Source organism: Enterobacter sp. UNJFSC 003 (genome assembly GCF_036903355.1).
GTDB lineage: Bacteria > Pseudomonadota > Gammaproteobacteria > Enterobacterales > Enterobacteriaceae > Enterobacter.
In genome coordinates, this window is sequence record NZ_JBAKHK010000001.1 from 1,149,908 (window position 1) to 1,263,503 (window position 113,596).

A 113,596-nucleotide genomic window follows, 5' to 3' on the forward strand; every position below is an offset into this window, starting at 1 on the left:
TCACGATCCCAATGGTCATTACCGGGACGGATGCTGACGCGCTCGACGGTACGCTCACGCTCTCGACCTGCAGCAATGTTTGCCTGCTGACGGACTACACGCTGCATCTTGATTTCACTCAGCCGGTGGATGAGGGCTTTCGCGGCGCGTTCGAGCGTGCGATGCGCACGATCCCGGATGACTCGGGTATTTCCTCGAACTTGACCGCCTGGTTGTCTGAGGGAAGGCTGATGATTACCGGGACAACAGAGGGCGGATGGGATAATCCTGGCCTCTATTTTGATCCGCTCGAGGGCGATATTCTTCCCGGCGATCCGGTGATTAAACACAGCGGAAATCGGCTTTCAGTGTCGGTTCCCGTAACGGATGAATGGGGCGATAAGCCCGAGAGTCTGGAAGGGAAAGCGCTGTCGTTTGTTCTGACTAACGGCGGTAAAGCGCAGCAAACCGTCATGACGGTTGGTGCGACGCCGACGGAGCACTCCACGCAAGATACCCCTGCGGGAATGGGTAAAATGCTGGCGTTCGCCCTGCTGGGCGGCGTGATCCTCAACCTGATGCCCTGCGTATTGCCGGTAATGGGAATGAAGTTAAGCAGCGTACTGCAGGCCGGTTCGGACCAGCAGAAGATCAGGCTGCGCTTTATGGCAACCAGCGCCGGGATAATCACCTCCTTTATGCTGCTGGCCGCGATGGTCACCGTTCTGAAAGTCACCGGCGCTACGCTTGGCTGGGGCATTCAGTTTCAGAATCCGTGGTTTATCGGCCTGATGGTGGCGGTGACGTTCCTCTTTGCGCTGAATCTGTTTGGGGCTTTTGAGGTCTTACTGCCATCCGCAGCCGCAGGACGGCTGGCGACAGCTGGCGGTTCAGGCCTCCCCGGCAGTTTCTGCGAAGGCATGTTTGCCACGCTGCTTGCGACACCGTGTTCCGCGCCGTTCCTCGGCACGGCCGTGGCGTTTGCGCTGGCCGCACCGCTGCACTCCCTGTGGCTTATCTTCCTGATGCTTGGCGTGGGCATGAGTTTGCCCTGGCTGCTTGTGGCGCTGATCCCGAAAGTCGCCGTGCTGCTGCCAAAACCCGGGCGCTGGATGAACAGTTTGAAGGTGATACTGGGCCTGATGATGCTGGCCTCCAGCCTCTGGCTGGCCTCGCTGTTGAACGTGCATCTGGGGACGATGGTGAGCCACGTCGTTCTGCTGGTACTGACCGTTGTTGCCCTCGCGGTATATGCGATGACGGGGCAAAAAACGTCGCCGCTTTTCTGGATCGTGGTGATTGGGTTGTCCGTTTTCGGTGGATACCAGCTGCGCGGTTTCGTTGTTTCTCCCTCCGCTACCGCCGGTCAACACGACGCGCAGGCGATCCCATGGCAGCCGTTGAGTGAAGAAGCCATTCAGGCAGCCCTGGCGCAGGGGAAAAGGGTGTTCGTGGACATCTCTGCGGACTGGTGCGTGACCTGCAAGGTTAACGAGCACCGGGTGCTGAATCAGCCGGACGTCATTGCCGCGCTGCGTCAGCCGGACGTGGTCGCGCTGCGCGGCGACTGGAGTCAGCGGTCTGAAGCCATCGCCCTATTCCTTGAAGCGCGCAACCGCTATGCCATCCCCTTTAATCAGGTGTATGGCCCCGGCATGCCGGAAGGCGAGATGCTCTCGCCGCTGCTGGACAAACACACGCTGTTAACGACCCTGAACAAGGCTAAAGGCTAATTTCATCATGAAAAACGTCATTATTACGCTACTGCTCCTTTTTGCATCGACTCAGGCGATGGCCGCAGAGCCGCTTACGCCAGATCAGGAGCATCGCGCACAGCAGATTGTTTATGATTTTCTGTTTAACGATCCCAACTCTCCGCGTATCGGTGCCAAAAATCCAAAACTGACGCTGGTTGTGTTTACGGACTATAACTGCCCCTATTGCAAAAAGTTCGACCCGTATCTGGAGAAGATCGTCGAAAAACATCCGGATGTGGCCGTGGTGTTTAAATTTTTGCCGTTCCGGTCAGAAAGCTCGCTGACCTCGGCGCGTGACGCTTTAACGCTCTGGCGTTCACACCCCGAACAATTTCTGAAGTTTAACGAAACCCTGATGGCGAAGAAGGGATATCACGATGAGGCCAGCATTCAGGCGGCGCAAAAGCGGGCGGGTGTGAACGTGGCCACGCCGGACGACGAAAGCCTGGTGACCATCAAGCGCAGCCTGTTGATTGCCGAAAAGCTGGGGATCCAGGGCACGCCAGCGACGCTGATTGGTGAGGGTCTGCTTCCGGGCTGGGTGCCTTATGAGCAGTTCGATGAAATGGTCAGCGACGCGCTGAAAAACCGCTAACATGAAGGGGGCCTTGATGCCCCCTAAATACCGGAGAGGGACATGAAAAAACTCGCCTTACTTTCGCTGCTGGCAGCATCAGGTTTAGTGCAGGCCGCGGACGCTATCCCTGAGGTGGTAAAAAACTTCAGCGAGCAGCAAGACATCAAAATCATCAAGAAGATTGATGCCCCCGGCGGTGCGCCCGCGTGGCTGGGGCAATATCAGGATATGGGCGTGACGCTTTTTTTAACGCCAGACGGTAAGCACGTGGTGTCTGGGTATCTGTACGATGAAAAAGGGAAAAACCTCAGCGAAGCGTATTTTCAGAAAGAGATCTACGCCCCGATGGGACGCGAAATGTGGAAGAAACTCAATGCGGCCCATCCGCTGAAAGAGGGGGCCGATAACGCACCGCGCAAAATCTTCGTTTTCGCCGATCCGTTCTGCCCTTACTGCAAAGCGTTCTGGGCGGAGGCACAGCCCTGGGTGAACGCGGGCAAGGTGCAGCTCAACACGCTGCTGGTCGCCTTTCTTAATCCGAACAGCGGTCGAAACGCCTCTGCGATTCTGAACGCAAAAAATCCGGTCGAGGCATGGAAGGCGTACGAACTTTCCGGTGGTAAAAAGCTGCCAAAACCAGAAGGAACGGCATCACGTGAAACCGTTGAGATCCTGCAGAAGCACCAGACGCTAATGGACAGCCTGGGCGCCAACGCCACCCCGGCCATTTACTATCTGAACGATCACAACGAGCTGCAACAGGTGGTAGGCATGCCGAACGAGCAGCAGCTTGAAGCAATGTTCGGGCCGAAGCCGTAAAACACTCAGGCAGAAACGGGGCGTTTCTGCCTGACGTACAGGCTTAACGTCCCCAACGGTCTCGCAGGTAGCTAACGGCTTCCTGCGTCTGTGGCTGATTGAGGTAGTCTTCGCGGAACAGGATAGTGCCGTTGACGTTGGGCAGCGAATCGTTCAGGTCGAGCTGCTTTTTCAGCTCCGGCACGCCACCGTTGACCGTCCAGTCCGGCTCGTTTTTGGACGGTTCGCCCACTTTATAAAACGCAACGCCGATATACAGGCGGGTATGGGTCGGTTTCACGACGTCGGCCCACCATTTAGTTAGCACGTCGTACCGTGCGGCATCGCGGGCGAAGGGCCAGTAAATCTGCGGTGCGATGTAGTCAAGCAAGCCCTGCTGTACCCACTGGCGCGTATCGGCGTAGGACTCGTCATAGGCCGCTGCGCCACGCGTGTCGGATCCTGCAGGATCGAATGACCGGTTGCGCCAGACCCCGGCCGGGCTGACGCCGAACTCAACGTCAGGCTTTGCCTGCTTAATGGCGCGCGAGACCTGCACGATCAGCTGATGCGTGTTATGCCGACGCCAGTCGGCTTTTGACGCAAATCCCTGGCCATATTGTCTGTACGTTTGCGCGTCGTTGAGCGCGGAACCTCGCGACTCGGCATAAAAGTAATCGTCAAACTGCACGCCGTCGATAGGGTAATTCTTCACTACTTCGGTGACGACCTGAGTTATCCAGTCGTGCACTTCCGGGATGCCGGGGTCAAGGACAAAGCGATCGCCCGACACGCGGATCCACTCCGGGTGCTGCACGTAAACGCTGGAAGGATGCAAAGACGACGTTCTGTTAAGCGCGGCAATGGTTGAAGGCTTAGTGTTTGTTGACACGCGATACGGGTTGAACCAGGCGTGGACTTTTAGCCCGCGCTTATGCGCCTCGTCCAGCATAAATTGCAGGGGATCGTATCCCGGATAGTCGCCAATATTGCCCGTGAGCATATCCGACCACGGCAGAATGTTAGACGACCAAAGCGCGGTGCTATCCGGTTTAACCTGGAAAAATACGGTATTAATCCCGAGGCGTTTAAGATTGTCGAGCTTGTCTATGAGGGCCCGCTTTTGCTGGGCGATGCGCAGATCGGCGCTTTTACCGTTCACCGACGACACGGGCGGCCAGTCGAGGCGAGAGACGGTGGTCAGCCACACGCCGCGCATGGGCTCATTCACCTGCTGAGCGGGTTTGCTCACGGGCGGGAGCGGGGTGACAAGTGATTTAGGTGGTTTTGAGGAGCAACTAACAAGTAAAAGTGCGCAGCCAACCAGCGCACCTATCCGTTTTACATGTCGCGTCATTGGCGTATTAGCTCTTGGTTATTCGACTATTGGCCCAGGGGTTAAAGGCGGGCTCATCTGCTGGTGCAATCCCATCATCGTCGAGGGATTCAAGGTACAGAGCTTCAACCTCCGCGCGCGCCCACGGGGTTCGGCGCAGGAATTTTAGGCTCGACTTAACGCTAGGATCCTTGATGAAACAGTTAATTTTGATGCGGTCGCCCAACTCGCTCCAGCCATAACGCGCCACCAGGGCATTGACCATCATCTCCAGCGTGACGCCATGTAAAGGATCGTTAGAAATATGTGCAGTCATAGGCGTTCGGTTGTCTCGATTTTTATGAGGTTGGGGTAAACGGTGAAAGGGTACAAGAAAGCAGGGGAAGCGGCAATTTTAGCATGCGATTCTTCACCCCGGACGGGGTGAAGAAGGCGGGTTTCATCGATGTTGCGTTATTTTTTGAACAAATCCGGCGCCCATGGGGTTGGGTCGACCTCCATAAACGGCGCGCGTTCGAAACGCGACTTCAGCGCCCACGGCACCGTGCAGTCAAAGATGGTTTTACAAGAAATGCCATTTCCACGAATTGAGGTGCTGTAATCCGGCGACTGAGACGGATCCAGCTGGTGGCCACGGATCCCCGGCAAATTGGTGATGCTGACATCGCCCTGCATGCGGGTCGTCATCGCCCACAGAATGTCGTCGCTGTCGAAGATATCCACGTCTTCGTCAACCAGGATAATGTTTTTCAGCTCGGAGTAGGTGGCGAGCGCGATGAGTGCCGCCTGGCCCTGACGTCCTTCGTCTGACGGCTGGCGTTTTTTCACCTGCAAAATCCCGAGGAACTTGCCGCCACCGGCGGTGTGCGCATAAACGTTTTGCAGGAAACCTGGAATCGCTTCTTCAACGGCGTTGCGAATGCTCGCCTCGGTAGGTAAACCGGCCAGCGTCGTGTGTTCTTCTCCCGGTCCCACCAGCGTTTGCAGGATCGCATGATGCCGCATGGTGACCGCCTTAACTTTGATGACCGGTAAGGACGGATTTGCCTCGCCGCAGTAGCCCGGGAATTCCGGCATTGCATGGCCGCTGTTGGTGTGCTGGTCTTCTCTGACGTGCACGCCCGGCAGCAGCTCGCCTTCAATAATGATTTCCGCCCGCGCGATGGCTTTCTCTTTTACAGCCACACCCTGAACCAGCTCCACCGGCTTCTGGCGTAACGCCCCGGCAACGCCAAGCTCGTTGTAACCAAACGGGGTCGTGGGCGCTTCGAAGCAGGCCCCGATATAAATAGCCGGATCCAGGCCCATATTGATGGTGACCGGCAGCGGTTTTCCGGCTTCTTCCGCTTTTTGGCGAAACACTTCAATGTGACGACCGGCGGCAAGGAACATGGAAAGCTCATCACGCTCCTGTACGCAAAGACGGTGAATGGTGACGTCGGTAAGGGAAGCGTCTTCCGGATCGCTTGCCAACACCAGCCCCAGACAGAAGAACGGGCCTGCATCAATCGGCGTATTTGTCGGTGCCGGCAGAAGCTTGCGCAGATCGAAGTCAGGATCGTCAGCGTAAAACACCTGCTCCTGGCATGGTGCCTGTGAGGCCGGAACAACAACGGGGGCCACCGGATTTTTCACCGCCTGACCGACGTGCTTTGCCAGTTCAGACGGTTCACACCCCAGCAGCAGCGCCGCTCTTTCACGACTGGCGTGCATGCCCACAAGAATGCGGGAATCCGGATAACCCTTTATGCTGTTGAACATCATGGCTGGGCCAATGCGGGTAGGTCGTTTTACCGTTCCGCCCGCGCCGATGTGGCGGTAAACCCCTGCCAGTTCGGCATTCGGATCGACCGGATGGTCGGTTTCGATATACTGGCCTTCGTGGTGTTGCAGCAGTGCGATGGCACTTCTGAGGTCGTTGACGGGATGTTCCATATGTCCTCCTTTGAATGTCTGCCCCCATTCTCAGGCGAATGAGCGATAGCATCAATTGCATCATTAATGCTATTTTGATATTAATTTTTATATCAAATTGAAGAGAGGGGCTATGCAATTTCGGCTGATGCGCAATTTCATCGTGGTTGCTGAAGAGCTTCATATGCACCGTGCCGCAGAACGTCTGAATATGGCCCAGCCCGCGCTGAGTCAGCAGATTAAAACCCTGGAGGAAAGGTTAGGCGTCACGCTTTTTAGCCGCGCGCACCGTCGCTTAACGCTAACGCCGGCAGGCGAAGCGTTTCTTAACAAATCCCGCATCGCCATTGCGATGACCGATCAGGCTGTTCTGGATGCCCGGCAAACCGCCAGAGGGGAACAGGGGGTGTTGAACCTTGGGTGTGTTTCAAGCGCGATGTTCGACGGAAAATTGCCCGGGGTGTTACGTCAGGTGCATTCGCAATGGCCTGCCATCACCATGTCGCTGATGACCGGAAACGTACAGACCCTTTATACCGCTGTGCAGAGCAACCAGCTCGATGTCGCGATTATCCGCGCTCCGCTGCCGTCACTGCCTGACGATCTGCAAAGCCGCCCTTTTACGTCAGAGAAAGCGGTGCTGGCCCTTTATCGCCAGCATCCTCTGGCCAATGCTTCCGCGCTTACGCTTTCGTCCGTGAAGGGGGAAAAGTGGATTTCCCTGCGCGATCCGCAGGGCATGGGGCTGGAGCAATATTTCTATGACGCCTGTAACGGGGCAGGATTTCAGCCCGAGGTGGTGCAAAACGCGACAGACGTGCCGACCGTGATAAGCCTGGTCTCGGCGGGGTTTGGCATGGCGATGCTACCCGCCTCAGCGAAAGCGGTCAGCGTCGATAACGTTGTCTACGTAGATATTCTCGATCGGCTCCGGGAGAGCGAGCTGACGCTGGTGTGCCACCGAATCATTCGCTCCGAAGTCTTAAAAAAGTTTCTGACTACCCTCGATCATACCTGACGTCCAGCGGCCTGAAGGAGCTGCTGGCGCAGCCAGGAATTGGCCGGATCCTGACTGTTTTTGGGGTGCCAGAACATGCCAATTGCGATCGGCTGGAGAGGCAGGGGCGGCGGGAAAATATCCAGCGTCTGGACGAAACGCTGCAGCATGCGTCGCGGCAAGGTGCAGAGTAAATCGGTACCGGCAACGATGGGGGGAGCCATGGCATAGCTTTGCGTAGACATCACCACGCTGCGCTGGTGTCCCAGCCCCGCCAGGTGCTGATCGACAAACCCGGCAAACGGATCGCCTTCATATGACACAACCAGATGGGAAAGGGCGCAATAGGTCTGAAGATCTAATGGCCCTGTCCCGCGCGGATGTCCTTTGCGTTGCGCCGTGGCGTATTCATCGTCAAACAGGGTGCGCCGGACCCAGGCATCATGCGCTCCCGCGTTTACGCCGATATAGATATCCACATCGCCACTTTCCATCTGCGCCGTCAGCTTAGCGACGTCCGGCAGCGCGAAGCGCAGGCGGATGCCCGGCGCCTCGGTTCTGATCTGATTGAGTAACTCGGCTCCCAACATCAGCGCCGGGTTTTCATGGAGGGCAATCACAAAGGTTCGGTGACTGTGTTGCGCATCGAACGTTTCGGGCTCGAGCATGGCGGAAATACTTTGCAGAACCGTGGCGATCCGGGGCCTTAACGCCTCGGATCGCGGCGTGGGCAATACTCCGCGTCCATGTGGAGAAGGGACAAACAGCGGCTCACCAAAAAGCGCGCGCAGGCGCGTCAGCCGGGCAGAAAGAGCCGGCTGGCTAATGCCTAAGCGCGCGGCAGCATGGGTAATATTCTGGTCCTTGAGTAAGGCATCCAACGTCAGTATCAGGTCGATATCCATATCTGAAAATGGCGTCATGAGGTTATCCGATTTATTTAGCGTCACGATTGGTATAGGTTACCGGCACCCAGAGGTAGCCGCCGCGTTCACCACGGGTAACATACCCGATGCCCGGGAACGCAAGGTGCGGGGCAGCAATCAGATCCCTGTTCTTCGCGAAATCGGCAAAGGCCTGATTGCGCACGCTGGCCGCACCGTCCTGATCTTCATCATAGGTGATGGTTACGTTAGGCTGAGGGAACTGTACCGCCGCGACGTGGATGATATCGCCAACAAAGGTGATTTTTTCCCCTTTACTTTCCAGAGTATAGAACGCCGATCCGGGAGTATGGCCTGGGTGAACCGTACCGGTAATGCCGGGCAGCAGTTCTGATGTCCCTGAAAATGGCATGACTTTGCCGGCATCAAGATAGGGTTTTAAGGTCTTGTGCGCGACGTCGAAATAATTCTGGTCATAGCCCGTTTTTTTCTGATTTTCCTCGTTGAAGAAGAAATCAATGTCCGGCTTCCCCACAAAAACGCGTGCGTTAGTGAATACGCGTTGTCCATCCTTTACCAACCCGCCAGCGTGATCGGAGTGGGCATGGGTCAGTAAGATATCCGTAATGTCCTGCGGATGAATGCCTTGCGTCGCCAGACTATCAATCAGCCGACCTCCGTTTCCGGGGCCAAAAAGCTGGCCCGACCCGGTATCCACCAGAATTTTATGGCCAGGCAACGCGATGTAGAAAGCGTTAATGGAGGCTTCAACCGGGTTGGTCTGTAGGTTTTTTGCCAGCAAGGCATCGGTATTTTGCGCCGTCGTCCGACGCAGTAATTTGTGCAAATCCTGCGCCACGCTACCGTCCGTAAACGACGTCACCATGATATCGCCTACCTGGACGGTGTATCCGCCTGCCTGTTGCTTAACCACATGCTGAGGCGTTTCAGCCACAGCGTGGAGTGCAGGGTAGAAAAGTAATGATCCGGTCAACAGGGTTGATACAGCAAGTTTTTTAACAGTGAACATAATGGTCTCCTTAATGATAAGACCATCATAGTTCAACAAAGAAGGGTGAGAATGGGCAGGGCGTGAATGTGACCTATCCATGGGATGAATAGGTCACATTCAACCGTGAGACATAAGCAAACCGACTGAATTCAGATAATTCTCTCTACGCTCCGCGCGGGCGATCCTGGTCTAAGCTTGAACTTCGTTCCGCGTAAAACGTGGGTCATTCGAGGACAATGAATGGAATTCAGGACATTTCAAAAACGGTGGGGTGCTGAGTTTATTTACAACGACGTGGTGCGTTTTCGCGTCTGGGCTGAGGGACAAAACGCGCTAACGCTGCGTCTCGCCGATTGTGACATTCCCATGGCGGCGACCGAAGACGGTTGGTTTGAGGTTGACGTGCCGGGCGTGGCGCACGGCGCGGAATATCACTATGTTCTTCAGGACGGTATGACCGTCCCCGATCCCGCGTCGCGCGCTCAACTGAACGACGTTAACGGACCTTCGCTCGTCATCGATCCCACCCGGTATCCCCACGCAAGCCGCGACTGGAAAGGACGCGTCTGGGAAGAAACCGTGATTTACGAACTGCATATCGGCACCTTTACGCCGGAGGGAACGTTCCGGGCGGCCATCGACAAGCTGCCTTACCTGGCCGAACTCGGGATCACGCAGGTGGAGGTGATGCCCGTTTCACAGTTCGGCGGCACCCGTGGCTGGGGTTACGATGGCGTGTTGCTGTACGCGCCGCACTCTGCCTATGGCACGCCGGAAGATTTCCATGCCTTTATCGACGCCGCCCATGGGCTTGGCCTGTCGGTGGTGTTGGATATTGTCCTCAACCACTTCGGTCCGGAGGGCAACTATTTACCCTTACTGTCGCCCGCGTTTTTCGATTCTAATCGGATGACGCCATGGGGTAACGGCATCGCCTATGACATCGACGCCGTGAGAGCCTATATCACGGATGCACCGTTGTACTGGCTGACCGAATACCGGCTGGATGGCTTACGGTTTGATGCAATCGACCAGATCCAGGATCCGTCGGAGAAACACATTCTGCAGGAGATTGCCGAACGCATCCGAGCGGCCCTCCCTGAACGCCATATTCATCTCACCACGGAAGACAGCCGCAACGTGATATTCCTCCATCCGCGCGATGAACGCGGCGAGACGCCGCTGTTTACCGCCGAGTGGAATGATGATTTTCACAATGCCGCCCATGCGTTCGCAACGGGTGAAACGCACGCCTATTACCAGGACTTTGCGTATGAGCCCGAGAAAAAGTTTGCCCGCGCGCTGACGGAAGGTTTTGTTTATCAGGGTGAGATATCGCTCCAGACCGGCACGTCTCGCGGCGTGGAATGCGCAGGCCAGCCGCCACAATTCTTTGTCGATTTTATTCAGAATCACGACCAGACCGGGAATCGCGCTCAGGGAGAGCGGTTGATTACCCTTGCGGGCGCCGATAAGACTCGCGTGCTGCTGGCGACGCTGCTCCTCTCGCCTCATATCCCGCTGCTGTTTATGGGGGAAGAATACGGGGAAACCAACCCCTTCCTGTTCTTCACTGATTTTCACGGCGATCTCGCCAGGGCCGTGCGGGAAGGGCGCGCCAAAGAGTTTACGGGCCACGCTGGTCACGATGAGACCGTTCCGGACCCGAATGACGTAAACACCTTTACCCGCTCCAGGCTCAACTGGGATCGCCTTACAGCCGAAGAGGGCAGCGTCTGGCTAACGCTGACGCGAAATCTACTCGCGCTGCGCCGCCGCGTTATTGTGCCGTTACTTCGCCCAGGTGGCTCGGTGAAGGGCACGGTATTGCATACCGCGCTCGGCGTCGTTGCCGTGAGCTGGCAATTTCCCTCAGGAACGCTGTCGCTGGCGCTCAATATCGGTAAAAAAACCGTAGCGTTACCCACGCTCGCGGGTGAAACCCTTTTTGCCTGGCCGGAGGTTGACGAGGTTTTACCTCCGAACAGCATTGTTGTTCGTTTTGCTGATGGAGACGTAACGTTATGATCCCTTCCGCCACGTACCGTATACAGTTTCGAAATGGCATGACTTTCGACCGCGTAGTTGAGCTGGTGCCGTATTTTAAAGATTTAGGTATTAGCCACCTCTATGCCTCACCCATTTTTACGGCGACCTCCGGGTCCGCGCACGGCTATGACGTCACCCGTCCCAATGAGATCGACCCCGCTATTGGCGGACGGGATGGGTTTGAACGCCTGTCGGCGGCACTGAAGCAGGCGGGCATGGGGCTGATTCTGGATATCGTTCCTAACCACATGTCGACGTCGCTTGAAAACCCCTGGTGGCGGGACGTTATCGAACACGGCAAACAGAGTCGCTACGCACGCTATTTTGATATTGACTGGTCGCGGCCGCTGACGCTGCCGTTTCTGGGCGATACCTTCGAGGCTGAGTTGGAGAAAGGGGCCATTACGCTAAAACGTGACAGTGTCACCGGGGAGGCCTCGCTCGTTTACTACGAAAGCGCCTATCCGTTAAATCCGGGAACCTGGGCTGAGGGTAAAAGCCTTGCCGAACTCCATGACGCGCAGAGCTGGCGGCTTATGTCGTGGAGAGAAGCGCCGAAACAGCTTTCGTGGCGACGCTTCTTCGAAATTACTGGCCTGGTGGGCGTTAGGGTTGAAGACCCGGCGGTGTTTGACGAGACGCACAGCCTGATCCTCGACCTCGTTCACGCTGGCGTGGTCGATGGCTTGCGCATTGACCATATCGATGGCCTCGCGGATCCGCTGGCGTATTTGCAGCGCCTGCGCCAGGCGACGGGCCCTGACTGCTATATCACAGTAGAGAAAATTCTCGCGAAGGGGGAGAAGCTTCCCCCTGAATGGCCGGTCTCCGGGACGACAGGGTATGAGTTTATTGCCTCACTGGCAGAAGTGCTGGTTGACGATACTCACCTTGAGCGGCTGGAAAGCGTTCACGACGAGATGCTGGGTATCACGGTGGACCGTCACGCAGAACTGCGGGATGCCAAAGGGCTGATGACCGATCGTAACTTCGAGGGGGAGTTTACGACGCTGTTGAATATCGCTACCCGGCTGGCCGCGCGCAATGAGGTGGAGATACGCGAAGACGATATCCGCCATGCGCTGCGCGAGCTGCTCATCGCGTTTCCGGTGTATCGCACCTATGGCACTCGCGAGGGGTTAACGCCGTCCGACGTGGCGTTGCTCAGCCGGGTGGTTGCTAGCGTAAACGCCTCGGAACCCGCACTGAGCCTGATTGTCCGTATTCTGACCGGCGATCTGCCGGAGGACGAACGCGAAACAGCAACGGTCTTTCGCACCCGCTTTCAGCAGCTGACCGGGCCGCTGATGGCGAAGTCCGTAGAAGATACGCTGTTCTTTCGCCATAACCTCGAACTCGCCCTGAATGAAGTGGGTGCCGACCCAACGCCCCGCCTCTTTTCACTCGCGCGGTTTCATCAGGAGATGCGCATTCGCCTTGCCCGCCAGCCCGACGCGCTTCTGGGCACCTCCACCCATGACACCAAGCGCGGAGAGGATACGCGGGCGCGGCTTTATACGCTCACGGAAGCGCCTGACGTCTGGGGGGTAAATCTGGCGCGATGGCGACAGATGAACCAGACCCACGTGCGTTTTCTCAATGACGGTACTGCACCGAACGCAGCCGATACCTGGATGATCTACCAGGCGCTGGCCGGCGCGTGGCCCGCCACCTTGTCCCCAGACGACTGGGAAGGGCTTAAATCGCTCGAGGAACGCTTCCTCGGCTTTATTGAAAAAGCCCTGCGCGAAGCGAAGCAACGTACCGACTGGATCGACAGCAACGAGACCTACGAGAGCGTGGTGCTGGACTACGTCCGGCATCTGCTTTCCCCGGATAACACGCTTTTTCTGCATAATTTCAGCGAGGCTCTGCAGCCGTTTATTCGCGCGGGCCTCGTAAACAGCCTGAGCCAGAAGGTGATCAAACTTACCGCGCCTGGCGTACCCGATATCTATCAGGGCAGCGAGGCGCTTAATTTTAGCCTGGTAGACCCCGATAACCGTCGCGAGCCCGACTTCACCGCGCTGGTGCACACGCTCAGTACGGCGGATGCGAGCCTCTTTGACGACGAGCAGCGCTGGCGGGACGGGAGCGTAAAACAGTTCGTTACCGCCACGCTGCTGCGGCTTAGGCAGCATTACGCCGCGCTTTTCCACTACGGCGACTGGCTTCCGCTTAAGGTCACCGGCGAGAGAGAGAATCACCTCATCGTTTATGCCCGGGTAAAAGACGATTCAGCAGCGATTGTTGCCGTGCCGCGCCGGGTTTTTAACGTGACGGCCAATGAGAAACTGTGGGCCAATACCACGGTTGCTTTACCCGATGAGCTGGTTGGAAAGCGCTATCGAGACCTGTTCTCCGGTGAGAGCCGAGTGCTCCAGGCAACACTGGATTTGACGTCAGAGGCGGGAAGCCTGCTGGTACTGATAACCTGCGATTAACGGTGGAGAATAACAATGGCAATGGAAAAGACATTTGAAATTCGGCCCGGTCACGGGCAGCAGCTGGGCGCAAACTATGACGGCAAAGGGGTTAACTTCGCGCTGTTTTCTGCCCACGCCGAGCGCGTAGAGCTTTGTCTCTACGATCCGACAGGTAAAACGGAAATCACCCGTCTTCAGCTTCCGGAATACACCCATGAGGTCTGGCATGGCTACGTGCCGGACCTGAAGCCCGGCGCGCTTTACGGCTATCGCGTTTACGGGCCTTACGACCCGGAAAACGGCCATCGATTTAACCCGCATAAGCTGCTTATTGACCCTTATGCACGCGAGCTGGTAGGGGATATCGAGTGGAATGAGGCGCACTTCGGCTATGCGCTGGGGCATGACGATATAGACCTGAGCTTCGATACTCGGGACAGCGCGCCTTTCACGCCAAAGTGTAAGGTCATCGATCCGAACGTCTTCGACAGGCAGGATAACAACCGGCCGGCTATCCCCTGGCCGAATACCCTCGTCTACGAGACTCACGTGAAGGGGTTTACCCAGCTTAATCCGGCTATTCCGCCCGCGCTGCGCGGTACTTTTGAAGGGATGGGGCATAAAGCCTCGGTTGAGTACATCAAAAGCCTGGGCATTACCTCCGTTGAGCTGCTTCCGGTTCACTGGTTCCCGGACGACCAACACCTGCTCGACCGGGGCTTAAAGAACTTCTGGGGTTATAACACGCTCGGCTTTTTTGCCCCGGCGTCGCGCTATTACGGCCCAGCAGGGATCCAGGGCTTTCGCGATATGGTGCGCGCGTACCATGATGCCGGTATCGAGGTGATTCTTGACGTGGTGTACAACCACACCGCAGAAGGAAACGAGCTGGGACCGACGCTGTCGTTTAAGGGTATCGATAACTACAGCTATTACCGCACTCTGCCGGATCGGCATCGCTACTACATCAACGACACCGGTACCGGCAACACCGTAAATACCTCACACCCGCGCGTGCTGCAGATGGTAATGGATTCGCTGCGCTACTGGGCGCAATCCATGCATATTGACGGCTTTCGCTTTGACCTCGGAACCATTCTGGGGCGCGAGCCGGAGGGCTTTGATCCGCGCGGGGGCTTTTTCGATGCGGTGACGCAGGATCCGGTTTTATCTAAGCTCAAGCTTATCGGCGAACCCTGGGATATTGGCCCGGGCGGCTATCAGGTCGGCGGCTTTCCGCCCGGCTGGGGCGAGTGGAACGATAAATATCGTGACACCGTACGCGAATACTGGAAGGGCGATAATGTCTCGAGTGATTTTGCCGCAAGGCTGCTTGGCTCCGGGGATCTGTACGATCTGCGCGGGCGACGGCCGTGGGCCAGCGTCAATTTCATCACCGCCCATGACGGCTTCACGCTGAACGACCTGGTCTCCTACAACGAGAAACACAACGCGGATAACGGCGAAGAGAATAACGACGGGCACAACGATAACCGCTCCTGCAACTACGGCGAGGAAGGGCCGACGGAGAACCCGGATATTATTGCCACCCGCGAGCGACAAAAACGTAATTTCCTGACCACGCTGCTATTTTCCCACGGTACGCCCATGCTGCTGGCCGGGGATGAGTTTGGCAGAACGCAGAAGGGCAACAATAACGGCTACTGTCAGGACAGTGAGATCGCGTGGATCAACTGGAAAGGGCTGTCTGAAAACGACATAGCGCTGAGAGAGTTTACCCGCCGGTTAATTGCCCTTCGCGCGGAGCAGCCCTTGCTGCGTCGGGAAAGCTGGCGTGACGGGCTTGAGATCCGCTGGTTTAACGCAGGGGGCGGCGCGCAGCAGTCCGAACAGTGGGACGAAGGCTCGACGCTAGGCGTGGCCATCAGCCGACCCGATCTCCAGCAGGAGGAGGGGATCTGGCATGACGTCTTGATGCTGTTCAATCCGTTTGACGGTGCTGTTCCCTTCCAGATCCCACAGTTTGGCGAGGGAGGCTGGGTGCTGGAACTCTCCACGGCGGATGATGCGGCCACGGGAACCCTCATCACCCAGGCCGTGGATTACGCGCTGGCCGGAAGAAGCATTACGCTATTCAGACGGCCTTAACTCACAGTGATGCCGCCGCTCGTGCGGCGGTGTCATACAGTGACGATATCGTGCGCAGAAGCTGCGCCGTCTCACCGATAGACGCCCCCGAAATGCCGCTCTCGGCATGAATGTTGATCAGGCAGGCTTCACGCACGTCGCGGTATTTCATGCACAGCGCTTTCCCTTCCTCCGTGGTCGAGAAGAAAAGTTCTTTTCCCGCTTTTTCACTGGTTACGTAACCCGCTTTGACCAGCTTCTTCAAGGCATAGGTCACCACATGGGTGTCTTCCACGTTCAGCACGAAGCAGATATCGGCCAGCTTTTTCTTGCGGTTGCGGTGATTAACGTGATGCAGCAGCGAAACATCAAACGCGCCCATGTCGGGCTCGCCGGCTGCGGTCATGCAGCGCACCATCCATTTGTTGAAGGCGTTGCTGGTCATGATCAGGGCGTATTCCAGCTCTGACAGTTCCGCACAGCGCTCGGACACCAGATGGCGGGAAGAGACGATCCTGCCATCGTGGATATCGTCGTGATGTGTAGTCGCACTCTTTTCCGAGGTCATAACGTTCCTTAGTCAGAAATGTAAACTCATCGATAAAATAAGAACATTTTATTGATAAATTGTTTACATGTTTTTGAGGTTCAGATATAGCTTTTTAGCGCAGGTTTTCCGAAACCTGCCGAAAAACACAACATCGCTCGCCGCAAATTAAAAAAATAGCCGCCGGCGCGCAACGCTCACTTTGGATAGGGTAAACGTTATGGACGGTTCTACGCTGTTACCGCTTATCGGGATACCGGTGGTGGTTATTGGTTTTGCACTGCGCTTCAACCCGCTGCTGGTTGTAGTGGTAGCAGGGCTGGCGACAGGTCTGCTGGTGGGGATGGATTTGGGTACGCTGCTGGAAACCTTTGGCGAAAAGTTCGTTAATAGCCGATCGCTGGCCACCTTTATTCTGATCCTGCCGGTTATTGGCCTGCTGGAATATTACGGATTAAAAGAGCGCGCCCAGGCCTGGGTAGCGAAGATCGCCAGCGCCACCTCCGCGCGTATTCTGATGCTCTATTTCGTGGCGCGTGAAGGTACCGCCGCGCTGGGGCTGATGTCGCTTGGCGGGCATGCCCAGACGGTACGTCCGCTGCTGGCACCGATGGCCGAAGGGGCGGCGCTGAATGAATATGGCGAACTGCCGCAGCACATCCGCGACAAAATCAAGGCCCATGCCGCCGCGTGCGACAATATCGCGGTTTTCTTTGGGGAGGATATCTTTATCGCCTTTGGCGCGGTGCTGCTGATTGACGCCTTCCTGAAAGAGAACGGGATCGAGGGAATTGAACCTTTACACATTGGCCTGTGGGCGATCCCGACTGCTATCGCGGCATTGATTATTCATATGACGCGCCTGCTGCGCCTGGATGCGAGCATTCGCCGCGATGTGTTGGCATGGCGAGCGGTGCAGGGTACGCAGGAGATCGCGCCATGATGACATTGATCACCATTAACCGCGTTTACTACCTGATTGGCTTCGTTGTGATGCTGCTGGTTGTGATGACGCTGCGCGATCGCGCGAACCCTAAACGCTATACGACGGCGCTGTTCTGGTTCCTTTTCGGCGGTATTTTCCTGTTTGGCGATCTCATGGTACAGGAGCTGGGCAAGTCGCTGGCTTATCGCATCATCGGCGGCGGCGTTATCGTTATTGCCCTGCTGGCCGGCTTTGGCCTGGTTGGGAAAGGGCACTACAAAATGTCGACCGAGGAACAGCGCGAGGCTTCGTCGAACCGGCTGAAAAACTGGCTCTTTCTGCCCGCGCTGATGATCCCCGTGGTGACGGTGATCGGCACGCTGTTCCTGAAAGGCGTGGCGGTTGGCGGTGTTTACCTTCTCGACCAAAAGCAGCTGACGCTGGCCGCCCTGTGCGTTGCCTGCGTAGCGGCCATCCTGACCGGCTGGTGGTTGACCAAAGGCACGCCGCTGCACGCGGTGCGTCAGTCTCGCCGCCTGGTGGACACCATCGGTTGGGCGGTGATCCTGCCGCAAATGCTGGCCATGCTCGGCGGCGTGTTTGTGGTGGCGAACACGGGGGAGTCAGTGCAAAAGGTGGTGAGCCTGTTTGTCAACCCGTATAGCCGCTTCATGCTGGTGGTGATCTACTGCGTGGGTATGGCGCTGTTCACCATGATCATGGGTAACGCGTTTGCCGCATTCCCGGTGCTGAGCGCCGGGATCGCCTTGCCGTTCCTGATTAACGTTCACCATGGCAACCCGGCACCGCTGCTGGCGATCGGTATGTATGCGGGCTACTGCGGCACGCTGATGACGCCGATGGCCGCAAATTTCAACATCGTTCCCGCCGCGCTGCTGGAGCTGAAAGACAAATATCAGGTGATCAAGATCCAGATCCCGACCGCGTTAACCCTGCTGGTGGTGAACGTGTTCTTAATGTATTTCCTCGTGTTTCGCTAAGGAGCTGTCATGGAATTAACGCAACAACGGGCCGACGCCTTCGCCAGAATGCCTTTGACCTATTTGCGCCAGGAATACCCGAACCACATCATGCATCTGCTTAACGATGATGGCGATGTCTTGCCGCCCCGCGAGCTGCACCCGATTTTTTACGGCTGTTTTGACTGGCACTCTGCGGTTCACGGCTACTGGCTGTTGCTGCGCTGCGTTCGCCTCTATCCGGAGCTGCCGTGCCGGGAGGCGATTATCGCGCTGTTCGACGAGCACCTGACGCAAGAGAAGGTGGCGAAGGAATTGGCCTATTTCAACGCGCCGTTCCGCGCCTCGTTCGAGCGGCCTTACGGTTACGGCTGGCTGCTGGCGCTGGCTCAGGAACTGCAGCAGTCATCGCTGCCCGAGGCCGCGCGCTGGGCCCAGACCCTGCAGCCGTTAACCCTGGATATTCGTAACCGCCTGGTGGACTATCTCAGCAAACTTACCTATCCCATCCGCGTTGGTACACACTACAACACCGCCTTTGCGCTGGCGCTGGGGCTGGATTATGCCCGCGCGGTGCAGGATCACGCGCTGGAGCAATCCATCGTGTCTGCGGCTAATCGCTTTTACCAGGCGGATACGCGCTACCCGGCACACTACGAGCCGGGCGGCGATGAGTATATTTCCGGCGCACTTACTGAAGCCCTGCTGATGAGCAAAGTTGCGGGGAATTTCCCGGCCTGGTTTGAAGCGTTCTTGCCGGATATTGGGGCCGTGTCGGCGCTGATGAACCCGGCACAGGTAAGCGACCGCACCGATCCGAAAATTGCTCACCTCGACGGGCTAAACCTCAGCCGCGCCTGGTGCATGAAGCACATCGCCAGGGCTTTGCCGGAAAACCATGCTGGGCAGCAGGCGATGCGTGCTGCCGTGGCGCGGCACCTGGATGCAAGCCTTGAGCATGTGGTGGGGAGCCACTACAGCGGCGGACACTGGCTGGCAAGCTTTGCGATGCTTGCGCTGGAATAAAGGTGATAGGGATACAGCGCCCGAAAAGGCGCTGTAATGGATTTATACCGAAGCCCGGCGCGGGGAGCGCAGCCGACTCACGCTAAACAACATCGCACCCGCCGATGCGGCCACGGCAATCCATAATGCATAATGGACGGCGTGTACGGATGCCACGGCCATCAACACACCCACGGCCGCCGCTCCCAGACATTGACCAAAGGTTCGAACGATGGACAGCACGCCGGAGGCGTAGCTGGCATATTCCCGTGCAACGTTCGAGAGCATTTCCCGGTTATTGGGGCTCTGGAAGCAGCCAAACCCGATGCCGCAAACCAGACTCCGCAGGCAAATGTTCAGCGCGGATGGGCTGGCGGGCAACGTTGCCAGCAGCGTTAAGCCCGCGGCAAAAATCAGCAGTCCGAGCGTCGAGATCAAAGGGGCTGAAAGGGTATCTGCCCAGCGTCCCGCGTGCGGTGCAATCAGCACAATGCCGATTGGCCAGGGGGTAAAGAGCAGCGCGGAGATCGCGGGGCTGTAGCCATATACGCTCTGAAACAGAAATGGTAGCGCCACAAAGGTAATGCCCTGGCTGACAAACGAGGCCAGTGAGGTTAAGGCGGCGAGCGTAAAACGTCCGTTGCTGAAAATGACTGGGGGCAGCAACGGCGCTGGGATACGGCGAATGTGCCAGACAAAAGCAATCGCGCATGCCGTGGCGAGAAGCCCCCAGTAAGCGGCCGCCTGATTGACCTGCTGGAAACTGTTTGCGGTCATGACCATCGCCCCTAACAGCAGCGCGGAGAGTACAGCGCCCACGGCGTCGAAAGGGCGTTTGTCGAACCCGGATGCGCGCGGTAACGCCTTCCAGGCTAACCACAGCGCAGCGGCTGCTGGAATCAGGTTAATCGCGAACAGCCACTGCCAGCTCAGCGTATCCAGTATTGTTCCCCCGAGGATCGGCGCAACGGCGGTACTGGCGGCAATAAGCAGGGCGTGCAGGCCGAGAACACGGCCAAGCAAGCGTCCGGGAAAAACGGCGCGCAGGATTGCCGGGGCGATACTCAGGGTGGCAGCGCCGCCAACGCCCTGCAAAACGCGCATCCCGATCAGCATTTCTGACGTCGTCGCCAGCGCGCAGCCGAGTGAGGCCAGGGTAAAGGCGGTAAGCCCCGCCAGAAACACCGGGCGGTAGCCCACGCGGGCCGCCAGCGCGGCGAAAATCGCCAGCGTCATCGCCGCAGAGAGCAAATAGCCGTTGGCAAACCAAATCGCAACGCTACCAGGCACCTGCATCGCGCCAGCCATAGAGGGCAGAGCTATGTTGATCATGGTGCCATCAAATACGCCCATCAGCGTGGTCATCATCACTGCGGCCATGACTCGCGCGCGTGCATAACCGGGTAAACCGTCATCACCGGGCCGATCGGAAAACAGCGTCATCGTATTCACTCCAAAATAATGTGGATGACGAAACTATAATCCTGGGGTATATAGGGCGGAAGACGCAGCATTTGCACTTATACGTTGCACGCAACGCCTTATCTGAGGAGCTACCGTGTCCGATCCTGATTTTAATCTGCTTGTCGCGCTCGACGTTCTTCTTGCCGAAGCGAGCGTCGCGGGCGCGGCACGACGGCTGAATCTGAGTACCTCAGCCATGAGCCGCACGTTAACCCGGCTGCGAGACGTAACGGGCGATCCGATACTGGTGCGGGCCGGGCGCAACATGGTACTCACGCCCTGGGCGGAAGCCACACGGGATCGCGCCAGGCGCGCGGTGCATGAGGCAAGGGCGGTGCTTCAGCCATCACAGGAGACGTTGAAGGTCGACGATCTTGAGCGGCTTTTCACGATCAGAGCCAACGACGGTTTCGTGGTCGCCTTCGGTCCGTCGCTCATCGCCGCCGTGGCTGAAGCCGCGCCCGACGTGTGCATCCGCTTCGCGCCTAAACCCGAAAAAACATCCCGCTATCTGCGCGAGGGGCTAGTTGACCTGGAAATTGGCGTTCAGAGCAACATGGGGCCCGAAATACGTTTGCAACGGCTCTTTGAAGACCGATTTATCGGCGCCGTTCGGAAGGGGCATCCGTTGGCCGCCCTGTCGGAAGTCAGCGTGAAAGACTATATCGGCTGGGGGCACGTGGTGGCCTCTCCCGACGGCACCTTGCACGGATTTGCGGACGAGGCGCTGGCAGCGTCAGGCGTGCGCCGTAAAGTGGTCAGCGTGGTGCCGGGGTTTCCCACGGCGTTATCCGTGGCGCTGGCGTCCGATTTGATCACCATGGTGCCCGCGCTCTACTTGCTTAACCAGCAAATGACGGACCAACTACACGTGTTTGAGCTGCCGTTTCCCACCCGCAGCATTCGGGTGTCGCAGATGTGGCATCCGAGAATGGAAAAGGATCCCGGCCATCGCTGGCTGAGGGAGAGGATTGTTGCGGTGTGTGGGGAAGCGCTGAGAAAAAACAGCAGCCATTCGAAGGCTGCCGGTGGATGCTAGCGAAGCGACGTTCATCGTTCCTTACGAAGCCCGCAAATTCAGCGGGCTCTTAGTATCAGCCGGCGCTGGTCACGCGGGGGGTCGGTAGCAAGGTTTTGCTCCCCTTCAGGGTGAAGAGAGAAATAACCGTAAAGCTTAGCGTGATTGAGCCCAGGACGAGATAGGCCTGATGGAATCCGACGGTGTCATACATCCGTCCAACCCATGCTGACAGTACAACGCCCGAAAGCTGTTTCGACAAGTTAAAGCCAATCAGGAATAGGGTGGCGGACAGTTTCGGGTTAAAGGCCGAGGCGATGTATTTAAAGGTACCGACCAGCAGGAACGGCAGCTCAAACATGTGCAGCATTTTCAAGATAATGACTTCAACCGCCGATGAGGCAAAAGACGAGCCTAAGATGCGCACCGACATAATAATGCCCGCCGTTAACAGCGCATTCTTTGCGCCGATACGGTTCACAATGGCGGGGGCAAAAAACATGATGGTGGCGTTGAGTAATTCTCCTCCGGTTGTCACGAAGCCAAAGATTTCGGTCCCACGCTGTGGGCTGGAGAAGAATCCCTTAAAGAAGTTCGCAAACTGTTGGTCGAAAACGTCATAAACGCTGGCCACCCCAACAACATACACAATAAATCCCCAGAAGCGCGGCATCCGCAGCAGTTCGGCAGCGGTGCGCATCGAAAAGGCTTTGCTGTTGGCACCTAACGCATCGATAACGCGTTCACTGTTACTGCCTTCAGGCTTCGACAGCCACAGCAGAACGCCGAGCACCAGCGCAAAGCCGGACGCGATCCAGAAGGTAATGTTCGGGTCGATACCGAACAAAATGCCGGTGATGGATGCGCACAATGCCCAGCCAATACAGCCAGACACGCGCACTTTGCCGTATTCAAAACGGTTAGCGCGGCTCACGCGTTCGATATAGGCCTCTACCGCACCGGATCCGCTGGAGAACACCACGCCAAGATAGATCCCTCCCGCCAGCGCACCGGCGAAAATGTTCATCTGCAGCAGCGGTGACAGCACAAAAATAAAGAAGGGGGCAAACAAGATAAGCAGGACCGTGATGGTCCACAGCAGATGTTTCCGCAGTCCCAGCTTATCGGAGATCAGGCCAAACACCGGCTGAAAAATAATGGCAAACAGCGAGATGGATGAAAAGACGATCCCCGTTTCTGTTTTGGTTAAGTGGTTAACGTCCGCCAGCCAGACCGGAAAGAAGGGAAAATAGGCCGACATGATGAAATAGTAGAAGAAAAAGAACAACATAAAGTAGATGAAGTTATGCCGTTCTTTTGGGGTAAGTTCAGAGAGTCGCATAGGAATACCTGCTTTATCAATGCAAATGTCATTCGCCGGACAAGAGGGTGGAGTTATCAGGTATTTTCTCTACATCAACAATATTAGCGCTTTTGAAATACATTAACGATCACGAAACACGACGATAACAACAGATTTTTGTCGTCTTTTCGACATAGGATGTTAGCGAATGACATTGTTACCGTGGAGTGAAGAAGATGCAGCGTCGTACCGCAACGTTAGAAGATGTGGCACGTGAAGCAGGTGTATCCGAGCAGACCGTGTCGCGGGTGCTGAATAAGCCCGAGGTGGTGTCTGAGCGGACGCGTGAGAAAGTGATCCAGGCGATGCAGGCATTGCACTATGTGCCTAACCGTTCAGCACAACTGCTGGCCGGGAAATCTGCGCCATCGATTGGCCTGATCACCGCATCGTTAACGCTGCATGCCCCTTCGCAAATCGCCGCCGCGATAAAAAGTCATGCCAGCGCGCATCAGCTGGAGGTGGCTATTGCGATGCCGGTAATGGTCGACTACGCCTCGCTTCAGGCCCGGCTCAATGAGTTTCGCGCCCAGAATATCCGCGGCGCGATTGTTAATCTTCCGCTGGAAGGCAGCATTGCCGAGAGGCTGGTGAATGAAAATCCGGATATTTGCTGCCTATTTCTGGATATTTCCCCTGAGACGCACGTCTGCTGCGTGCGCTTTGATCATCATGAGGGCTGTGGCGCCTGCGTGACGCATCTTTGGGGGCTGGGGCACCGGGAGTTTGGTCTGTTGGCCGGGCCTGAAAGTTCGGTTTCGGCGCGAATGCGGCTCAGCAGCTGGCGAGAAGCGCTGCATCGGCATGGCGTGAGTAATGCCGTTACGGTTTTTGGCGACTGGAGCGCGGCCAGCGGATGGCATAAGGCCTTTGAGCTGTTACACCAGTCTCCGCGGATAACGGCGATCGTCGTGGCAAACGATCAAATGGCGCTGGGGGTGCTGAGCGCGCTGGCACAGCTTAATCGCACCGGCAGCAGAGCGGTCTCCGTTACCGGCTATGACGATACGGCCGACAGCCTCTACTTCCAGCCGCCGCTGACAACGGTGGCGCAAGATTTCAACAGGCTGGGCAAACGGGCCGTTGAGCTGTTAATTCAGAAGATGGCCGCGCCACAGATGCGCATCCGCGAACTACTGCCGACGCGCCTGGTGGTTCGCCAGTCCACCTGGCCCGTCGTCGGTGAACCGCGGGATGATAACGCGCAGGTGATCGCGCAGCTAAAAGCGCTGATGGAGAAGCTGTAATTGCCCCCGCCGGTAAGCGGGGGGAGCAACATTACTGCTTTTCAGCCTGTTCTTTTCCTACGAGAAGGGTGGTTAAGGTAAAAGATAACACCAGCGCTATCGCCACGCCCGCAAGCGCAAAGATGAAATACGGGCCGATATAGGCAGGCAGGCTGAAAATGCTCGATAAAATGTAGCCATAAAGGCGCACGCCAAAGAAGGCGATAAATGCCGAGGCCAGCGAGCTGGCAACCGTCGCCGCGATAAATGCCTTTTTATAGCGGGCCAGTACGCCAAACAGGGCCGGTTCGGTAATACCAAGCAGTGCGGATATTGCGGCTGATAGCGTTACGGTTTTCTCCTGACGGTCTTTGCTCAAGCGCCAGATAGCAAACGTCGCGCCTGCAATCGCCATGTTCGCCATAAACATCATTGGCATCAACATGTCATAGCCGCGATCGCTAAAGTTTTGCAGCGCGATGGGTGTCATCGCGTGGTGCATACCGGTCAGAATGGCCACCGGGCGGATTGCGCCCACCACTAATCCTGCAAAACTTGCAGATATGCTGAATAACCCTTCAATAAACAGCGCCAGCCCTTTGCCCAGCCAAATGCCGATGGGACCAATAACGACCAGCGCGGCGAGCGCGCCGATAAACAGCGTTAGCGTTGGGGTAAATACGGTCTTCAGCACGTCGGGCATAATGCTATCAACCCAACGATGGATATAGCTCAGGGCCAGGATCGAGAAAATGACCGGGATTACGCTGGCGGAATAGTTAAAGACCGATACCGGGATAGCATTGAGCAGCCAGAGCGCGCTGGCCGCGCCTTCCTGGTGGGTCGCCAGGGCTTTGGCCGCCTCAATCAGCGAAGGGTACATAAGACACGCCGCGATGGCGGCGGCGAGATACTCGTTGGTTTTAAAGATTTTTGCGGCCGAAACGGCCAGGAAAAACGGCAGGAAATAAAATACGCCGCTGGCGATAAGATCGATGATCATCACCGTGTCGCTTTTGGCTGAGACCACTTTCAGCGCGATTAACCCCGCCAGTAACCCTTTGATCATCCCGGCACCCGCAATCGCCGGAACAATGGGGCCAAATACGCCGGACACCGTATCCATAAACAACGAAATCAGGCTCTTACGTCCTTTCGTTGGCGCATTATCTGAGGGGGCGTTATCGTCGAGTACGCTAAGCATTTGCTCGTACCAGGTGTTCACCTTTGGCCCGATAATGACCTGAAACTGGTCGCTCTGAAGCTGTGCGCCCAGTACGCCCGGCAGCTTTTTGATCTCCGTTTGATCCACTTTATCATCATCAATTAAATCGAAGCGTAACCGCGTCATGCAATGCCAGACTTTATTGATATTCCCCTGACCGCCTACCAAACGAATAATATTATTGATGGCTTCTTGCGTCCCCATAACGTCTCCTGCCGGATGTTGTTGTCGTTTTAATGTTGCCCTGAAGGATAATTAAAGCCAGGAAACAAAACAAACCAATAAAATTTGATGTCGCTCACAAACAAGCTCTGTTTGGCAATGTAATACAATGACATCGTTAAATTGGTCTGGTTTTTGTTTGTCTTTAACGGAATTAGCAGACCAAAATAAATACGAAAAAAAAGAGTTTACCCAACATCATTTTTAGGGTGATGATAATTGCCATCGCCTATTCCCGCAGCGCAGCCGAGGAGTTATTTGTGACGCCTGTGATCATCAAAAATATCGAATGTTTTATTACTCGCCCGGACAGACATAATCTGGTGACGGTGCGCGTTACGACGGAGCAGGGCGTGACCGGTCACGGCTGTGCCACCTTCCAGCAGCGGCCGCTGGCGGTCAAAACGCTGGTCGAGGACTATTTAACGCCGCTGCTGACGGGCCGCGATGCCAACAACATCGAAGACCTGTGGCAAATGATGAACGTTAACGCCTACTGGCGTAACGGCCCGATAATGAATAACGCGATTTCGGGCGTCGATATGGCGCTGTGGGATATCAAAAGCCAGCTTGCCGGGATGCCGCTGTATCAGCTGTTTGGTGGGAAGTCGCGTGATGCGATCCCGGCCTACAGCCACGCCAGCGGCGAGACGCTGGTTCAGCTGTTTGCCTCCGTGGATGCGCTCATTGCGCAGGGCTATCGTCATATTCGCTGTCAGCTCGGCTTCTACGGCGGCACGCCGTCCGATCTTCACGCGCCGGAAAACCCAACGCCAGGGGCATGGTTCGATCAGCAAGAATATATGCGCAATACCGTCGAGATGTTCCGCGCGCTGCGCGAGAAATATGGCTGGAAGCTGCATATTTTACATGACGTTCATGAACGCTTATTCCCGCAGCAGGCGGCGCAGCTGGCGAAACAGCTTGAGCCTTACCAGCCTTATTTTATTGAAGATATCTTGCCGCCGCAGCAAAGCGCCTGGCTGGAGCAGGTTCGCCAGCAAAGCTGCGTGCCCCTGGCTATGGGTGAGCTGTTTAATAATCCTGCCGAATGGCACGACCTCATCGTCAACCGCCGTATCGACTTTATCCGCTGCCATGTATCGCAAATTGGGGGGATAACCCCGGCGCTCAAGCTGGCGCATCTGTGCCAGGCATTCGGTGTGCGTCTGGCCTGGCATGGACCTGGTGATATGACGCCAATTGGCGTGGCGGTGAATACGCATCTAAATATTCACCTGCATAACGCGGCTATTCAGGAATTCATTCCGCGTTCAGCGCTGACGGACCGGATTTTTCCGGGCGCGCCAGAGGTCAAAGAGGGCTTTGTTTATCCACCGGTGCAGGCCGGGATCGGCGTGGGCTTCAATGAAGAGATAGCGCGGGCGCATCCGGTGGTGTATCGCCCACATGAATGGACGCAAAGCCGCCTGCCGGACGGCACCCTTCATACTCCCTGAGCCTGACGTCGGGTAAGGGTGTCGCGGTTGTAGGGAATCACGTAGGTGCAGCTGTAATTGATATCAATAATATCGCTCACTTCAAATACCTGGCCACCCTCAAGAATACCGCGATTCGTAATATGCATTGCCGGGCTGCCTTTCTTGCAGCCCAGCAATGCAGCCTGCTCTCGGCTCACGCTCACGGCGCGGTAGGTGGTCAGCATATGGGAAATCGTCAGACCTTTGCCCAGAACATACTGCTGAATGGACCGTTCAATAGCCTGCTGATTAAGGTCAGGAAAATCCTCCGCCGGCATGCTGGAAATTTCCAGCTGTACGGGAACGTCATCGACGTAGCGTAGCCGACAGAAATGCCAGATAAAACGCTCTTCATCGATGCCAAAAATTTGCTGCGCCGCCCGGTCAGGGCGTTTTTTATGCAGGCTAATCATCCGGTAGCGGATCTGATCGAACCGTTTTTCGGTGATGGAGTTATACACCAGTGGATTATTGCGCGCCTGCTCGTTGATCCAGGTTCCTGACCCTTGCACTATTCGCACGACACCAATGCTGACCAGCTTTTCCAGCGCTTCGCGAATGGTTGTTCGCGATACGCCATACTCCTGCGCGAGCTGTCTTTCCGGCGGTAACTTACGCGGGCCAGGTGTGGTTTGCTGATAAATTTTGCTGAGCAGATCCTGCGTCACGAACTCTTTTTTCTTCATCATTTTTCCTGAATAACACCCATCACGGTCGACGTGTTTCCGGTTTTAGGCATGGATAATATAAACCGTGTCGACACGGCATCCGACTCCACACGCACTTTTCCGTGATGCGCGGCCACAATAGACTTCACGATAGCCAGGCCGATTCCGCTGCCTTCTCCTTTGCGCTGCCGGGAAGGGTCTACCCGATAAAATCGGTCAAACAGCCTTGGCAGATGTTCTTCAGGGATCGGCTTTCCGGGATTTTCAATCATTAGCTCAACATCGCGTTCTTTTTCAATCATCGACGCTGTAACTGTTTTTCCTTCAGGCGTATAGCGCAGCGCATTGGACAGCAGATTATTGATGGCTCTTCGGAGCATCTGCGGGTCGCCCTCAATCAGGCAGGGTATCCCGCTAAAGCGCAATGTGATGTTGCATTCTTCCGCCCATGCCTCAAAGAACTCGAAGACCTTCATGACCTCAACGCGTAAATCAAACATCACCCGGTCTGGGACCAGCTGATTATTATCCGCCTGAGCCAGGAAAAGCATGTCGCTGACCATTCGGGTCATCCGGCTGTACTCTTCAAGGCTGGAATAAAGCACATCCTCCAGCTCTTTTTGCGTCCGTTGCTGGCTCAGCGCAATCTCCGTTTGCGTCACCAGATTGGTAATCGGGGTTCTGATCTCGTGCGCAATATCGGCCGAGAAGTTTGCCTGACGGGTAAAGACGTCCTCCATTTTTCCCAACATATGGTTAAACGAGCTAACCAGCTGTTCCAGCTCAACGGGCACCCGCGACGGATCCAGACGCACGTCCAGGTTCTCAGAGGTGATGTTTTTAATGGCGTCGCTGACGTTGCGCAGGGGCAGGTGTCCCTCACGAACCGCGATTCTTATGAGGATAACGATCAGCAGGCTGATTGCCGCGGCAATCGCAAACAGATTCTTTTTGAGGCCGTCAAGGTAATGAAGATGGAAGTTAATCGAGAGCCCTATAAGCATGACGTAGTCCTGCTGTTTTCCCTGATAGGTCGCGGTGCCTGACGAGGCGATGATTCGGTAGGTTTCTCTGTCCATATCAGACCCGGAATGCATGGGGCTGGCAGGATCGTTTACCGTCCACAGAAAAACATCCTGCGCGCGCCGGTGTGTGCCAAACCCTGCGGCATTCACGGCAGGGCGCAGCGCCGCGCCTTGTACGGAGCTGAACAGAACCTCTCCGCGCGGATCCAACAGCAACACGGCCACGTTGCGGTAGCTGGCAATCGACCCCTTCATTTTGCTGATTTTCTTTTCATCCGCATCGGCCGGGGACTGTAATATCCGGTGCATTGCGGAGCTCATTTGCTGCAGATCGCTGACGTCCTGCTCGGCAAAATGGTTTTCAACGGAATAAACCATAAACCAGGTAAAGGCGAAAAAGGCCAGAATGGTGGAAAGGCTGATAAAAAAGGTCAGCCTCAGGGCAAGGGAGAAAGGGCGCCTGGCGGACTTAGTGCGCATCCGGTATCTCCAGCATATAGCCCACGCCGCGAACCGTCTGAATCAGCTTTGGTTCATAATCATTGTCTATTTTTGCCCGCAGCCGCTTCACCGCGACGTCAATGGCGTTGGTGTCACTGTCGAAGTTCATATCCCACACCTGGGAGGCAATCAGCGAGCGGGGCAGCACCTCGCCCTGGTGACGGATAAAAAATTCCAGCAGACTGAATTCCTTACCGGTTAACAGGATGCGATTGCCGGCGCGGTTGACCTTTCTCGATATCAGATCGATGCTGAGATCGGCAACCTTAAACTGGCTCTCTGCTATTACCGTATTCCCTCGCCGCAGCAGGGTTCTTACCCGCGCCAGAAGTTCAGCAAACGCAAAAGGCTTGATCAGGTAATCATCGGCCCCTAGCTCAAGCCCCTTCACCCGGTGTTCAATGGTGCCGAGCGCCGAGAGCAATAATACCGGCATGCCTTTTCCTGCAGAGCGAAGCATGCGGATGATGTCCCAACCGTTTACATCGGGCAGCATGATATCGAGGATCACCAAATCATAGTCTGCAGTCATAGCCAGATGGTAGCCGGTCAGGCCGTTATCCGCGTGGTCTACCACAAAGCCCGCTTCAGTCAGCCCCTTGCTAAGGTATTCACCCGTTTTAACTTCATCTTCGACGATCAGTATTTTCATTTTGCTCCTCTGACTGGCTGCTCACGACATTCTATTGCGCTCGGGGGCGTTATCAACGCGTTACCGCGAAAATGACAACATTGTCATTATCCTGTCACCGGCCAAACAGAACGCTTTCGCTAGAGTAACCCCGGTAAAACACGGGTTTTTATTTGAAGCAGTTACCCGGCCTGTCTGGACGAGAAGCGTGATGGTGAAATTAAAACGACTAAGCATTGGCACTCTATTTTTACTGGCAGGCTGCGTCTCGCTTGCGCCTGAATACCAGCGACCGACGGCCCCTGTGCCCCAGCAATTTTCGCTCTCCCGCAATGGCCTGGCGCCCGCGTTAAAGGGGGATCAGGACACCGGCTGGCGAAACTTTTTTGTCGACCCGCAGGTTGCACGCTTGATTAACGAAGCCCTGAATAACAACCGCGACGTGCAAATGGCCGCCCTGAAGGTAGAAGAGGCACGTGCCCAGTACAACGTCACGGACGCCGATCGGTATCCGCAGCTGAATGCATCGTCAGGCATCACCTACAGCGGCGGGCTGAAAGGCAACGCGTCGACCGCGCAACAGTACGATGCGGGAGTGAACCTGGGCTATGTGCTCGATTTTTTCGGCAAGCTCAAAAACATGAGCGAGTCTGACAGACAAAACTATTTTGCCAGCGAGGAAGCCCGTCGCGCGGTACATATCTTGCTTGTCTCTGACGTTTCTCGGGGCTATTTCAGCCAGCAGTTGGCCTATGAGCAGCTCCGCGTTGCGCGCGACACGCTGAAAAGTTATCAACAGTCTTACGCTTTTGTAGAACAGCAGCTGATAAGAGGCAGTACGACGGTGCTGGCGCTTGAGCAGGCACGGGGGCAGATTGAAAGTACCCGCGCTGAGATTGCCAAAAGAGAGGGTGAACTGGCACAGGCCAATAACGCATTGCAGCTACTCCTCGGCACCTATCATGCACTGCCGTCAGATAAGGGCATACGCGCCAGCGAGATTCGCCCCGTCACGCTGCCGCCAAATTTGTCGTCAGACATTTTGCTTCAGCGCCCGGATATCATGCAGGCCGAGTATCAGCTGAAAGCCGCAGATGCCAATATCGGTGCGGCGCGGGCGGCCTTTTTCCCGTCAATTACCCTGACCAGCGGCATTTCTACACGCAGTACAGAACTGTCGAACCTGTTCACGCCCGCGAGCGGTATGTGGAACGTTATTCCTAAAATTGAAATCCCTGTTTTTAACGCCGGCAGGAATAAAGCCAATTTGAGGCTGGCTGAAATACGCCAGCAGCAGTCGGTTGTTAATTACGAGCAAAAAATTCAGGCCGCATTTAAGGAGGTGGCTGACGCGCTGGCGTTCCGGGACAGCATCGGCCGTCAGATTAATGCTCAGCAGCGTTATAGAGATTCGCTACGTATTACGCTGCAGCGTGCCAGAGGCTTATATTCCAGCGGCGCGGTCAGCTATAGAGAAGTGCTTGACGCAGAACGGTCTTTGTACACCACGCAGCAAACCCTTCTTGACCTCACTAATGCCCAACAGATTAATGAAATTAACCTGTTCACCGCCCTCGGCGGCGGTTGGGTAGAGTAATTTTATTCGTCCATCATTCAGGAAATTAATATGCGTAATTCACTTAACGTCATCGTATTGGGTGCTCTCTCCGTGCTGTTTTCGGCTGGCCTCCAGGCTGAGGTTCATCAGCATAGGGAGATGACCTCCGCCGCTGATACCGCACCTCAGCAGGTTATTGAAGGAAAAGGGGTGGTGAAAGACATTGATCTTAGTAGTAAAAAAATCACCATTTCTCATGAGGCTATTCCTGCAATCGGCTGGCCGGCCATGACCATGCGCTTCACCTTTATTCATGCTGACGAGAGTATTAAGGCCCTAAAGGTCGGTAGCCAGGTTGATTTTTCGTTCGTTCAGCAGGGCACTATTTCATTACTCAAAAGCATTAAATAGCGAGAAAGGGCATGGCGTCTTTTAAGAGAAAATATGCTGCCATGATAATCAGCAGCCTTATTGTAGGTGGGCTGGTTTCCGTTACTGCATGGCATTATGTTCATTCAGAAAATAAAGCAGAAAACAGCGTTGCGGAACGGAAAGTACTGTTTTGGTATGACCCGATGAAGCCAGATACCCAATTCGACAAGCCCGGAAAATCCCCTTTTATGGATATGGACCTGGTGCCGAAATACGCTGATGAAAACGACGGAAAAAACGGTGCCGGTATACGCATTGATCCGACTCAGGTTCAGAATCTGGGATTAAAGACGCAAAAGGTCACGCGCGGGAGATTACATTATGCCCAGACCTTCCCGGCCAACGTCAGCTATAACGAATACCAGTTTGTGATTGTCCAGGCGCGTTCTGCAGGCTTTGTCGAAAAAGTGTATCCGCTAACGATTGGCGATCGCGTGAGGAAAGGAACGCCGCTGGCTGAAATTACCCTTCCGGATTGGGTGGAAGCGCAAAGCGAATTCCTCCTGTTATCCGACACCGGCGGAACACCCACGCAGATTAAAGGCGTTCTTGAACGACTCCGACTGGCGGGCATGCCGGAGGAGGACATTCAGAGGCTGCGCGCGACCCGCAGCATCCAGACGCGATTTATCCTCAAGGCCCCGATAGAAGGCGTAATTACGGCGTTCAGCCTGCGCACCGGCATGAATATTTCAAAAGATAACGTCGTGGCGCAGATTCAGGGGGTGGATCCGGTCTGGATTAGCGCGTCACTCCCTGAATCCATCGCGTACCTCCTGAAAGACACGTCCCAGTTCAACATTTCGGTACCGGCTTACCTGGATACACCGATTCATGTGGAGAAATGGCATCTTCTTCCGAGCGTCGATCAAACCACCCGGACGCTGCAGGTCCGCCTGCAGGTGTCAAACGCGAACGAACTGTTAAAGCCAGGCATGAACGCGTATTTGACGCTGAATACCCAGAGCCAGGACATGCTGCTGATCCCGTCCCAGGCCGTGATAGACACGGGTAAGGAACAGCGGGTGATTACCGTCGATGCTGAGGGGCATTTTGTCCCGAAAAGGATCCACGTTCTGCACGAGTCTCAGCAGCAGTCGGGCATCGGTAGCGGGCTAAAAGAAGGGGAGAAGGTCGTCGTTAGCGGTCTGTTCCTGATTGATTCCGAAGCCAATATTTCCGGTGCGCTGGAGCGTATGCGTCGAGGGAAGGACCATGATTGAATGGATTATCCGGCGGTCAGTCGCCAACCGTTTCCTGGTCATGATGGGCGCGCTGTTTCTCAGCGTCTGGGGGACATGGACAATCATCAATACGCCCGTTGATGCGCTGCCCGATCTGTCTGACGTCCAGGTGATTATTAAAACCCGCTATCCCGGCCAGGCGCCACAGATTGTGGAAAACCAGGTCACGTATCCCCTTACGACGACCATGCTGTCGGTTCCTGGCGCAAAAACGGTGCGCGGTTTTTCTCAGTTTGGTGATTCTTATGTTTACGTCATTTTTGAAGACGGTACAGACCTGTACTGGGCCCGCTCGCGGGTGCTGGAATACCTTAACCAGGTTCAGGGCAAACTGCCTGCCGGTGTGAGCGCTGACATCGGGCCTGACGCCACGGGCGTGGGCTGGATTTTTGAGTACGCGCTGGTGGATCGTAGCGGGCAACACGACCTGTCCGAGCTGCGCTCATTGCAGGACTGGTTCCTGAAATATGAACTCAAGACCCTCCCGGACGTCGCCGAGGTGGCATCGGTAGGCGGTGTGGTGAAGCAGTATCAGATCCAGGTTGATCCGTTGAAGTTGGTTCAATACGGAGTCAGCCTTTCCGACGTTAAACAGGCTCTCGGATCCTCAAACCAGGAAGCAGGGGGCTCATCCGTTGAAATTGCGGAAGCGGAGTATATGGTCCGGGCCAGCGGTTATCTCCAGACCCTTGATGACTTCAATAATATCGTCTTAAAAACCGGTGCGAACGGGGTGCCTGTCACTCTACGCGACGTTGCCCGCATTCAAATCGGACCTGAAATGCGCCGCGGTATTGCCGAGCTTAACGGCCAGGGAGAAGTTGCCGGCGGCGTGGTGATTCTGCGCTCGGGCAAAAATGCACGCGAGGTGATCACCGCCGTAAAAGACAAGCTGCAGACGCTAAAGGCCAGCCTGCCAGAAGGCGTCGAGGTGGTGACCACGTACGATCGCAGCCAGTTAATCGACCGGGCCATTGATAACCTCAGGGGTAAACTCCTGGAAGAGTTTATCGTGGTTGCCCTCGTTTGTGCGCTGTTTCTTTGGCACGTACGCTCTGCGCTGGTGGCCATTATTTCGCTACCGCTGGGGCTGTGTATCGCCTTCATCGTGATGCATTTTCAGGGGCTTAACGCCAATATTATGTCGCTGGGCGGCATCGCTATTGCGGTCGGCGCAATGGTGGACGCTGCGATAGTGATGATTGAGAATGCGCATAAGCGGCTGGAAGAATGGGATCACCAGCATCCAGACAAGGACATTGACAACGCCACCCGCTGGAACGTGATCGCCAATGCCTCCGTCGAGGTTGGTCCGGCGCTGTTTATCAGCCTGCTGATTATCACCTTATCGTTCATCCCCCTGTTTACCCTCGAAGGGCAAGAAGGGCGCTTATTTGGTCCTCTGGCCTTCACGAAAACCTATTCCATGGCGGGCGCGGCGGCGCTGGCCATTATCGTCATCCCGGTGTTAATGGGGTTTTGGATCCGTGGGAAAATACCCGCCGAGACGCGTAACCCGCTGAACCGGCTGCTGATTAACGCCTATCACCCGTTACTGCTCCGGGTGCTCCACTGGCCAAGAACAACGCTGCTGATTGCGACTTTATCTATCTTCACGGTTATCTGGCCGCTGAGCCAGGTTGGCGGCGAGTTTCTGCCGAAGATCAACGAGGGGGATCTGCTGTATATGCCGTCGACCTTACCGGGCGTCTCTCCGGGACAAGCGGCAGCGCTGCTGCAGACCACGGACAAGTTGATCAAAACCGTTCCGGAAGTCGCCTCAGTTTTCGGCAAAACGGGCAAAGCCGAGACCGCGACGGATTCCGCGCCGCTCGAAATGGTTGAAACCACGATCCTACTGAAACCGCAGGCGCAGTGGCGGCCCGGCATGACGATTGACAAGATAATCGACGCGCTCGATAAAACCGTTCGTTTACCGGGACTGGCTAACCTCTGGGTACCGCCGATCCGCAACCGTATTGATATGCTCTCAACTGGGATCAAAAGCCCGATTGGCATCAAGGTGTCAGGCACCGTCCTGGCGGACATTGATACGACCGCGCAACGCATTGAGGCTATCGCTAAAACGGTGCCCGGCGTGGTCTCCGCCCTGGCTGAACGCCTTGAAGGCGGACGCTATATTGATGTGGATATTCATCGTGTGAAAGCAGCCCGGTACGGCATGACGGTTGGCGACGTCCAGCTGTTTGTCTCCTCGGCCATTGGCGGTGCCACGGTAGGCGAAACGGTAGAAGGCGTAGCCCGGTATCCGATTAATCTTCGCTATCCGCAGGATTACAGGGACAGCCCGCAGGCGCTAAAAGCGATACCGATTCTGACGCCCACGAAGCAGCAGATAACTCTGGGCGACGTGGCAGATGTTCATGTTGTTTCCGGACCGGCGATGCTGAAAACGGAAAATGCCCGCCCCGCCAGCTGGATTTATATCGATGCGCGGGGCAGGGATATGGTGTCGGTCGTAAACGATCTCCGAACGGCGATCGGCCAACGCGTTACGCTGCAGCCGGGCACCAGCGTTTCCTTCTCCGGACAGTTTGAATTACTGGAGCATGCCAACAAGAAACTGAAGCTGATGGTGCCGATGACGGTTATGATCATTTTCATACTGTTGTATCTGGCCTTCCGCCGTGTGGATGAAGCGCTGCTGATCCTGATGAGTCTGCCGTTCGCGCTGGTTGGTGGAATATGGTTCCTGTACTGGCAGGGCTTCCATATGTCCGTGGCGACGGGCACCGGATTTATTGCGCTGGCCGGGGTCGCGGCCGAGTTTGGGGTGGTTATGCTGATGTACTTACGGCATGCAATTGAAGCGGACCCGGCGTTGTCCAGGCCGGAAACGTTCACGTCGGAAAAACTCGATGAAGCGCTCTATCATGGCGCGGTGCTGCGCGTGCGTCCCAAAGCCATGACCGTGGCGGTTATCATTGCGGGTCTGTTGCCGATTCTGTGGGGAAGTGGTTCGGGTTCGGAGGTGATGAGCCGGATCGCGGCGCCAATGATTGGGGGAATGATTACGGCGCCGCTGCTGTCCCTGTTTATCATTCCTGCCGCGTATAAATTGATTTGGCTGCGCAGGCATAAAGTGAATACCCGTTCGTAATGGCGGGAATGTAGTTAGCGCTGCGTATTATTGCGTGTCGGGCGGATTAGCTGGCGCCAGGCGCGGTTATGCAGGGTAAAGAGCAGCATCTTGTAACACAGGAGTTGTCACGGTTAAAGGCGCACCTCAGTCGGACAGCTTTGCGAAGCACCCCGCGGCTTTTTTTAATATGTCCCGTTCGTCACTAACCCGCTTCAGCTCCTTCTGAAGTCGGCGGATCTCGGCCAGAGCATCTGACTGCTCTTTGTTGGTTGAAGAATTTTAAATGACTCTGAGGTGTCTGTTAAACCCGTGGCGATTCAGAAGACCAGCGTAAATGAGTCTCAACTGGGTATCACTTTTTACTCCGGAAGCCCAAGCCCCTTTACTCCCATTTGCTTAATGACTCGCAAATTTTGCTCGTGCAAACGGGTATCACTCTGGTCTTTTTCCTGCCGTCTGTCGGCTTTCTCAACCAGGTAGCAGGTATCTCTACTAATACCTTTCGCCTCACAGTTTTTTAATCGTTCTTCTTCTGTTGTCATCATTGAACATCCTGAAAGTAAAAAAATAAATCCAGCCGAAAAAAGTGATGAACTTTTCATTTTTATCCTTATAATAAACGAGGTTGTCTATAAAAAAATACAAAGTGTGGAATCTTACAGCGTATACCTGAGAGCATTATTCACTTTGTTAATGTACAGTCAATGTCGTAATGCTGATTCGTTTACCAATTATTAATATTTATAATGATTTTTTTGAGCGGAATGTGGAGAATAAAATATATAACCATTTATTTTGGATGGTTTTTGTCTTGGGTGAGAACTTTTTTGTTCGCTGAATGCAGTTAGATATCTGTGCTATAAATCATTTTGAGAAGACATGGAACAGCAGGGTGGGGTGCACATTTATGCGTTTAATTCAACCGTTATCATTAATTGTAAAATAACGTAACTATAACTACGTGTTATTGTTTTCAGTCTATATGCTTGCTACTTTTTCATTTCAGGATTTATATTTTTAATAAGGGAAAGATATGAAAAAGATGATCGGTATTATTGGTTCGTTACTGTTGATTTCTGGGACTGCAGGGGCGGCTACCCCTACAGCGACTTGTGTAAAGACAGACAATGCCGCAATAGAGGCGCTATTTGATCGCTGGAATGCTTCGCTAAAGACCGGTGATCCGCAGAAAGTGGCTGAAACCTACCTTTCCGATGCCGTATTATTACCAACGGTCTCAAACCAGGTACGCCTGACAGACGCAGAACGGGTGGATTACTTCAAACATTTCCTGGAAAAGAAACCCGTAGGACACATTGATAGTCGTACTATTCGCATTGGTTGTAATAAAGCTATCGATACGGGAACTTACACATTTACTTTTGCAGATAATTCAAAAGTTTCAGCCCGCTATACTTTCACTTACGCCTGGACTGGTGACGAGTGGAAAATTTCCTCTCATCACTCTTCCGCTATGCCTGAGTCCTGATATTGAACCGGTGGTGGCTGGGGCCACCACCATGAGAATACATCCACCTCACGCTAAACCCTGCATAGTCCCGTCACTATCCAACCAAAGTTTAGATATTGTTGAACTTTTAGGTGGTAGTAGACTCCTAATACGATAAAACTATTCATGTCTTCATTGATGTAGCGAATTGGGTCAGAGCCGGACTTGCTATCACTGTTCTGAAGATAGGTCAATATCATCATTTCCTGTTTTTAATTTTTTCCAAGAGGATAAGGCTTTGAGTGGCGTTGTAATTGAAAAGAATGATTCAGGTAGTTCAATCCTGTTGGTTATCTCAATACTGAATTTCGCAATTTGGTTAGTCACGGGCTGGATCTTTTTGCATAAAGATTTTGCTGAATATGAAATAATAATCCCTATGATTATTTTGTTATTACATACTATAGTAGCACTAACCACGTTTGTTTTTGGTGCCTGTTGTTTAAGAAGGCATAACAAGCTGAAGGTATTGATTGCTATGTTCATTTCTGCATATCTGATTTCAATCGTTTTCACCATAATCTATCAAAACTGGAGTTCAATTATAAACGTGTGAAGCTTGTTTAGTCCCCGTATACGTTGTTACATGTAATCTGGTTGCGCAATTAACATTCAGTTTCTTATATAAGGATGTAATAAATGAAAAAGCTAACTAAGGTTCTTCTTTCCTCGCTTGTTCTGTTCTCGTTTTCTTCAATAGCGGCCGAAGATTTACAAACAAAATTGATTATCCAGGCTATCCCATCTTCAGAGGGTACTGTTGTTGTTGAAGGGAAACCTCAGTACGAAAAAACGTTCAACGTTGTTGTATACAGCAAAGCTAAAAAACCGATTGAATTAACTGGTTTTGTAGGCTGCTACAAAGCCTTTGATGAAAAAGGTAAAGAGTTTGAAGGGAGAATGGTACAGGCAGATCTGCTTGGAACCCTGAAGGAAGAAGCTAAAGAAGGCGAAATATCTTTCGTCAGCGACGATGCATCTGTCTACAATGCCAAATTTGTAAAATGGTCTTCCCAGTGCCCAAACCTGGCAAAACACCCACAATAAATATGGATTTACCTCAAAACAGTAGATAAATGCTGTCCTCACGACGAGGCCTCTTTGAAGGCCTCCGGACTGACGCCATCGAGATGACGGTGTCTTTAAGGAGGCTAGAGTACGTTGTGAAGGGTAAGGGATTACTTATTGTCACGACTGCTTTCGGTGACGACTCAACATACGGAAAAAATGGCAGAACAAGCACCGGGCTTGCCGATGTTTTCACAACCATGAAAGCCAGTGCATAACATGCGGGCATGATGAAGATAGAGGGATAGGTAAGTGTATGATTAATTGTAGTCTGCGGCCGGTTATGAACTAAATGAACGGCGGACATGATTTAACATAATATACATTATGCGCATCAGTGGTGTGGAGGCTCAATGCTAATGTCTATTTGTGGCTCATTGGAATGTCCAGGCTATAGTTCTCAGACCTGTATGCCTAGTCAACAACTCGCTTTTCCTGATGAGGAGTTTTCTATGGCTATACATGACGCCGGGATGTTCACCGTGAAAGAAATCAACCGCCTCAAAATCCTTCAGGATGTCATAGAACGTAACCTGCGTCCTGGCCAGGCTGCCGAGATGCTCGGCATCACGCCACGTCATTGCAGTCGTCTGCTGAAGCGTTATCGCAAGTCCGGACCGCTTGGTATGAACAACCAGAGCCGCGGTCGCACTGGCAACCGACTGTTGCCCACATCACTGACTGACCTGGCACTGAGTATCATACGAGAACGCTACCGCGATTTTGGTCCCACGCTGGCCCGGGAAAAACTGGAGGAAGTTCACGGTCTGGTCCTGGGCAAGGAAACCATCAGACGCCTTATGATAAAAGCCGGACTCTGGATCCCCCGAAGACAACGCGCACCGAAAATTCATCAGCCCCGGTACCGGCGGCCCTGTACTGGCGAGCTGATACAGGTTGACGGCTGTGACCATCACTGGTTTGAAAACCGGGTTCGGCCCTGTACGGCACTGGTCTATGTCGACGATGCCACCAGTTGTCTGATGCACCTGCTGTTTGTGAAATCTGAGTCCACCTTTAGTGCTCATCTGACACTTCAGGACCGGCTGGTTAAGGAGCTCAGGCTTAAAGGGATCAGTACGATAGACGCTGCGAATGCATTTGCTGAAGAATACATGGCAGATTATAACCGGCGCTTTGCCAAAGCCCCCTTGCATGAATTTAACGCGCATCGGCCGCTTGCATTAGAGGATGATCTGGATGCGGAATTTACCTGGCGAGAGCCACGGAGGGTGTCAAAAAACCTGACCGTACAGTATGACAAAATGCTCTATCTGATTGAGGACAGCGAATACAGTAGAAGGGCCATCGGCAAGTATATTGATATCTGGCACTATCCTGACGGACATAAGGAACTGAGACTGAATGGCGTGCTACTGCCCTACTCCACCTACGACCGATTGTCTGAAGTCGATCCTGTCGCGATTGTTGATAACAAAAGGCTGGGCCATGTATTGGACGTTGCCCGCTAGGTACAGAAAAAGCGGGACAATAACCGGTCCCAGTCGATACCTTCAGGAGATGAGCCTTCCCGCGGGCGGCACGCCCCTGACAGCTGGAAGCTGACGGGATCGTGTTGCGGACGGTATATCCCCAGGTGCCGCCGAAAGTAAAATATCGACTCACTGAATGGGGGCAAGCGCTGTGCCCTGCTCTCGATGCAATGCTGAAATGGGCGGAAAAACGCGAGGTTTAACCAGCAAAAAGCTTAGTCGATTGAGACTTTATCGACGTCCGCTCTTGGCACAGAGCGGACATTTCAACTTTGCCCTGCCCCGGACATATGAACTTAGCTTTGACAAATTTCTAGACATTTGCATATATCTGAGCCCTTCGACAAACAGACTTCCGATATCCGTCGTTGGACATTGACGTTGCCTGAACACTGGGATTGAAGGTTTACACATCATTCGACAGGTCTGAGTATGCTGTGCACCTGTCTGCGCGAAACAGGCAGGTATTAATTTCGCCGTTCCCGTCTCATCTAAAACTCCACTGCGCGGTAATCACAAAAACCGATGGGATAATAATGCCGACATCCATACCAAAATAAGAGGTAAAATTATACTGAAAGCCATGGTAAATATAAGGTGAGAAACCTATCCCGGTGGCTTTTTTGAAATCATGATATGACCCGTGGTCACCGCAGTCCTTGAAGGCATCAAAGAAAAACTCACCTACATATCCGTATATCCCTTTGAATACCCATCCATTATCCCAGCCAGTCCAGTCTCGCCTGACGCCTGCGGCCAGGCATCGGTCGTCAAAGCTATTCTTCATTGTCCCGAGTACGAAGCTATTTTTCGAATCTTCTGAAAACTTCCGCTCAACGGAAAAGAAATTATTTTCAAAGTTCTCAGTATACTGCCCATGGTTATTTGTTAAGTGATAGACATACGAACCTGTATTTAATGAATACAGGTTTATTTCATCTGCATGGCTATTTGCTGCTACAACATAACAAAACCCACACCAAAAGTATGTTCTATACCTTCTTCTGCCCACCGTCCTATTTCTCGTCGTATTCATTTTACCTCACATTACCTAAGTTATTGATATTGTGGTCGGCTGTCTGAAAGGCAGGCTATATAAATGTTAGCATACTTTTGATTAATTCTTGCTCACACGATAAAACCTTGGCTGGCGCGAAGGGATAACGCCGCTAGCGCTCATAGCTGTCGTTGTTATCTCGCGTGATCTCTGCTGCAGTAACATCAACTTGTTGAAAACGAAGACCTTCTACACCGGATATTTTACCGAACTCAGTAGCGTCGATAAAAATGGATGACAGCGTTAATCCACAAACTGGACGTTCGGGATAACCTTCAATGAAGAACGCACGGGAGAATGGCTTAACGTCTGAACGGCGTGCGGTGATGTCTCGGCTGGTGAAATCCTTCAGCGTAATGTTCTCGCTTTGATAAACCAGAATATTGCGCGGCCTCTGGCAGTCATAATCGACCACCCAGCGCAACCCTCTCGCCGCATAGTCCCCGACCATTCCGCTTTGCTCATCCTCACCCCAGAATCGCTGCCACCAGATGTGGCCCTGTCCATCAAGGGTGCCTGTACCGGTAATGCTAACATTCTGGCAGCGGATCAGATTGATTACCCCGGCAGGCCAGCGCATATCGATACCGGCGACGCGTGTTGCTATCGTCGGGTAATCTTCAAGAAGCTGGCTGCCAACGAGCGCCGCGCCCGGTGCCAGGTGCAGCGTCATGCCGCTTTTCAGAAAAAGAGCGCCGGTAAGGAAACGTCCCGCAGGGATAACCACTCTGTCGTTGGGCTGCGCTGCGTTAATGGCTTCCTGAATGGCAGCAGTTGATGCCCGAAGCGCGCCGGGAACGGCGCCAAATTCACTGATAATAATATCCGTCATGATATGTCCTGATGCCGATAGAAATCAGGAGTATAAGAATCTGGACGCTACAAAACCTTCCGCTGAACGTCATCCCGCTGTAAAAAATGGCAATAATACGAAAACGCTCATCACATCAACGATCTGACGTTTTCACCACGGAAACCCCCTTCTCCGTTATCGCGCCGATCCAGTCATTATCGGTGTCATCCTCCACGACTATCGTATTAACTAAAGACAGATCGCCAATCACAAACGATGAAGCCGTGTTAATTTTTTCCGGTGACGCCAGGACGATGGTTTCTGCCGCTCTGCCGGAAAATGCACGTTTGATGCAGGCTTCTTCAAAATCACCGGTGGTAAGGCCTGCTTCTGGGTGAATACCGGTAACCCCCATGAAGAATAAATCCGCATGAATATTCTCGATTCCCTCAATGGCCGCCGCGCCCACCGTGACTATGGAGTGCTTGTACAAGCGCCCGCCGATCAGAATCACGTCAATAGCAGGATGTTCAACCAGCCCCAGGGCAATGCTCGGGCTGTGTGTCACCACGGTAATCTGCAAATTGGCAGGGAGAAAGCTAATCAGCTCAGACGTGGTGGTTCCACCGTCAACGATCACCACCTGTCCTGCTGATATCAGCTGGGCCCCTTTTCGGGCGACGTTTTTCTTGGCATCCATTTTCACGGACTTACGCTCCGCAAACGGTACAATGGCGGAAGACGCTGGCAACGCGCCGCCATGGACACGTTGTAAATGCCCTTCTGCCGCCAGTTCACGCAAATCGCGGCGGATTGTATCTTCAGAAACAGAGAAAAGCATGCTGAGCGCTTTTGACTGCACCTGGCCTTCGGCGTCGAGTTTTTCGAGGATCAATTGCTTTCGCTGACGGGTGAGCATTTTGTATTCCTGATATTGCACGTTTTATCTTGTCATTGCACGATAGTGCTGTTTATGATGATTACTCTACGTAAGGAGGAACAAACGTGCAATCTAAACGCGCAGATATACGCATAATCGAGAGTGAAACCCTGTCAGATAACTGGTACATCCTCAAAAAATACACTTTCGACCAGCAGCGCCGCGATGGCGAATGGCAGCGACAAAACCGCGAAGTGTACGATCGGGGTAACGGTGCCACTATCTTGCTCTATAACCGCGAGAATAAAACCGTGATTCTGACGCGTCAGTTCCGCTTCCCGGTATTCATCAATGGCCATGAAGAGGATCTTATTGAAGCCGCCGCTGGCCTGCTGGATAACATGGATCCGGAAAACCGTATTAAAGCGGAGGCAGAAGAGGAAACCGGCTATAAGGTGAGCCACGTACAGAAGGTTTTTGAGGCGTATATGAGCCCAGGCTCCGTTACGGAAAAGCTCTATTTTTACATTGCTGAGTATCACTCCCAGGATCAAACCAGCGCAGGTGGCGGAATTAAGTCCGAGGGCGAGGATATTGATGTTCTTGAAATCTCCCTTGATGAGGCATTGCGCGGTATTGAAATGGGCAGAATTGTCGACGGTAAAACCATCATGCTGCTTTACCACGTGGCGCTGAAGGGCATTATGTAATCATCTAAAGCGGATGCCTGCCGCTGTGCAGGTATCTGCCTGTGCTATTCTTGCTGAATTATCATCATGGGAGACAAACATGGCCGACTGGAATCCCTCTCTTTATTTGCAGTACGGTGCAGAACGTACGCGCCCTGCCGCTGAGCTGCTCGCCAGAATTCCACTCAACGAGGTATCGTCCATTGTGGATTTAGGCTGTGGGCCCGGAAATAGTACCGCACTGCTAAAACAGCGTTGGCCAGACGCGAAAATTATCGGCGTGGATAACTCCCCTGCAATGCTGGAAGAAGCACGCAGCGCATTACCGGAGTGCCAATTTGTCGAGGCCGACATTCGTCAGTTTAAGCCGGGCAAACCGCTGAATCTGATTTACGCCAATGCGTCGCTGCAGTGGGTCCCTGACCATTATGACCTCCTGCCTCATCTCGTTTCTCTTCTGACGTGGAACGGCGTGCTGGCGATTCAGATGCCCGATAACTGGCTTGAGCCCACGCACGTTTCAATGCGGGAAGTGGCGTATGAGCAAGGCTATCCCGATCGCGGTCGTGAACCTTTGCCAGGCGTGCACGCATACTACGACATTTTGACGGACGCGGGTTGTGATGTGGATATCTGGCGGACAACCTATTATCACAAAATGCATTCGCACCAGGCCATTATCGACTGGGTAAGCGCCACGGGTTTACGACAATGGCTCAAGGAGCTGAATGAAAGCGAGCAAAAAGCTTTTCTGAAGCGTTACCATGAACTTCTGGAAGAGCAGTACCCGCTCCAGGAAAACGGACAGATACTGCTGGCATTTCCACGGCTGTTTATGGTCGCGCAACGTCAGCCCTGAGCGGCATTACGATCGGGCCTCTTTTAACAATTGTTGAATGACCTTTTCCTGTTGGTCATAGTTTCCTTCGCCAAACGCGGTGTAGCGTAGCTGGCCTTTTGCATCGAAATAGTAGTGTGCGGGCCAGTACTGATTACCAAATGCATTCCAGATTTGATAGTTATTATCGGTGACGACGCGATACGGCAACTGCCATTTATTCACCGCGTTTTTTACCGATGAGAGCGGCTTTTCCCAAGGGTATTCCGGCGTGTGAACCCCTATCACCACCAACCCCTGAGACTGGTATTTATTCGCCCACTCGCGAACGTGTGGAAGCGTGTGCTGGCAGTTGATGCAATCCCATGTCCAAAAATCAATCAGCACAGCTTTACCCTGCAGGGACTCAGGCGTGACAGGGTCACCGTTTAGCCATCCGGTGCCGCCGCTCAATGAGGGCAGCTGGCTGCTGGGCACTGGCATCGCAATTGGCTGCAGCGTCACGGGATAGGCCGCCGGTTTTGCCAGATTCAGCAAGGCTGTTTCCAGCCGATCCGCAACGCCGTTCGCCCCTTTTAGCACCGAATTCAGCCCCGTCGCGTTGAAGACCACGGCAAGCAACATGATCACACCAGCCCCCTGACGGACACTCGCCATCAGCGCCGATTTCGCCCGCAAAGGCGTTATCAGCGCCCGTCCGCCGACGATCAGCGCGCCAAGCATCAGCGCACATCCGCTGCCATAGGCTGCCAGTAACGCACCTGTGGTCACTGCCGAGTGTCCGGCAATGTTAATGCTGAAGATGGCACCCAGAATGGGGCCAGCACACGGAGACCAAAGCAGCCCAACGGCCAGCCCGGCCAGAAAAGCGGAAGCCATACCGCGCGTTTGTCCGCTGCGGCTATTGAGCATATTCCCTGCGCTGACCGCTGGCCCTGCGATACGCTGAGCAAAGGGAGGAAAAACAAGGGCCAGCGCGGCGATCGCCAGGATGAAGAGCGCAACCCAGCGCCCTATTATCGTGGCCTCGACAATCCACTCGCTCGCGGCCGTAACCACCATCGCGACCAGGGTGAACATGACGATCATTCCCGCAAGGAGTGCCAGAATGTGGCGACGCTGCCCCTGAACTCCGGAAAACAGCAGAGGGATAACGGGAAGCGTACATGGACTGAGCAGGCTTATCATCCCGCCCAGGAAAGCGATAATCAGAAACATAATGACCTCTCACATTACAGATCTCTGCGAAGCTGCAGTGAGAACATTTCAACGCGCGGGTGTGTTCGGGGTATGTGTAAAAAACGACGTTTTGTCTGATTGCGTATCGCTAACGCAGCCAGATACAAGGCGATACAATTAACGGCGAGGCAGCGTAATGGAAACGTCCAGACCGCCCTCCGTGCGGTTTGACAGATGCAGTTTTCCGTCCAGCTGCGCGGTCAACTGTGCGGCGATAGCAAGGCCTAATCCGGTGCCGCCGGTATCACGGTTACGCGATGTTTCAACCCGATAAAATGGCTGCAGTACAGCCTCAAGCTCGGCATCGGGGATCCCCGGCCCGCCGTCTAAAATATGGATCACTACCCGTTCAGCATTGGCATCATCAATTTCAATCACCGCGTAATCACCAAACTTGAGCGCGTTATCCAGCATATTAGTCAACACCCTGCGTAACGCCTGCGGACGTGTGACGATCGGCAGCCGGTTATCCTTTGCCTGAAACTGCACTTTTTTACCGATGTCTTGATAATCACTGGCAATGCTGTTGACCCACGCATTCAGCTCCAGCTTGAGCGATGTCTCTTCGAGCGATTCTGATGAACGGGCATAGGCAATACCTTCGCGCACCAGGCGAGACATGTTATCCAGATCGTTCAGCAGCTTGTCGCGAAGCTCAGGCTGCTCTGCCATTTCGATGCGCAGCTTCATCCGCGTGATGGGGGTTTGAAGATCGTGTGAAATCGAGGCCAGAATCTGCGCGCGCTCTCGTAAATAGGACTGAATTCGCGACTGCATCGCATTAAAGGCATGGGCAGCACGTTGAACTTCAACCGGCCCCGCTTCTGTCATCGGCGTGTGGGCTGCCGGATCGAGAGAATCCACCGCGCGAGTAAACTGCGAAAGTGGCCGCACCACCTGGCGTACGGCGAACCATGAGCAAACGGCCAGGAGCAGCAGTTGCAGGACAAGGACAACCGGCAGCCAGCTTGCGACCGGCGGCATCCGGGGGATCAGGTCAATGGTGAGCGGTGCGCCATCGCTTAGCGTCAGATGGGCCTGGATATGAGAAACCGGCCCGGGAACGGCGGTAAAAGCGAGAGGATAGCGGGCAGCCAGCGTCGCTTTTAAGGTCCGAATGGCATCTTGCGAGCGTTTATCCTGCGGCGGCGAACCGGGCTCGCCGGGCCCAAGTATGTAGCGATAATTGCCCCGCTCAAGCCTGCTCAACCAGGCCGTACGTTCACTTGCCGGCAGCCGGTCGAGAATCGCCACACTGGTGGCGACATCGTATTCCAGATTACCGAGCATCACCGTGCGGGCGCTGCGCATCCGCTCAGCCATCACCAGTGTAAGACTGAGCGCATTCGCCAGCAGTAGCCCAAGCAGCACGACGATAAGCAGCCGGGCCAATAATGAGCGAGGCCAGAGTGTCATTCATTGGCCTCAAGTATTGTCACCGGCATGGTGAAGACATAGCCTTCGCTGCGCACGGTCTTGATATAGGCTGGCGTTCGGGCATCTTCATTGAGACGCTGGCGTACGCGGCTGACCAGCAGATCGATGGAGCGCTCAAACAGTTCGGCATCGCGGCCCTGCGTCAGGTTGAGGAGTTGATCCCGGGTCAGGACTCGCTGGGGATGATCGAGGAATACGCGCAATAAACGGTATTCCGCCCCGCTCAGCGCCACGATCATCCCCTCGTTGTCGATGAGATGACGCGCGACGGTATCCAGCTGCCAGTCGCCGAACATCACCAGGCGGCCTGCCTCCGTCACCTGTAGATTGGGCGGCATGGTGCGGAAACGACGCAAAATAGCTTTGATACGCGCCAGTAATTCACGGGCGACAAACGGCTTAACAACATAATCGTCTGCGCCCATCTCCAGCCCCAGGATCCGGTCAGTATCTTCGTTACGCGCCGTCAGCATCAGGATCGGCAGGTCTTTATGTTTGCCGCTGCGCAGCTGACGACAGAGCGTTAGCCCATCATCACCCGGCATCATCACGTCCAGCACGACCAGATCGATATGCTGTTTATCGAGCAAGGCACGCATCTCTTTACCGTTCGCCGCGCCGGAGGCGTGATAGCCAGATTTGGTGAGATAGTCGACAACCAGTTCGCGAATATCCCTGTCGTCATCGACGACAAGGATATGATCAATATGCTCCACCGAAATCTCCTGAATGAGGGGTAACCTAGTGAAAATAGCACATGTCAGAGTTTATCCGCGTCGACAACCGCTTTCACGAAATCCTGCGCATCCTCCTGTGGAGGATTGTGCCCTACGGTTGCACCAAAGGTGCGATGCTCATATTTGCCCGTAAATTTAGCAGCGTAGGCCTTCGGTGCAGGATGCGGCGCCCCGTTGTTTCCGCCTTCAATGGTAATGGTCGGTACGGTGATATTCGGCAGCGCGGCCAGTTTCTTCTCGTAGCCGTCGTATTTACGTTCGCCTTTTTCCAGGCCTAAGCGCCAGCGATAGTTGCTGAGGGTGACCGCAACGTGGTCCGGGTTATTGAGCGATTTGGCGCTGGCATTAAAGGTTGCATCGCTAAACCTCCAGTCAGGAGACGCTTGCGACCAGATCAGCCGGGCGAAATCATGCGTGTTTTTTGCGTATCCTTCAGCACCGCGCGGGGTAGCGAAATAGAACTGATACCACCACTGCTCTTCCGCTTTCGGCGGCAGCGGTTGCTTGCCAATCTCCTGGCTGCTTATCAGATATCCGCTCACTGATACCAGTGATTTTACGCGCTCTGGCCACAGTGCCGCGACAATATCCGCCGTGCGGGCGCCCCAGTCATAGCCAGCAAAAACGGCCTGTTTGATGTTCAGGGCATCCATCAGGTTCACAACGTCTTTTGCCATGGCCGAAGGTTGACCGTTACGCGGCGTTTTGTCGGAAATAAACCGCGTTGTCCCGTAGCCGCGCAGCGAAGGTACAATCACCCGATACCCTTTTGCCGCCAGCGCCGGTGCGACTTCCACGTAGCTGTGAATATCGTACGGCCAGCCGTGTAATAAGATGACCGCCTGACCATTTTTGGGGCCAATATCGACATAGCCGACGTTCAGATCGCCAGCATTAATTTGCTGTGGCTGGTTGAATGCCGCAGCGTAGTCAGTTCCGGCTGCTTCAGCCTGACAGGACATTACGGTGCCAAGAGAAACGGTTAATGCCAGTGTTGAGTATGCGAGTTTGCTAAACATGGTGTTATCTCCGATTGGGTTCAAATCACCGGGATATAACACCATCTCATTGTATAGCGGATATGTGTGAAAGGGACGTTTTTGCATGCCTGTGTATGTATCCTGGGCGCGGATACAGTGTGATACAAATACCGGCGGGAGAACGTGGATTTACAGCGCAGCTCTGCCTCTGCCTCTGCCAATGCGGAAAACCAACGATTTTCACCTTTGTATGAATAAAGTGAAAGAATATCAGCAAGCGGAAACAGAGTGTGGTAAAGAGAAAAATACCAGAACGCAAACAAAAGCATAACGCTTAAATAGGGAGATCCGCCGATGACGATACCCACACTCACCACAGCGCGTTTGTTGCTAAAACCGCTGGTTGCCGATGATGCCGCTCAAATTCAGCACCTGTATCCGCGCTGGGAAATCGTGCGTTATATGGTCTCTTCCGTGCCGTGGCCCTACCCTGAAAACGGCGCGGAGCATTACGTCAACAACGTTGCCTTACCGGATATGGCAAAAGGCATTGCCTGGTTCTGGAGTATCCGACGTCTGGAATCGCCGGACGCGTTAATGGGGATTATCTGCCTGTACGACGTAGAAGATAACAACCGGGGATTCTGGCTGGCGCCGGAATATCAGGGTAAGGGTTACATGCGTGAGGCCAGTATGGCGGCAACCGACTATTGGTTTAATTCGCTGAATAAACCCGTGCTGCGCGCGCCGAAAGCGGCCGCCAACAGCCGCTCTCAGCGTATTTCAGTCAGTAGCGGCATGCGATTAATCAGAACGGAAAAGAAAGCGTACGTTAGCGGCCTGCTGGACTCGGAGCTGTGGGAAATCACCCGTGACGAGTGGAATGCCCGTCACGTCAGCTGATAGTGCTTATCCGGGAACTTCCTTTCAGGAATATCCTCTTCATCGTTCATCTGCAGCAGATCGCGTTCCATCATGTTGCAGATGGCATCCAGCGGCAGGTCGTTATCTTCCGTACCAAACGGATCTTCCAGCTCTTCTGCCAGCGTATCCAGCGAAATAAAGGTATAGGAAATCAGCGCGGATACGAACGGCGTCATGTAGTGCAGGTCTACGACCAGAGCGAACGGAAGCATGATGCAGAACAGATAAACTGTGCGGTGCAGAATCAACGTATAGGCGAACGGAACGGGCGTGGTGGCGATGCGCTCGCAGCCGGAAAGCACGACAGACATATCATTCAGACGGTTGTTCAGGCTGTGAAACAGGATGTCAGACAGCTGTCCGTCACGACGACGCACGGCCAGCCATTCCCCCATCATCAGCAATATGCGATTTGCCGGTGAGTTCGAATCCATCACTTTGCGTAAGTCATCCGAAGCCATAAATCGTGACAACTGTTCGGCATTTGTTTCCCGGCGCAGCGTCATGCGAAGGCAATTTGCAAAAGCGATTTGCAGACGAACAAACTCTCCCAGGTGCTTATCATCCGGCAAGGTGTTTTTTACCTCGCGAAATAAGGAGCGTGCCGCTATCATCAGTTGCCCCCAAAGCTGGCGAGCCTCAACGTACCGCGAATAGCAGGCGTTGTTTCTGAACCCCAGGAATATCGCGATAGCGACGCCGAGGATACTAAACGGTGCGACGGTAAATTTGATGCCCAGCGAGGTGTACCACGGCAGCATCAGAATAACGGCGATAGAAAGCAGGAAGTTAAGCAGCAAGCGGGTATAAATTTTGGGTAGTACCGAACCGTGCCAGACAAAAATCAGTTGTAGCCAGTGCTGATGAGGACGAACAATCATAGTCATTTTCAGGAAAGGAAAGCGCGCGGCTATTAAACGTGATCCCCTTCACAGTTGCAAGCTTGTTAACGGGATATTGAATTATCTGTCCTGATTGGCCAAGACCGCACGGTGTTACATGCTATTTTTAAAAACGGGCTAGATAGTATGTTGTAACTAATGAGATCGGTTTTAAAACCCGGCCGAAGCCGGGCTGTGCTTTTTAGCATTTAGCAGAGCGGTTTAACTGCCTCACGCATTCCCTGATTCAGGATGGCGTCAAGATCGCGCGTAACCTGTTCTACCAATCCACCAATCTGAGTGAGGTCCTGTTCCCAGTGCTCGCTCACGCTCAACACGGACGTCACCAGCTCGCGTGTCGCGAGCTGTTTATCATGATGTTGTGCCCACAGCTGCTGATAGCGTTCTTGCCAGTGCGCATCATCCTGGACCGGGTAATCCTCGCCATTACGCTCGCCGCGATAGAACGCGATTAACGCGGCCAGAGCAAACGTCAGTCGAGACGGCAGTTTCCCGGTGGCCTTCTGCCCCGCCAGCAGCTGCGGCAGAATACGCGTGCGATACTTGGTCATTCCGTTCAGCGCAATCGACAGCAGCTGATGCTTGATATAAGGATTACGGAAACGCCCCGTAACCGCGCGGGCAAAGGATTCCAGCTCGTCGCGCGGTAAATCCAGTACGGGAATAATTTCCTGGTAGATAGCCTTTTCAACGAACGCGCACACGTCAGCATCGTTCATCGCTTCCCCTACCGTATCCAGCCCCGCCTGGAATGCTACCGGTACTAGCGCCGTGTGCGCACCGTTCAAGATTGCCACCTTGCGCTCTTTGTACGGTTTGATGTCATCGACAATCAGCACGTTCAGCGGGAATTTATCCAGACGCAGTTCGCTGGCAAGGGATTTTGGCCCCTGAATGACGAACAGATAGAAATGCTCGGCGGTATCAAGGAACCCATCGTGATAGCCCAGCCTGGCTTCCAGGGAAGCCACTTCGTCGCGCGGGTAGCCCGTTACGATGCGGTCGACCAGGGTTGAGCAGAAGCTGTTGGCCTCGTTCAGCCATTGGGTAAAGGCCGCAGGCAACGCCCACGCCTGCGCATAGCGCAGCACCAGTTCACGCAGGGCTTCCCCGTTGTAATCAATCAGCTCGCACGGAATGATGATCCAGCCTTTGTCCGCTGCACCGTCGAAATGGCTGAAACGCTCGAACAGCAGTCGCGTCAGTTTTGCCGGATAGCTCACCGCCGGGGCATCCTCAAACTTATCATCCGCGTGATAGCTGATGCCGGCTTCGGTGGTGTTGGAGAAGACAAAACGCATATCCGGATTGTGGGCCAGCTTCAGGAACTCATCATACTGGCTGTAAACGCTAATCTCACGGTTAACGGAACGGATAAGCCGCGCATCGCTGACCGCCTCACCCTTCTCGTTCAGGCCGCGAATGATGGTGGTATACAGGCCATCCTGAGTGCTCAGCGACGGTGGAAAATCGCTCTGGATGGGACGCACAATCACCACACCGGCGTTCAAATCGGTGTGTTCGTTTAACAGATCGATTTGCCAGTCGACAAATGCACGCAGGAAATTGCCTTCACCAAACTGAATGATGCGTTCAGGGTAGAGCGCACCGGGGAAATCACGACGGTTGAGTGTGTTCACAATGGGGGTCCTTTATGAGTAGTCATACAGCCTGATAAGATTGGTGTAATAACTTACCAAAACTTTACGACCAGGACCCCTGTTTGGATCAATACATGACGCACTTGTGAAGAATATTCACAGGAATTTATAGAACACCGAGGTTGACGTCATTTCCCCGTCCGGCATAAGCGCATAGCGCGGGATCTCGCCCACCTTCTGCCAGCCAGCGCGCTGATAAAAGGTCTCCGCCCCGCTGCCGGTAGAGGTATCCAGTACCAGGACGGAGATATCCCTGTCTCTGGCCTGCACTTCAAGGGCTTCCATCAGCGCCATTGCGGCTCCTTTACGGCGCGCTTTTTCGTGGACCAGCAGTTTGGCCACATCCGCGCGGTGCGGCTGGTTTTCAGGCTGGTCGGTTATCAACTGCACCGTGCCGATGATGCCGTCATGCGCATCAATGCATGCAAGCACCACGCGCTCGTCGCGGCTAACGCTTTGCGCAATACCGAGCCAGAAAGCGTGGGCTTTTTCTAGGCTGAAGGGCAACATAAAGCTGACGGATGCGCCGCCGTTGACGCAGTTTGTCAGGATATCGGCGAGCGCATCGATGTGAGTGAGGATCGCTTCCCCGGTGAGGCTTTTGATTTGCAGTGAGGTATTCATTGTGTGTCCTTGTGTTATCTCCCCTCACTTTGCATTTAACATTTCATTAACGCAATGACCTCTGCTATAGGCTTTTGTTATGTCAACGTGCGGGACGCCGCTGCTGTTTCATGGCATACATCTTTTCATCCGCATCTTTGAGCCACTGCTGGAGGTCATTGCCGTTATGGTCGAATTCACTCACGCCCCAGGAGAACAATAGCGACCACGGATGCAGTTTCCGCGCGTTATATGCCTCAACCTGTTCGGCCAGATACTGCATGGCAATCCAGGCGCCCTGTTCATCCGTATCGGCAAAAAGCACCGCGAACTCATCTCCACCGAAGCGTACCAGCAGATCGGCCTCCCGGAAGGAGGAACACATCAGCGCGGCCATCGCCTTCAGGGCTTTATCACCCTCTTCATGACCAAAGCGATCGTTGATCTCTTTGAAGCGGTCGAGATCCAGCCAGCCCAACGTTAACGGCTCGGCGCGTCGTCTGGCCACAGAAAGCGTAAAGCGAACAAACTGGTTAAAGCCGCGACGGTTAAATAGGCCGGTGAGTTCGTCCGTGGTAGCAGCACTGACCGCGGCGAACTCATCTTCCGCCAGGGCGCTAAGATCGCCAAGAACCGCAAGATCGGTGGCCGAAAATTCACGTGGTGAATAGTCGATAAGGCACAGTGAGCCTACGCTTGCCCCGTTGCGCAAACGCAGCGGAAAGCCCGCATAGAATCGGACGCCGGGTTCACCGGCCACCAGCGGATTATCGGCAAAGCGATCGTCCTGGCGCATATCACCCACCACCAGCGGCGATTCGCTGAGGATCGTATGCCCACAAAATGAGATGTTACGCGGTACGCTGTCCGGCGCCTGGCCGCAGGCAGACTTTACAATAAGCGCATGTTCATCAATAAGATTGACCATCGCCAGCGGAACGCCGAAGAAGCGTTTTGCCAGGCGAGTCAGACGGTCGAACGCCGGTGAACTCTCAATATCCAACAGCCCAGACTCACGCAGAGAGTTCAGACGATCCGTTTCATTTTCAGGGGTTGCAGGTGCTTTCATAACGTCTCCTGACGCATAAGCTTTACTCAAAGCGTAGCTTAAACAGAGACATTGTCAGTGTGCGAATATCCTGTTCTTGCCATCCCGTTTGGCGCGGTATAAAGCATCATCTGCCGCCTGCAGCCAGTCGGTTACACTTCCCATTTCTCGCGTGGCGCAGGCAATACCAATACTGAGCGTGCAGTGTACGGCTTCCTGTGCCACATCTTTCATCACCGCCGCGGCCTCCATAATGCGGGTTGCGACGATGTGCGCTTCTTCAACAGTGGTATTAGGGAGCAATATCACAAACTCATCGCCCCCCAACCGTGCGGGGGTATCCGTCGGGCGCGTCGCCAAATGCAAAATCTCCGACACGGTAGCCAGCATCGTATCCCCGACCTTGTGACCAAAACGGTCGTTGACGTCTTTAAAATTGTCGATATCAATAAACATCAGGGCAGATTCACGACAGGTCTGACGCAGTTTATTCAGCTCGTGATCGATACGCTTTTCCAGCAGACGTCGGTTAGCGATATCCAACAGCGGATCCATCATGGCAATTCTTTCAAGCTCGCGACTTTTAATGCGCAGGCGTAGCGCAATTCTGTGCGTCAATACGCTCATGGCGATGAGGTAGATCGCAATAAGAGGCAAGGTAGCAAACATCGTTCGCTGAGACACGGCGCTATCCACCGCCATTCCCTGCGTAAGCCAACCGATAAGAAACACGCCCAGCATCAGGGCGGCCGCCTTTTTCATCAGCGTAAAACCGCCCGCTGCAAGCCTGTCGGCAAGCAGGATAGTCGCAATCACCACTGACGGCAGCGGATTGACCGCCATCATGGCGATCCAGAAGCCCCCGGCTCCGGCATCCAGCACCAGATTCTGATGTTCCGTCGCCAGCGGGACCGCTGATTTACGCGAACGCATCCAGGCAAACGTTGGCCAGACAAACGCGTTGATAGCCAGCAGAATCATTAGCCAGACTGAACGTTGATGCTCAATCAATACGGATAGAATGGGGATAAAACAGAGGAACGTACCGAGCATACGCATCAGATACATACGTTTGACAAACCGGTTTCCAGGTACGCGAGGCTTTCCACTGAGTTTGTCAGTAACATTCATTCTGCGATTATTCCGATATCTTTCTTCCGGTATCTTATTGAGCTTAAAAATACGTAGCAAGCGATTTATAGGCTAAATGTATCCCTCACGCCGCGTCATGACTGACTTAGGGGTTCATTTGTTGCACCAGCCAGTGGTGTATCACCTCAACAACGTACTGTTGTTGCTGCCCGGTAAGCTGAACGCCCTGCGGTATGTTGTGCCATTTGGCCAGACAGCCGCGACAGCAGGTGGCGGTAGCATGCTGAGCGATAAACACCGGGTGAGCCCGCATTGGCGTTTGCTTCCCGTCGTTAGCGGGCTGCGCCGGGGCAAGGCGTCGGGACACAAAGTCGGCGGCATGCTGGTCGATGGTGTCTGCGCCCTTATCCCAGCAGTATTGCCGCTCTTTATCGCCTAAGCGAAAGCGCGAACGAAACGTCGATCGCGCCAGACGGGCAAAAAGTGGATCCAGCGTTGTCATTAGTAAACAGAACGTCCCAGGCGTTGGGTCAGTTGCTCCAGCACCGCTACCCCGGCAAGTGAATTTCCGGTCTCATCCAGTTCCGGGCTCCAGACGGCAATCGCCATCTCGTGCGGCACAATTGCCACCACCCCACCGCCGACGCCTGATTTAGCCGGCAGGCCAACGCGCCAGGCAAATTCTCCGGCATTCTGATACATACCGCTGGTGGCCATCAGGGCATTCACCTGACGTGCCTGCATTGGGGAAACGACTTCCTGTGACAGATGAGGGGCATGACCCTGATGCGCGAGGAATACGAAAGTTTGCGCCAGTTCCACACAGCTCATCTTCAGCGCGCAGTAGTGGAAATAGTTTTGCAGCACGGTCGCCACGTCGTTATGGAAATTACCAAAAGATTTCATCAGCCAGGCGATGGCTGCATTGCGGGCGGAGTGTTCGAACTCAGAGCGTGCCACTACCGGATCGTAGGCAATATCCGCCACTCCAGAGAGCTGGCGCACGATTTCGAGCATCCGCTGACGCGGCGCGCTCAGGCGGCTTTGCAGCATATCGCACACCACCAGCGCCCCGGCATTGATAAAGGGATTACGGGGTTTACCCTGTTCAATCTCAAGCTGAAGTAGCGAGTTAAACGGCTGCCCGGACGGATCTTTGCCCACCCGCTGCCAGATCTCGTGTTCATCATACTGGCGCATTGCCGCAACCAGACTCAGTACTTTTGAAATAGACTGAATGGAGAAACGCTCGCTGGCGTCTCCCGCCTGGTAACGCTGTCCGTCTACCGTGCAAATGGCAATGCCCAACTTATTGCCGCTGACCGAGGCCAGCGCAGGAATATAGTCGGCAACCTTTCCTTTTCCGAGTAATGGACGAACCTGTGCCAGAATCTCATCCAGCATCTCATTATGGATGACCGCAGCCACACTTTGCTCCTTGCCCTCAGGCTAAATCGGGCTGCGAGTATAACAGAGGCTAATGTATTCCGTCAGGCGGTAAGACGAAAACGCGAAACGGCACGCAGCAAAGTGGCGGATTCTTTATGCAGCCGTTCTGACGCATCCGACGCCTCTGACACCAGCACGTCCGTGTGACGCGAAACCTGATTCAACGCATGCAGCTGACGCGTCATCAGATGAATGCTTTCCCCCTGACTGAAGGTGGCCGTCGAAATTTCGTTGAGCAAACTGCTTAAGTTCGCCACCAGGCCCGTCACCTGCTGCAGATTATCCTCCAGACGGTTAACGGCCTGAGATCCCTCTTCAATCCCCTGCAGGGAATGATTAATCAGTTCCTGAATGGTTTGCGTGGAATGACTGCTCTTCCTGGCAAGCAGGCCGACCTCCCTGGCCACGATGGCAAACCCGCGCCCCTGGTTTCCCGCATGGGCTGCCTCAATTGCCGCGTTTAGCGCCAGAATGTTGGTTTGAAACGCTACGCCGTCGATCAGGGACACGATCCCGCGCATTTCGGACGATCGCATAACGATCGCTTGCATGGATTCATTCACGGTAGACATCATTCGATCGCCTCCCGCAGCAACCAGGCGTGCTTCATCCGCCCGGGAACTGGCAAGTCTGGCATAACCCGTATTGCCTTCCACGTGAGTTTCCAGCGTTGCAATATGCGACGTGACGTCTTCCAGCGCTTTCGCCTGCCGCGCAGACTGTTGATAGAGCTTCTGGTTCCCCTCTGCCAGAGCGCCAATGTTCTCGACCATCGAGGCGGTGGCTTCGCTGACCTGGGCGACCAGCTGCTGTAGCCCGCCCTGCATAGTGATAATGCTGTCGCTCAGCTGCCCGATCTCACGGTTAAAGCACGTGACGCCGGGCGGCGTTGGGGAAAGGTCGCCTGCCGCAAGCAGGTTAATGTGTACCACCAGGCGACGCAGCGGCGTGATGACCCATTTCGCCATGCCGAACCAGACGGCGATGGCAATTGCCAGCAGCACTCCCGGCGCAAACAGGAACAACTGCTGCAGGCCCGATAGCCCATCGACTAAGGATTGTCGCCCCTCTATCGCCTGCTTTTCGCTTAGCTGCTGGTAGCGCGCATAGTTATCGTTAAAGTCAGCCTGAAAGGCCTGAGCGGGTACGGCAAAAAACGCGTCAATGGTATTGGTTTTAATCAGCCCTTCCGCCTGCTCTTTAATGGCCCCGTAGAAAAGCGGGTAACTGTTCAGCAGCGCCTCATCTTTCGGTGGATTAAGCGCCAGCCACGCGTTCCAGGCCTGCTGCGAGGCGTCCAGCGCGCGTTGCGCTTCGTCCATCAGGCTATGCCAGCTGCCGTCAGAGCCGGTCTCTTTGTCCTGCATAAAATAAACGCCTGCGCGGTTAAGAAGATCGCTTGCCGTAAGAAGAGAGACGCGGGCCAGATCGAGTTTACCCTGCTGTTCATACGCCAGCTGATTGCGCTGTTCATTGCGCTGGGCGTCCTTCAGTGACGCGGTAAGCAAAAAGGAAGAGGAAAGCTGCAGAGCGGAGAAAAGGCCAATGATACAAAAGATACCGGCAAGCAGGCCAAACTGACGGGGAATAAAGCGCTGCGCAATACGACGAAAAATTTGCGTTAGGTTCATGATTTTCTTCAGTAACAAGACGTTAGGCGCGAGCGAGTCTACGAAATGAAAGTGACAGAACCATTGCACTAAAATGACAGGGGGCAGGCATTGCCCCCCTGAAAATCACACCCGATCTTTCCACACCGTCTGCACATTGCAAAACTCGTGCAGGCCAAAGTGAGACAGCTCACGTCCGAAGCCGCTCTTCTTCACGCCCCCGAACGCAACGCGCGCATCGCTGGCGCTGTAGCCGTTAATAAATACACCTCCGCACTCCAGTTCGCGAGAAAATTTATCGGCAAGCGCGGTATCTGCGGTAAAGAGCGTAGCGGACAAACCAAAATCACTGTCGTTAGCCAGCTGCAGCGCGTGCCCGGCATCCTTCGCCACCGTAATGGCCGCCACCGGGCCAAACAGCTCCTGGCGAAACGCCGTCATCTCTTCGGTGACATTCCCGAGAACGGTTGGGGCGTAATAGTTACCCTTCCCCGCAATTTTCTCTCCGCCAAGCAGCAGCGTCGCCCCTTCCGCCAGCGTAGCTTGTACCTGCTGGTGCAGTTCATCGCGCAGATCGTAACGGGCCATCGGGCCGATATAGCACTCCTCCCGATCCGGTGCGCCCATCTTCAGCGCCGCGGCTGCCTCAACAAAGCGCTGGGTAAAGGCATCGGCGATACCCGCTTCCACGATAAACCGTTTTGCTGCCGCGCATACCTGCCCCGTGTTCTGGTAGCGGCCGGCTACCGCTGCTTTTACAGCAAGCTCCAGATCGGCATCGTTTAACACGATAAAGGGATCGGAACCGCCCAGCTCCAGCACGCATTTTTTCAGCGCCGCTCCCGCCTGTGCGCCAATCGCCGCCCCTGCACGAACGCTGCCGGTGACGGTCACAGCGGCGATACGGCGATCGTTAATTGCCTGGCTCACGCCGTCGTTAGTAGCATTCACCCAGCCAAAGACGCCCTGCGGGAAACCGGCATCCGCAAAAATCTGCGCGATAAGATCCGCTGAGCCGAGAACGTTTGGGGCGTGCTTGAGCAGGTAGCTGTTGCCCGCCAGCAGAATGGGCACCGCGCCACGCAGTACCTGCCAGAGCGGAAAGTTCCACGGCATCACCGCCAGAATCGGCCCCAGCGGACGGAACTCAATCACCGCGCTGTTGTTTTCCACGAGCGTCGGTTCGGCGCGCAGCATGTCCGGCCCGCGTTCAGCGTACCAGTCGCACAGGCCTGCCGATTTACTCACTTCTGCACGCGCCTGCAAAATGGGTTTGCCCATTTCACGGGACATTATTTGCGCCATCTCTTCCGCACGGTTACGCAGCGCCGCGCCAAGATCGCGCAGTTTTTGTGCCCGATGGGCAACGCTCTCTTTACGCCACTGACGAAATCCCGCGTCGGCCAGGGAAATGGCACGTTCAACGTCCTCGGTGGTCGCCCACGGATACGCGGCCAGCGTCTCCCCATTCGCAGGATTAACAGAGAGCGCGTGTGTAGCAGGTGAATGAGTCATGATGTTCTCCACGTAATAACGGTTGATTCATTGTGGCCCAGTCTGCTATTTCTTAAAAATGAATAATAATAACCATCTTATTCACAAAACGAGAACGGCATGGACTTAACTCAGCTTGAAATGTTTAACGCCGTCGCGCTGACCGGCAGCATCACCCAGGCCGCGCAGAAGGTACACCGCGTGCCATCAAACCTGACGACCCGCATCCGCCAGCTTGAAGCCGACCTCGGCGTCGATCTGTTTATTCGTGAAAACCAGCGCCTGCGGCTATCGCCTGCCGGGCATAACTTCCTGCGCTACAGCAAACAGATTCTGGCCCTGGTGGACGAAGCGCGTAGGGTTGTCGCCGGTGATGAGCCACAGGGGTTATTTGCCCTCGGCGCGCTGGAGAGTACCGCGGCCGTGCGCATTCCGGAAAGCCTGGCGCAGTTCAATCAACGCTACCCGCGCATTCAGTTTGCCCTCTCTACCGGGCCATCCGGGACAATGATCGATGGCGTGCTGGAGGGGACCTTAAGCGCGGCGTTTGTCGACGGTCCGCTGTCGCACCCGGAACTGGAAGGCATGCCGGTGTACCGGGAAGAGATGATGCTGGTCACGCCTGCCGGGCACGCTAGCGTCTCTAAGGCGACGCAGGTGAACGGCAGCGACGTCTACGCCTTTCGCGCCAACTGCTCGTATCGCCGACATCTGGAAAGCTGGTTTCACGCTGACCGGGCTACGCCGGGGCGCATTCATGAGATGGAGTCCTATCACGGGATGCTCGCCTGCGTTATCGCCGGAGCAGGCATTGCGCTGATGCCCCGATCGATGCTGGAGAGCATGCCGGGGCATCATCAGGTAGAAGCGTGGCCGCTGGCGGAAAACTGGCGCTGGCTGACCACCTGGCTGGTCTGGCGACGCGGCGCGATGACCCGCCAGCTCGAGGCTTTTATAGCGCTGCTAAACGAACGTCTTCAACCAGCGCCTTCTCCATAAACAGGCTCAGCGGATCCTCCTCATAAGGAGGAAACGCGGGTCGCAGCTCATAACCGCACTGCTCATACAAACGTACCGCGGCGTGCTGTTTGATCCCCGTCTCCAGCCGCACGGTATGGCAATCCCGGCTCAGGGCTTCATCTTCCAGGGCCGCCAGCAGCTTTTCTCCGAGGTGCTGCCCGCGATGGGTAGGATCGATATAGACGCGCTTCATCTCACCCGTCCCGTCACCATTGAGTACAACGGCGCCGCAGCCTACCGCGTTGAGCTGCTGGTCACGAATGACCATCAGAATCAGGGAGACATCTGGCAGTGCTGCCAGGTCGAGGAGATGGTTGCTTTCAGCGGGATAAAGCTCGCTCTGATAACGGTCGAGTGCCGCAATCAAATTGATAATATCCGGGTGACGTGCAGATTCAGAGGTAATGGAATACATCGCAGGCTCCTTGTCGTTTTTATTCCAACATAGCGCCTGCCGTCCCCGTGGACTTCATAGTATTAACTTATATCATCAGGCCAGCGTCAGGTGGGTATCAAGCTGGCCGAGCTGCGCCTGTATATCGTTATCCAGCCGACTGTCCGTCACGATATCGGTGAGCGTATTCAGATGCGTCACGTTAAACAGCGACCATGCACCGTATTTTGAGCTATCTGCCAGCAGCACGCGGCGCGTGGCGTTGGCAAGTAAATCCCTTTTTAGGGCCGCCTTCTCTTCCGTGGGCGACGTCACACCGCGGTTAATGTCCCAGCCGTTGCAGCTGACAAACGCCACGTCAGGCCAGACGTTCTGCAGCAGTCGGCGTCCATGCTCGCCGATGCAGGACTGGCTCGAATCATCGATACGTCCGCCGATGATCGTCACTTCAATCTGCTTAAACTCCGAAAGAAACAGCGCAATGTGTAAGTCGCTGGTGATCACGCGCAACGGCAGATGCGTCAGCTGACGAGCGAGTTCAATCATCGTGGTGCCCGCATCCAGGACGATGGCATCGCCCGCCTTAACGAAACTGGCTGCCGCGCTGGCGATAGCGTGTTTCTCGGCCAGGCTGCGCTGCATTTTTTCGTGCGTGGTGGGCTGGGATGGAATAAACCGGTTAAGGGTAACGCCGCCGTGGGTGCGGCTGATAACACCTTCCTGATCAAGCTTAATCAGATCGCGACGAATCGTTGCCGGCGAGGCGTCGGTTATCGCCACCAGCTGATCCACCGTCACCAGGTTGTGCCCTTTCAGGTAATCCATTATCTGCTCTAACCGGTTATATCCCTTCATTTCATTCCCGTGTGATTTGCATAGCCAACTGGATAGACACCGTCATGCTCTCAGACTTCGCTTTGCCGGTCCACGCGATGTCAAACGCGGTACCGTGGTCTGCAGAGGTGCGGATAAACGGCAATCCGGCGGTGATATTCACCCCGTCGTAAAAGCCGAGTAATTTTAACGGAATATGCCCCTGATCGTGATACATGGCAACGACCATGTCATACATTCCTTCGTGACACTGCATAAATACCGTATCTGGCGGGCACGGCCCGGTGACGTTAAGCCCCTGCGCTTTCATCGCCTCAACCGCAGGCCCAACAATCTTGATCTCTTCATCACCAAACAGGCCATTCTCGCCAGCATGCGGATTCACACCCGCGACGGCGATACGAGGATGGCTGAATCCCACGCGCTTCAGGAAAGTATCCGCAATGCCGATCACGGTTTTTACCCGATCCTGATTGAGCGTATCAAGGAATTTGCGTAACGCAATGTGGGTGGTGATGTGAATGACCTTCAGTTTATCGGTATACAGCACCATGGCGTAATCTTTGCTGTTGGTTAGATGCGCCAGCAGCTCGGTGTGGCCAGGATAATGATGCCCGGCCAGATGCAGGGCTTCCTTATTTAACGGTGCCGTCGCTATGGCTTTCACTTGACCCGACATCGCCAGTTCGGTTGCCCGCTTCACGCAACGGTAGGCCAGATCCCCTGCCTGAGCCTGAACGAGCCCCGGCTTAAGGCCATCAGGATCCGCCAGCGGCTCGTCGAGGACGTTTATCACGTTTGGCGCGAACTGCGCGTCGCCGACCTGGTCAACAATCCGAATATCCGCCTGCCCGGCGATTCCGTTATCCAGTACCCGCTTCAGCGTGCGGGCGCAGCCCACGACGACAACGGGGGAACCCGACAGCTCGCCCTCCGTAAGGGATTTAATAATGATCTCCGGCCCGATGCCTGCCGGATCGCCCATCGTTACAGCAATAATATTAGTCACTCACTCTCTCCTCGATAAAATGCAAAACCTCACGCAGCGTTTCTTCCGTTCCGAAGCCCCCTGCTTTAGTCATTACCGGCCGGAGCCAGGCACAACCCAGAAATTTGCCGTAAGGGACGCACCGTGCGACGCGCCCTGTAATTTCAAACCCTTGTGCATGTAGCGCGTTGGCAACCGCCATCGCCACATCGCCACCCGAGACGTACAGCGCATCGGGTGCACATGCGTCGAGCGCCTGGCGGGTCAGTTCCCCCAGAAACGTACAAAGCGTTTCCCCCAGCTCGGCGCGGGTCATCTGATGCCGCAGGCAAAGCTGCTCAACATGATGGCGTGCATCACGATCTGCGCAGGTGTGAACAATGCAGTGGTTACCCGCCGACAGTGCCTGCGTAATCTGCGCGAGACAGTCCGCCATTGACCCTTTCAGCACATCGTTAACATCAACGAAAACCGACGACGCGGAAGGCTCTCTCACGGCCAGAGCAACCTGACGCTGAGCGATCTCGCTCATCGAGCCCACGACCGCCAGCACCTGCTTGCGTCGAACGGGCGCAAGATGGCGCGCTAAGGCATCGCATAACCCGGCAGACCCCACCAGAAGCGGCATCTGCGCACAGGTCAGCGCGGCGGCGATAATGGCATCCAGCGCCTCATCGGTTTGCGCGTCGACAATGAGCCATTCCGTTCCTTGCGCAAGCGCCGCTTCAAGGGCGTTTACCGTCACGACGCGGCCCTTGAAGCCAGTAAAAAGATCGGCAATATCGGCGGACGGCACCGGCGTTTTCGGATCGCTGGCAAATTCGGTTTCATTAACCGGAATCCCGTTCACCAGACACTTGCCGTGCAGCGTAATCCGCCCGGCAGCCGGATAGGCAGGTGCAACAATGACCTGTTGCTTACCGCTTAAGGTCTTCAGGGCCTGAGTCTCTACCCCTACGTTCCCACGCAGGGTGGAATCAATTTTTTTGATCAGCCAGCGTGCCTCCCCGATCTCCGCACCCAGTGCAGCGATTTTGTCAGCCGCTTCTGATGCCGGTAACGCCCGTGAATCGGTGTTCAACACCAGCGCATCGGTTAATTCGGTAAAAGGGGTCTGGAACGCAACGCTCACTTTCTTACCGCACAACGCCAGGCTGACGCCCGCATCGTTTGCACCGGTAAAGTCATCTGCGACCACTACCACGTCTCTGGACAGGTTGTTCAATTTCATCCCTACTCCGGGTTCGTATTTTCTGCCAATGATTATATTCAATCATGATTGATTATATGTGAGCAAGATCAAGTTATTCAGTTTGCGAATAAATTATAAATTTAGCCACACGATGACCATGGCTGGCTTCTTTTGAGCGAAATCAATCATGGACACAGAAACAGGAGAAAAAAGTGGTCACCATCAACAGCACAATTATCAGTGGCGCAGACGCCATAGGCGGCATTAGACCGTTACTCGACCGAAAAACAGATCTTTTGCTGGTCACCGACGGCAACATTGCGCGTCTGGACGCGGCAAAACGGATCGTGGCGCTTCTTAAGGAAGACAATCGCAGCGTTACCCTGATTGATAACGTGCCGCCGGAGCCCTCTCACCACGATGTCAGCCAGCTGTTGGCCGGGATAAGCAGCAAATCATTTGATGTGGTAGTCGGAATGGGAGGAGGCAGCGTACTGGACGTGGCAAAGCTGCTCTCGGTGCTTTGCCATCCGCAGTCCCCGGGGCTTGATAGTCTCCTGGCGGGCGTAAAGCCGGTGGCAAGAATGCCTTCTCTACTGATACCAGCCACGGCGGGCACCGGCTCAGAAGCCACGCCGAACGCCATTCTGGCGATACCGGAACAGAACACCAAGGTGGGCATTATCTCCCCCGTCCTGCTGCCTGATTACGTCGCCCTTCTGCCAGAGCTCACCACCAGCATGCCCCCGCATATTGCCTCATCGACCGGCATAGATGCCCTGTGCCATCTGATTGAGTGTTTCACCTCAACGGTTGCCAACCCGGTCAGCGATAACGCCGCCCTCATCGGGCTGACTAAGCTGCTTAATAATATCGAAACCGCCTGCGCCGAGCCTGACAACCTGGCAGCGAAGCTGGAGATGCTGTGGGCGTCTTACTATGGCGGCGTTGCAATCGCCCATGCCGGAACGCACCTTGTTCACGCGCTTTCCTATCCTCTCGGCGGTAGGTATCACCTGCCGCACGGCGTAGCCAACGCCATTCTGCTGGCTCCCTGCATGCGTGTGGTACGCCCCTATGCGGTAGAGAAATTTGCCCAGGTGTGGGATCGGGTGCCTGGGGCGGATACCACGCTTTCAGCAGAAGAAAAATCCCACGCGCTGGTGGACTATTTCGCGGCGCTGGTTCGCAGGCTCGACCTGCCCGATAACCTTGAAGCGCTGGGGGTCCCGCGCGAAGACATCGCATCGCTGAGCGACGCGGCCCTTAACGTTAAGCGCTTAATGAATAACGCCCCTTGTCAGGTTAATCACGACGAGGTGCAGGCAATTTACCGGACACTGTTTCCTAAAAATTGATATCGAAGGAGTGAGTAATGCGTAACACCATCAGGGGCGTACTGACGGCAATCGTCACCCCGTTTGACGCTGAAGGAGCCCTGAATCTGACGGGCCTTAAACGACAGATTGATCGTCAACTTACCGCTGGCAACGGCATCTTTTGCGGCGGCACCAACGGCGAGTTTTTTGTATTGAACGAAGAGGAAAAAATCGCCGTCACCCGCACCTGCGTGGAGACCGTCGCCGGACGCGCGCCCGTCGTGGCACACATTGGGGAAATATCGCCTCGCGACACCCTTCGTCTGGGCAAACAGGTTGCGTCGTTGGGCGTCGATGCCGTCTCGGTCATCACCCCTTACTTTGTCCCGCTGAAGCAGGCTGAACTGATCGCGCACTACACGGCAATCGCCGACGCGCTAAGCGTGCCGATGTTCCTCTACAACATACCGGCCCGAACCGGTAACACCATTGAACCGGCTACCGCGCGCGTATTGGCCGAACACCCGAACATTATCGGTATTAAGGACAGCGCCGGAAGCTATGAGAGCCTGAGCGGCTTCCTCAACGCCGTCGCACACATTGATGGGTTCGACGTGCTGAACGGCCCTGACTCGCTTATCCATCAGGGTTTTGTCGACGGATGCTCTGCCTGTATTTCCGGGCTGGCAAACGTTGCTCCCGAAGCCATTAACGCGATCTGGTCACGCTTTCATGCGGGCGATATCGAGGGTTCCCGTCAGGCGCAGGCGCGCGTAACCCGCCTTCGCACTGATTTATACAACGTGGCGTTCTCGCCTGCCGCCGTCAAAAAAGCGCTGCAAATTATGGGAGAGGACGTGGGAGAAAGCCGTTACGCCGTGGCCTTCACCGAACAGCAGTGCCAACAGATACGCCAAATAGTGACAGCGTCACTTAACTAAACGGCGTTTGTTTCGTCAATAAGAATACCGGGTGCCGCTGGCGCCCAGTATTCACTCGCCCTGAAGAGAGGCAAAGATGAATAATTTTACCGCTGAAGATACCCTTATCATTGTGGGCATTGTCATTGCCTACATCCTGTTCACCACCTGGCTGACCTTCCGGATACGCAGTAAAAACTCCGGCGACTTTATGGAAGGCTCGCGCGCAATGCCGGCGTTTATCGTTGGGATCCTGCTGATGTCCGAGTATATCGGTGCAAAATCGACCATCGGAACGGCGCAGGCCGCCTTCGAGAGCGGTTTTGCCGCGTCCTGGTCCGTCATCGGCGCGGCGATTGGCTTCCCGCTGTTTGGCCTGCTGTTGGTAAAACGTATCTACAACACCGGAAAAATCACCATTTCAGGGGCCATTGCCGAGAAATACGGTAACAGCACCAAAAACATTATCTCCATTATCATGATCTACGCCCTGCTGCTGGTAAACGTCGGCAACTACGTCAGCGGTGCGGCGGCCATCTCCACGGTGCTGAAGGTCAACCTGCCGGTCGCCGCCTTCATTACCGCGATTGTCAGTACCTTCTACTTTGCCTTTGGCGGCATGAAGGGCGTGGCCTGGGTCACCGTACTGCACAGCGCGCTGAAATACTTCGGCATTCTGGCCATCATGGGCTTTGCGCTGTCCAAAACCGGCGGCTTCACGCCAATGATTGAAAATATGCCAGCGTTTTACTGGACCTGGGATGGCAACATCGGCGCAACGACCATTTTCGCGTGGCTCATTGGCACCGTTGGCTCCATCTTCTGTACCCAGTTTGTCATTCAGGCGATTTCCTCCACCAAAGACGTGAAATCCGCTAAGCGCTCCACCTGGGTCGCCTTCTTCTTCTGCCTGCCGATTGCGCTGGCGATAGCGGTGATCGGCGTGGCGGCGAAATATCTTCACCCTGAAATCGACAGCCTGTATGCGATGCCCATTTTCCTGCAGGATATGAACCCGTGGCTGGCAGGTCTGGTTACCACGTCGCTGGTGGCGTCTATTTTCGTCAGCGTCAGCACCGTCGCGCTGGCCATCGCCTCCCTGGTGGTAAAAGATTTTTACGTGCCGATGCGTAACCCAACGCCTGAGCAGGAATTCAAAGCCACTCGCTGGATCTCCCTGCTGATTGGTTTCCTGCCGCTGATATTTGTCCTGCTGGTACCGGAAGTTCTGAAACTGTCGTTCTTCACCCGCGCCATTCGTCTGTCTATTTCTGTGGTTGCCGTTATCGCGTTCTACGCCCCGTTCTTCCGCAGCACGCGTGGTGCCAACGCAGGCCTGATCGGCGCTTGTGTCGTAACCTCGGTCTGGTATCTGCTGGGCGATCCGTTTGGCATCAACAATATGTACATCGCCCTGGTAACGCCTGCCGTCATTATGGCGATCGACCGCCTCATTCCGGGAAAAGCACAGGGCAAAGCGCCTACCCCCGCTGAAAACAATGGAGTCTGATATGTCTGTAACCGTAACCCGCGACGGGATTGTTCGCCCACAACCACAGGATGCTCAGGTGCAGGCCGCCATGCTGCCTTCTTTCTGCCCGCAAAACCACGCGGCCAATCTGCTGCCGCTGCCCGATGGCGCGCTGATGTGCGTTTGGTTTGGCGGTACGCAGGAAGGGATTGCCGATATCTCTGTTTGGGGATCGCGCCTGGCCCCGGGCAGCCAGCAGTGGAGTAAAGCAGTCAAGCTGTCTGATGACGTTACACGATCCGAGCAAAACCCGGTGCTGTTCTTGGCCCCGGATAACGTGCTGTGGTTGCTGTGGACCGCGCAGATATCCGGTAATCAGGATACGGCCATCGTGCGTTATCGCCAGTCGCAGGATTTGGGAAAAACCTGGGGCGACATCGCTACCCTGCTCGATAAACCCGGCACCTTCATCCGCCAGCCGATCGTGGTGCTGGAAAACGGTAACTGGCTACTTCCGGTGTTTTACTGCCGCACGCGGCCGGGAGAAAAATGGGTGGGCAACGACGATATTAGCGCGGTGAAGATATCGGAAGATCGTGGCAAAACCTGGCGCGATGTTGAGGTGCCGAAAAGCCTGGGCTGCGTGCATATGAACATCACACCGCTCAAAAATGGCACGCTGGTCGCGCTGTTCCGCAGCCGCTGGGCGGACAATATCTATTACAGCCAGTCAACCGATAACGGTGAAAGCTGGTCAGTGCCGGAACCGACCGAATTGCCTAATAACAACTCATCCATTCAGGTAACGACGCTAGACAGCGGGGAACTGGCGCTGGTGTTTAACCTCATGAGCGCCGCCGGGGCACAGGAGCGACGCGCCTCGCTGTATGATGAAATTGACGACGGCGATGGCCGCAAGGAGCCTGTAGTGACCAGCGGTCGCTCTGCCTTCTGGGGCGCTCCGCGTGCGCCAATGACCGTTGCTATTTCGCCGGATGGCGGGAAAAGCTGGCCGTGGCAGCGCCATCTGGATGAAGGTGATGGCTATTGCATGACCAATAACTCTCTGGAAAAGCGCAATCGCGAATTCTCCTATCCCAGCATTAAACAGGGTTGTGACGGTAGCTTGCATATTGCCTATACCTATTTTCGTCAGGCCATCAAGTACGTGCGCGTCACGCCGGAGTGGGTCAAGGAGCAAGCATGATTATTGGACATCTCAACGCCCTGCCACTGGCAGGGCTGCCTCCTGTGCTGTCTGCCCTGCTTTCCCGACCAGACTGTACGCTGCAGGCGCTGAGCGCGCGTGATGACGGACGCTGGCAACCGGATAATGCGGCATGGTTTTGTCATATTGGTCCGGCACAGACCCAACCGCGCGCAGAGCGACACACGGAGTACCATCGTCAGTGGGCCGATATTCAGGTGGTGTTAGCGGGTGAAGAGCGCCTCTACGCCGGAGCCCTTCCTGTTGGTCAACCCGGTGACGAAGAGCGTAAACCGGATCTTTTTATAGCCTCGTCATCAGCGCACGGCGTCAGCATCCGGCTGGGTGCGGGTGATTTTGCGGTGTTTTATCCCGGAGAACCCCACCAGGCGCTGTGTGCAGTCGACGTGCCGACGACCGTCCGCAAAGCGGTGTTTAAAATTCCCAGAGCCCTGCTGGAGGTTTGAAATGCGTCATGCTGTAGTTACCGGAGCCAGCTCCGGAATAGGCGAAGCGATAGTCAACCGTTTACTGGCGGAAGGCTGGCAGGTTACCGGGCTGAGTCGGCGCAGCGTCTCGTTGGATACGCCTGCGTTTACGAGCGTCAGCGTGGATATCAGCGATCCCGAGGCACTGAACCGCGCATTGCGTGCTATTGCCACGCCTCAGGCCGCGATCCACGCCGCGGGAATGATGGCCGCCGCGCCGCTGGGCCAGCTGGAAGGCGATGTCGGATTATCACTGTGGCGGCTGCACGTCCAGGCGTGCGAGAACCTGTTCAACTACTTTGCTCCGCGTATGGCATCAGGCGGGCGATTCGTTGCCATTGGCAGCAGAACCTCCCGCGGCGCGGCAGGCAGGTCGCAGTATGTTGCCACCAAAGCGGCAATGGTCGGGATGATCAGAAGCTGGGCTGCCGAGCTGGCACCGAGGGGGATAACGGCAAATATCGTCGCCCCTGGCGCAACGCAAACGCCGATGCTTATTGCTCCGGGCCGCGAAACGTCCCCGCCCAAATGCCCGCCAATCGGTCGGATGATAGAACCGAAAGAAGTGGCGGGACTGGTGAATTTCTTGCTCAGCGACGAGGCTGCCGCCATCACCGGGCAGGAAATAGCGATCTGCGGCGGCGCATCGCTCAGCTAGCGCAGAAAGACACGGCCTTTGAGGTACAGCGTGGCCTGACCACCGATCAGTACGCGCTCTCCCTTCAATTCACAGCGCAGATCCCCTCCGCGGGCAGAGACCTGGCGGGCGTTCATCTGCGTTTTACCCAGCTTTTCGCTCCAGTACGGGATCAGCATGCTGTGTGCAGAGCCCGTGACCGGATCTTCAGGCACCCCTTCGCCCGGACAAAAGAAGCGGCTGACAAAATCGTAGTCTTCGCCCGGTGCCGTCACGCAGACCATTTTATCCAGTGGGAGCATCGCCGCGATATCCGGCGTTAAGGCCTCCACCTGCTGCTGGCTTTCAAGCACCACCATGTAATCTCGTCCGACACGCACCTCCTTCACAGCATCAACACCCAGCGCGCTAAGCAGCAGCGCCGGTGGCGCGTCGACCGCCTCCGTTGACCAGGCCGGGAAATTCAGGGTCAGCCAGTCACCGTTGCGGCTCACCGTCAGGTCACCCACAAAGCGCGTTGAGAACGTTATTTCCGTGTGCGGATAATCGAGATATTCGAAAATAACGTGGGACGCCGCCAGCGTCGCATGGCCGCAGAGGTTAATTTCATCGAGCGTAGTAAACCAGCGCAGCTCAAATCCGCCGTCGGTACGCACGAAGAACGCCGTTTCGGACTGGTTATGCTGCTGAGCCATTTTGAGCAGCGTTTCGTCCGGGAGCCACTCCTCCAGCGGACACACCGCCGCCGCATTGCCGCCAAACGCTTTGTCGCTGAAAGCGTCGACAAGATAAAAGTCAATTTCCTGCATAGTCTTTTCCCCTTTTGTTATTCGTGTTTAGCGCAGAAAAACTGAGCCTTTCAGATACAGTGATGCTTGCCCGCTCATCAGCACGCGATCGCCCTTCAGTACACAACGTACATCGCCACCTCGCCTTGAAACCTGACGGGCGAAAAGCGTCGTCTTGCCGAGCGTCTCGCTCCAGTAAGGTATTAGCATCGTGTGGGCGGAACCGGTAACCGGATCTTCCGGGACGGCAACGCCCGGTGAGAAAAAGCGGCTAACAAAATCATAATCGCCCTCACCCTGCGCCGTAACGGCGACCTTATGCTCCCCGGGCGTCATGGCGGAAAAGTGAGGGGCCACGGCCTCAACCTGCTCGCGGTTTTCCAGTACCACCATCCAGGCTCGGCCTTTTCGGGCATCGACGTACTGACTGATGCCCAGTGCGGCGAGCATGTCGGGCGGGGGTGTTTGTTCCTGTGTTGGGCAGGCCGGAAAATCAAGGGTCATCCAGCGCCCTTCCCGGCTAACCGTTATGCGGCCTGAGGCCGTATCAAAGTGAATGCGTGAATCCGGGTAATCCAGCTCGTTAAACAGGACGTAGGCGGCAGCAAGCGTAGCGTGACCACAGAGGTTGACTTCAGTAATCGTCGTAAACCAGCGTAATTCGATACCGCCTTTACCGCAGACAAAAAAGGCAGTTTCCGACTGATTATGCTGCTGCGCCATCCTGAGTAACGTCTCATCCGGTAGCCATGCGCTTAGCGGACAAACCGCGGCTGGATTTCCACTGAATGAGCCATGACTAAATGCATCGACCAGATAAAAATCAATCTCCTGCACCGTATTACCGCCTGTTTTTATTATGCTGTTCCTTATCTTCACGGAAAACCTCGCCCGCCGCTACCGCTGTCATAGGGTATATTTTGTGATTAAGATCACATTGCGGTTGAGTTTTGGCCGTTTAAGGCTTTAAGATCGACGCCTCATCGTTAACCCACCCAAGACATTCCTATGACAACGAACACAGTTTCCCGCAGGGTCGCGTGGCTACGCGTGGTCACACTGGCAATTGCCGCATTTATTTTTAATACCACGGAATTTGTTCCGGTTGGCCTGTTGTCGGACATCGCCGGGAGTTTCCAGATGGAAACGGCGCAGGTCGGCATTATGTTGACCATCTATGCGTGGGTGGTGGCGCTGATGTCGCTCCCCTTTATGCTGCTGACCAGCCAGATGGAGCGCCGCAAGCTGCTGATCGGGCTGTTCGTGGTATTCATTGCCAGCCACGTGCTGTCGTTTATGGCGTGGAACTTCACGGTCCTGGTGATCAGCCGCGTCGGTATCGCCTTTGCGCACGCCGTGTTCTGGTCGATCACGGCATCGCTGGCTATCCGTCTTGCACCCGCGGGTAAGCGCGCGCAGGCGCTGAGCCTGATCGCGACCGGTACCGCACTGGCGATGGTCTTAGGTCTGCCGATTGGTCGTATCGTGGGGCAATACTTCGGGTGGCGGACGACATTTTTTGCCATCGGCATGGGGGCATTGGCAACGCTGATCTGTTTGATCAAATTACTGCCAGCGCTGCCGAGCGAGCATTCCGGCTCGCTGAAAAGCCTGCCCCTGTTGATGCGTCGCCCTGCGCTGCTGAGCATCTATCTGCTCACCGCGATCGTGGTTACCGCACATTACACGGCCTATAGCTACATTGAACCCTTTGTTCAAGTTGTTGCAGGCTTCAGCGCTAACTTTGCCACCATACTGCTGCTGATCCTGGGCGGCGCGGGCATCATCGGCAGCGTTCTTTTCGGCAAGTTGGGCAACCGACATGCCTCTGCCCTGGTCAGCAGCGCCATAGGTCTGCTGCTGGCATGCCTGCTTTTACTGATGCCTGCCGCGGGCAGTGAACATCATCTGGCGATCCTCAGCCTGTTCTGGGGGGTGGCGATCATGATTATCGGGTTAGGGATGCAGGTGAAGGTGCTTGCTCTGGCACCGGATGCTACCGACGTGGCGATATCGCTGTTCTCAGGGATTTTCAATCTGGGTATTGGCGCGGGTGCGCTGGTGGGAAATCAGATAAGCCTGCACGTTTCGATGTCGGCGATTGGCTATCTGGGCGCCATTCCAGCGCTGGTCGCGCTCGTCTGGTCGGTGCTTATCTTCCGTAAATGGCCAGTAGCGCTGGAAGAACAGGCGCAGCACGGCTGACGATATTTTGCCGGGTAAGCGCAGCCGCGCCACCCGGCAGAACCTCAATGATAGGTCTTAATAATTTCCAGTACGCCGTTAATAATAAACTGCACGCCCATACAAACCAGTAAAAAGCCCATCAAACGCGAAATCGCTTCGATACCCCCCTTGCCCACCCAGCGCATAATTGCCCCGGAGCTGCGCAGCGATGCCCAAACGATGAGGCCAATGAGCGCAAAAATCAGCGGAGGCGCTACGGCAAGCACCCAGTCGGGGAACGTTGAGCTGTCGCGCACGGTCGAAGCAGAACTGATGATCATCGCGATCGTTCCGGGCCCTGCCGTGCTCGGCATCGCAATCGGTACAAAGGCGATATTCGCGCTCGGTTCGGTTTCCAGCTCTTCAGATTTGCTCTTCGCTTCCGGTGACTCGTGCGCTTTTTGCGCCGGAAACAGCATGCGGAATCCGATAAAGGCCACGATCAGCCCCCCGGCGATACGCAGGCCTGGGATCGAAATCCCGAAAGTGTTCATCACCAGTTGGCCCGCATAATAGGCCACCATCATGATGGCGAAAACATACACCGAGGCCATCATCGACTGATGATTACGCTCCGCGTTGTTCATATTCCCTGCCAGGCCTAAAAACAGCGCAACCGTCGTTAACGGGTTAGCCAGGGGCAACAGTACCACCAGCCCAAGACCAATTGCTTTTATCAAATCCAACATAGTGCGTCGTTGTCCTTATCCATATTCAACACCGCAATTATAGGGGGAAAACGTGTCCGTCAGCCAACAACACAACGTAAGGATTATTTTCGTTTCTAAATGATAACTGTCCGTTATGTTTATGATTTGAAAGCCCACAAAAAAAGTTCATGAAACGTTTTAGCAATTCGTGGCATCGGCCAATTCATTCAGTTGACTTATACTTGCCTGAGCAATAATATCTGCCGTGACTAAACTACTTGCCAGGGCAACCATTGTGAAAAGCACCAGTGATCTCTTCAACGACATAATTCCACTGGGTCGTCTTATTCATATGGTTAATCAGAAAAAAGATCGCCTGCTCAATGACTACCTGTCACCGCTTGATATCACCGCAACACAGTTCAAAGTGCTGTGTTCGATTCGCTGCGAAGTGTGTATTACGCCGGTTGAGTTGAAAAAGGTGCTCTCTGTCGATCTGGGTGCATTAACCCGCATGCTGGATCGTCTCGTCTGCAAAGGATGGATAGAACGAAGCCCTAATCCGAATGACAAACGTGGCGTACTGGTAAAGCTCACCCCCGAGGGTGCTGCCATGTGCGAACAATGTCATCAACTTGTAGGACAAACACTGCATCAGGAACTAACAAAAAACTTAACGGCAGATGAAGTGGCAACGCTTGAGCTCTTGCTTAAGAAAATACTGCCGTAAACAGAAAAGAGGTATGACGATGTCCAGACGCAATACTGACGCTATTACCATTCATAGCATTTTGGACTGGATCGAGGATAACCTGGAATCGCCGCTCTCCCTTGAAAAAGTGTCTGAGCGTTCAGGTTACTCAAAATGGCACCTGCAACGGATGTTCAAAAAAGAGACCGGTCATTCATTAGGTCAATATATTCGTAGCCGCAAGCTGACGGAAATTGCCCAAAAACTGAAAGAAAGCAATGAACCGATCCTTTATCTGGCAGAGCGTTACGGCTTTGAATCGCAACAAACCCTGACGCGTACGTTTAAGAATTACTTTGACGTGCCGCCGCATAAGTATCGAATCACCAGCATGCCGGGAGAATCCCGCTATCTGTATCCGTTAAAACACTGCAGTTAAACAACGCCTGTAAAGACGTACCGAGGAAATCATGAAAGTTACCGTCTCCGCCGCCCTCGCCTTGCTGGTGCTCTTTTCCAGCCAGACCTTCGCGGAGCAAACACCTCGTGCAACGCAGCAAAATAATCGTGACACGATGATTTTGCCGTCAGCACATGACCAGACGCCCTACGATTTCAACCATATGGGTGCCGGGAGTGACAAATCCGACGAATTAGGCGTGCCTTACTATAATCAGCACGGCCTCTGATTCGTTTTTGCCCCGCAATTGCGGGGCTTTTTTCTGCCTTAGCCTCGTACCCGCGTCATCCAACGCACCCGCAAGCCAAACACGTTGATATAGAGCCCTGCCATAATCAGCACCGCACCCAGCAGCTGTAACGCGCTCAGCTTTTCATCCAACAACACGGCGGCACTGGCAAGCCCAACCACCGGCACCAGCAAGGATAACGGGGCCACGCGCCAGGTTTCGTAACGTCCCAACAGCGATCCCCAGATCCCATAGCCGACAAGGGTGGCGACAAACGCCAGATAGATCAGTGATAAAATCGTGGTCAGGTCGATCTCTACGAGGCTGGTGAGCATTGCTTGCGGACCATCCAGAATCCATGACGCCACCATAAACGGCACGATGGGGATCAGCGCGCTCCACACCACCAGCGACATGACCTTCGGGCGCGCCTCATGCTGCATAATCAGTTTGTTGAATATGTTCCCGCATGCCCAGCTTAGCCCCGCAGCCAGCGTCAGCATAAAACCGAGCAGCGCCACATGTTGCCCATTCAGGCTGGCTTCAATCAGTACCAGCACGCCAAACACCGCCAGCGTAATGCCCGCCAGCTGTTTGCCCTGCAAACGCTCGCCAAAGACAAACGCGCCCAGAATGATGGTAAAGAACGCCTGCGCCTGCAGCACCAGCGAGGCGAGTCCGGCAGGCATACCGAATTTAATGGCGCAGAACAGAAACGCAAATTGGCCGAAGCTGATGGTCAGACCGTAGCCCAACAGTAACGTTAGCGGGATCTTTGGGCGGGCAACGAAAAAGAGCGCCGGAAACGCCACCAGCATAAAGCGTAACCCTGCCAGCATAAGCGGAGGCATATTGTGCAGCCCCATCTTGATGACCACAAAATTGAGCCCCCACACTACGACCACCAGCAACGCCAGCAGCCCGTCTTTACGCGTCATACCCTGCCCCTGAATTATTAATAATTTGTTAACACTTCAAGGTAACAGAAAAAATAGCCCTTCGAGAAGATCATTAATTCTGGCAGTCAGGCGAAGCACTTACGGATAAATTAGGTGCTATACAAGCCCCTTATGTCATGGTAATCCTGATAAGACACAACAATAAAAGCATAAGCATTTGTCGGGCAGGAATATGAAACCAACTCTCAGGCGCTCAACCGCAGCGCTGCTGGCATCGTCATTGTTATTAACCATCGGTCGAGGGGCCACGCTGCCCTTTATGACCATCTATCTCACGCGCGTCTATAGCATGAGCGTAGAGAATATTGGTTATGCATTGACTATCGCACTCACCATTGGCGTGGTGTTCAGCATGGGATTTGGCATTCTGGCCGATAAGTTCGATAAGAAACGCTACATGCTGATTTCCATTCTCGCCTTTATCGCGGGATTTGTTGCCATCCCGCTGGTGGATAACGTCACGCTGGTAGTGCTGTTCTTTGCCCTGATCAACTGCGCCTACTCCGTTTTCTCAACGGTGCTGAAAGCCTGGTTTGCCGACGTGCTGACCTCCAGCGAAAAAGCGCGCGTGTTCTCGCTAAACTACAGCTTTTTGAACATTGGATGGACGGTCGGCCCGCCCATCGGCACGCTGCTGGTGATGTACAGCCTGCAGCTGCCGTTCTGGCTGGCCGCCTTCTGCGCCGCGCTGCCGCTCGGGTTTATCCATTTCTTTGTCCAGAAAAACATTGCCCTGGATACTGCAGAGGTAAACGCGCCGTGGCAGCCGTCCGTCTTGCTGAAAGACCGGGCGTTGCTCTGGTACACGCTGTCCGGCCTGCTCGCGTCCTACGTCGGCGGATCCTTTGCCAGCTGCATCTCGCAGTATGTGCTGGCCGCCAACACCGACAGCGAATTCGCGCAGAATGTGGTTGCCGTAGTCCTGCCGGTGAACGCAGCCGTAGTAGTAACCCTGCAGTATGCCATCGGGCGTAAAATCTCAGTCACCAATATTCGCCCGCTCATGACCGTCGCGACGCTCTTTTTCATAGTAGGGTTGGGGGGCTTTATGCTTTCGGGCGAGAACCTGGTTTACTGGGGGATTGCGGCGGCCGTCTTTACGCTGGGAGAGATTATCTATGCCCCTGGTGAATATATGCTGATCGACAACATCGCCCCGCCGGGCATGAAGGCCAGCTATTTCTCTGCACAGGCGCTGGGCTGGCTTGGGGCTGCGGCAAACCCGATGATTACCGGGATTATCCTGACCCACTTACCGCACTGGTCACTGTTTGTCATCATGATGGCCGCCATCCTAATGGCCTGGCTAATGATTTTGCGCGGAATGAGCGTGAAAAGCGAAGCCAGCGTGTTGGACGACGCAGCGCTTAGCCGACCTACAAATTCACGCTCGTAGGCCGGCCACGCACAGCGAAGGCCTAGTGGTGCAGCATCTCCTCCACCACCTGCTTTTTAAACATCTCATTCGGATAGTAGGTCGGCCAGTTATCCATCTCTTTCAGCAGGGCCTCGTGGGAGGTGTTGCCCATAAAGAGATGGAAATGCGCAGAGGCCTTGGGGGCAATGGTATGGTCGCTAAACTGGACAAACTTCGGTGCCGTGCTGCTTGCATCCTTACACTCAAACAGATAGCGAACACCTTTTTTGCCTGATGCATAGGTCAGAATCTTATAGCCGCTATAGTCATACTGGCAGCGGCTAACCGCATCCCCTTTGTGGAATTCCATCACGTTGTTTTCAATACCGATGGAATCCACATCCGTTGCGTACCCCTGGCGGTAATACGCTTTTACCTCGTCAAAGGATTTGCTTTTGTCCTTCTCCGCTTTTTTCTTAAAGACCGGATCCAACGATCCATCGAGCAAAAACGGATAGACGGACTGCCAGGTTCCATCCCAGTCGGACAATGTTCTGTCCTTAACGTCTTTATCCTCGAACACGCCGTTTGCCGCCTTCTGTTCCGCTTCGGTCATCACGTGCCCGTGTGAATGGGCAAACAGCTGGCCGCTGACCAGCAGCGCCCCCAGAGTCATTGCAAATTTCCCAATATGTGCAGCCAAAACAAAACCCTCACTCCGTGTTATAAGAGTGAGAATGTTATATTATAACATTTCAGATCGCAACCCGTCCGCGAACCCCATCCTGCTCCATACTTTCACCGCGCCCCCGCTGAATGATGGTCCCGCGCGACATCAGCAGATAGCTGTCCGCCAGCTCCGCCGCGAAATCGTAAAACTGCTCGACGAGCAGAATCGCCATATCGCCCCTGTCTGCAAGCGTGCGGATCACCTGGCCAATCTCTTTAATGACCGAAGGCTGGATGCCTTCCGTGGGTTCATCGAGGATAAGCAGTTGTGGGCGGCTCGCGAGCGCCCGACCGATGGCCAACTGCTGTTGCTGTCCACCTGACAGATCGCCGCCGCGACGATGCTTCATCTCTTTTAACACCGGAAATAGCTGCCATATCTCCTCGGGAACGGTCTTCGCGTCGCGAGCAGAGAATCGCGACAGCCCCAGCAGCAGATTCTCTTCCACGGTTAAACGCGGGAAGATTTCACGCCCCTGCGGAACATACGCCACGCCAGACTGCACCCGCTGGTGCGGCTTGCTGTGGGTGATGTTTTTCCCTTGCCAGATAACCTCCCCCGTTTTCGCCGGGATCAGCCCCATCAGACACTTCAGCAGCGTGGTTTTCCCCACGCCGTTGCGCCCCAGCAGACAGGTGACTTCGCCGGTAAGCGCCTCAAAGCTCACGCCGCGCAGAATATGGCTTCCGCCGTAATACTGATTCAGATCGTTAACCTGTAACATCCCGGCTCCTTAGCGCCCCAGATAGACTTCTATCACCTGCTCGTTGGCCTGCACGTCGCGCAGCGATCCTTCCGCCAGCACGCGCCCCTGGTGCAGCACCGTCACATGGTCGGCAATGGTTTCAACAAAGCCCATGTCGTGTTCCACCACCATCAGCGAATGCTTTCCCGCCAGCGTTCTGAACAGTTCGGCGGTATACTCGGTCTCGGCATCGGTCATTCCGGCTGCGGGCTCGTCCAGCAATAACAGGTGTGGATCCTGTACCAGCAGCATGCCAATCTCCAGGAACTGTTTTTGCCCGTGCGAAAGCAGCCCGGCACGGCGGTCGCGTTCGCCGGTGAGCCGCAGCAAAATCAGCATTTCATCAATACGATCGCGCTGTTCGCCGTTAAGCTTTGCCCGTAGGCTCGCCCAGACGGACTTATCGGTTTTCATCGCAATTTCAAGGTTTTCCCATACCGTTAACGCTTCAAAGACGGTAGGTTTTTGGAATTTTCTGCCGATCCCCCGTCGGGCGATAGCGGCGGGATCGAGCAGGGTGAGGTCGATGGACTGATCGTAAATGGCTTTCCCGCTTTTCGGCCGCGTTTTGCCGGTGATGACATCCATCAAGGTGGTTTTACCGGCCCCGTTTGGCCCAATCACGCAGCGCAGCTCCCCCACGCCGATGTTTAGCGAGAGATCCGTCAGCGCCTGAAACCCGTCGAAATTGACGTTAATCGCCTCAAGCTGTAGCACCGGGTCGGTCCGATCCCGGTAGCGATCGCCCGGCAGCTGGCGCGTGAATAATCCGTCTCCTGGCTGCATTATTTCTCTCCCTTACGTAACAAACCGTAGACGCCGCGCGGTAAAAACAGCGTGACGGCGATAAAAATCAGCCCCAGAAACAGCTGCCAGTATTCCGGCATCGCCACGGTGAAGACGCTCTTGGCGCCGTTGACCAGCGCGGCACCTAAGACCGGGCCCACCAGCGTGCCGCGCCCACCCAGCGCCACCCAGATAGCGGCTTCAATCGAGTTGGTGGGCGACATTTCACCCGGGTTGATAATGCCCACCTGCGGCACATACAGCGCCCCCGCCAGGCCGCAGAGGACGGCGGAAAGCGTCCACACCAGCAGCTTGAATCCACGTGGGTCGTATCCGCAAAACGTCAGGCGATTTTCAGCGTCGCGGACGGCTGTCAAAATGCGGCCAAACTTGCTTTTCGCTAGCGCAAAGCCGGTCCCCAACGCCACGAGCAGTAACAGCACGGTCGCTAAAAACAGGGCGATCCGCGTCGTGGTGGCGGTCACGGAAAATCCCAACAGCGTCGTGAAGCCGGTAAAGCCGTTATTCCCGCCAAAACCCGTTTCGTTACGAAAGAACAGCAGCATTCCCGCGTAGGTCAACGCCTGGGTCATAATGGAAAAATAGACCCCTTTGATTTTTGAACGAAAGGCGAACCAGCCAAACACCAGCGCCAGCAGTCCGGGGATCGCAACGATCAATACCAGCGTCCACGCAAAGTGCTGCGTGCCCCACCAGAACCACGGCAGTTCGCTCCAGGAGAGAAAGGACATAAACGCGGGCAGGCCATCGCCGGACGCCTGGCGCATCAGGTACATCCCCATCGCATAGCCGCCCAGCGCGAAGAAAATGCCGTGGCCCAGCGAGAGCATTCCGGCGTAGCCCCAGACCAGATCGAGCGCGACGGCGACAATGGCGTAGCAGAGGATTTTGCCAATAAGCGTCAGCATCCAGGTCGACAGCGCCAGCGGATGCGTAGCCGGTAAAAGCGCTAAGAACGGTAATATAAGCAGGCCCGCGACCAGCAGGCCGCCAACAAACTGCGTAGCGCGCGGCGCTCTGCGCGCCAGCGTTAAGGTCAATGGCTGGCTCATCAGTCGATAACCCTCCCTTTCAGTGCAAATAGCCCCTGCGGACGTTTCTGGATAAACAGTATTATCGCCACCAGGATCAGGATCTTGCCCAGCACCGCGCCCATCTGCGGCTCAAGGATTTTATTAAAGATCCCCAGTCCAAACGCCGCCGCTACGCTTCCTGCCAGCTGGCCGACGCCACCGAGCACCACCACGAGGAAAGAGTCGATGATATAACCCTGACCCAGCTCCGGCCCCACGTTCCCCAACTGGGACAACGCCACGCCGCCCAAGCCGGCAATGCCTGACCCCAGCCCAAACGCCAGCATATCCACGCGCCCGGTCGGCACGCCGCAGCAGGCGGCCATGCTGCGATTTTGCGTCACCGCGCGCACGTTGAGGCCAAGACGGGTTTTATTGAGGATGAGCCAGGTGAAAAACAGCACCAGCAGCACGAAGCCCAGCACCACGATGCGGTTCCACGGCAGCGTCAGATTGGCAAATACCTGCACGCCGCCAGAAAGCCAGGACGGGTTTGCTACCTCCAGGTTCTGCGCGCCAAAGGTCATGCGCACCAGCTGGATCAGCATCAGGCTGATCCCCCACGTCGCCAGCAGCGTTTCCAGGGGTCGACCATACAGATGACGAATGATCGTACGTTCCAGGAGCATCCCGATGCTTGCTGTCAGCATAAAGGCGACCGGCAGCGCGATAAGCGGATAGAGTGCCAGCCACTGAGGCGTCAGCTGCGCCATTGCCTGCTGCACCATCCAGGTGGCATAGGCTCCCAGCATCAGCATCTCGCCGTGGGCCATGTTGATAACGCCCAGTAGACCGTAGGTTATCGCCAGCCCCAGCGCGGCCAGCAGCAGGACCGATCCCAAAGAAAGTCCCATAAAGGCCTGCCCGAGCACATCGCCCCACATCAGACGGTGCTGAATATGGTTGAGGCTCTCCTGCGCGGCGGCGCGGACGCGGGCATCAGGCTCTGTTTGCGCCTGAGTAAACGGCATCAGCCTCGACTGAACGTCGGGATCGTCAGACTGCCCCAGCAGCTCCACAGCCTGGCGGCGAACGTCTGCCACCGGGCTAACGAGCTGGAGGTTGGCCAGCGCCAGTAAAAGTGACTGGCGCGCCACATCGTCTGTTTCACCCTTCACCCGCTGTTGCAGGAAGCCCAGCAAATCAGGCTGGGCATCTCGCTGAAGCTGGCGAGCCGCAGCGCGTCTTTGCGTGACGTTGTCACTTACAAGTTGATGCGTTGCCAGCGCGGTAGCCGCCAGCACGCGCAGTCGGTTGGTCAGACGTACCGCTTTAGTGGGTTCGACGGCCGTCGATGATGCCCCCAGCGCCACCATTCCACCGTCAGTGCGCACGAAGGCGTGCTTTTGACCGTCAATAAACAGGTTTTCCTGCTGTAGCGTCTGAAGGAGCGGCATCCTTGCCGCATCTGGCGACGCCGCCCATTGCGTCAGCATTTCGGCTTGCTGGCTGCGGTTGGCGGCAACGAACGTATCGGCATCCGATGCCTGCGCCATCCCTGGCAGCAGTCCGGTAAGCCACACAATAGTGATAATCATGCGCATGGCGTTCATGACTTTTCTCCCTGTGGAAATGGCTTAGTTACTGGCGGTTTTCATCGGCTGGTCAGGTTTTTTATCATTCCCGGCGATAAACGGACTCCACGGCTGGGCGCGTAACGGCTGCTCCGTCTGCCAGACAACGTTAAACTGACCGTTGCCTTCGATTTCACCAATCATGACCGGCTTGTGCAGGTGGTGATTGGTGGCATCCATGGTAAGCGTAAAGCCCGACGGTGCCTTGAAGGATTGCCCAGCCATGGCAGCACGCACTTTATCTACGTCGGTGGTTCCGGCTTTTTCGACCGCCTGCGCCCACATGTGGATCCCCACATAGGTCGCTTCCATCGGATCGTTAGTCACGACGCTATCCGCGTTCGGCAGTTTGTGTGCTTTCGCGTAGGCTTTGTAAGCCGCAACGAAGGCCTGATTGGTCGGGTTATCGACAGATTCAAAGTAGTTCCACGCCGCCAGGTTTCCGACCAGCGGTTTGGTGTCGATTCCGCGCAGCTCTTCTTCCCCAACGGAGAACGCCACGACCGGGACATCCGTCGCCTTCAGCCCCTGGTTGGCTAACTCTTTATAGAACGGAACGTTGGAATCACCGTTGATGGTGGAGACCACTGCCGTTTTGCCGCCCCCGGAGAATTTCTTGATATTGGCAACGATGGTCTGGTAGTCGCTATGCCCAAATGGGGTATAAACCTCTTCAATATCCTTATCCTCAACCCCTTTGGAGTGCAGGAAGGCGCGCAGGATCTTGTTGGTGGTACGCGGATAGACGTAATCGGTGCCCAGCAGGAAGAAGCGTTTCGCGCTGCCGCCGTCTTCACTCATTAAATACTCAACCGCCGGAATAGCCTGCTGGTTTGGCGCTGCGCCGGTATAGAAGACGTTAGGTGACATCTCTTCACCTTCGTATTGCACCGGGTAGAACAGCAAGCCGTTCAGCTCTTCAAATACCGGCAGTACCGATTTGCGCGAGACCGACGTCCAGCACCCGAACACCACCGCCACCTTGTCCTGGCTCAGCAGCTGGCGGGCTTTCTCGGCGAACAGCGGCCAGTTGGAGGCAGGATCAACGACCACCGGCTCCAGTTTTTTTCCCAGCACGCCGCCTTTGGCGTTGATCTCATCAATCGTCATCAGGGCAACATCTTTCAGGGGGGTTTCGGAGATCGCCATCGTGCCGGATAAGGAGTGCATAATCCCCACTTTGATGGTATCGGCAGCCTGCACGCCAAAACTCATTCCCATCGCGACCACGGAGGCCGACAGTGCAAAAGCTTTTAACAAGGTACGACGGTGCATATTTTCACTCCTGAAAAGAAAGCTGTGCGAAAGCGTCCGATACCGCTGAGACGCAGAAAAAATGTGTCAGATTCAGGAGAGCAAAAAGGATGCCAGAATGGAGAAAGCGGTATTGCAGGAGATGTAACGGGAAATGTAAAGGGAACGACTCAGAATGGCACAGCGCTGCACTTTTATAATGCAGCGCTGTACCGATGGGGTTACCAGACTTCGCTTGCGATCTGCGTGACGAGACGCACTTTGTCCCACTGCTGAGTTTCGTTCAGGCTGTTGCCCTCTTCCGTCGAGGCAAAGCCGCACTGTGGGCTAAGGCATATCTGCTCCTTCGCGACGTATTTGGCCGCCTCCTCCAGGCGCGCCTTCACGCCCTGCGGATTTTCAAGCTCGCCATTTTTGGTGGTGATAAGGCCAAGCACCACCTGCTGCTTGCCTGGGCGAACAAAACGCAATGGGGCGAAATCACCGCTACGGTCGTTGTCATATTCCAGGAAGAAGGCGTCGACGTTAACCGTCCCGAACAGCACTTCCGCGACCGGCTCATAGCCGCCCTCGGATATCCAGGTCGAACGGAAGTTGCCGCGACAGACGTGCAGACCAATGGTCAGATCGTCCGGCTTGCCTTCAAGCGCCTTATTCAACACCCGAGCATAAATACGCGCCAGCTCATCGGCATCATCTCCGCGCTCGCGAATCTGACGACGCTGTTCGTCAGAACACAGATACGCCCAGACGGTGTCATCCAGCTGAAGATAACGGCAACCCGCGTGATAAAACGCCTGAATAGCGTCGCGCCAGGTGGTCGCCAGATCGTCAAAGTATTCGTTCAGATCCGGATAAACCGTCGCGTCGATATCTTTACGTCCACCGCGGAAGTGCAGCACGCTCGGGCTAGGAATGGTCATCTTAGGCTGCGCGATCCCGCTGATGCTTTTCAGATAGCGGAAGTCTTCCAGCATCGGGTGATCGCCAAACCCCAGCTTGCCCGTAACGCGCACGCCGTGGGCTTTCGTTTGTACCCCGTTGAACTGAATGCCCTGCTGCGAATCGTAACGCTCCACGCCCTGCAGGCCGTCGAAGAAATCGAAATGCCACCATGCGCGACGAAACTCGCCGTCGGTCACAACGTGCAATCCGCACGCACACTGCTGTTCAACTACGTGGCGGATTGCCTCATCTTCCACCGCGCGAAGCTGTTCGGCATCAATCTCGCCGCTGGCGAATTTCAGGCGAGCCTGCTTAATGGCGTCCGGGCGTAAAAAACTGCCGACTACATCGGCGCGGTACGGGGCGTGCTGTCGCTGCATGGAAATCTCCTCTGTCTGTCGGCGATAATTGCCCACAGTGATAATTCATCACTTGAATCTTTAGACTTCTGGATGTCTAAATGTCCAAAAAAGATGTCATATCTGCTGCGGTCCGACAAACGAGAAAATTTCATCTGTGTTGAAAATTTTTCATGTTCACAGCGTGACAGAGTCGTGATGAGCAAATTCAAACTGCTCGTCTTCCCAGCCGGTTATCCCACCGAGCATGATCTTAACCGGCAATCCCAGGCGTGCCAGCTTAAGCGCAGCCCGGTCCGCGCCGTTGCAGTGCGGTCCCGCGCAGTACACCACAAACAGCGTATCGGCTGGCCATTGCGCCATGCGTTCAGCGGTTATCTGGCTCCAGGGCAAGTGTAGCGCGCCGGGTACGTGGCGACGGACAAACTGTTCGGCCTTGCCCACAACGTGGAGCAGGACGAAATCCTGCTCGTGGTTCACCACCGCGTGATGCACATCAGCGCAATCGGTCTCGACGCTCAGGCGACGCAGAAAATGCCCGACGGCTTCCTGCGGCTCCGCAGCCGGAAATTCAGTAACATAGCTCATGATCCTTCCTCATTTTTGGCGTTTGTGTTAACACTACTCTATCCACAAATTCAGCCATTGAATGCGCCTGCGTATGCCAGAAAACAACAAAAAGATGACAAACTTAAGACACATTCCCCGCCCTCAGGTTGTCGTGCTGGCCTATGACGGTTTGTGCACCTTTGAGTTTGGCGTAGCGGTCGAAATTTTTGGCCTGCCGCGCCCCGAGCTAGGCGACGCGTGGTATCGCTTCGCCGTTGCGGGCGTCGATAGCGGTGAGCTACGGGCCACGGGAGGGATTCGCATCATCACTGATGGCGATCTGAGCCTGCTTGATACGGCCGATCTGATCGTTGTTCCCGGCTGGCGAGGGCTTGACGCGCCGGTTCCTGACGCGCTCTGTGAGGCATTGCGGACCGCCAGCGCACGAGGCTGCCAACTGCTGTCCATTTGTTCCGGCGTCTTTGTCCTGGCAGCATCGGGACTGCTAAACGGACGAAAAGCCACAACCCACTGGCGTTATATTGGCGCGCTCCAGGCGCGTTACCCTGCCGTCCGCGTGATTGAAGATGTGCTCTATCAGGACGAAGGCGATATCCTCACCTCTGCTGGCAGCGCAGCGGGTATCGACTTATGTCTGCACGTCGTGCGACGCGATTACGGAATGGAGACCGCCAACACCGTTGCGCGCCGTCTGGTCATTCCGCCTCATCGCGATGGCTCACAGCCGCAGCAGTTGAGCCGCCCGGTGGCGCAGCTGCGCGAGAGCCAGCGCATGGGACAACTGTTTGATTTTCTGCACCAGCATCTGGATAAACCGCACAGCGTAACGTCACTGGCGCATCGGGTAGGTATGAGCGAACGCACGTTCCTGCGGCGATTTCAGGACGCAACGGGCACCACGCCCACGCGTTGGCTCCTGAATGAGCGTCTGCTGCGCGTGAAAGACTATCTCGAAAACAGTAAATTAAGCATCGACAGCATCGCGGAACAGACCGGTTTTGGCCAGGCAGCCACGCTGCGACACCACTTCCGGCAGACTTATTCCGTTTCCCCCGCCCGCTATCGTAAGCAATTCAACGCGTAATCACGTAATTTGGGCAAAAAAAACCGCCATAATTTGGCGGTAAATGCTTGCATGGATAGATTTGTATTTTGGTATCTACGTTCCCGACATTCCATGCCGGGTTGCGGATCTCATATATCCTACCATCCAGAGACTCAACGAAAGGTAAACAGCTCGGTTAACCTGCTTTGGTGTTAATTTGCAGGTAACGCATCAGGCCCTGCTCCGCACTCTGTTTTGCGTCATCATTGATGGCTTCAAGATAAAATGGACGCGAAACGCCGTAAGGTGCCTGATCTGCGGAAAAGACGGCGAACTGGAATGTTTTACTTTTCGCCTGATTAGTACAGCCTAATTCCCAGCGCTGGTCGTCAATTTTTTTACTGTTACACGCGACACGGCCGTAATCGCTGGTTAAATAGGAACCGACCCGCGCTTCTGCTGACTGGATATAATCAGGCTCACCGCTCCAGTTGACGTTCATACCTACCGCAGCCCCAACAGCAACGACCAGAAGCGCTACTGACATGATTTTTTTCATTGAATCAGACCCATTCCTTTGCCAGAAAAGTCTTATTATATAAGATTAGTCTTTAAATCTCTGCCATATTTTGATACTAAAATTTAGAGTATGACAAAAATAAGTCTATTTTTAGGATAAATCTGTATCAGCATCAGGAAATAAACTTCCTGACGAGACGATGACATATTCTTTGCGGTAATTTGAAAAGCCTAATAATAACCCTACGCAACTATTGTCATGCTAGTCGTGAATTCTCTTTGTCGGGTGAACACATGGTTAGAAAAGGGTTAACGTTTATCCTGCTGATTTGCGCCTTGTTTTCAGGGCAGCTGATGGCGGGTCACAACGGGCATGAATATATATGGGTAAAGAACGTTGAACATCAGCTTCGCCATGAAGCTGACAGCGATGAATTACGCAGTACAGCGGAGGATTCGGCAGAAGGTTTGCGCGAACACCACCTGTGGCAGAAATCGCGCAAACCCGACACTCACTTTCGTTAATTAATTACCCTTACGCTTTGGAAGGGTTTTCATTAGCTCTTCCGGGCTAACGGACGCCACAATGCTGCCTGGCTGCGGCATTTTAAAAATATGATTCTTCATTTTGCCAATAACGTGCATTTCGCACGGACGACAGTCAAATTTCAACGTCAGCACTTCGTCGCCATTCACCAGCTGCATGGGTGTGGCTTTCCAGCTTTTAATATTTCCTTTCGCCTGTTTCGGACACAGGTTAAACGCAAAGCGCAGGCAATGTTTGGTGATCATCACCGGTACATCGCCCTTCTCTTCATGTGCTTCATAGGCTGCGTCAATGAGCTGCACGCCGTGACGATGATAAAATTCACGCGCCTTATGGTTATAGACGTTAGCGAGGAAGGATAAGTGGGTGTCCGGGTAAACCGGTGCAGGTACGGCTTCGGCCTTGCGGCTACCGCGCGGATAGTTCGCCAGGCGCGTTTCATCCAGCATCTCTGCCGTTTCGCGACGGAACTGGTTTAACTGGCTGTTCGGCACAAACAGCGCGTCCGGGAGGTTAACGTCGATATTACGCGCGTAATAGATCGTCTGCCCCAGCTTCGCCACGCCATCTTTCAGGCTGTTGAGCGCCTTTTCCGCGTTATTCGCTACGTCGAACATGCCGTCCAGGGTGTTCGTCACGCTGATACCATCCTCGCACGTGAGGGTCAGGATCAGCTGTTCTTCCCAGCCGCCCAGCTCGATATCAACCGCAATGCGACGTTCGCTGGAGGTTTTCAGCAGCGCCTGCTGCCAGTTATGGTCAAGGTTACGGTTCAGCGCAGCGTTCGGCCGCGCCTTGTAGAGATCGGCAGGCATCTCATTCGGCCACACGCGATAGCGATTTTCACCGGTTTTTTCTACCGTATTGGCGCGGAACCCCACGACTTCACGTTTTATCATCACGTTCAGGCCATCGCCGTTTGCCAGCGGCTCCGTCACCGCAACGTCGAGGTGATCTTTCGCCACTTTCAGCACTTCCCCCACCGGCAGTCCGATAAATTTCGGCGAATCAAACGCGCCAATGTCGCCTTTACGCGCGTTCACAAAATAGTCCGTGCTGCCGCGGTGGAATGTTTTATCCGTGGACGGGATAAAGAAATGTTCGGTACGACCGGCCGACGCGCGCGCCAGGTCACCGCGATCGTCAATGATGGCATCCAGCATCTGACGATAATGGGCGGTGATGTTCTTCACGTAGCTCATGTCTTTGTAACGCCCTTCAATCTTGAAGGAACGCACACCCGCATCGATCAGCGCGCCCAGATTGGCAGTCTGATCGTTATCCTTCATGGAAAGCAGGTGTTTTTCAAACGCCACGACGCGCCCCTGATCGTCTTTCAGGGTATACGGCAGACGACAAGCCTGCGAGCAGTCCCCGCGGTTGGCGCTGCGGCCGGTCTGCGCGTGCGAGATATTGCACTGCCCGGAATAGGCCACGCACAGCGCGCCGTGGATAAAGAACTCAATGGTCGCGTCCGTCGCCTGGTGAATATCACGGATTTGATTCAGGTTCAGTTCGCGCGCCAGCACGATCTGTGAAAAGCCCACGTCGGAAAGAAACTTTGCCTTCTCTACCGTGCGGATGTCGCACTGGGTACTGGCGTGCAGCTCAATCGGCGGAATATCCAGCGCCAGCACGCCCATGTCCTGAACAATCAGGGCATCAACGCCGGTCTGGTAAAGATCGGTGATAAGACGTTGCGCAGGCTCCAGTTCATCATCATGAAGAATGGTGTTCAGGGTCACGAACACTTTCGCCCCAAAGCGATGGGCAAACGGTACCAGTTCAGCAATATCGCTCAGACTGTTGCTGGCGTTATGGCGAGCACCGAAGCCAGGGCCGCCAATGTAGACCGCATCGGCACCGTGAAGAATCGCTTCACGGGCAATGGCGGCGTCACGGGCCGGGCTTAAAAGTTCAAGATGATGGGATTGCAGGCGCATACTTCGTCGTTATCCGTTATGGTCAAAATGGCGGCTATTGTAGTCAGAAGTCTGCAACAGCGAAACAGTTTTGCATCGCGTCAGCGGGGATAATGGATGAGGGAGTGAAAATGCACCGACCGCGCGCTGCTGTTGCGGTACGCGTGCGGTTTATCACCGGCAAAACGTACGCCGGAATCCGCCCGAACTGTACGCCACTCGCCGTCGATATTCATCTCCAGCTCGCCGCTAATAACCACCACATGTTCAATGACGCCCGCTTCATGCGGCGTGGATTCGCTCAGCGCGCCGGGGGCCAGAGTAATCGAGAAATGATCAAATTTGAGCGTTTCATCCCACGGGAAGATGGGTTTAACCACCATTGCCTGCTGCTGCGGATCAAATACGGCCTGCTCGTCGGCGTCAGGGGTGATAAAAGCTGAAAACGGCACGTTCAGCCCCGTGGCAATTTTCCACAGCGTGGACACCGTCGGGCTGGATTCATTACGCTCGATTTGCCCGAGCATCGCCTTTGAAACGCCGGTCTCTTCCGCTAGCTTTGACAGGCTCCAGCCACGTACCTGACGCTGCATTTTCAACGTGGTCGCAAGATGTTGTGTAATGTCCATGATTCCTCCCGTAGCGGTTAAGCATACCACTTGTACGCTATAGCGCACAGTGTTACCTTATTGCGGACGTTATAACGCACAACGGAGTTTCCATGCGCCCATCATCTCATTTCTTTCCTGCCGTGCTTGCCGGTTTCGTTGCCGTTCTGGTGGGCTATGCCAGTTCTGCGGCCATCATCTGGCAGGCCGCCTCCGCTGCCGGTGCGAATGCAGAGCAGATCGCCGGCTGGATGACGGCGCTTGGGATTGGCATGGGGGTCAGTACGCTGGCGCTTTCATGGTGGTATAACGCTCCCGTGCTCACCGCCTGGTCGACGCCCGGCGCGGCGCTGCTCGCCACCAGCCTGCAGGGCGTGACGCTGGCCGAAACCATCGGGGTGTTTATTTTTGCGAATGCGCTGATTCTGCTGTGCGGCGTCACCGGGCTATTCGCGCGCCTGATGAAGCTGATCCCGCATTCCCTTGCCGCTGCCATGCTGGCGGGCGTGCTGCTGCGATTTGGCCTACAGGCATTCACGAATCTCGAAGGGCACGCTTTACTCTGCGGCAGTATGCTGGCGGCGTGGCTGTTCGCTAAAGCATTCGCGCCCCGATACGCCATTGTCACCACGCTCGTCGTCGGGGGCATGGTGGCGTGGATTCTCGGTGACGTTGTCACAGAAAATATCACCCTGTCCGTGGTGGCACCACAATTTATCGCCCCGACCTTTACCCTTACCAGCCTGATAAGCATTGGTCTGCCCTTTTTCCTGGTGACCATGGCCTCGCAAAATGCGCCTGGCTTCGCCACCATGAAAGCTTCTGGCTATCCGCTTCCGGTTTCCCCGCTCATCATCTTTACCGGCGGCCTGGCATTGCTCCTGTCTCCTTTCGGCGTTTATTCCATCTGCATCGCCGCGATTACGGCTGCGATTTGTCAAAGCCCGGATGCCCATCCGGATGCCGGAAAGCGCTGGCTGGCCGCCGTCGCTGCGGGTCTGTTCTATCTTTTAGCGGGCATTTTTGGCGGGTCAATCACGGGATTGATGGCTGCCTTACCGCTCAGTTGGATTCAAATGCTCGCCGGGCTGGCGCTGCTCGGCACCATCAGCGGGAGCTTGTACCAGGCGTTGAATAACGAAGCGGAGCGTGACGCGGCGATTGTCACCTTTCTGATGACCGCCAGCGGCGTGACGCTCATGGGAATAGGCTCTGCATTTTGGGGGCTGATACTGGGGGGCGTGTGCTATGCCGTGTTTTCACGCCTTCGCCGCGCGTAGCTGCGACGGCGTCATGCCCATCACGCTGCGAAAACGGTTGCTGAAATGGCTGGCGGAATTAAAGCCGCAGGCGAGCGCAATATCGGTGAGCGGCGTGGTGGTATGCTGCACCAGCGTTTTGGCCTTCTCCATCCGGCGCAGCATGACGTACTGATGCGGCGCGTACCCCATCGACTGACGGAACATTCTGGCAAAGTGATATTCACTTAACGCGGCCCGATCGGCCAGTTCCGCCAGCGTCAGCGGCTGGGAGAGGTTTTCTTCAATAAATTCCACTACGTTTCGCAGCACATGGGGTGACAAACCGCCGGTCACCACCGGCAGCTTCCACTGGACGCTGGCATAATTTTGCAGCAGATGCGTCAGCAACAAGGTTGATGCCGTGCTTAGGGCCAACTGGTTAGCCCTCTGCTGCCAGTCACAGCCAAGTAGAAACTGACGATAAAGAGCGGTGATCTTCGGGTCGCTGCCAAAGATTTTCTCATCCAGCGTCAGCGATAGCGGGCGCTTGTCCCAAATTCTTTCGCCGACGTCCCGCAAGTGTTCATCCGTACAGTAGAGATGAACAAACGACAGGTCATCTCGAATATCCCAGGTGGATTCACTCTCTTTGGGCATCAGGCAGAAGCGATCCGGGCCCCCGCCGTTTTTCCAGCCGCCTGGCGTTTTTTGATAGCTTTCGTAGCCGTCGGCGACGTACAGGCTGAGGGTGTGATGGTTGCTCTTCACCGTTATCGTATCGCGCTTGTTGTACCACGCGGCCAGCTGAATGCCCGAGTTCAGCGCAACGGTTTCCCGGAGCACCGCATTCTGTTGGCGTAGCGTTTCAAAGGTGTCGTAAGCGTGAGGCATGGCCGTTAACAGGTGATTAATCAGAATGCCAGTCTAAGAAGAGTTGCCTCCCGTTGCCAGATCCCTGGCGATAAAAAAGCGCAAGAATCTGCAAGTCCGGCGCAAACCGGTGAAAGCCGTACAGGGTGAATATCGGCACACTGCCGTTTACAGCGGTATGAGGAGAGAAAGAATGAACGCACTACTTTATGGCCTTGTGGTAATTATCTGGGGAACAACCTGGATTGCCATTTTCCTGCAACAAGGGTCCGTTGCCGCGCCCGTGTCGATATTCTGGCGCTTTGCGGTGGCCAGCGCCGCGATGATGATCGTTCTCACAGCCCTGCGCCGGTTACGCACGATGAGCCTGCGGGATCATCTCTTTTGCGTGCTGCAGGGCTGCTGCGTGTTCTGCTTCAACTTCTGGTGTTTTTACACCGCTGCAGCGCACATCAATACCGGGCTGGAGTCGGTGATTTTCTCAATGGCGGTACTTTATAACGCCATCAACAGCTTTATCTTTTTTGGACAGCGCCCTCCTGCCCGCTTCTGGACGGCCGCCGCTCTGGGTTTGGTGGGGATCATCACCCTTTTCTGGGATGATTTACTCAACAGCGGCTGGAGCGTCTCCTTGCTGACAGGCATTGGCCTTTCCGCACTCGGCACCTACGGGTTCTCGCTGGGCAATATGATCAGCCTCCGCCACCAGCGCAATGGCCTTGAGACCATGACCACCAATGCATGGGCAATGCTTTACGGTACGCTGATCATGGGCAGCATCGCACTCTTCAGGGGCGATAGTTTTGTGCCCGAATGGACGGTGAGCTATATCGGCGCGCTGCTGTATCTGGCTCTGTTTGGCTCGGTGATTGCCTTCGGCGCATACTTCACGCTGGTTGGCCGTATCGGCGCCGGTAAAGCGGCCTACAGCACCCTGCTGTTCCCGCTGGTGGCGCTCTCCATTTCTACCCTGTATGAAGGCTATGTGTGGCACATCAATGGGATTCTTGGGCTGTTGCTGATTCTGGGCGGGAATATGGTGATGTTTACTAAACCGGAAACCTGGTACCGACGATTGCGGACAGCCTAATAAAAGGGCCTGCTAACGCAGGCCCTTTTCAGTTACTTCGCCGTTTTATGTACGTCAAACATGGTGGCATCGGTCGCCATGTCGTCCACAACCTGCTTCAGGGTTGCAAACGTCATTGGTGAGTTCTCGTTATTCAGCTCTTTACCTTCGCCTTTACGAACCACCTTCACCACCGGCTTGTTTGTTGCCGCATCGATCAGCTCGCCTTCAAAGAAGAGATGCGTGTCCATGGTGCGGTGACCGGTTGCCATCTGCGTACCTGCAACCACCAGTGCGACAGGCACCACTTCATAGAACTGTAAACCTTCTTTTTGCGAACTCACCCCGGTGATTGCACCGCGGAAGATCAGGCTATGTTTACCCGGCGTCGCCACAATCGGCTTACGCTGGCCAACCGCTGTTTTTAATTTGGTATTAGTGTAATTCAACAGCTCATCAAGGGTTTTTTGACCAATCTGAGTGGTTGGTTTTGGCGTCGGATAATAGGTAATCGGCGTCCAGATAATGCTGTCATAATTCGCTTCATTGTAGGAAGGATCTACCCAACGCAGCGTCGGTTTACCCGTCGCAGAAGTGGTTTGCTGCAAGCCTGAATAATCTTTTAAAAAGCCTGAAAACTGTTCGGGAGCCGCGACTTTTGATGAACAACCCGCCAACGCCAACAAACCTGAAAGCACTGCAACTTTAAAAAAAGTGTGAGTACGCATGATGGTATTCCATGTTATCTGCAAGTATGCATTTGAAGTTATAGCAAAAGATGGGGGGACGTGTTGTGGCAAATAATGATAAGAAGAGCACAAATCGCAAAAAGACTGCCCGGATGCATGCCGGGCAGTGAAAATTACTGTTTAACATCCACTTGCCAGAACAGATGTTTACCAAACGGGTCGATTTCGTAGCCTGTCACTTCCTTACGCACCGGCTCAAAAATGGTTGAGTGGGCAATCATGACGGCCGGCATTTGATCGTGCATCATCTGCTGGGCTTCTTTGTACAGCGCGACGCGTTTATCGCGATCGGTTATCGATTTTGCCTCGGCAATGAGGTTATCAAACGGCTTGTAACACCATTTTGCCGAGTTCGAGCCGCCGTTTGCGGACGTGCAGGTAAACAGCGGACCAAAGAAGTTATCCGGGTCACCGGTGGCTGTCGTCCAGCCCATCAGCGCCGCCTGGTGTTCGCCCCCTTTCACGCGCTTCAGGTATTCGCCCCACTCGTAGGTCACAATTTTGGTCTGCACCCCTATTTTCGCCCAGTCCGCCTGAATCATTTCCGCCATGCGTTTTGCGTTCGGGTTATACGGCCTCTGCACCGGCATCGCCCATAAATCCATGCTGATACCGTTGGCAAAACCGGCCTCTTTCAGCAGCGCTTTGGCTTTTTCAGGATCGTACTCGTAATCCTTAAGCGCGCTGTCGGCGCTCCAGACCCCCGGTGGCAGCAGATTTTTCGCAGCCGTCCCTGTACCGTGGAACACCGCATCAATAATGGCCGGCTTGTTGATCGCCATCGCCAGCGCCTGGCGAACCTTCACGTTATCCAGCGGCGGCTTTTGGGTATTAAACGCCAGGAAACCGGTGTTCAATCCTGCCTTGCTCATCAGGTTGATGTCTTTGTTGGCCTTCATGCGCGGCAGATCGGCCGGGTTCGGGAAAGGCATCACCTGACATTCGTTCTTCTCCACTTTCGCAAACCGCACTGAGGCATCCGGCGTGATGGAAAACACCAGGCGATCCAGCTTCACTTTCCCCTGCCAGTACTCCGGGAAGGCGGTAAACAGAATGCGGGAATCCTTCTGATACTGGGCCAGCTTAAACGGCCCGGTACCAATCGGGTCCATATCGACCTTCTCTGGAGTACCGGCTTTGAGCATCGCGTCAGCGTATTCCGCCGAGAGGATCGAGGCAAAATACCATGCCAGATCGGCAACAAACGGGGCTTCCGGGTGCGCCAGCGTGAAGCGTACGGTATGGTCATCAACCTTATCAATGGCCGTGATCAGGCTGCCAAACTCCAGGCTTTCAAAGTTGGAATAGCTGCCGTTAGAGACGTTATGGTACGGGTGATTGACGTCCTTCTGGCGCATAAACGAAAAAATCACATCGTCGGCGTTAAAGTCCCGCGTCGGCTTGAACGCGTTGTTACTCTGAAACTTCACGCCCTTGCGCAGATGGAAGGTGTATACCTTACCGTCTTCGCTGACCTCCCAGCTTTCCGCCAGGCTCGGCACCAGCTCCGTTGTGCCGGGCTTAAAATCTACCAACCGGTTATATACCGGTACCGCACTGGCATCCACGCTGGTACCCGAGGTGTATAGTTGGGGATTGAAGTTCTCCGGCGATCCTTCGGAGCAATACACCAGCGTTTTTGCTGCAACGGTGGAACTGACCGTCAGTGCAGCAAGCGCGAGCGCTAAGGTTGTAAGTTTGCTATTCATCTTTTATTCCTGTCTTTTTTATTCGACGGCTAATTAATTCTTTTGCCATTTCATAAATAACATTAAAGTGAAGTTGCAAACACCTGAAAAATAAATAAAGAAGGAATCACTATGTCTACGTTACTCACCAGACAATTAACCCACCGCTTTTTCCGCTACCTTTCCATCACCAGTCAAAGCGATCCCAAAGTGAAAACGCTGCCCTCCACGCCAGGCCAGCACGACATGGCGCGGGAGTTGGCACAGGAGCTGGCTCAGTTGGGTTTAGATGACATAGTAATAGATGAATTCGCGACCGTAACCGCGGTAAAAAAAGGCAATGTGGCCGGTGCGCCCCGGATTGGTTTTATTACCCATATCGATACCGTCGACGTTGGGCTATCACCGGATATTCGTCCGCAAATATTAACTTTTCATGGTGAAGACCTCTGCCTGAATAAAGAGAAAGACATCTGGCTACGCGTAGAAGATCATCCAGAAATCCTGGCATATCCGGGTGAAGAGATTATTTTCAGCGACGGAACCAGCGTATTAGGCGCAGATAATAAATCTGCGGTGACGGTCGTGATGACGCTGCTGGAAAACCTGACCGCGGAACATCAGCATGGCGATATCGTGGTTGCTTTTGTGCCGGATGAAGAGATTGGCCTGAACGGCGCCAAAGCGCTGGATCTGAAGCGCTTCGACGTCGATTTTGCCTGGACCATCGACTGCTGCGAGCTGGGCGAACTGGTTTACGAAAACTTTAATGCGGCGGCGGCAGAAATCCGCTTTACCGGCGTGACGGCGCACCCAATGTCCGCGAAAGGCGTGCTGGTAAACCCGCTGCTGATGGCAACCGACTTTATCAGCCACTTCGACCGCCAGCAGACGCCGGAGTGTACGGAAGGACGCGAAGGCTATATCTGGTTTAACGGCATCCAGGCCGGGCAAAACGAGGCGATACTGAAGGCCAACATTCGTGATTTCGATATGACGAAGTTTGCCGCCCGCAAGCAGCAGATTGCCGATGTGGCGGCGCTGATCGCACAACAGCACCCAACGGCGAACGTGGAGTACCGCATTGAGGAGACCTACAGCAACATCAGCAATGCGATAGGTGAAGACCGCCGGGCTATCGACCTGATGTTTGAGGCGATGGAATCACTCGGCATTACCCCAAAACCATCTCCCATGCGCGGCGGTACGGATGGCGCCGCGCTGTCTGCGAAAGGGCTTCTAACCCCGAACTTCTTTACCGGTGCCCATAACTTCCACTCGAAGTATGAGTTTTTACCGCTGTCGTCGTTCGAGGCGTCGTACAACACCGCCCTGCAGCTCTGCCTGCTGGCCGCCCGCTAAGCGGGCTTGCGCGCCAACAGCGTGGCAAAACGCAGCTTGATGCGGTTACCGTTGGCGTCGGTGCGGTGCAGTTCACCCACCTCTTCGTTGTACTTGAGCAACGCCCAGCCTTCATAGGCGTTGCTCAGTTCACCGGTTTTAAAGGCGAACGGGAAGCCGACGGTGCACGGGTAATCTGCCGTGTCCATGGCCGCAACAATCAGGTTATAGCCGCCAGGCTTCGTGCAGCGCTGCATATTGGCGATCAGACCCGGGATGGTTTTTGCTTCCAGGAACATTAGCACCACGGTGGAGAGAATAAAATCATACTCGCCGTCAATACTGAGGGTGTTGAGATCTTTTACCGCCGTCTGCAGGTTGCCGATCCCTTCTTCAGCCTTGATGCGCTCGATATTATCGATGCTCATCGGGTTTTTATCCCACGCCGTGACATCGAAACCGTTCGCGGCAAGATAAAGGCTGTTGCGCCCATTCCCGCATCCAAGATCGAGCGTTTTACCTGGCTTAACGATTCCTGCGCTGTACAGCACCTCGGAGTGCGTGCGGGTCAGACCATATTTCTCGGTAAAGTAGTTCTCATCAACAGCCATGATTTTTCCTGAATGTGCAAATATTAAGATGTATTTTGAGTGCCATTTTAAGCAGTTTGCCGAGCGGTTGCCAGCACGTCGACGCGTGAAAAATTTGCTACGTTTAATAAGACGCTCAACAGAGATAACACCATGAAAAAATACCGCCTTAGCGACGAAACCCGCCTCTGGCAATGGCAAAACGGCGAGACGCAATGCTCGACGACCTTACGACAGATTATCGCCACCGTCGATTTTAACGACATTGTCAGTGGCACAAAAGGCGGCTGGATTGAGGACGAGAGCGGCCTCGCGCAAGACGGGCACTGCTGGATATACGATGAAAACAGCGTGGTGTTTGCAGGTGCTGCCGTGTCGGGTAACGCCCGGCTCACCCAGCCTTGCGTTATTAGCCATAACGCGCGTATTGGTGGTAACAGCTGGCTGGATGCTGCTGAAGTCAGTCACGGCGCGCAAATACGTGACAACGTCACCATTCAGCAATCCAGCGTGCGCGGCGAATGCTCTATTTACGGTGACGCCCGCATCCTTCACAACAGCATGGTGATTGCGGCAAAGGGGTTAACACCTGACCATGAACAGGTCCTTCGCATCTGCGACAACGCCACGGTGAGCGAATCGCGCATTGTGCATCAGGCGCAAATTTACGGCGAGGCTATGCTGAGCTATGCCTTCGTCGAGCACCGCGCAGAGGTGTTCGACAATGCCATTCTGGAAGGCAACGAAATCAATAACGTCTGGGTCTGCGACTGCGCCAAAGTATATGGCAACGCGCGTCTGATTGCCGGTTTTGATGATGACGCCATCCCTACCGTGCGCTACAGCTCACAGGTGGCGGAGAACGCGGTGGTCGAAGGCAACTGCGTGATAAAGCATCATGTCCTGATCGGTGGACAGGCATGGCTGCGCGGCGGGCCAATCTTACTTGATGACCGGGTGGTGATTAAGGGACGGGTGCGAATCAGCGGCGATGTTATCATTGAGCATCGCGTCGAGCTCAACGACGATGCGGTGATTGAGGCCTTTGAAGGGGAAAACATCCATCTGCGTGGCGAAAAGGTGATTAACGGCGCGCAGCGCATCACCCGCACCCCGCTTCTGGGTGCGTTATAGCGCAACGATTTTCGCGTAGGTATTCACATCATCATATCGACCGTTAAGGTATTCCGCCTCACGCAGGCACCCTTCCAGCGTAAAACCGTTGCGAACGGCAACGCTGTTGCTGCTGTGGTTATCCACGCGGCACTTGATCACAAACCGACGGATCTCACCGCGCTCGGCGTAATAACCTATAAACGCCCGTAGCGCCTGAGAGAGAATACCCTTCCCCTGGTGCCCCTGGTCCAGCCAGTAACCGATATAACCGGTTTTGTTGGTGGGCTCTATCGCGTTAAATGACAGCACGCCAGCCAGTTCATCATCCGCAAAAATCAGGAACATTTTGGCGTAGCCGCGCTGGTGCAGCATTTGATTACTTTGCACGTTGCGCCGGGTGTCATCTTCGCTTCCCACATGCTTCGCCCAGTCGAACGCGGTTTGCAGCCAGGCTTTGTTTTTGACGACGAGGTTATGCAGAACGGCGGTATAACGCTCGGCGACGGCACGCAGTTCAATATCGTCAGACACCGGGATAATTTCGGATTGTGCAGCGGTCATTGCCTTCACCCTAACTCTCTCCCCGCAGGGAGAGAGTATCGATCGTTAACGCATTACCCGGTCGTCAACGTAGTTACGCTTGTCTGGCGCCGGCGGGAAATACTGATACAGCCAGGTCTCACTGATTGCGTCACCCTGGCAGCGCAGGAACATACGCATATCCACCGGCTCGGTGGAATCCGACGTTGGGTACCAGTCGAACAGAATACGGTATCCATCAAACGGCTCAACGTACAGGATCTCGATCTGCTTCGCTTCTCCACTGGAGAGCGTGATGACCGGCTCAATCCCTTTCGGCGCAGCGGCCTTCAGATCGCCGCCCACAAAGTCGATGGCAAAACGACGGGCCCACACCTTCGGATAATTTTCGCCTGGCGCCCAGCCTTCAGGGAACCCGCCCATACCGGTACGGGTGGCGTACACGTTTGCAAGCGGGGAACGCACGGGCGGCTGCGCGCTCCAGTACAGACGGTATTTGAAGTCCAGCTCATCGCCTGCCTTCACCGTCTCTTCTGGCTGCCAGAAGCAAACTACGTTATCCAGGGTTTCACCCGTTGTCGGGATCTCCATCAGCCCTACCGCGCCTTTGCCCCAGTTATTGCGCGGCTCAACCCACAGGCTTGGGCGTTTGTTGTACCAGCCCATGATGTCCTGATAATGCGAGAAATCGCGGTCCAGCTGCAGCAGACCAAAGCCTTTCGGGTTTTTGTCCACGTAGGCGTTGAACTGCAGCTTCTGCGGGTTGTTCAGCGGGCGGCAGATCCATTCGCCGTTACCGCGCCACATGGCCAGACGGTCAGAGTCGTGGATCTGCGGATGAATGGTGTCACACATGCGGCGTTCGTTGTTGCCGCAGCTGAACATACTGGTCATCGGCGCGATGCCGAGCTGTTTGATGTCTTTACGCGCATAGAGGTGGTTTTCTACCTCCATGATCACCTGACTCTTCTCGCAGTGGATCACAAACTTATAGGCACCCGTGATGCTTGGGCTATCCAGAAGCGTATAGACGGTGAAGGTCGTGTCGCCCGGTTTGACGGTTTCAAACCAGAACGAGGTGAAATCAGGAAACTCTTCCGGGGTATCGGTAAAGGTATCGACCGCCAGGCCACGTGCGGACAGGCCGTACTGGTAAGTGTCGTCAACCGCGCGGAAATAGCTCGCCCCGAGGAAGGAGACAATATCGCGGCGCGCCAGCTCAGGGGCTTTAAACGCGCGGAAGCCTGCAAAACCAAGATCGCTTTGCCCTTCCAGCTGTTGGGTATCCACGCCGGTATCACCGTAACTGAACAGCTCGGGACGGAAGTGGATCTCACGTGCCTGAGAAGTAGACTGATCCAGCGAGAACATCCGAACGCGGCGGCGGAACCCCATCCCCATATGGAAGAACTGCACGTCAAGCTGACGGCCTTCAATGTTGTTCCACAGCGACTGTTTTTCATCATAGCGGATGGCGTTGTACGCCTGCGGCGTCATGGTTGCCAGCGTTTCCGGCAGCGGACGCGGCGCGCCGCCCCACGGGGTTTTTGCCAGGTCATGCGCCATGGATTGCAGTACGGAGAAATCAAAACGACGGCTCTGGCCATCGGCAATGTCAGAATCAGCAGCATATGCTGCTTTAGAAAACAGTGAGGCAAGGCCGGATGTGCCGCTCAGGGCAGCCATTGCCAGCGAGCCTTTTAGAAAACGTCTGCGATTCATGCCTGGAAAAACGTCCTTATGGTCGTGTGAATGGTTTTCGCGCGTGACGAAACGACGGCAAGAAAGAACGCACAGCCTAAACAAAAACGGTTAAGAATCCAATTGTTGACGGGTGATTATCTGAGCAAAGTGAGAAATATTTTCTGTCGACCAGAACGGACCGAAAGTGGTGTAAAGAAAGCCTGGAAAATGTGTATAAAAATGCCCCGTCAGTACATCAGCTGACGGGGCTAACGAGGCGGTTATTTTACGCTGACATCGATACCCGGGAAGTACTTATCAGCGAGTTTAGCGATCGTGCCGTCGGCACGTACTTTATCAATCGCGGCGTTAAGCTGCTTTTGGGTGGCCTCATCCCCTTTACGCAACCCAAAACCGATACCACTGCCGAGGATGGTGTCGTCTGACACCGGTTTGCCAATAAAGCCAAACCCTTTGCCCTGCGGCTTGCTCAGGAAACCTGCCTGCCCGGCCGCGGACATGACCAGCGAGGCATCGATGCGGCCATTCAGCAAATCGCCCCACGCCATATTCTGATCTTTATAAGACACCACGGTGACACCGTGCTTCTCCCAATGCTCTTTAGCATAGGTTTCCTGAATAGAACCCTGCAAAACGCCAATAGTCTTCCCTTTAAGCCCTTCAGGCGTAGTGTCTACAGCCGTACCTGCTTTGCCCACGAGCTGTGAAGGGATACGGTAGATCGGCTGGGTGAAATCAATACTTTTGCGGCGCTGCTCGGTAATGTTCATCGCCGAGTTAATGGCATCAAATTTCTTCGCCACCAGCCCGGGGATCAACGCATCGAACGAGGTTTCAACCCAGGTGCATTTCAGAGCTGCGGCCTTACAAATAGCGTTACCCAGTTCAATATCAAACCCTTCCAGCTCGCCTGAGGCATTACGGCTCTCAAACGGAGGATATTCTGCCTCCAATCCGTAACGCAGCTCGGTAGCGGCGAACGACGAAAACGAACACAGCAATCCCATGCCGACAGCTAACGCGCGTAATTTCATCTGTAACTCCTTAGAGCCTAAGAGTTAAGCTCTTAGCGTGGTTTAACCCGACACAGGGCTTGGGCACCTGCCCGTAACGTCGCCTCATCCTTCGCAAAAGAGAGACGAATCAATTTATTATCCGTACCGTCCGCATAAAACGCCGACAGCGGAATGGTGGCAACGCCGCACTCGGTGATCAATCGCTTTACCATGTCGTTGTCGCTTTCATCGCTGAACTGGCTGTAGTCGGCCAGCATGAAGAACGAGCCTGCACTCGGCAACAGCGTAAACGGTGAATCGGCCAGCAGACTGTGCAGCAGGTCGCGCTTGCGCTGGTAAAACGCCGACAGCGACAGCCAGGTTTGCGGATCGGCCATATGTTCCGCAAACGCATGCTGCATTGGCGTATCGGCAGAGAACATCAAAAATTGATGGACCTTGCAAATTTCCTCCATCAGCACCGCAGGCGCAACACAATACCCTACGCGCCAGCCGGTAACGTGATAGGTTTTTCCGAAGGATGAAATAATCACGCTTCGCTCCGCCAGCTGCGGGTGCGTGGCCATACCGTGATGCGGTTCACCGTCGAAAACGACGTGCTCATACACTTCATCAGACAAAATAATGATGTCGGTATTGCGGGTCACCGCCACCAGCTGCTGCAGGTCATTGGCCGAGAAAACCTGGCCGCTCGGGTTGTGCGGCGTATTAATGATGATCATCCGCGTTTTCGGCGTGATTGCCGCCCGAACTTCATCCCAGTTCACGGCGAAATCGGGCACCGTCAGCTTGATGGCTACGGGCGTTGCCCCCTGCAGGCGCACAATGGGCGCGTAGCTATCAAAAGAGGGTTCGAAGTAGATAACTTCATCCCCCGGATGAACAAGCCCGCTGATTGCCGAATAAAGCCCCTCGCTGGCGCTGGCGGTCACCAGCACTTCGCTGCCCGGGTCGTAGTGGGTGCCGTAGAGGGCGGCAATTTTATCAGCGATGCGTTCTTTCAGCGGCTGCAGACCGGTCATTGAGGCGTACTGGTTATGCCCCGCTTCCATCGCGCGGGTTACCCCGGCGACCAGCTTCGGATCGCAGGAAAAATTGGGAGCCCCTTGAGAAAGGTTGATAGCGTTATGCTGGGCAGAAAGCTGGCCGATAACGGTAAAAATGGTGGTGCCTACGTCGGGTAATTTAGAGCGGGTTTGCACCGGTGTCTTCAAAGTCATTGTCTGTCCCTTCTCATGGCTATTGCATAACTATTCAAACAATAACTGCGCTGTCGGAACAATCGAATTGTTGTCATAATAGCCATGATAAAAATGCATAGCTGAGGTATTTTCATGTCGCGCCGTTCATTCCCGCTTAACGCTATCGATGCTTTTTTAGTTACCGCGCGTCATCTCAATCTGACCCATGCCGCCCGAGAGCTGTGCCTGACGCAGGGGGCCGTCAGCCGCAAAATCGCCTCCCTTGAGGCGTGGTTTGGTTTCCCTCTCTTTGAGCGCCACGCGCGGGGGCTGCGCCTCTCTTCACAGGGCAGCGCCCTGCTTCCGGAGCTACAGGCCACCTTTGAGCATTTGCTGACCGTGGCCGAACAGGCGCGTTCGCAGCAAACCGTGATCCGTCTAAAAGCCCCAACCTGCGCGATGCGCTGGCTGGTGCCGCGTTTGCTGGAGGTTGAGCGCGAACAGCCCGATCTCCAGATCGCCTTAACCACCACCACCGAGCACAACGTCAATTTCAAGACCGAATCTTACGATGCAGCCATTGTTTTTGGCACCCACATGAACGCGGGTGATTTACTGTTTGAAGAAGCCCTGACGCCGGTTCTCAGCCCCATGCGTGCGGGTTCCCCCCTGGAATCGCTGACCTTTCTCCACCCAACGCGAGACAAGACCGACTGGTCGTTGTGGCTCGCAAAGCAGGCGTATCCGGCAATGGTTATGCACAAAAATCAACACTTCGATACGATGGATCTCGCCATTACTGCCGCCATTCAGGGGCTGGGCGTGGCCATCGCTGACGAAACGCTGGTAGAAGAAGATGTCCGTGCGCGAAGGCTGACGCGGCCTTTTGACACGAGCATTAAGACGGGTGCGAGCTATCGGCTGGTATTACGTGAATCGCCAGGCACAGAAAATGGCCTGGCGGCGTTTCGTACCTGCCTGCTTAATCGAGGCTAACGTGGTGTTTCATCACCCGTTTGAACAGGCTCATGCGGGCACGCATAAAGCGGTTCGCAAGCCTAAAACCTGCATGTTTATTCACGCCTATGCGTAACAGAACGTCACGCCCTTTACGACAGGCAGGCCAGTGCGTCGGTCCCGATAAGATGTCGCCCTTCCCGGCCTCGCGCGCGAAGTTCACCCAGTAGTCCGCCACCTGAGCCGAAAACTGCAGATCGCGGGCATTCACGTAGTGACGCGAGGGTTCTATCCGCCCGAGGTTATCGAAAACGTAGGGGATTTCATTGCCGTGCCAGGCACCGTTGATGTAAGTGGCATGTTCTGCTTCTGCCACATAATCAAACCAGTAGCGCCAGCACAACCCGCCTGCGCGCTGCTGCGCCTGCATCACCACATAGCCCATGGTCGTAAACGCCATATCACGGCACACCTGCCTTCCCAGCTCTTCATCCCCTTTCACACCGGGATAGAGCAGTTTAATCAGACCCAGGCCGAAACGCCGCTCGCGGCGCAGCTTTTGAATTTGCCCGGCGAGATCAATACCAAATATCCCCATCACGCTGGCTTCGTCACTGTTTGAGCCAATCATGATCGGAACAGGATGCTGGCGTGCGGCAAAGAAAACATCGAGCATCGCTTCCGGCAGGACGCAATCGCCGACGACAGGCGCAGGGGCAACGTTTAGCGGAGCCGCCAGCGGCCAGAATGCCTCCGGCGGAATAGCGCGTAATTGATCGGCAGTCGCGTTTTCCAGCCCAAAATGGTTGGCCAGCGCTTCCCCTTTTTGCAGGGCTTGCCCGCGAGGCGTATCCGGTAAGGTGTAGCCGCTTTGAACAATGGCTTTATGGAACAATCCTTCTGCCAGCGGGGAGGCCAGCAGTGACAGCACGCTACGCGCGCCGGCAGATTCGCCAAACAGGGTCACGCAATTCGGGTCGCCACCAAAGGCGGCAATATTGTCCCGCACCCATTCAAGGGCAGCGATCTGGTCGAGCAGCGCAAAATTATGCACCACGCGATCTTCTTCCCCCTCCAGTGCCGGATGGGCAAAAAAGCCAAGATGGCCCAGACGGTAGTTAAGGGTGACCACAACCACGCCACGACCAGCAAGCGTTTTGCCGTTGTAGGGCGGGAGCCCACCCGCGCCGAGGGTAAACCCACCGCCGTGCAGCCAGACCATCACCGGAACGGGCGTCGTGCGCTCAGCGGGGGACCAAACGTTTAGATAGAGACAATCTTCAGAAAACTGGCCGGGATCGCCACCGCCTAGCTCCTGGCAATACTCGCTGCTTTGCCAGCTTGAGGACGAGAATGCCGTCGCATCGCGCACGCCCTCCCACGAGGCTGGCGGTCGCGGAGAGCGCCAGCGCCAGTTGCCAACAGGCGGCGCTGCATAAGGGATCCCGTACCATGCATGAACATCATCATCAGTAAAACCAGCCATTGCGCCGCAGCGCGTTTCAACCACAGGGGTGGAGGGATATTGCATAACAACCTTCTTATTCCAGCACACCCCTGAAGATTAACGGTTTTAGAGCAAACCGCAACGCTGTTTGCTGCGCGTTTCCGCCTCCTGATAGAGGGTGAACTCATCGTAAACGTTGCTTCCCAGTGCTGCCTCGAACGCATCGCGGCTGGCATTGCCGTGGCTGCGCGCCTGGGTTTCATTGCCTAGATTAGACTGGAAAATCCCCGCTGCGCTGACGGGCAGAAAGTCTTCGTAGGTGATCGGCTGGGCGACGACCCATCCGCGTTCGATCAAGGGCTGCGGATCGTCTCCCGGTCGAAACGCGTGACGATGCGCTTCCCCCGCAGGCGTCAACCGGTAGCGGAAATAGGCCAGCGCCTGACGACGCATCAGCAGTTCGCTGTCAGGAAACGCGCTAAACACCTCCTGCAAATGCAGCTGGTGAATCAGGTTGTCTTTGCCGGTCCCGGCCTGCCCGAGCAGGCTGTCATACAGCGCGCGCCCCTTTGGCGTAAGCGCAACGCCGCGCTGTTCAATTTCGCCGAAGCGGGCGGTGTGAGTGCCTTTATGTTCCCCGGCGAACAGTACCGGCTCCTCCAGCGCTTTAAAGCTGGTTTGACGCAGTAACACCGGCACGTCACGACGCGGCGGTCCTTCAATCAGTATTTTCGGCTCGATACCGTACTTCGGCATGAGCTCCTGCACCCGGTCAATGTCCAGCGTGCGCGGCGTAAGGTGATTAATGTGACAGCCAGGGAAGCAGACCACATCTGCGATCAGCCGGTGCTCGTGGCTCAGCGCCAGATAGGTTTCCTGGTCAACCGTGGCATGCCGATGCCAGCGGAAGGTCTCTATGGCTTCTTTAACAAACTCGCGCGCCTGCGGGTCGGTAAAGTGCCCTGCCGCTTCATGCTGGTCAATAAGTTCCAGGCAGCGCGGCGTAAAGATGTTGCGCTGCGAGAGGATCGTCGCCGCCCGCTCCCGTAGGGCCGCGTTTTCAATCAGCTCAAGGCGCAGCAATGAGGTAAAAATGCGAAATGGATTACGGCACAGCGCCGCATCCTCAACCGGACGAAACGCCGTTGAGTGGACGGGAACCCCCGCCTGCGAGAGATCGTAATAGCTGACCGGGTACATCCCCATAATGGCAAACATACGGCGCAGGGTGGAAAGCTCTTGCGCCGTGCCAACGCGTATAGCGCCGTGGCGTTCGACGTTCAGGCGCGCAAGCTCATCGGCGTTCGCCAGTTGTTCATGTAAAAGCGGGTTATTTTCCAGAACCGCCAGGTTTACGTCCGCCACCAGCTCAAGCAAGGTGCCGTACTGCGGAACTTCCTGCTGGTACATCGCCGACATAGCCTGCGAAAAGAGTTCCCGAATATCATCAGCCGTGATGGTGTTCGCCATGATGTCATGCCTCCAGTGAATATTACCTGGAGTGTAGAGAAGCCCGTTCCTTGCGGCGGGAAGAATTTACGATTTGTGATCTTAAGACACCGATGCTCAAAGCGTGTCCGCCAGCTTGATGAAGGCCAGCACAAATCCACCTTTTTTCTTTCAAATTCGGATTCTTTTACATTTTTTATTTCCAGAATATACGCCTCTGGAATTACCCGCGCTAACACAGCAGGTTACACATTGCCAATCAAATATAAAATTGGCAAGCGAAGCGTTAATCCAAGCTGATATTCCTCACATCAATCATGTTGCGTTTGACGCATCACTTTCAGCGACTAGAGTTATTAATCGAACGACGAGTGATACGGAATACTTCTGTATCGTACTGACATAACCAATATTTAATATGAGGTTTAATATGGCAGAGCATCGTGGTGGTTCCGGTAATTTCGCTGAAGACCGCAATAAAGCATCAGAAGCTGGACGTAAAGGCGGCCAGCAAAGCGGTGGGAATTTTAAAAACGATCCGCAACGCGCGTCTGAAGCAGGTAAGAAAGGTGGACAGAATAGTCACGGCGGAGGCCGTAAATCTGATAATTCCTGATCTTACTTAATACCCAGAGAGCAAGCTGCGGGCCGTCAGGCTCGCAGTTCCCTAACGATTATACCGGAGCATAAATATGAATATGAAAAGTATCGAAGATGTCTTTATTCATCTCCTCTCAGATACTTACAGCGCCGAGAAACAACTTACCCGAGCACTTAGCAAACTCTCACGTGAAGCGTACAGCGAGAAGCTCAGCGCCGCGTTTAAAGCCCATTTGGAAGAGACTCACGGTCAGATTGAGCGTATCGATCAGATCGTGGAACAGGAACAGGGCCTTAAAATCAAGAGAATGAAATGCGTGGCGATGGAAGGGCTTATCGAAGAAGCCAATGAGGTCATTGAAAGCACTGAGAAAAATGAAGTACGTGATGCAGCATTAATTGCAGCGGCACAAAAAGTAGAGCACTACGAAATTGCCAGCTACGGCACGCTTGCCACATTAGCTGAACAACTGGGGTACAAAAAAGCCGTTAAACTTCTTGCCGAAACGCTTGAAGAAGAGAAAGAGACCGATCTTAAACTCACCGAGTTGGCCGTAGGAAATATTAACCAAAAAGCGCAGAAATGACGCTATAACGCAGGTTAAATAAAATGAGCATCAGTCCCAGGACTATTAAACGGTGCCATTTAGCGGCAGCCATAATATGGTTATTCCTCGCCATACCGTCTTTAATATGGTGGAAGAACAGCGTGTTATGGGTCATTATTATCAGTATTTATGCCAATATAGTCGGCCATTTATCCGGCTATACTGCCGCACGTGCTGACCAAGCTGCTGAAAGTGAGACCAAATAACCTAGCCACTGCTGAGGATATTATTATGAATCACGTAGAACACTATCATGACTGGCTACGCGATGCCCATGCGATGGAAAAGCAAGCGGAATCTATGCTGGAGTCCATGACCAGCCGTATCGATAATTATCCCGACGTCCGTTCCCGTATTGAACAGCATCTCAGTGAAACAAAACGGCAAATTACGGTGCTGGATGAGATCCTCGATCGTAACGATATTTCCCGTTCGGTCTTAAAAGATTCCATGAGCAAAATGGCCGCCCTCGGCCAGTCCATTGGCGGCATGTTCCCTTCTGATGAAATCGTCAAAGGCGCTATCAGCGGCTACGTTTTCGAGCAGTTTGAGATTGCCTGCTACACCTCGCTGCTGGCGGCTGCTAAAAAAGCGGGCGACACGGCTTCAGTCCCAGCCATTGAGGCAATCCTGGCGGAAGAGCGTGAGATGGCCGACTGGCTGATTAACCACATCCCTCAAACCACGGAGCAGTTCCTGCTGCGGTCAGACGCGGACGGCGTGGAAGCGAAAAAATAACCAGGGAGAGCGACTGTGTTCCGACACGTTAAGCAGTTGCAATACACGGTACGCGTTGCCGAACCCAACCCCGGCCTTGCCAATCTTCTTTTAGAGCAGTTTGGCGGGCCGCAGGGCGAGCTTGCCGCCGCCTGTCGCTATTTTACCCAAGGGTTAAGCGACGACGATCCCGGTCGTAAAGATATGCTGATGGATATTGCTACCGAAGAGTTAAGCCACCTCGAAATTATCGGCACCCTGGTCGGGATGCTGAACAAGGGAGCTAAGGGTGAGCTGGCAGAAGGGGTAGAAAGTGAGGCAGAGCTGTATCGGTCCATGACTGAAAATGGCAACGACAGCCATATCACGTCCCTGCTCTATGGCGGCGGCACGCCGCTCACTAACTCTGCTGGCGTGCCCTGGACCGCGGCATATGTCGATACCATCGGTGAACCGACGGCCGATCTGCGCTCCAACGTGGCGGCCGAGGCGAGAGCGAAGATCATTTATGAACGCCTTATCAACGTTACCGACGATCCCGGTGTGAAAGATGCCCTGGCGTTTTTGATGACCCGAGAAGCGGCGCATCAGCTCTCGTTTGAGAAAGCGTTACAGTCGATTCGCAATAATTTCCCACCAGGCAAATTACCACCCATCGAGGAGTACACAAACAAGTACTACAATATGTCTGAAGGCGGTGAAGTTCGCGGCAGCTGGAACAGTGACAAACACTTCGACTATGTGGAGTCCCCCCAGCCTGCGGTAGACGGTGGAGATGGCAGTGCCAGCGTGACGCTCACGACTGAACAGGCAACGCTTATTAAGGCGATGTCTGCCCGCACGAAGTCCGATCCCAAATCTGACCCGCTGACCGGTGCCGAACTGGGTGCCGGAAAGAAAAAACCGTAATCGGTTTTGCCGGGCAGTGAATGCTGCCCGGCAATGCTTTTGCGCCATCCGTTCCTGAGGTACGGCCCATGTTCGAACTCGATGCGTTTCATCTGGCCAGGATTCAGTTCGCGTTCACCGTCTCCTTTCACATCCTTTTTCCGGCAATTACCATAGGCCTCGCAAGCTATCTTGTGGTGCTCGAAGGCATGTGGCTACGAACCAAAAATGACGTCTGGCGCTCGCTGTACCATTTCTGGCTCAAAATCTTCGCCGTTAACTTTGGGATGGGGGTGGTTTCCGGCCTGGTGATGGCCTATCAGTTCGGTACCAACTGGAGCGGATTTTCCCAGTTTGCGGGCAGCATTACCGGCCCACTGCTGACCTATGAAGTGCTAACCGCATTCTTCCTCGAGGCCGGTTTTTTGGGCGTGATGCTGTTTGGGTGGAACAAGGTCGGCCCTGGCCTGCATTTTTTTGCCACCTGTATGGTCGCGCTGGGCACGCTGATGTCCACGTTCTGGATCCTCGCCTCTAACAGCTGGATGCACACGCCGCAAGGCTTCAGCATTCAAAACGGTCAGGTGATACCCGAAGACTGGCTGGCGATTATTTTTAATCCCTCCTTCCCCTACCGCCTGATCCACATGTCTATCGCGGCGTTTTTAAGTAGCGCACTGTTTGTTGGCGCATCGGGTGCCTGGCATCTTCTGCGCGGTAACGACACGCCTGCCGTGCGTAAAATGTTCTCCATGGCGATGTGGATGGCGCTGCTGGTTGCCCCCATTCAGGCCGTGGTGGGCGATATGCACGGACTGAATACGCTTGAGCATCAACCTGCAAAAATTGCCGCCATTGAAGGACACTGGGAGAACCGCCCCGGAGAAGCCACGCCGCTGCTGCTGTTTGGCGTGCCGGATATGGAGGAAGAGCGCACAAAATACGGGCTTGAGATCCCCGCCCTCGGCAGCCTGATCCTCACCCACAGCCTTGATAAGCAGGTGCCCGCGCTGAAAGATTTCCCGAAAGAAGATCGTCCGAATTCGCTGATTGTTTTCTGGTCGTTTCGCATCATGGTGGGGATGGGGTTGCTGATGATTGCGCTCGGCGCGCTTAGCGTCTGGCTACGCTATCGCCATCGGCTCTACCACTCACGTCCGTTCCACTGGTTTGCCCTGTGTATGGGGCCCGCCGGGCTGCTGGCGCTGCTGGCGGGCTGGGTGACCACGGAGGTGGGTCGTCAGCCCTGGGTTGTGTACGGTTACCTGCGCACCATTGACGCCGTATCCCTGCACAGCACACTGCAGATGAGCATTAGCCTGGCGGCTTTCCTGGTGGTTTATTGCTCGGTGTTTGGCGTGGGCTATGTCTACCTCGCCCGGCTCATTAAGAAAGGGCCACAGCCAGTCGCCAGGCTCACCTCCGACACGTCGGGCACCCCTGCCCGTCCGCTGTCTGCCGCTGAGTCCGTTCCGGAACAGGAGAGAACCTGATGGGCATCGATATCCCGGTAATCTGGTTTGCCATCATCGTCTTTGCCACGCTGATGTACATCATTATGGATGGATTCGATCTTGGCATTGGGATGCTGTTCAGCTTTGTGAAGGACGCCAAAGAGCGCGACGTGATGGTCAACAGCGTCGCGCCCGTATGGGACGGAAATGAGACCTGGCTGGTGCTCGGGGGCGCAGGTCTTTTCGGCGCCTTTCCGCTGGCCTATGCGGTGATTATCGATGCCCTGACGATCCCCCTCACCGCCATGCTGATGGGGCTCATCTTTCGCGGCGTGGCATTTGAATTTCGGTTTAAGGCCACGCCATCGCACCGCACGTTCTGGGATTACGCCTTCGCCGGTGGCTCGTTTCTCGCGACCTTCAGCCAGGGGATTGTGGTCGGGGCGATGATTAACGGGTTCGACGTGGAGGGTCGCCGCTTTGTGGGTTCCTCTCTCGACTGGCTTACGCCGTTTAATCTGTTTTGTGGATTCGGTCTGATGGTGGCCTACACCCTGCTGGCCACCACCTGGCTTATCATGAAAAGCGAAGGGTCGCTGCAAAACCACATGCGCGAGCTTACCCGCAGCGTGCTTCTGGCGCTGATGGGCGTCATTGCGGTGGTGAGCATCTGGACACCCCTCGGGTGGCAGTACGTCGCCGAACGCTGGTTTACGCTGCCGAACTTCTTCTGGTTCCTGCCGGTGCCGCTGCTGGTAGGCCTCTTTAGCCTGTGGATCTGGCGATTAACGCGGAATCCAGCCAGCCACACGCGTCCGTTCCTGCTGACGCTCGGGCTTATCTTCCTCGGCTTTAGCGGGCTGGGCATTAGCCTTTGGCCCCACATCATTCCCCCGCGCATTACCTTGTGGGAGGCCGCAGCGCCTCCGGCGAGCCAGCTGTTTATGCTGGTCGGCACGCTGCTGATTATTCCTGTGATTCTGGTGTACACCGCCTGGAGCTACTATGTGTTCCGGGGAAAAGTGTCTGATACGGAAGGCTATCACTGAGGAGCTCTATGGCAGACTGGCATACGCGAGCCATTATTTATCAGATTGATACGGCTTTGTTTTACGATCTCAACGGTGATGGATGCGGGGATATCGCTGGTATACGCGCGAAGCTGCGCTATATCCGCCGGTTGGGGGCGACGGTTATCTGGATCACCCCATTTTATCTGACGCCTTTCCGCGATGAAGGTTACGACGTCAGCGACCATATGCAGGTCGATCCTCGCTTTGGAAACCTGGCGGACATCATCGCGTTTATTCAACAGGCGCGTGAATTGGGCATGCAGGTGATCGTCGAGCTGCTGATCCAGCATACGTCGGACGCACACCCGTGGTTTCAACGGGCGCGCCGCAATCCGTCGTCGCCTTTTCGTGACTATTACCTGTGGTCCGATAACGACGATGACGATACGCCCCCTATGTTTCCCGGCGTGGAAAAAAGCATCTGGTCGTGGGACGACGAGGCCCAGCAATACTACCGCCATATGTTTTATCGCCATGAACCCGACCTGAATCTCGCCTCGCCTGCGGTGATTAAAGAGATTGAGAACATCATTATTTTCTGGCTTAAGCTTGGCGTGTCGGGCTTTCGTCTGGATGCGGCCACGCACCTGACCAAACAGGCCGGGCGCGGCAATGAGAAACAGGGGCTGTGGATCCTTGAGCATTTGCGTCATCTCGTTGAACGGCATAATCCGAATGCAATCCTGCTCGGTGAAGTCGACGTAGACGTGGAGATCTACCAGGACTACTTCGGGAAGAACGATCGCCTGAACCTGGTGCTGAACTTCTGGCTCAACAAATACTTCTACGTCAGCCTGGCCGAAAAAAGCGCCCGCCCGCTGCGCAACGCGG

Annotated in this window: 108 protein-coding genes and 3 pseudogenes (2 of these 111 cut by a window edge); 51 read left to right on the plus strand and 60 right to left on the minus strand. The window is 55.0% G+C overall.

Translation table 11 applies throughout. The features are described 5' to 3' along the window. The 3 genes in view from V5P19_RS05365 to dsbG are tightly spaced (at most 42 nt apart) and all read left to right on the plus strand, a layout consistent with a single transcriptional unit that may run on beyond the window. Nucleotides 1–1,712: the 3' portion of a thioredoxin family protein gene (locus V5P19_RS05365; protein ID WP_334400837.1), read on the plus strand. Its footprint begins 322 nt before the window's first position; 1,712 of the gene's 2,034 nt are visible here — the last part of the coding sequence; the start codon falls outside the window, past its left edge; the stop codon is at nt 1,710–1,712. Nucleotides 1,713–1,719: 7 nt separating this feature from the next. Continuing rightward, on the plus strand, nt 1,720–2,331 hold the full coding sequence (locus tag V5P19_RS05370; protein WP_334400839.1) for a DsbA family protein: 612 nt from the start codon (nt 1,720–1,722) through the stop codon (nt 2,329–2,331). 42 nt (nt 2,332–2,373) lie between these two features. Continuing rightward, nucleotides 2,374–3,132, plus strand: a complete 759-nt coding sequence (gene dsbG / locus V5P19_RS05375; protein ID WP_334400841.1) for a thiol:disulfide interchange protein DsbG — start codon at nt 2,374–2,376, stop codon at nt 3,130–3,132. A gap of 43 nt (nt 3,133–3,175) precedes the next feature. Here dsbG and V5P19_RS05380 read toward each other — a convergent pair whose 3' ends face one another. The 3 genes from V5P19_RS05380 to V5P19_RS05390 all read right to left on the minus strand — a co-directional run bounded on the left by V5P19_RS05380 (nt 3,176) and on the right by V5P19_RS05390 (nt 6,382). Next, the gene (locus V5P19_RS05380) at nt 3,176–4,468 is read right to left on the minus strand and encodes a glycoside hydrolase family 10 protein (protein ID WP_334400843.1); all 1,293 of its coding nucleotides are present in this window, start codon (nt 4,466–4,468) and stop codon (nt 3,176–3,178) included. A gap of 7 nt (nt 4,469–4,475) precedes the next feature. After that, nucleotides 4,476–4,763, minus strand: a complete 288-nt coding sequence (locus V5P19_RS05385; RefSeq protein ID WP_334400845.1) for a VF530 family protein — start codon at nt 4,761–4,763, stop codon at nt 4,476–4,478. 137 nt (nt 4,764–4,900) lie between these two features. Next, nucleotides 4,901–6,382, minus strand: coding sequence for a UbiD family decarboxylase (locus V5P19_RS05390; protein WP_334400847.1), 1,482 nt, complete (start codon nt 6,380–6,382; stop codon nt 4,901–4,903). 112 nt (nt 6,383–6,494) lie between these two features. Here V5P19_RS05390 and V5P19_RS05395 point away from each other — a divergent pair, with 112 nt between their 5' ends. Next, entirely contained in the window at nt 6,495–7,379 is an 885-nt protein-coding gene (locus V5P19_RS05395) for a LysR substrate-binding domain-containing protein (RefSeq protein ID WP_334400849.1), read from the plus strand. On the opposite strand, the gene V5P19_RS05400 is transcribed toward V5P19_RS05395, so the two are convergent. Then, complete coding sequence (locus tag V5P19_RS05400; RefSeq protein WP_334400851.1) at nt 7,370–8,281, minus strand: LysR family transcriptional regulator; 912 nt, start codon at nt 8,279–8,281, stop codon at nt 7,370–7,372. The two genes, V5P19_RS05395 and V5P19_RS05400, sit on opposite strands and share 10 nt — an antisense overlap. Before the next feature lie 13 nt (nt 8,282–8,294). After that, a complete protein-coding gene (locus tag V5P19_RS05405; RefSeq protein WP_334400853.1) occupies nt 8,295–9,272 on the minus strand; it encodes an MBL fold metallo-hydrolase in 978 nt (325 codons plus the stop codon). 222 nt (nt 9,273–9,494) lie between these two features. Here V5P19_RS05405 and treZ point away from each other — a divergent pair, with 222 nt between their 5' ends. The 3 genes from treZ to glgX are packed head-to-tail and all read left to right on the plus strand — an operon-like array spanning nt 9,495 to nt 15,838. Next, complete coding sequence (treZ, locus tag V5P19_RS05410) at nt 9,495–11,282, plus strand: malto-oligosyltrehalose trehalohydrolase (protein ID WP_334400855.1); 1,788 nt, start codon at nt 9,495–9,497, stop codon at nt 11,280–11,282. Further along, nucleotides 11,279–13,747, plus strand: coding sequence for a malto-oligosyltrehalose synthase (gene treY / locus V5P19_RS05415; protein WP_334400857.1), 2,469 nt, complete (start codon nt 11,279–11,281; stop codon nt 13,745–13,747). Before treZ ends, treY begins: the two co-directional genes overlap by 4 nt. Before the next feature lie 15 nt (nt 13,748–13,762). After that, on the plus strand, nt 13,763–15,838 hold the full coding sequence (gene glgX, locus V5P19_RS05420) for a glycogen debranching protein GlgX (RefSeq protein ID WP_334400859.1): 2,076 nt from the start codon (nt 13,763–13,765) through the stop codon (nt 15,836–15,838). A 1-nt stretch (nt 15,839) separates the two neighbouring features. Here the strand turns inward: glgX and V5P19_RS05425 are convergent, their stop codons facing one another. After that, entirely contained in the window at nt 15,840–16,385 is a 546-nt protein-coding gene (locus V5P19_RS05425) for a winged helix DNA-binding protein (RefSeq protein ID WP_334400860.1), read from the minus strand. A 199-nt stretch (nt 16,386–16,584) separates the two neighbouring features. Between V5P19_RS05425 and V5P19_RS05430 the strand changes: the two genes are divergently transcribed. The 3 genes from V5P19_RS05430 to V5P19_RS05440 are packed head-to-tail and all read left to right on the plus strand — an operon-like array spanning nt 16,585 to nt 19,295. Further along, nucleotides 16,585–17,307, plus strand: a complete 723-nt coding sequence (locus V5P19_RS05430) for a DUF969 domain-containing protein (protein ID WP_334400862.1) — start codon at nt 16,585–16,587, stop codon at nt 17,305–17,307. After that, on the plus strand, nt 17,304–18,290 hold the full coding sequence (locus V5P19_RS05435) for a DUF979 domain-containing protein (protein ID WP_334400863.1): 987 nt from the start codon (nt 17,304–17,306) through the stop codon (nt 18,288–18,290). Before V5P19_RS05430 ends, V5P19_RS05435 begins: the two co-directional genes overlap by 4 nt. Nucleotides 18,291–18,299: 9 nt before the next feature. Then, nucleotides 18,300–19,295, plus strand: a complete 996-nt coding sequence (locus V5P19_RS05440; RefSeq protein WP_334400865.1) for a DUF2891 domain-containing protein — start codon at nt 18,300–18,302, stop codon at nt 19,293–19,295. 42 nt (nt 19,296–19,337) lie between these two features. Here the strand turns inward: V5P19_RS05440 and V5P19_RS05445 are convergent, their stop codons facing one another. Continuing rightward, nucleotides 19,338–20,717, minus strand: a complete 1,380-nt coding sequence (locus tag V5P19_RS05445) for an MFS transporter (RefSeq protein WP_334400867.1) — start codon at nt 20,715–20,717, stop codon at nt 19,338–19,340. A 115-nt stretch (nt 20,718–20,832) separates the two neighbouring features. On the opposite strand from V5P19_RS05445, the gene V5P19_RS05450 reads away from it, so the two are divergent. Further along, on the plus strand, nt 20,833–21,777 hold the full coding sequence (locus V5P19_RS05450) for a LysR family transcriptional regulator (protein ID WP_334400869.1): 945 nt from the start codon (nt 20,833–20,835) through the stop codon (nt 21,775–21,777). A 55-nt stretch (nt 21,778–21,832) separates the two neighbouring features. Here V5P19_RS05450 and V5P19_RS05455 read toward each other — a convergent pair whose 3' ends face one another. After that, on the minus strand, nt 21,833–23,098 hold the full coding sequence (locus V5P19_RS05455) for an MFS transporter (RefSeq protein ID WP_334400871.1): 1,266 nt from the start codon (nt 23,096–23,098) through the stop codon (nt 21,833–21,835). Nucleotides 23,099–23,295: 197 nt separating this feature from the next. On the opposite strand from V5P19_RS05455, the gene V5P19_RS05460 reads away from it, so the two are divergent. Next, nucleotides 23,296–24,366: a LacI family DNA-binding transcriptional regulator gene (locus V5P19_RS05460; protein ID WP_334400873.1), complete on the plus strand. Its 1,071-nt coding sequence runs from the start codon at nt 23,296–23,298 to the stop codon at nt 24,364–24,366. Nucleotides 24,367–24,397: 31 nt separating this feature from the next. Here the strand turns inward: V5P19_RS05460 and V5P19_RS05465 are convergent, their stop codons facing one another. Further along, a complete protein-coding gene (locus tag V5P19_RS05465; protein ID WP_334400875.1) occupies nt 24,398–25,774 on the minus strand; it encodes a PTS transporter subunit EIIC in 1,377 nt (458 codons plus the stop codon). A gap of 278 nt (nt 25,775–26,052) precedes the next feature. On the opposite strand from V5P19_RS05465, the gene V5P19_RS05470 reads away from it, so the two are divergent. Further along, nucleotides 26,053–27,252 (plus strand): enolase C-terminal domain-like protein, encoded by a 1,200-nt coding sequence (locus V5P19_RS05470; protein WP_334400877.1) that lies wholly within the window; start codon nt 26,053–26,055, stop codon nt 27,250–27,252. Here the strand turns inward: V5P19_RS05470 and V5P19_RS05475 are convergent. The 3 genes from V5P19_RS05475 to V5P19_RS05485 are packed head-to-tail and all read right to left on the minus strand — an operon-like array spanning nt 27,240 to nt 30,119. Further along, nucleotides 27,240–27,959 carry a GntR family transcriptional regulator gene (locus V5P19_RS05475; RefSeq protein ID WP_334401165.1) on the minus strand — a complete coding sequence of 240 codons (720 nt, stop codon included), beginning with the start codon at nt 27,957–27,959 and terminating at the stop codon, nt 27,240–27,242. The genes V5P19_RS05470 and V5P19_RS05475 overlap by 13 nt on opposite strands. Further along, nucleotides 27,959–29,446 (minus strand): Cu(+)/Ag(+) sensor histidine kinase, encoded by a 1,488-nt coding sequence (locus V5P19_RS05480; protein ID WP_334400879.1) that lies wholly within the window; start codon nt 29,444–29,446, stop codon nt 27,959–27,961. Before V5P19_RS05480 ends, V5P19_RS05475 begins: the two co-directional genes overlap by 1 nt. Next, nucleotides 29,436–30,119, minus strand: a complete 684-nt coding sequence (locus V5P19_RS05485) for a copper/silver response regulator transcription factor (protein WP_334400881.1) — start codon at nt 30,117–30,119, stop codon at nt 29,436–29,438. The genes V5P19_RS05480 and V5P19_RS05485 overlap by 11 nt, the downstream gene beginning before the upstream one ends. Nucleotides 30,120–30,309: 190 nt before the next feature. On the opposite strand from V5P19_RS05485, the gene V5P19_RS05490 reads away from it, so the two are divergent. The 4 genes from V5P19_RS05490 to V5P19_RS05505 are packed head-to-tail and all read left to right on the plus strand — an operon-like array spanning nt 30,310 to nt 36,453. After that, a complete protein-coding gene (locus tag V5P19_RS05490; RefSeq protein ID WP_334400883.1) occupies nt 30,310–31,695 on the plus strand; it encodes an efflux transporter outer membrane subunit in 1,386 nt (461 codons plus the stop codon). A gap of 30 nt (nt 31,696–31,725) precedes the next feature. After that, nucleotides 31,726–32,067, plus strand: coding sequence for a cation efflux system protein CusF (gene cusF / locus V5P19_RS05495; RefSeq protein ID WP_334400886.1), 342 nt, complete (start codon nt 31,726–31,728; stop codon nt 32,065–32,067). An 11-nt stretch (nt 32,068–32,078) separates the two neighbouring features. After that, nucleotides 32,079–33,311: an efflux RND transporter periplasmic adaptor subunit gene (locus V5P19_RS05500; protein WP_334400888.1), complete on the plus strand. Its 1,233-nt coding sequence runs from the start codon at nt 32,079–32,081 to the stop codon at nt 33,309–33,311. Further along, nucleotides 33,304–36,453 (plus strand): CusA/CzcA family heavy metal efflux RND transporter, encoded by a 3,150-nt coding sequence (locus V5P19_RS05505; protein ID WP_334400889.1) that lies wholly within the window; start codon nt 33,304–33,306, stop codon nt 36,451–36,453. Before V5P19_RS05500 ends, V5P19_RS05505 begins: the two co-directional genes overlap by 8 nt. Before the next feature lie 109 nt (nt 36,454–36,562). Here the strand turns inward: V5P19_RS05505 and V5P19_RS05510 are convergent. Continuing rightward, nucleotides 36,563–36,678, minus strand: a pseudogene (locus tag V5P19_RS05510) (IS3 family transposase); the annotation flags it as partial. Between the two features lie 116 nt (nt 36,679–36,794). Further along, complete coding sequence (locus V5P19_RS05515) at nt 36,795–37,037, minus strand: hypothetical protein (protein WP_334400891.1); 243 nt, start codon at nt 37,035–37,037, stop codon at nt 36,795–36,797. 431 nt (nt 37,038–37,468) lie between these two features. Between V5P19_RS05515 and V5P19_RS05520 the strand changes: the two genes are divergently transcribed. Continuing rightward, entirely contained in the window at nt 37,469–37,924 is a 456-nt protein-coding gene (locus V5P19_RS05520; RefSeq protein WP_334400893.1) for an SgcJ/EcaC family oxidoreductase, read from the plus strand. A 192-nt stretch (nt 37,925–38,116) separates the two neighbouring features. On the opposite strand, the gene V5P19_RS05525 is transcribed toward V5P19_RS05520, so the two are convergent. Beyond that, nucleotides 38,117–38,464, minus strand: coding sequence for a hypothetical protein (locus V5P19_RS05525; RefSeq protein ID WP_334400896.1), 348 nt, complete (start codon nt 38,462–38,464; stop codon nt 38,117–38,119). A gap of 120 nt (nt 38,465–38,584) precedes the next feature. Between V5P19_RS05525 and V5P19_RS05530 the strand changes: the two genes are divergently transcribed. From V5P19_RS05530 to V5P19_RS05540, 3 genes and pseudogenes are all read left to right on the plus strand, one after another. Further along, nucleotides 38,585–38,992 (plus strand): DUF4354 family protein, encoded by a 408-nt coding sequence (locus V5P19_RS05530; protein ID WP_334400898.1) that lies wholly within the window; start codon nt 38,585–38,587, stop codon nt 38,990–38,992. Between the two features lie 473 nt (nt 38,993–39,465). Beyond that, nucleotides 39,466–40,554, plus strand: a pseudogene (locus tag V5P19_RS05535) (helix-turn-helix domain-containing protein); the annotation flags it as partial. An 11-nt stretch (nt 40,555–40,565) separates the two neighbouring features. Beyond that, nucleotides 40,566–40,709: pseudogene (locus V5P19_RS05540) on the plus strand (winged helix-turn-helix transcriptional regulator); the annotation flags it as partial. 284 nt (nt 40,710–40,993) lie between these two features. Here V5P19_RS05540 and V5P19_RS05545 read toward each other — a convergent pair. From V5P19_RS05545 to V5P19_RS05555, 3 genes are all read right to left on the minus strand, one after another. Further along, entirely contained in the window at nt 40,994–41,542 is a 549-nt protein-coding gene (locus V5P19_RS05545; protein ID WP_334400900.1) for a hypothetical protein, read from the minus strand. Between the two features lie 133 nt (nt 41,543–41,675). Continuing rightward, nucleotides 41,676–42,395: a hypothetical protein gene (locus V5P19_RS05550; protein ID WP_334400902.1), complete on the minus strand. Its 720-nt coding sequence runs from the start codon at nt 42,393–42,395 to the stop codon at nt 41,676–41,678. 115 nt (nt 42,396–42,510) lie between these two features. Continuing rightward, nucleotides 42,511–43,275 carry a DeoR/GlpR family DNA-binding transcription regulator gene (locus V5P19_RS05555; RefSeq protein ID WP_334400903.1) on the minus strand — a complete coding sequence of 255 codons (765 nt, stop codon included), beginning with the start codon at nt 43,273–43,275 and terminating at the stop codon, nt 42,511–42,513. An 86-nt stretch (nt 43,276–43,361) separates the two neighbouring features. On the opposite strand from V5P19_RS05555, the gene V5P19_RS05560 reads away from it, so the two are divergent. Both V5P19_RS05560 and tam read left to right on the plus strand, forming a co-directional pair. Continuing rightward, the gene (locus V5P19_RS05560) at nt 43,362–43,946 is read left to right on the plus strand and encodes an NUDIX domain-containing protein (protein ID WP_334400905.1); all 585 of its coding nucleotides are present in this window, start codon (nt 43,362–43,364) and stop codon (nt 43,944–43,946) included. Nucleotides 43,947–44,025: 79 nt separating this feature from the next. Continuing rightward, nucleotides 44,026–44,784 (plus strand): trans-aconitate 2-methyltransferase, encoded by a 759-nt coding sequence (tam, locus tag V5P19_RS05565; RefSeq protein WP_334400907.1) that lies wholly within the window; start codon nt 44,026–44,028, stop codon nt 44,782–44,784. Nucleotides 44,785–44,790: 6 nt separating this feature from the next. Here tam and V5P19_RS05570 read toward each other — a convergent pair whose 3' ends face one another. From V5P19_RS05570 to V5P19_RS05585, 4 genes are all read right to left on the minus strand, one after another. Beyond that, a complete protein-coding gene (locus V5P19_RS05570; protein ID WP_334400909.1) occupies nt 44,791–45,981 on the minus strand; it encodes a cytochrome c biogenesis protein/redoxin in 1,191 nt (396 codons plus the stop codon). Nucleotides 45,982–46,119: 138 nt separating this feature from the next. Next, a complete protein-coding gene (locus V5P19_RS05575) occupies nt 46,120–47,418 on the minus strand; it encodes an ATP-binding protein (protein ID WP_334400911.1) in 1,299 nt (432 codons plus the stop codon). After that, nucleotides 47,415–48,155 carry a response regulator gene (locus V5P19_RS05580; RefSeq protein ID WP_334400913.1) on the minus strand — a complete coding sequence of 247 codons (741 nt, stop codon included), beginning with the start codon at nt 48,153–48,155 and terminating at the stop codon, nt 47,415–47,417. The genes V5P19_RS05575 and V5P19_RS05580 overlap by 4 nt, the downstream gene beginning before the upstream one ends. A 44-nt stretch (nt 48,156–48,199) precedes the next feature. Further along, nucleotides 48,200–49,195, minus strand: coding sequence for an alpha/beta hydrolase (locus V5P19_RS05585; protein WP_334400916.1), 996 nt, complete (start codon nt 49,193–49,195; stop codon nt 48,200–48,202). Nucleotides 49,196–49,510: 315 nt separating this feature from the next. On the opposite strand from V5P19_RS05585, the gene V5P19_RS05590 reads away from it, so the two are divergent. After that, a complete protein-coding gene (locus tag V5P19_RS05590) occupies nt 49,511–50,059 on the plus strand; it encodes a GNAT family N-acetyltransferase (RefSeq protein ID WP_334400918.1) in 549 nt (182 codons plus the stop codon). Here the strand turns inward: V5P19_RS05590 and V5P19_RS05595 are convergent. The 9 genes from V5P19_RS05595 to sad all read right to left on the minus strand — a co-directional run bounded on the left by V5P19_RS05595 (nt 50,047) and on the right by sad (nt 59,960). Further along, nucleotides 50,047–50,961 (minus strand): bestrophin family protein, encoded by a 915-nt coding sequence (locus V5P19_RS05595; RefSeq protein ID WP_334400920.1) that lies wholly within the window; start codon nt 50,959–50,961, stop codon nt 50,047–50,049. The two genes, V5P19_RS05590 and V5P19_RS05595, sit on opposite strands and share 13 nt — an antisense overlap. A 209-nt stretch (nt 50,962–51,170) precedes the next feature. After that, complete coding sequence (locus tag V5P19_RS05600; protein ID WP_334400922.1) at nt 51,171–52,622, minus strand: tagaturonate reductase; 1,452 nt, start codon at nt 52,620–52,622, stop codon at nt 51,171–51,173. A 117-nt stretch (nt 52,623–52,739) separates the two neighbouring features. Continuing rightward, entirely contained in the window at nt 52,740–53,267 is a 528-nt protein-coding gene (locus tag V5P19_RS05605; RefSeq protein ID WP_334400924.1) for a GNAT family N-acetyltransferase, read from the minus strand. Between the two features lie 82 nt (nt 53,268–53,349). Further along, nucleotides 53,350–54,315, minus strand: a complete 966-nt coding sequence (locus V5P19_RS05610; RefSeq protein WP_334400926.1) for a sensor domain-containing diguanylate cyclase — start codon at nt 54,313–54,315, stop codon at nt 53,350–53,352. A gap of 54 nt (nt 54,316–54,369) precedes the next feature. Further along, nucleotides 54,370–55,362: a diguanylate cyclase gene (locus V5P19_RS05615; RefSeq protein ID WP_334400928.1), complete on the minus strand. Its 993-nt coding sequence runs from the start codon at nt 55,360–55,362 to the stop codon at nt 54,370–54,372. Nucleotides 55,363–55,531: 169 nt separating this feature from the next. Then, the gene (locus tag V5P19_RS05620) at nt 55,532–55,888 is read right to left on the minus strand and encodes a DUF4186 domain-containing protein (RefSeq protein ID WP_334400930.1); all 357 of its coding nucleotides are present in this window, start codon (nt 55,886–55,888) and stop codon (nt 55,532–55,534) included. Then, nucleotides 55,888–56,814, minus strand: a complete 927-nt coding sequence (gene glsB / locus V5P19_RS05625; RefSeq protein ID WP_334400932.1) for a glutaminase B — start codon at nt 56,812–56,814, stop codon at nt 55,888–55,890. Before glsB ends, V5P19_RS05620 begins: the two co-directional genes overlap by 1 nt. Before the next feature lie 62 nt (nt 56,815–56,876). Beyond that, complete coding sequence (locus V5P19_RS05630; protein ID WP_334400934.1) at nt 56,877–58,466, minus strand: methyl-accepting chemotaxis protein; 1,590 nt, start codon at nt 58,464–58,466, stop codon at nt 56,877–56,879. A 105-nt stretch (nt 58,467–58,571) separates the two neighbouring features. After that, a complete protein-coding gene (gene sad, locus V5P19_RS05635; protein ID WP_334400936.1) occupies nt 58,572–59,960 on the minus strand; it encodes a succinate-semialdehyde dehydrogenase in 1,389 nt (462 codons plus the stop codon). A gap of 99 nt (nt 59,961–60,059) precedes the next feature. Here sad and V5P19_RS05640 point away from each other — a divergent pair, with 99 nt between their 5' ends. Further along, a complete protein-coding gene (locus V5P19_RS05640; RefSeq protein ID WP_334400938.1) occupies nt 60,060–60,938 on the plus strand; it encodes a LysR substrate-binding domain-containing protein in 879 nt (292 codons plus the stop codon). On the opposite strand, the gene V5P19_RS05645 is transcribed toward V5P19_RS05640, so the two are convergent. From V5P19_RS05645 to V5P19_RS05660, 4 genes are all read right to left on the minus strand, one after another. Next, nucleotides 60,892–61,374: a GNAT family N-acetyltransferase gene (locus tag V5P19_RS05645; RefSeq protein ID WP_334400940.1), complete on the minus strand. Its 483-nt coding sequence runs from the start codon at nt 61,372–61,374 to the stop codon at nt 60,892–60,894. The two genes, V5P19_RS05640 and V5P19_RS05645, sit on opposite strands and share 47 nt — an antisense overlap. 75 nt (nt 61,375–61,449) lie before the next feature. Further along, complete coding sequence (locus V5P19_RS05650; RefSeq protein WP_334400942.1) at nt 61,450–62,208, minus strand: DeoR/GlpR family DNA-binding transcription regulator; 759 nt, start codon at nt 62,206–62,208, stop codon at nt 61,450–61,452. Between the two features lies 1 nt (nt 62,209). After that, entirely contained in the window at nt 62,210–63,196 is a 987-nt protein-coding gene (locus V5P19_RS05655) for a D-threonate 4-phosphate dehydrogenase (RefSeq protein ID WP_334400944.1), read from the minus strand. Next, nucleotides 63,189–64,406, minus strand: coding sequence for a four-carbon acid sugar kinase family protein (locus V5P19_RS05660; protein ID WP_334400947.1), 1,218 nt, complete (start codon nt 64,404–64,406; stop codon nt 63,189–63,191). Before V5P19_RS05660 ends, V5P19_RS05655 begins: the two co-directional genes overlap by 8 nt. A gap of 173 nt (nt 64,407–64,579) precedes the next feature. Here V5P19_RS05660 and V5P19_RS05665 point away from each other — a divergent pair, with 173 nt between their 5' ends. The 6 genes from V5P19_RS05665 to V5P19_RS05690 all read left to right on the plus strand — a co-directional run bounded on the left by V5P19_RS05665 (nt 64,580) and on the right by V5P19_RS05690 (nt 70,430). Further along, a complete protein-coding gene (locus V5P19_RS05665) occupies nt 64,580–65,725 on the plus strand; it encodes an iron-containing alcohol dehydrogenase (protein ID WP_334400949.1) in 1,146 nt (381 codons plus the stop codon). A gap of 17 nt (nt 65,726–65,742) precedes the next feature. Next, nucleotides 65,743–66,627: a dihydrodipicolinate synthase family protein gene (locus tag V5P19_RS05670; protein ID WP_334400951.1), complete on the plus strand. Its 885-nt coding sequence runs from the start codon at nt 65,743–65,745 to the stop codon at nt 66,625–66,627. Between the two features lie 76 nt (nt 66,628–66,703). Continuing rightward, entirely contained in the window at nt 66,704–68,116 is a 1,413-nt protein-coding gene (locus V5P19_RS05675; RefSeq protein ID WP_334400953.1) for a sodium:solute symporter family protein, read from the plus strand. Between the two features lies 1 nt (nt 68,117). Beyond that, entirely contained in the window at nt 68,118–69,284 is a 1,167-nt protein-coding gene (locus V5P19_RS05680) for an exo-alpha-sialidase (RefSeq protein ID WP_334400955.1), read from the plus strand. Beyond that, nucleotides 69,281–69,751, plus strand: coding sequence for a YhcH/YjgK/YiaL family protein (locus V5P19_RS05685; protein WP_334400957.1), 471 nt, complete (start codon nt 69,281–69,283; stop codon nt 69,749–69,751). Before V5P19_RS05680 ends, V5P19_RS05685 begins: the two co-directional genes overlap by 4 nt. 1 nt (nt 69,752) lies before the next feature. After that, nucleotides 69,753–70,430, plus strand: a complete 678-nt coding sequence (locus V5P19_RS05690; protein ID WP_334400959.1) for an SDR family oxidoreductase — start codon at nt 69,753–69,755, stop codon at nt 70,428–70,430. On the opposite strand, the gene V5P19_RS05695 is transcribed toward V5P19_RS05690, so the two are convergent. Both V5P19_RS05695 and V5P19_RS05700 read right to left on the minus strand, forming a co-directional pair. Then, nucleotides 70,427–71,218 carry a PhzF family phenazine biosynthesis protein gene (locus tag V5P19_RS05695; protein WP_334400961.1) on the minus strand — a complete coding sequence of 264 codons (792 nt, stop codon included), beginning with the start codon at nt 71,216–71,218 and terminating at the stop codon, nt 70,427–70,429. The two genes, V5P19_RS05690 and V5P19_RS05695, sit on opposite strands and share 4 nt — an antisense overlap. Before the next feature lie 27 nt (nt 71,219–71,245). Further along, entirely contained in the window at nt 71,246–72,034 is a 789-nt protein-coding gene (locus V5P19_RS05700) for a PhzF family phenazine biosynthesis protein (protein WP_334400962.1), read from the minus strand. A 171-nt stretch (nt 72,035–72,205) separates the two neighbouring features. Between V5P19_RS05700 and V5P19_RS05705 the strand changes: the two genes are divergently transcribed. Then, the gene (locus V5P19_RS05705) at nt 72,206–73,402 is read left to right on the plus strand and encodes a sugar transporter (RefSeq protein WP_334400964.1); all 1,197 of its coding nucleotides are present in this window, start codon (nt 72,206–72,208) and stop codon (nt 73,400–73,402) included. A 44-nt stretch (nt 73,403–73,446) separates the two neighbouring features. On the opposite strand, the gene V5P19_RS05710 is transcribed toward V5P19_RS05705, so the two are convergent. Then, complete coding sequence (locus tag V5P19_RS05710) at nt 73,447–74,112, minus strand: MarC family NAAT transporter (RefSeq protein ID WP_334400966.1); 666 nt, start codon at nt 74,110–74,112, stop codon at nt 73,447–73,449. Between the two features lie 256 nt (nt 74,113–74,368). Between V5P19_RS05710 and marR the strand changes: the two genes are divergently transcribed. The 3 genes from marR to marB are packed head-to-tail and all read left to right on the plus strand — an operon-like array spanning nt 74,369 to nt 75,453. Further along, complete coding sequence (gene marR, locus V5P19_RS05715; protein ID WP_334400967.1) at nt 74,369–74,803, plus strand: multiple antibiotic resistance transcriptional regulator MarR; 435 nt, start codon at nt 74,369–74,371, stop codon at nt 74,801–74,803. A 19-nt stretch (nt 74,804–74,822) separates the two neighbouring features. Then, nucleotides 74,823–75,203, plus strand: a complete 381-nt coding sequence (gene marA, locus V5P19_RS05720) for an MDR efflux pump AcrAB transcriptional activator MarA (protein ID WP_001303241.1) — start codon at nt 74,823–74,825, stop codon at nt 75,201–75,203. A 31-nt stretch (nt 75,204–75,234) separates the two neighbouring features. Next, entirely contained in the window at nt 75,235–75,453 is a 219-nt protein-coding gene (gene marB / locus V5P19_RS05725; protein WP_334400968.1) for a multiple antibiotic resistance protein MarB, read from the plus strand. A 38-nt stretch (nt 75,454–75,491) separates the two neighbouring features. Here marB and eamA read toward each other — a convergent pair whose 3' ends face one another. Beyond that, entirely contained in the window at nt 75,492–76,391 is a 900-nt protein-coding gene (eamA, locus tag V5P19_RS05730) for an O-acetylserine/cysteine exporter (RefSeq protein ID WP_334400970.1), read from the minus strand. A gap of 193 nt (nt 76,392–76,584) precedes the next feature. Between eamA and ydeE the strand changes: the two genes are divergently transcribed. Continuing rightward, nucleotides 76,585–77,808: an efflux MFS transporter YdeE gene (gene ydeE / locus V5P19_RS05735; protein WP_334400972.1), complete on the plus strand. Its 1,224-nt coding sequence runs from the start codon at nt 76,585–76,587 to the stop codon at nt 77,806–77,808. A 22-nt stretch (nt 77,809–77,830) separates the two neighbouring features. On the opposite strand, the gene zinT is transcribed toward ydeE, so the two are convergent. The 8 genes from zinT to V5P19_RS05775 form a co-directional block, all read right to left on the minus strand. Next, nucleotides 77,831–78,472: a metal-binding protein ZinT gene (zinT, locus tag V5P19_RS05740; protein ID WP_334400975.1), complete on the minus strand. Its 642-nt coding sequence runs from the start codon at nt 78,470–78,472 to the stop codon at nt 77,831–77,833. A gap of 52 nt (nt 78,473–78,524) precedes the next feature. After that, nucleotides 78,525–79,223 carry an urea ABC transporter ATP-binding subunit UrtE gene (gene urtE, locus V5P19_RS05745; RefSeq protein WP_334400976.1) on the minus strand — a complete coding sequence of 233 codons (699 nt, stop codon included), beginning with the start codon at nt 79,221–79,223 and terminating at the stop codon, nt 78,525–78,527. 9 nt (nt 79,224–79,232) lie between these two features. Next, nucleotides 79,233–80,030 (minus strand): urea ABC transporter ATP-binding protein UrtD, encoded by a 798-nt coding sequence (urtD, locus tag V5P19_RS05750; protein WP_334400978.1) that lies wholly within the window; start codon nt 80,028–80,030, stop codon nt 79,233–79,235. Next, complete coding sequence (urtC, locus tag V5P19_RS05755) at nt 80,030–81,103, minus strand: urea ABC transporter permease subunit UrtC (RefSeq protein WP_334400980.1); 1,074 nt, start codon at nt 81,101–81,103, stop codon at nt 80,030–80,032. Before urtC ends, urtD begins: the two co-directional genes overlap by 1 nt. After that, nucleotides 81,103–82,677, minus strand: coding sequence for an urea ABC transporter permease subunit UrtB (urtB, locus tag V5P19_RS05760; protein WP_334400982.1), 1,575 nt, complete (start codon nt 82,675–82,677; stop codon nt 81,103–81,105). The genes urtC and urtB overlap by 1 nt, the downstream gene beginning before the upstream one ends. Before the next feature lie 24 nt (nt 82,678–82,701). Further along, nucleotides 82,702–83,973: an urea ABC transporter substrate-binding protein gene (gene urtA, locus V5P19_RS05765; RefSeq protein WP_334400983.1), complete on the minus strand. Its 1,272-nt coding sequence runs from the start codon at nt 83,971–83,973 to the stop codon at nt 82,702–82,704. 200 nt (nt 83,974–84,173) lie between these two features. Next, on the minus strand, nt 84,174–85,277 hold the full coding sequence (locus tag V5P19_RS05770; protein WP_334400985.1) for a cobalamin-independent methionine synthase II family protein: 1,104 nt from the start codon (nt 85,275–85,277) through the stop codon (nt 84,174–84,176). 156 nt (nt 85,278–85,433) lie between these two features. Then, nucleotides 85,434–85,844 (minus strand): rhodanese-like domain-containing protein, encoded by a 411-nt coding sequence (locus V5P19_RS05775; protein ID WP_334400987.1) that lies wholly within the window; start codon nt 85,842–85,844, stop codon nt 85,434–85,436. 73 nt (nt 85,845–85,917) lie between these two features. On the opposite strand from V5P19_RS05775, the gene ftrA reads away from it, so the two are divergent. Then, nucleotides 85,918–86,910 (plus strand): transcriptional regulator FtrA, encoded by a 993-nt coding sequence (ftrA, locus tag V5P19_RS05780; RefSeq protein WP_334400989.1) that lies wholly within the window; start codon nt 85,918–85,920, stop codon nt 86,908–86,910. Nucleotides 86,911–87,067: 157 nt separating this feature from the next. Here the strand turns inward: ftrA and V5P19_RS05785 are convergent, their stop codons facing one another. Further along, nucleotides 87,068–87,430 (minus strand): hypothetical protein, encoded by a 363-nt coding sequence (locus V5P19_RS05785; RefSeq protein WP_334400991.1) that lies wholly within the window; start codon nt 87,428–87,430, stop codon nt 87,068–87,070. Between the two features lie 254 nt (nt 87,431–87,684). On the opposite strand from V5P19_RS05785, the gene V5P19_RS05790 reads away from it, so the two are divergent. Continuing rightward, nucleotides 87,685–87,915, plus strand: coding sequence for a DUF2554 family protein (locus V5P19_RS05790; protein WP_334400993.1), 231 nt, complete (start codon nt 87,685–87,687; stop codon nt 87,913–87,915). On the opposite strand, the gene V5P19_RS05795 is transcribed toward V5P19_RS05790, so the two are convergent. Further along, nucleotides 87,916–89,880 carry a U32 family peptidase gene (locus tag V5P19_RS05795; RefSeq protein ID WP_334400995.1) on the minus strand — a complete coding sequence of 655 codons (1,965 nt, stop codon included), beginning with the start codon at nt 89,878–89,880 and terminating at the stop codon, nt 87,916–87,918. An 80-nt stretch (nt 89,881–89,960) separates the two neighbouring features. Further along, nucleotides 89,961–90,488, minus strand: coding sequence for an XRE family transcriptional regulator (locus tag V5P19_RS05800; RefSeq protein WP_334400996.1), 528 nt, complete (start codon nt 90,486–90,488; stop codon nt 89,961–89,963). Nucleotides 90,489–90,559: 71 nt separating this feature from the next. Here V5P19_RS05800 and V5P19_RS05805 point away from each other — a divergent pair, with 71 nt between their 5' ends. Further along, on the plus strand, nt 90,560–91,747 hold the full coding sequence (locus V5P19_RS05805) for a benzoate/H(+) symporter BenE family transporter (RefSeq protein WP_334401166.1): 1,188 nt from the start codon (nt 90,560–90,562) through the stop codon (nt 91,745–91,747). Here V5P19_RS05805 and V5P19_RS05810 read toward each other — a convergent pair. Then, nucleotides 91,727–92,599, minus strand: coding sequence for an AraC family transcriptional regulator (locus V5P19_RS05810; protein WP_334400998.1), 873 nt, complete (start codon nt 92,597–92,599; stop codon nt 91,727–91,729). The two genes, V5P19_RS05805 and V5P19_RS05810, sit on opposite strands and share 21 nt — an antisense overlap. A 172-nt stretch (nt 92,600–92,771) precedes the next feature. Between V5P19_RS05810 and V5P19_RS05815 the strand changes: the two genes are divergently transcribed. Beyond that, complete coding sequence (locus V5P19_RS05815; protein WP_334401000.1) at nt 92,772–93,668, plus strand: EamA family transporter; 897 nt, start codon at nt 92,772–92,774, stop codon at nt 93,666–93,668. Between the two features lie 32 nt (nt 93,669–93,700). On the opposite strand, the gene V5P19_RS05820 is transcribed toward V5P19_RS05815, so the two are convergent. Continuing rightward, nucleotides 93,701–94,375, minus strand: coding sequence for a DUF3313 domain-containing protein (locus tag V5P19_RS05820; RefSeq protein ID WP_334401002.1), 675 nt, complete (start codon nt 94,373–94,375; stop codon nt 93,701–93,703). 134 nt (nt 94,376–94,509) lie between these two features. Further along, the gene (locus tag V5P19_RS05825; RefSeq protein WP_334401004.1) at nt 94,510–96,105 is read right to left on the minus strand and encodes an ABC transporter substrate-binding protein; all 1,596 of its coding nucleotides are present in this window, start codon (nt 96,103–96,105) and stop codon (nt 94,510–94,512) included. A gap of 111 nt (nt 96,106–96,216) precedes the next feature. On the opposite strand from V5P19_RS05825, the gene pepT reads away from it, so the two are divergent. Beyond that, nucleotides 96,217–97,446, plus strand: a complete 1,230-nt coding sequence (pepT, locus tag V5P19_RS05830) for a peptidase T (protein WP_334401006.1) — start codon at nt 96,217–96,219, stop codon at nt 97,444–97,446. On the opposite strand, the gene tehB is transcribed toward pepT, so the two are convergent. Further along, entirely contained in the window at nt 97,443–98,036 is a 594-nt protein-coding gene (gene tehB, locus V5P19_RS05835; protein ID WP_334401008.1) for a tellurite resistance methyltransferase TehB, read from the minus strand. The two genes, pepT and tehB, sit on opposite strands and share 4 nt — an antisense overlap. 132 nt (nt 98,037–98,168) lie before the next feature. On the opposite strand from tehB, the gene ydcK reads away from it, so the two are divergent. Continuing rightward, the gene (ydcK, locus tag V5P19_RS05840; RefSeq protein WP_334401010.1) at nt 98,169–99,149 is read left to right on the plus strand and encodes a YdcK family protein; all 981 of its coding nucleotides are present in this window, start codon (nt 98,169–98,171) and stop codon (nt 99,147–99,149) included. Here the strand turns inward: ydcK and rimL are convergent. From rimL to V5P19_RS05860, 4 genes are all read right to left on the minus strand, one after another. Further along, nucleotides 99,144–99,692 carry a 50S ribosomal protein L7/L12-serine acetyltransferase gene (gene rimL / locus V5P19_RS05845; protein WP_334401012.1) on the minus strand — a complete coding sequence of 183 codons (549 nt, stop codon included), beginning with the start codon at nt 99,690–99,692 and terminating at the stop codon, nt 99,144–99,146. The two genes, ydcK and rimL, sit on opposite strands and share 6 nt — an antisense overlap. A 45-nt stretch (nt 99,693–99,737) precedes the next feature. Then, complete coding sequence (locus tag V5P19_RS05850) at nt 99,738–101,393, minus strand: glucan biosynthesis protein (protein WP_334401015.1); 1,656 nt, start codon at nt 101,391–101,393, stop codon at nt 99,738–99,740. A 242-nt stretch (nt 101,394–101,635) separates the two neighbouring features. Continuing rightward, nucleotides 101,636–102,409: an ABC transporter substrate-binding protein gene (locus tag V5P19_RS05855; protein ID WP_334401016.1), complete on the minus strand. Its 774-nt coding sequence runs from the start codon at nt 102,407–102,409 to the stop codon at nt 101,636–101,638. Nucleotides 102,410–102,441: 32 nt separating this feature from the next. Further along, nucleotides 102,442–103,611 (minus strand): pyridoxal phosphate-dependent aminotransferase, encoded by a 1,170-nt coding sequence (locus tag V5P19_RS05860; protein ID WP_334401017.1) that lies wholly within the window; start codon nt 103,609–103,611, stop codon nt 102,442–102,444. Between the two features lie 114 nt (nt 103,612–103,725). Here V5P19_RS05860 and V5P19_RS05865 point away from each other — a divergent pair, with 114 nt between their 5' ends. Further along, entirely contained in the window at nt 103,726–104,568 is an 843-nt protein-coding gene (locus tag V5P19_RS05865) for a LysR family transcriptional regulator (RefSeq protein ID WP_334401018.1), read from the plus strand. On the opposite strand, the gene V5P19_RS05870 is transcribed toward V5P19_RS05865, so the two are convergent. Together V5P19_RS05870 and V5P19_RS05875 are read right to left on the minus strand one after the other, a co-directional pair. After that, complete coding sequence (locus V5P19_RS05870; protein ID WP_334401019.1) at nt 104,555–106,060, minus strand: carboxylesterase/lipase family protein; 1,506 nt, start codon at nt 106,058–106,060, stop codon at nt 104,555–104,557. The genes V5P19_RS05865 and V5P19_RS05870 overlap by 14 nt on opposite strands. Before the next feature lie 42 nt (nt 106,061–106,102). Beyond that, the gene (locus tag V5P19_RS05875; RefSeq protein WP_334401020.1) at nt 106,103–107,446 is read right to left on the minus strand and encodes a VOC family protein; all 1,344 of its coding nucleotides are present in this window, start codon (nt 107,444–107,446) and stop codon (nt 106,103–106,105) included. A 409-nt stretch (nt 107,447–107,855) separates the two neighbouring features. Between V5P19_RS05875 and V5P19_RS05880 the strand changes: the two genes are divergently transcribed. The 8 genes from V5P19_RS05880 to V5P19_RS05915 all read left to right on the plus strand — a co-directional run. Beyond that, nucleotides 107,856–108,041 (plus strand): general stress protein, encoded by a 186-nt coding sequence (locus tag V5P19_RS05880; RefSeq protein WP_334401021.1) that lies wholly within the window; start codon nt 107,856–107,858, stop codon nt 108,039–108,041. A gap of 76 nt (nt 108,042–108,117) precedes the next feature. Further along, on the plus strand, nt 108,118–108,612 hold the full coding sequence (locus tag V5P19_RS05885; protein ID WP_334401023.1) for a ferritin-like domain-containing protein: 495 nt from the start codon (nt 108,118–108,120) through the stop codon (nt 108,610–108,612). A 23-nt stretch (nt 108,613–108,635) separates the two neighbouring features. Then, complete coding sequence (locus V5P19_RS05890; protein WP_334401025.1) at nt 108,636–108,839, plus strand: hypothetical protein; 204 nt, start codon at nt 108,636–108,638, stop codon at nt 108,837–108,839. Between the two features lie 25 nt (nt 108,840–108,864). Continuing rightward, on the plus strand, nt 108,865–109,371 hold the full coding sequence (locus V5P19_RS05895; RefSeq protein WP_334401027.1) for a ferritin-like domain-containing protein: 507 nt from the start codon (nt 108,865–108,867) through the stop codon (nt 109,369–109,371). 15 nt (nt 109,372–109,386) lie between these two features. Next, complete coding sequence (locus V5P19_RS05900; protein WP_334401029.1) at nt 109,387–110,259, plus strand: manganese catalase family protein; 873 nt, start codon at nt 109,387–109,389, stop codon at nt 110,257–110,259. Between the two features lie 68 nt (nt 110,260–110,327). Continuing rightward, nucleotides 110,328–111,731, plus strand: a complete 1,404-nt coding sequence (locus tag V5P19_RS05905) for a cytochrome ubiquinol oxidase subunit I (RefSeq protein WP_334401031.1) — start codon at nt 110,328–110,330, stop codon at nt 111,729–111,731. Next, nucleotides 111,731–112,741 (plus strand): cytochrome d ubiquinol oxidase subunit II, encoded by a 1,011-nt coding sequence (cydB, locus tag V5P19_RS05910; protein WP_334401033.1) that lies wholly within the window; start codon nt 111,731–111,733, stop codon nt 112,739–112,741. The genes V5P19_RS05905 and cydB overlap by 1 nt, the downstream gene beginning before the upstream one ends. Nucleotides 112,742–112,749: 8 nt before the next feature. Next, nucleotides 112,750–113,596: the 5' portion of an alpha-amylase family protein gene (locus tag V5P19_RS05915; RefSeq protein ID WP_334401035.1), read on the plus strand. 779 nt of this gene lie beyond the right edge of the window; only the first 847 of its 1,626 coding nucleotides appear in the window; it begins with the start codon at nt 112,750–112,752; the stop codon falls past the right edge of the window.

Bases quoted from the DNA above. Each gene is read 5' to 3' on its own strand.
- V5P19_RS05370 (WP_334400839.1), top strand. From the start codon at position 1,720: ATGAAAAACGTCATTATTACGCTACTGCTCCTTTTTGCATCGACTCAG.
- dsbG (WP_334400841.1), top strand. From the start codon at position 2,374: ATGAAAAAACTCGCCTTACTTTCGCTGCTGGCAGCATCAGGTTTAGTG.
- V5P19_RS05380 (WP_334400843.1), bottom strand. From the start codon at position 4,468: ATGACGCGACATGTAAAACGGATAGGTGCGCTGGTTGGCTGCGCACTT.
- V5P19_RS05385 (WP_334400845.1), bottom strand. From the start codon at position 4,763: ATGACTGCACATATTTCTAACGATCCTTTACATGGCGTCACGCTGGAG.
- V5P19_RS05390 (WP_334400847.1), bottom strand. From the start codon at position 6,382: ATGGAACATCCCGTCAACGACCTCAGAAGTGCCATCGCACTGCTGCAA.
- V5P19_RS05395 (WP_334400849.1), top strand. From the start codon at position 6,495: ATGCAATTTCGGCTGATGCGCAATTTCATCGTGGTTGCTGAAGAGCTT.
- V5P19_RS05400 (WP_334400851.1), bottom strand. From the start codon at position 8,281: ATGACGCCATTTTCAGATATGGATATCGACCTGATACTGACGTTGGAT.
- V5P19_RS05405 (WP_334400853.1), bottom strand. From the start codon at position 9,272: ATGTTCACTGTTAAAAAACTTGCTGTATCAACCCTGTTGACCGGATCA.
- treZ (WP_334400855.1), top strand. From the start codon at position 9,495: ATGGAATTCAGGACATTTCAAAAACGGTGGGGTGCTGAGTTTATTTAC.
- treY (WP_334400857.1), top strand. From the start codon at position 11,279: ATGATCCCTTCCGCCACGTACCGTATACAGTTTCGAAATGGCATGACT.
- glgX (WP_334400859.1), top strand. From the start codon at position 13,763: ATGGCAATGGAAAAGACATTTGAAATTCGGCCCGGTCACGGGCAGCAG.
- V5P19_RS05425 (WP_334400860.1), bottom strand. From the start codon at position 16,385: ATGACCTCGGAAAAGAGTGCGACTACACATCACGACGATATCCACGAT.
- V5P19_RS05430 (WP_334400862.1), top strand. From the start codon at position 16,585: ATGGACGGTTCTACGCTGTTACCGCTTATCGGGATACCGGTGGTGGTT.
- V5P19_RS05435 (WP_334400863.1), top strand. From the start codon at position 17,304: ATGATGACATTGATCACCATTAACCGCGTTTACTACCTGATTGGCTTC.
- V5P19_RS05440 (WP_334400865.1), top strand. From the start codon at position 18,300: ATGGAATTAACGCAACAACGGGCCGACGCCTTCGCCAGAATGCCTTTG.
- V5P19_RS05445 (WP_334400867.1), bottom strand. From the start codon at position 20,717: ATGACGCTGTTTTCCGATCGGCCCGGTGATGACGGTTTACCCGGTTAT.
- V5P19_RS05455 (WP_334400871.1), bottom strand. From the start codon at position 23,098: ATGCGACTCTCTGAACTTACCCCAAAAGAACGGCATAACTTCATCTAC.
- V5P19_RS05460 (WP_334400873.1), top strand. From the start codon at position 23,296: ATGCAGCGTCGTACCGCAACGTTAGAAGATGTGGCACGTGAAGCAGGT.
- V5P19_RS05465 (WP_334400875.1), bottom strand. From the start codon at position 25,774: ATGGGGACGCAAGAAGCCATCAATAATATTATTCGTTTGGTAGGCGGT.
- V5P19_RS05475 (WP_334401165.1), bottom strand. From the start codon at position 27,959: ATGAAGAAAAAAGAGTTCGTGACGCAGGATCTGCTCAGCAAAATTTAT.
- V5P19_RS05480 (WP_334400879.1), bottom strand. From the start codon at position 29,446: ATGCGCACTAAGTCCGCCAGGCGCCCTTTCTCCCTTGCCCTGAGGCTG.
- V5P19_RS05485 (WP_334400881.1), bottom strand. From the start codon at position 30,119: ATGAAAATACTGATCGTCGAAGATGAAGTTAAAACGGGTGAATACCTT.
- V5P19_RS05490 (WP_334400883.1), top strand. From the start codon at position 30,310: ATGGTGAAATTAAAACGACTAAGCATTGGCACTCTATTTTTACTGGCA.
- cusF (WP_334400886.1), top strand. From the start codon at position 31,726: ATGCGTAATTCACTTAACGTCATCGTATTGGGTGCTCTCTCCGTGCTG.
- V5P19_RS05500 (WP_334400888.1), top strand. From the start codon at position 32,079: ATGGCGTCTTTTAAGAGAAAATATGCTGCCATGATAATCAGCAGCCTT.
- V5P19_RS05505 (WP_334400889.1), top strand. From the start codon at position 33,304: ATGATTGAATGGATTATCCGGCGGTCAGTCGCCAACCGTTTCCTGGTC.
- V5P19_RS05515 (WP_334400891.1), bottom strand. From the start codon at position 37,037: ATGAAAAGTTCATCACTTTTTTCGGCTGGATTTATTTTTTTACTTTCA.
- V5P19_RS05520 (WP_334400893.1), top strand. From the start codon at position 37,469: ATGAAAAAGATGATCGGTATTATTGGTTCGTTACTGTTGATTTCTGGG.
- V5P19_RS05525 (WP_334400896.1), bottom strand. From the start codon at position 38,464: ATGGTGAAAACGATTGAAATCAGATATGCAGAAATGAACATAGCAATC.
- V5P19_RS05530 (WP_334400898.1), top strand. From the start codon at position 38,585: ATGAAAAAGCTAACTAAGGTTCTTCTTTCCTCGCTTGTTCTGTTCTCG.
- V5P19_RS05545 (WP_334400900.1), bottom strand. From the start codon at position 41,542: ATGAATACGACGAGAAATAGGACGGTGGGCAGAAGAAGGTATAGAACA.
- V5P19_RS05550 (WP_334400902.1), bottom strand. From the start codon at position 42,395: ATGACGGATATTATTATCAGTGAATTTGGCGCCGTTCCCGGCGCGCTT.
- V5P19_RS05555 (WP_334400903.1), bottom strand. From the start codon at position 43,275: ATGCTCACCCGTCAGCGAAAGCAATTGATCCTCGAAAAACTCGACGCC.
- tam (WP_334400907.1), top strand. From the start codon at position 44,026: ATGGCCGACTGGAATCCCTCTCTTTATTTGCAGTACGGTGCAGAACGT.
- V5P19_RS05570 (WP_334400909.1), bottom strand. From the start codon at position 45,981: ATGTTTCTGATTATCGCTTTCCTGGGCGGGATGATAAGCCTGCTCAGT.
- V5P19_RS05575 (WP_334400911.1), bottom strand. From the start codon at position 47,418: ATGACACTCTGGCCTCGCTCATTATTGGCCCGGCTGCTTATCGTCGTG.
- V5P19_RS05585 (WP_334400916.1), bottom strand. From the start codon at position 49,195: ATGTTTAGCAAACTCGCATACTCAACACTGGCATTAACCGTTTCTCTT.
- V5P19_RS05590 (WP_334400918.1), top strand. From the start codon at position 49,511: ATGACGATACCCACACTCACCACAGCGCGTTTGTTGCTAAAACCGCTG.
- V5P19_RS05595 (WP_334400920.1), bottom strand. From the start codon at position 50,961: ATGATTGTTCGTCCTCATCAGCACTGGCTACAACTGATTTTTGTCTGG.
- V5P19_RS05605 (WP_334400924.1), bottom strand. From the start codon at position 53,267: ATGAATACCTCACTGCAAATCAAAAGCCTCACCGGGGAAGCGATCCTC.
- V5P19_RS05610 (WP_334400926.1), bottom strand. From the start codon at position 54,315: ATGAAAGCACCTGCAACCCCTGAAAATGAAACGGATCGTCTGAACTCT.
- V5P19_RS05615 (WP_334400928.1), bottom strand. From the start codon at position 55,362: ATGTATCTGATGCGTATGCTCGGTACGTTCCTCTGTTTTATCCCCATT.
- V5P19_RS05620 (WP_334400930.1), bottom strand. From the start codon at position 55,888: ATGACAACGCTGGATCCACTTTTTGCCCGTCTGGCGCGATCGACGTTT.
- V5P19_RS05630 (WP_334400934.1), bottom strand. From the start codon at position 58,466: ATGAACCTAACGCAAATTTTTCGTCGTATTGCGCAGCGCTTTATTCCC.
- sad (WP_334400936.1), bottom strand. From the start codon at position 59,960: ATGACTCATTCACCTGCTACACACGCGCTCTCTGTTAATCCTGCGAAT.
- V5P19_RS05640 (WP_334400938.1), top strand. From the start codon at position 60,060: ATGGACTTAACTCAGCTTGAAATGTTTAACGCCGTCGCGCTGACCGGC.
- V5P19_RS05645 (WP_334400940.1), bottom strand. From the start codon at position 61,374: ATGTATTCCATTACCTCTGAATCTGCACGTCACCCGGATATTATCAAT.
- V5P19_RS05650 (WP_334400942.1), bottom strand. From the start codon at position 62,208: ATGAAGGGATATAACCGGTTAGAGCAGATAATGGATTACCTGAAAGGG.
- V5P19_RS05660 (WP_334400947.1), bottom strand. From the start codon at position 64,406: ATGAAATTGAACAACCTGTCCAGAGACGTGGTAGTGGTCGCAGATGAC.
- V5P19_RS05670 (WP_334400951.1), top strand. From the start codon at position 65,743: ATGCGTAACACCATCAGGGGCGTACTGACGGCAATCGTCACCCCGTTT.
- V5P19_RS05675 (WP_334400953.1), top strand. From the start codon at position 66,704: ATGAATAATTTTACCGCTGAAGATACCCTTATCATTGTGGGCATTGTC.
- V5P19_RS05680 (WP_334400955.1), top strand. From the start codon at position 68,118: ATGTCTGTAACCGTAACCCGCGACGGGATTGTTCGCCCACAACCACAG.
- V5P19_RS05685 (WP_334400957.1), top strand. From the start codon at position 69,281: ATGATTATTGGACATCTCAACGCCCTGCCACTGGCAGGGCTGCCTCCT.
- V5P19_RS05690 (WP_334400959.1), top strand. From the start codon at position 69,753: ATGCGTCATGCTGTAGTTACCGGAGCCAGCTCCGGAATAGGCGAAGCG.
- V5P19_RS05695 (WP_334400961.1), bottom strand. From the start codon at position 71,218: ATGCAGGAAATTGACTTTTATCTTGTCGACGCTTTCAGCGACAAAGCG.
- V5P19_RS05705 (WP_334400964.1), top strand. From the start codon at position 72,206: ATGACAACGAACACAGTTTCCCGCAGGGTCGCGTGGCTACGCGTGGTC.
- V5P19_RS05710 (WP_334400966.1), bottom strand. From the start codon at position 74,112: ATGTTGGATTTGATAAAAGCAATTGGTCTTGGGCTGGTGGTACTGTTG.
- marA (WP_001303241.1), top strand. From the start codon at position 74,823: ATGTCCAGACGCAATACTGACGCTATTACCATTCATAGCATTTTGGAC.
- marB (WP_334400968.1), top strand. From the start codon at position 75,235: ATGAAAGTTACCGTCTCCGCCGCCCTCGCCTTGCTGGTGCTCTTTTCC.
- eamA (WP_334400970.1), bottom strand. From the start codon at position 76,391: ATGACGCGTAAAGACGGGCTGCTGGCGTTGCTGGTGGTCGTAGTGTGG.
- ydeE (WP_334400972.1), top strand. From the start codon at position 76,585: ATGAAACCAACTCTCAGGCGCTCAACCGCAGCGCTGCTGGCATCGTCA.
- urtE (WP_334400976.1), bottom strand. From the start codon at position 79,223: ATGTTACAGGTTAACGATCTGAATCAGTATTACGGCGGAAGCCATATT.
- urtD (WP_334400978.1), bottom strand. From the start codon at position 80,030: ATGCAGCCAGGAGACGGATTATTCACGCGCCAGCTGCCGGGCGATCGC.
- urtC (WP_334400980.1), bottom strand. From the start codon at position 81,103: ATGAGCCAGCCATTGACCTTAACGCTGGCGCGCAGAGCGCCGCGCGCT.
- urtB (WP_334400982.1), bottom strand. From the start codon at position 82,677: ATGAACGCCATGCGCATGATTATCACTATTGTGTGGCTTACCGGACTG.
- urtA (WP_334400983.1), bottom strand. From the start codon at position 83,973: ATGCACCGTCGTACCTTGTTAAAAGCTTTTGCACTGTCGGCCTCCGTG.
- V5P19_RS05770 (WP_334400985.1), bottom strand. From the start codon at position 85,277: ATGCAGCGACAGCACGCCCCGTACCGCGCCGATGTAGTCGGCAGTTTT.
- V5P19_RS05775 (WP_334400987.1), bottom strand. From the start codon at position 85,844: ATGAGCTATGTTACTGAATTTCCGGCTGCGGAGCCGCAGGAAGCCGTC.
- ftrA (WP_334400989.1), top strand. From the start codon at position 85,918: ATGCCAGAAAACAACAAAAAGATGACAAACTTAAGACACATTCCCCGC.
- V5P19_RS05785 (WP_334400991.1), bottom strand. From the start codon at position 87,430: ATGAAAAAAATCATGTCAGTAGCGCTTCTGGTCGTTGCTGTTGGGGCT.
- V5P19_RS05790 (WP_334400993.1), top strand. From the start codon at position 87,685: ATGGTTAGAAAAGGGTTAACGTTTATCCTGCTGATTTGCGCCTTGTTT.
- V5P19_RS05795 (WP_334400995.1), bottom strand. From the start codon at position 89,880: ATGCGCCTGCAATCCCATCATCTTGAACTTTTAAGCCCGGCCCGTGAC.
- V5P19_RS05800 (WP_334400996.1), bottom strand. From the start codon at position 90,488: ATGGACATTACACAACATCTTGCGACCACGTTGAAAATGCAGCGTCAG.
- V5P19_RS05810 (WP_334400998.1), bottom strand. From the start codon at position 92,599: ATGCCTCACGCTTACGACACCTTTGAAACGCTACGCCAACAGAATGCG.
- V5P19_RS05815 (WP_334401000.1), top strand. From the start codon at position 92,772: ATGAACGCACTACTTTATGGCCTTGTGGTAATTATCTGGGGAACAACC.
- V5P19_RS05820 (WP_334401002.1), bottom strand. From the start codon at position 94,375: ATGCGTACTCACACTTTTTTTAAAGTTGCAGTGCTTTCAGGTTTGTTG.
- V5P19_RS05825 (WP_334401004.1), bottom strand. From the start codon at position 96,105: ATGAATAGCAAACTTACAACCTTAGCGCTCGCGCTTGCTGCACTGACG.
- pepT (WP_334401006.1), top strand. From the start codon at position 96,217: ATGTCTACGTTACTCACCAGACAATTAACCCACCGCTTTTTCCGCTAC.
- tehB (WP_334401008.1), bottom strand. From the start codon at position 98,036: ATGGCTGTTGATGAGAACTACTTTACCGAGAAATATGGTCTGACCCGC.
- ydcK (WP_334401010.1), top strand. From the start codon at position 98,169: ATGAAAAAATACCGCCTTAGCGACGAAACCCGCCTCTGGCAATGGCAA.
- rimL (WP_334401012.1), bottom strand. From the start codon at position 99,692: ATGACCGCTGCACAATCCGAAATTATCCCGGTGTCTGACGATATTGAA.
- V5P19_RS05850 (WP_334401015.1), bottom strand. From the start codon at position 101,393: ATGAATCGCAGACGTTTTCTAAAAGGCTCGCTGGCAATGGCTGCCCTG.
- V5P19_RS05855 (WP_334401016.1), bottom strand. From the start codon at position 102,409: ATGAAATTACGCGCGTTAGCTGTCGGCATGGGATTGCTGTGTTCGTTT.
- V5P19_RS05860 (WP_334401017.1), bottom strand. From the start codon at position 103,611: ATGACTTTGAAGACACCGGTGCAAACCCGCTCTAAATTACCCGACGTA.
- V5P19_RS05865 (WP_334401018.1), top strand. From the start codon at position 103,726: ATGTCGCGCCGTTCATTCCCGCTTAACGCTATCGATGCTTTTTTAGTT.
- V5P19_RS05870 (WP_334401019.1), bottom strand. From the start codon at position 106,060: ATGCAATATCCCTCCACCCCTGTGGTTGAAACGCGCTGCGGCGCAATG.
- V5P19_RS05875 (WP_334401020.1), bottom strand. From the start codon at position 107,446: ATGGCGAACACCATCACGGCTGATGATATTCGGGAACTCTTTTCGCAG.
- V5P19_RS05880 (WP_334401021.1), top strand. From the start codon at position 107,856: ATGGCAGAGCATCGTGGTGGTTCCGGTAATTTCGCTGAAGACCGCAAT.
- V5P19_RS05885 (WP_334401023.1), top strand. From the start codon at position 108,118: ATGAATATGAAAAGTATCGAAGATGTCTTTATTCATCTCCTCTCAGAT.
- V5P19_RS05890 (WP_334401025.1), top strand. From the start codon at position 108,636: ATGAGCATCAGTCCCAGGACTATTAAACGGTGCCATTTAGCGGCAGCC.
- V5P19_RS05895 (WP_334401027.1), top strand. From the start codon at position 108,865: ATGAATCACGTAGAACACTATCATGACTGGCTACGCGATGCCCATGCG.
- V5P19_RS05905 (WP_334401031.1), top strand. From the start codon at position 110,328: ATGTTCGAACTCGATGCGTTTCATCTGGCCAGGATTCAGTTCGCGTTC.
- cydB (WP_334401033.1), top strand. From the start codon at position 111,731: ATGGGCATCGATATCCCGGTAATCTGGTTTGCCATCATCGTCTTTGCC.